The 80,824-nt window shown below is 48.3% G+C and carries 78 protein-coding genes and 1 tRNA gene; 43 read left to right on the top strand and 36 right to left on the bottom strand.

Translation table 11 applies throughout. From position 1 onward, the window contains the following. The first annotated feature begins 385 nt into the window (after positions 1-385). The 7 genes from BLX24_RS25120 (at position 386) to trpA (ending at position 7,116) form a co-directional block, all read left to right on the top strand. Positions 386-1,768 carry an anthranilate synthase component I family protein gene (locus BLX24_RS25120; RefSeq protein ID WP_310590802.1) on the top strand — a complete coding sequence of 461 codons (1,383 nt, stop codon included), beginning with the start codon at positions 386-388 and terminating at the stop codon, positions 1,766-1,768. A 33-nt stretch (positions 1,769-1,801) separates the two neighbouring features. Next, entirely contained in the window at positions 1,802-2,368 is a 567-nt protein-coding gene (locus BLX24_RS25115; protein ID WP_071505977.1) for an anthranilate synthase component II, read from the top strand. A gap of 20 nt (positions 2,369-2,388) precedes the next feature. Next, on the top strand, positions 2,389-3,378 hold the full coding sequence (gene trpD, locus BLX24_RS25110) for an anthranilate phosphoribosyltransferase (protein WP_071505976.1): 990 nt from the start codon (positions 2,389-2,391) through the stop codon (positions 3,376-3,378). Between the two features lie 32 nt (positions 3,379-3,410). After that, the gene (trpC, locus tag BLX24_RS25105) at positions 3,411-4,229 is read left to right on the top strand and encodes an indole-3-glycerol phosphate synthase TrpC (protein WP_071505975.1); all 819 of its coding nucleotides are present in this window, start codon (positions 3,411-3,413) and stop codon (positions 4,227-4,229) included. 18 nt (positions 4,230-4,247) lie between these two features. After that, positions 4,248-4,886 carry a phosphoribosylanthranilate isomerase gene (locus BLX24_RS25100; protein ID WP_071505974.1) on the top strand — a complete coding sequence of 213 codons (639 nt, stop codon included), beginning with the start codon at positions 4,248-4,250 and terminating at the stop codon, positions 4,884-4,886. A gap of 177 nt (positions 4,887-5,063) precedes the next feature. After that, positions 5,064-6,266 carry a tryptophan synthase subunit beta gene (gene trpB, locus BLX24_RS25095; RefSeq protein WP_071505973.1) on the top strand — a complete coding sequence of 401 codons (1,203 nt, stop codon included), beginning with the start codon at positions 5,064-5,066 and terminating at the stop codon, positions 6,264-6,266. A 61-nt stretch (positions 6,267-6,327) separates the two neighbouring features. After that, positions 6,328-7,116, top strand: coding sequence for a tryptophan synthase subunit alpha (gene trpA / locus BLX24_RS25090; RefSeq protein ID WP_071505985.1), 789 nt, complete (start codon positions 6,328-6,330; stop codon positions 7,114-7,116). A gap of 62 nt (positions 7,117-7,178) precedes the next feature. On the opposite strand, the gene BLX24_RS25085 is transcribed toward trpA, so the two are convergent. The 12 genes from BLX24_RS25085 to BLX24_RS25030 form a co-directional block, all read right to left on the bottom strand. Further along, positions 7,179-7,760: a YdeI/OmpD-associated family protein gene (locus BLX24_RS25085; protein ID WP_071505972.1), complete on the bottom strand. Its 582-nt coding sequence runs from the start codon at positions 7,758-7,760 to the stop codon at positions 7,179-7,181. Continuing rightward, complete coding sequence (locus tag BLX24_RS25080) at positions 7,761-8,177, bottom strand: DUF1761 domain-containing protein (RefSeq protein ID WP_071505971.1); 417 nt, start codon at positions 8,175-8,177, stop codon at positions 7,761-7,763. A 75-nt stretch (positions 8,178-8,252) separates the two neighbouring features. Next, positions 8,253-8,942, bottom strand: coding sequence for a helix-turn-helix transcriptional regulator (locus BLX24_RS25075; protein WP_071505970.1), 690 nt, complete (start codon positions 8,940-8,942; stop codon positions 8,253-8,255). Between the two features lie 247 nt (positions 8,943-9,189). Beyond that, on the bottom strand, positions 9,190-10,827 hold the full coding sequence (locus tag BLX24_RS25070; RefSeq protein ID WP_071505969.1) for a sodium/sugar symporter: 1,638 nt from the start codon (positions 10,825-10,827) through the stop codon (positions 9,190-9,192). Positions 10,828-10,967: 140 nt separating this feature from the next. Further along, entirely contained in the window at positions 10,968-12,143 is a 1,176-nt protein-coding gene (locus BLX24_RS25065) for an acetyl-CoA C-acyltransferase (RefSeq protein ID WP_071505968.1), read from the bottom strand. Positions 12,144-12,356: 213 nt separating this feature from the next. Then, positions 12,357-12,977: a dethiobiotin synthase gene (bioD, locus tag BLX24_RS25060; protein ID WP_071505967.1), complete on the bottom strand. Its 621-nt coding sequence runs from the start codon at positions 12,975-12,977 to the stop codon at positions 12,357-12,359. 3 nt (positions 12,978-12,980) lie between these two features. After that, positions 12,981-14,120: an aminotransferase class I/II-fold pyridoxal phosphate-dependent enzyme gene (locus BLX24_RS25055; RefSeq protein WP_071505966.1), complete on the bottom strand. Its 1,140-nt coding sequence runs from the start codon at positions 14,118-14,120 to the stop codon at positions 12,981-12,983. Positions 14,121-14,297: 177 nt separating this feature from the next. Further along, positions 14,298-15,323 carry a quinone oxidoreductase family protein gene (locus tag BLX24_RS25050; protein ID WP_071505965.1) on the bottom strand — a complete coding sequence of 342 codons (1,026 nt, stop codon included), beginning with the start codon at positions 15,321-15,323 and terminating at the stop codon, positions 14,298-14,300. Between the two features lie 20 nt (positions 15,324-15,343). Next, positions 15,344-16,144: an N-acetylmuramic acid 6-phosphate etherase gene (murQ, locus tag BLX24_RS25045; protein WP_071505964.1), complete on the bottom strand. Its 801-nt coding sequence runs from the start codon at positions 16,142-16,144 to the stop codon at positions 15,344-15,346. A gap of 50 nt (positions 16,145-16,194) precedes the next feature. Beyond that, positions 16,195-16,980, bottom strand: a complete 786-nt coding sequence (locus BLX24_RS33680; RefSeq protein WP_071505963.1) for a polysaccharide deacetylase family protein — start codon at positions 16,978-16,980, stop codon at positions 16,195-16,197. Continuing rightward, positions 16,977-18,749: a glycoside hydrolase family 9 protein gene (locus tag BLX24_RS25035; RefSeq protein ID WP_071505962.1), complete on the bottom strand. Its 1,773-nt coding sequence runs from the start codon at positions 18,747-18,749 to the stop codon at positions 16,977-16,979. The genes BLX24_RS33680 and BLX24_RS25035 overlap by 4 nt, the downstream gene beginning before the upstream one ends. A 22-nt stretch (positions 18,750-18,771) precedes the next feature. Beyond that, a complete protein-coding gene (locus BLX24_RS25030) occupies positions 18,772-19,902 on the bottom strand; it encodes an MORN repeat-containing protein (RefSeq protein WP_071505961.1) in 1,131 nt (376 codons plus the stop codon). A gap of 246 nt (positions 19,903-20,148) precedes the next feature. Between BLX24_RS25030 and BLX24_RS25025 the strand changes: the two genes are divergently transcribed. After that, positions 20,149-21,600: a S41 family peptidase gene (locus BLX24_RS25025; RefSeq protein ID WP_071505960.1), complete on the top strand. Its 1,452-nt coding sequence runs from the start codon at positions 20,149-20,151 to the stop codon at positions 21,598-21,600. Positions 21,601-21,653: 53 nt separating this feature from the next. Here the strand turns inward: BLX24_RS25025 and BLX24_RS25020 are convergent, their stop codons facing one another. The 5 genes from BLX24_RS25020 to BLX24_RS25000 form a co-directional block, all read right to left on the bottom strand. Further along, entirely contained in the window at positions 21,654-22,754 is a 1,101-nt protein-coding gene (locus BLX24_RS25020) for a Fic family protein (RefSeq protein ID WP_071505959.1), read from the bottom strand. Positions 22,755-23,131: 377 nt separating this feature from the next. Continuing rightward, positions 23,132-23,521: a peptidase associated/transthyretin-like domain-containing protein gene (locus tag BLX24_RS25015; protein ID WP_071505958.1), complete on the bottom strand. Its 390-nt coding sequence runs from the start codon at positions 23,519-23,521 to the stop codon at positions 23,132-23,134. Positions 23,522-23,658: 137 nt separating this feature from the next. Continuing rightward, a complete protein-coding gene (locus BLX24_RS25010; protein ID WP_143092800.1) occupies positions 23,659-24,615 on the bottom strand; it encodes a hypothetical protein in 957 nt (318 codons plus the stop codon). Positions 24,616-25,415: 800 nt separating this feature from the next. After that, on the bottom strand, positions 25,416-25,709 hold the full coding sequence (locus BLX24_RS25005; protein ID WP_071505956.1) for a response regulator transcription factor: 294 nt from the start codon (positions 25,707-25,709) through the stop codon (positions 25,416-25,418). 143 nt (positions 25,710-25,852) lie between these two features. After that, positions 25,853-26,242 carry a gamma-glutamylcyclotransferase family protein gene (locus BLX24_RS25000; RefSeq protein ID WP_071505955.1) on the bottom strand — a complete coding sequence of 130 codons (390 nt, stop codon included), beginning with the start codon at positions 26,240-26,242 and terminating at the stop codon, positions 25,853-25,855. Between the two features lie 189 nt (positions 26,243-26,431). Between BLX24_RS25000 and BLX24_RS24995 the strand changes: the two genes are divergently transcribed. Both BLX24_RS24995 and BLX24_RS24990 read left to right on the top strand, forming a co-directional pair. Then, on the top strand, positions 26,432-27,892 hold the full coding sequence (locus BLX24_RS24995; protein ID WP_071505954.1) for a nicotinate-nucleotide adenylyltransferase: 1,461 nt from the start codon (positions 26,432-26,434) through the stop codon (positions 27,890-27,892). 106 nt (positions 27,893-27,998) lie between these two features. After that, entirely contained in the window at positions 27,999-29,138 is a 1,140-nt protein-coding gene (locus BLX24_RS24990) for a cystathionine gamma-synthase (protein WP_071505953.1), read from the top strand. An 84-nt stretch (positions 29,139-29,222) separates the two neighbouring features. On the opposite strand, the gene BLX24_RS24985 is transcribed toward BLX24_RS24990, so the two are convergent. After that, complete coding sequence (locus BLX24_RS24985; RefSeq protein WP_071505952.1) at positions 29,223-30,200, bottom strand: YheT family hydrolase; 978 nt, start codon at positions 30,198-30,200, stop codon at positions 29,223-29,225. A gap of 61 nt (positions 30,201-30,261) precedes the next feature. On the opposite strand from BLX24_RS24985, the gene BLX24_RS24980 reads away from it, so the two are divergent. Further along, entirely contained in the window at positions 30,262-30,702 is a 441-nt protein-coding gene (locus tag BLX24_RS24980) for a hypothetical protein (protein ID WP_310590801.1), read from the top strand. A 1-nt stretch (position 30,703) separates the two neighbouring features. On the opposite strand, the gene BLX24_RS24975 is transcribed toward BLX24_RS24980, so the two are convergent. The 8 genes from BLX24_RS24975 to BLX24_RS24940 form a co-directional block, all read right to left on the bottom strand. Then, positions 30,704-31,471: a glycosyltransferase family 2 protein gene (locus BLX24_RS24975; protein ID WP_071505950.1), complete on the bottom strand. Its 768-nt coding sequence runs from the start codon at positions 31,469-31,471 to the stop codon at positions 30,704-30,706. A 10-nt stretch (positions 31,472-31,481) separates the two neighbouring features. Further along, entirely contained in the window at positions 31,482-32,465 is a 984-nt protein-coding gene (locus tag BLX24_RS24970; RefSeq protein ID WP_071505984.1) for a glycosyltransferase family 2 protein, read from the bottom strand. Positions 32,466-32,589: 124 nt separating this feature from the next. Continuing rightward, positions 32,590-33,411 carry a hypothetical protein gene (locus BLX24_RS24965; protein ID WP_071505949.1) on the bottom strand — a complete coding sequence of 274 codons (822 nt, stop codon included), beginning with the start codon at positions 33,409-33,411 and terminating at the stop codon, positions 32,590-32,592. A 116-nt stretch (positions 33,412-33,527) separates the two neighbouring features. Then, complete coding sequence (locus BLX24_RS24960) at positions 33,528-34,466, bottom strand: glycoside hydrolase family protein (RefSeq protein ID WP_071505948.1); 939 nt, start codon at positions 34,464-34,466, stop codon at positions 33,528-33,530. Positions 34,467-34,575: 109 nt separating this feature from the next. Further along, positions 34,576-36,255, bottom strand: coding sequence for a hypothetical protein (locus BLX24_RS24955; protein WP_071505983.1), 1,680 nt, complete (start codon positions 36,253-36,255; stop codon positions 34,576-34,578). Positions 36,256-36,345: 90 nt separating this feature from the next. Further along, positions 36,346-37,419 (bottom strand): NAD-dependent epimerase/dehydratase family protein, encoded by a 1,074-nt coding sequence (locus BLX24_RS24950; RefSeq protein ID WP_071505947.1) that lies wholly within the window; start codon positions 37,417-37,419, stop codon positions 36,346-36,348. A gap of 208 nt (positions 37,420-37,627) precedes the next feature. Then, on the bottom strand, positions 37,628-37,879 hold the full coding sequence (locus BLX24_RS24945) for a hypothetical protein (RefSeq protein WP_071505946.1): 252 nt from the start codon (positions 37,877-37,879) through the stop codon (positions 37,628-37,630). Between the two features lie 96 nt (positions 37,880-37,975). After that, on the bottom strand, positions 37,976-39,727 hold the full coding sequence (locus tag BLX24_RS24940; protein ID WP_071505945.1) for a M3 family oligoendopeptidase: 1,752 nt from the start codon (positions 39,725-39,727) through the stop codon (positions 37,976-37,978). A gap of 83 nt (positions 39,728-39,810) precedes the next feature. Here BLX24_RS24940 and BLX24_RS24935 point away from each other — a divergent pair, with 83 nt between their 5' ends. Next, entirely contained in the window at positions 39,811-40,671 is an 861-nt protein-coding gene (locus tag BLX24_RS24935) for a DUF58 domain-containing protein (protein WP_071505944.1), read from the top strand. 3 nt (positions 40,672-40,674) lie between these two features. Here the strand turns inward: BLX24_RS24935 and BLX24_RS24930 are convergent, their stop codons facing one another. Continuing rightward, positions 40,675-41,547 (bottom strand): AraC family transcriptional regulator, encoded by an 873-nt coding sequence (locus BLX24_RS24930; RefSeq protein ID WP_071505943.1) that lies wholly within the window; start codon positions 41,545-41,547, stop codon positions 40,675-40,677. A gap of 241 nt (positions 41,548-41,788) precedes the next feature. Between BLX24_RS24930 and BLX24_RS24925 the strand changes: the two genes are divergently transcribed. Further along, complete coding sequence (locus BLX24_RS24925) at positions 41,789-43,678, top strand: sodium:solute symporter family protein (RefSeq protein WP_071505942.1); 1,890 nt, start codon at positions 41,789-41,791, stop codon at positions 43,676-43,678. Between the two features lie 54 nt (positions 43,679-43,732). Here the strand turns inward: BLX24_RS24925 and BLX24_RS24920 are convergent, their stop codons facing one another. After that, a complete protein-coding gene (locus tag BLX24_RS24920) occupies positions 43,733-44,881 on the bottom strand; it encodes a TIGR03364 family FAD-dependent oxidoreductase (protein WP_071505941.1) in 1,149 nt (382 codons plus the stop codon). A 176-nt stretch (positions 44,882-45,057) separates the two neighbouring features. Here BLX24_RS24920 and BLX24_RS24915 point away from each other — a divergent pair, with 176 nt between their 5' ends. Continuing rightward, positions 45,058-45,780, top strand: a complete 723-nt coding sequence (locus BLX24_RS24915; protein ID WP_071505940.1) for an HAD family hydrolase — start codon at positions 45,058-45,060, stop codon at positions 45,778-45,780. 50 nt (positions 45,781-45,830) lie between these two features. Here the strand turns inward: BLX24_RS24915 and BLX24_RS24910 are convergent, their stop codons facing one another. Further along, positions 45,831-47,414 carry a hypothetical protein gene (locus BLX24_RS24910; protein WP_071505939.1) on the bottom strand — a complete coding sequence of 528 codons (1,584 nt, stop codon included), beginning with the start codon at positions 47,412-47,414 and terminating at the stop codon, positions 45,831-45,833. After that, positions 47,401-47,994, bottom strand: coding sequence for an RNA polymerase sigma factor (locus tag BLX24_RS24905; protein WP_071505938.1), 594 nt, complete (start codon positions 47,992-47,994; stop codon positions 47,401-47,403). Before BLX24_RS24905 ends, BLX24_RS24910 begins: the two co-directional genes overlap by 14 nt. A gap of 182 nt (positions 47,995-48,176) precedes the next feature. On the opposite strand from BLX24_RS24905, the gene BLX24_RS24900 reads away from it, so the two are divergent. The 7 genes from BLX24_RS24900 (at position 48,177) to BLX24_RS24870 (ending at position 54,255) form a co-directional block, all read left to right on the top strand. Continuing rightward, positions 48,177-48,959 (top strand): SGNH/GDSL hydrolase family protein, encoded by a 783-nt coding sequence (locus BLX24_RS24900; RefSeq protein WP_143092799.1) that lies wholly within the window; start codon positions 48,177-48,179, stop codon positions 48,957-48,959. 12 nt (positions 48,960-48,971) lie between these two features. Next, positions 48,972-49,382, top strand: coding sequence for a Rieske 2Fe-2S domain-containing protein (locus BLX24_RS24895; RefSeq protein ID WP_083422166.1), 411 nt, complete (start codon positions 48,972-48,974; stop codon positions 49,380-49,382). A gap of 41 nt (positions 49,383-49,423) precedes the next feature. Continuing rightward, entirely contained in the window at positions 49,424-50,233 is an 810-nt protein-coding gene (locus tag BLX24_RS24890) for a PepSY-like domain-containing protein (protein ID WP_071505935.1), read from the top strand. Between the two features lie 101 nt (positions 50,234-50,334). After that, a complete protein-coding gene (locus BLX24_RS24885; RefSeq protein WP_071505934.1) occupies positions 50,335-51,285 on the top strand; it encodes a hypothetical protein in 951 nt (316 codons plus the stop codon). Between the two features lie 250 nt (positions 51,286-51,535). Then, the gene (locus BLX24_RS24880; protein ID WP_083422165.1) at positions 51,536-52,600 is read left to right on the top strand and encodes a Kelch repeat-containing protein; all 1,065 of its coding nucleotides are present in this window, start codon (positions 51,536-51,538) and stop codon (positions 52,598-52,600) included. Then, positions 52,590-52,919, top strand: coding sequence for a DUF4907 domain-containing protein (locus BLX24_RS24875; RefSeq protein WP_083422164.1), 330 nt, complete (start codon positions 52,590-52,592; stop codon positions 52,917-52,919). The genes BLX24_RS24880 and BLX24_RS24875 overlap by 11 nt, the downstream gene beginning before the upstream one ends. Before the next feature lie 16 nt (positions 52,920-52,935). Then, a complete protein-coding gene (locus tag BLX24_RS24870; protein ID WP_083422163.1) occupies positions 52,936-54,255 on the top strand; it encodes a DUF4270 family protein in 1,320 nt (439 codons plus the stop codon). A 64-nt stretch (positions 54,256-54,319) separates the two neighbouring features. Here the strand turns inward: BLX24_RS24870 and BLX24_RS24865 are convergent, their stop codons facing one another. Further along, on the bottom strand, positions 54,320-55,222 hold the full coding sequence (locus BLX24_RS24865; protein WP_071505931.1) for a glycosyltransferase family 2 protein: 903 nt from the start codon (positions 55,220-55,222) through the stop codon (positions 54,320-54,322). 317 nt (positions 55,223-55,539) lie between these two features. On the opposite strand from BLX24_RS24865, the gene BLX24_RS24860 reads away from it, so the two are divergent. Further along, on the top strand, positions 55,540-57,021 hold the full coding sequence (locus tag BLX24_RS24860; protein ID WP_071505930.1) for a type III PLP-dependent enzyme domain-containing protein: 1,482 nt from the start codon (positions 55,540-55,542) through the stop codon (positions 57,019-57,021). Between the two features lie 4 nt (positions 57,022-57,025). Next, a complete protein-coding gene (locus tag BLX24_RS33940; protein ID WP_262483000.1) occupies positions 57,026-57,154 on the top strand; it encodes a hypothetical protein in 129 nt (42 codons plus the stop codon). 70 nt (positions 57,155-57,224) lie between these two features. On the opposite strand, the gene BLX24_RS24855 is transcribed toward BLX24_RS33940, so the two are convergent. Together BLX24_RS24855 and BLX24_RS24850 are read right to left on the bottom strand one after the other, a co-directional pair. Further along, on the bottom strand, positions 57,225-57,743 hold the full coding sequence (locus BLX24_RS24855) for a D-glycero-alpha-D-manno-heptose-1,7-bisphosphate 7-phosphatase (RefSeq protein ID WP_071505929.1): 519 nt from the start codon (positions 57,741-57,743) through the stop codon (positions 57,225-57,227). A gap of 158 nt (positions 57,744-57,901) precedes the next feature. Next, positions 57,902-60,514 (bottom strand): valine--tRNA ligase, encoded by a 2,613-nt coding sequence (locus BLX24_RS24850; protein WP_071505928.1) that lies wholly within the window; start codon positions 60,512-60,514, stop codon positions 57,902-57,904. A 236-nt stretch (positions 60,515-60,750) separates the two neighbouring features. On the opposite strand from BLX24_RS24850, the gene BLX24_RS24845 reads away from it, so the two are divergent. The 7 genes from BLX24_RS24845 (at position 60,751) to accC (ending at position 66,543) form a co-directional block, all read left to right on the top strand. Continuing rightward, positions 60,751-61,296, top strand: coding sequence for a YceD family protein (locus BLX24_RS24845; protein WP_071505981.1), 546 nt, complete (start codon positions 60,751-60,753; stop codon positions 61,294-61,296). A gap of 82 nt (positions 61,297-61,378) precedes the next feature. Next, positions 61,379-61,573 (top strand): 50S ribosomal protein L32, encoded by a 195-nt coding sequence (rpmF, locus tag BLX24_RS31805; protein ID WP_083422162.1) that lies wholly within the window; start codon positions 61,379-61,381, stop codon positions 61,571-61,573. 254 nt (positions 61,574-61,827) lie between these two features. After that, complete coding sequence (gene plsX / locus BLX24_RS24840; protein WP_071505927.1) at positions 61,828-62,772, top strand: phosphate acyltransferase PlsX; 945 nt, start codon at positions 61,828-61,830, stop codon at positions 62,770-62,772. A gap of 133 nt (positions 62,773-62,905) precedes the next feature. Next, positions 62,906-63,895 carry a beta-ketoacyl-ACP synthase III gene (locus BLX24_RS24835; protein WP_071505926.1) on the top strand — a complete coding sequence of 330 codons (990 nt, stop codon included), beginning with the start codon at positions 62,906-62,908 and terminating at the stop codon, positions 63,893-63,895. A gap of 81 nt (positions 63,896-63,976) precedes the next feature. Beyond that, on the top strand, positions 63,977-64,540 hold the full coding sequence (efp, locus tag BLX24_RS24830; protein WP_071505925.1) for an elongation factor P: 564 nt from the start codon (positions 63,977-63,979) through the stop codon (positions 64,538-64,540). Between the two features lie 78 nt (positions 64,541-64,618). After that, on the top strand, positions 64,619-65,101 hold the full coding sequence (gene accB / locus BLX24_RS24825; RefSeq protein ID WP_071505924.1) for an acetyl-CoA carboxylase biotin carboxyl carrier protein: 483 nt from the start codon (positions 64,619-64,621) through the stop codon (positions 65,099-65,101). A 98-nt stretch (positions 65,102-65,199) separates the two neighbouring features. Beyond that, complete coding sequence (accC, locus tag BLX24_RS24820; RefSeq protein ID WP_071505923.1) at positions 65,200-66,543, top strand: acetyl-CoA carboxylase biotin carboxylase subunit; 1,344 nt, start codon at positions 65,200-65,202, stop codon at positions 66,541-66,543. Positions 66,544-66,599: 56 nt separating this feature from the next. On the opposite strand, the gene BLX24_RS24815 is transcribed toward accC, so the two are convergent. Then, on the bottom strand, positions 66,600-66,836 hold the full coding sequence (locus BLX24_RS24815; protein ID WP_143092798.1) for a hypothetical protein: 237 nt from the start codon (positions 66,834-66,836) through the stop codon (positions 66,600-66,602). A gap of 107 nt (positions 66,837-66,943) precedes the next feature. Here BLX24_RS24815 and BLX24_RS24810 point away from each other — a divergent pair, with 107 nt between their 5' ends. Continuing rightward, positions 66,944-67,756: a 3'-5' exonuclease gene (locus BLX24_RS24810; RefSeq protein ID WP_071505921.1), complete on the top strand. Its 813-nt coding sequence runs from the start codon at positions 66,944-66,946 to the stop codon at positions 67,754-67,756. A gap of 51 nt (positions 67,757-67,807) precedes the next feature. On the opposite strand, the gene tgt is transcribed toward BLX24_RS24810, so the two are convergent. Next, positions 67,808-68,938, bottom strand: a complete 1,131-nt coding sequence (tgt, locus tag BLX24_RS24805; protein ID WP_071505920.1) for a tRNA guanosine(34) transglycosylase Tgt — start codon at positions 68,936-68,938, stop codon at positions 67,808-67,810. Between the two features lie 138 nt (positions 68,939-69,076). Here tgt and BLX24_RS24800 point away from each other — a divergent pair, with 138 nt between their 5' ends. From BLX24_RS24800 to BLX24_RS24745, 12 genes are all read left to right on the top strand, one after another. Next, complete coding sequence (locus tag BLX24_RS24800; protein ID WP_071505919.1) at positions 69,077-70,237, top strand: glycosyltransferase; 1,161 nt, start codon at positions 69,077-69,079, stop codon at positions 70,235-70,237. Positions 70,238-70,245: 8 nt separating this feature from the next. Further along, entirely contained in the window at positions 70,246-70,872 is a 627-nt protein-coding gene (gene rsmG / locus BLX24_RS24795; protein WP_071505918.1) for a 16S rRNA (guanine(527)-N(7))-methyltransferase RsmG, read from the top strand. A gap of 45 nt (positions 70,873-70,917) precedes the next feature. Continuing rightward, positions 70,918-71,220 carry a hypothetical protein gene (locus tag BLX24_RS24790; RefSeq protein ID WP_071505917.1) on the top strand — a complete coding sequence of 101 codons (303 nt, stop codon included), beginning with the start codon at positions 70,918-70,920 and terminating at the stop codon, positions 71,218-71,220. A 131-nt stretch (positions 71,221-71,351) separates the two neighbouring features. Continuing rightward, positions 71,352-71,425: transfer RNA gene (locus BLX24_RS24785), tRNA-Asn, on the top strand. A 522-nt stretch (positions 71,426-71,947) separates the two neighbouring features. After that, the gene (locus tag BLX24_RS24780; protein WP_071505916.1) at positions 71,948-73,135 is read left to right on the top strand and encodes an AAA family ATPase; all 1,188 of its coding nucleotides are present in this window, start codon (positions 71,948-71,950) and stop codon (positions 73,133-73,135) included. Between the two features lie 3 nt (positions 73,136-73,138). Beyond that, positions 73,139-75,622 (top strand): S8 family peptidase, encoded by a 2,484-nt coding sequence (locus BLX24_RS24775; protein WP_071505915.1) that lies wholly within the window; start codon positions 73,139-73,141, stop codon positions 75,620-75,622. A 15-nt stretch (positions 75,623-75,637) separates the two neighbouring features. Next, positions 75,638-75,883 (top strand): DUF2188 domain-containing protein, encoded by a 246-nt coding sequence (locus BLX24_RS24770; protein ID WP_071505914.1) that lies wholly within the window; start codon positions 75,638-75,640, stop codon positions 75,881-75,883. Between the two features lie 242 nt (positions 75,884-76,125). Next, a complete protein-coding gene (locus BLX24_RS24765) occupies positions 76,126-76,896 on the top strand; it encodes a multiubiquitin domain-containing protein (RefSeq protein ID WP_229201891.1) in 771 nt (256 codons plus the stop codon). Beyond that, positions 76,871-78,049: a ThiF family adenylyltransferase gene (locus BLX24_RS24760; protein ID WP_071505913.1), complete on the top strand. Its 1,179-nt coding sequence runs from the start codon at positions 76,871-76,873 to the stop codon at positions 78,047-78,049. The genes BLX24_RS24765 and BLX24_RS24760 overlap by 26 nt, the downstream gene beginning before the upstream one ends. Next, on the top strand, positions 78,036-78,452 hold the full coding sequence (locus BLX24_RS24755) for a ubiquitination-like system serine protease family protein (protein ID WP_071505912.1): 417 nt from the start codon (positions 78,036-78,038) through the stop codon (positions 78,450-78,452). The genes BLX24_RS24760 and BLX24_RS24755 overlap by 14 nt, the downstream gene beginning before the upstream one ends. A 54-nt stretch (positions 78,453-78,506) precedes the next feature. After that, positions 78,507-79,187: an HNH endonuclease gene (locus tag BLX24_RS24750; RefSeq protein ID WP_071505911.1), complete on the top strand. Its 681-nt coding sequence runs from the start codon at positions 78,507-78,509 to the stop codon at positions 79,185-79,187. A 230-nt stretch (positions 79,188-79,417) separates the two neighbouring features. Beyond that, a complete protein-coding gene (locus BLX24_RS24745) occupies positions 79,418-80,695 on the top strand; it encodes a tyrosine-type recombinase/integrase (RefSeq protein ID WP_218160719.1) in 1,278 nt (425 codons plus the stop codon). Here BLX24_RS24745 and BLX24_RS34100 read toward each other — a convergent pair. Then, the gene (locus BLX24_RS34100) at positions 80,692-80,805 is read right to left on the bottom strand and encodes a helix-turn-helix domain-containing protein (protein ID WP_083422161.1); all 114 of its coding nucleotides are present in this window, start codon (positions 80,803-80,805) and stop codon (positions 80,692-80,694) included. The genes BLX24_RS24745 and BLX24_RS34100 overlap by 4 nt on opposite strands. Positions 80,806-80,824: the final 19 nt, after the last annotated feature.

Raw genomic sequence — 80,824 nt, 5'->3', positions numbered from 1 at the left:
TCTTGTCGTTTATACATTACCCAAAAAAAAGAAACGGCAGTTGGGACAGAATTGTAAAAAAGTGGTAGCTAAAATTGTATTTTATATTTCTCTGCCTATATTTGCGCCACATAGTTATATGTCATCCAAAGATTGATATATAACATATAAACCTGGCACTCTGAGCTAAGGTTTCGATTTCAAAGTCATGAATCAGTCAAAAAATATTGTAAACATTTGGTGGTGGCGTTCTCCTAATCCCGGGTGAACAGAGCCGCTATGTGTATATACTAGCATTTATTCAAGGCCTACTGTTCACGCAGTAGGCCTTTTTTTATCCCTTTTCTTTCTAACAATGGAGCAAATAGTAACGTCAAAATTCCAGGTAATTAGTCAACATAAACGAATGCTGGCTGATATTATAACGCCGGTAAGTATTTATCTGCGTATTCGTGATCGTTATCTGAACAGCATTTTATTGGAAAGTGCGGATTATCACGGAAATGAAAACTCCTTCTCCTACATCTGTTTTGATCCGGTTGCACGATTTGAATATTCGCATGATCAGCTACAGATCAAAATGCCGGACGGAACAGAAGAAACGAAGCATATCCAGCGACGTGAACTGTTACCGGCACTAAATGAGTTTAAAGCTTCATTTGAGCACCAGAAATCGGGATTCAATTTTATAACCAATGGTATTTTCGGGTATTTTGGCTTTCCGAGCGTACAGAGTTTTGAAGATATTGAACTTTCGGCCTCAATTCCGGCAGAAAATGACATTCCCGCTGCCATTTTTCAGGTTTATCGCTATGTAGTTGCTATTAACCATTTTAAAGATGAGCTTCATTTGTTTGAGCATACTTATCTGAAAGGTGACGAGCAGCAACAAGAAAGTAACCTGGACTACATTAGTTCACTGATTACAAGCCGGAATTATGCTACTTACTCGTTTGACGTAAACGGCGATGAAACATCGAATTTCACGGATGACCAATTCAGAGCTGTTATCCAGAAAGGAAAAGACCACTGCCAGCGGGGCGATGTTTTCCAGATTGTTTTATCAAGACGTTTCTCCATTCCGTTTAAAGGCGACGAATTCAATGTTTATCGGGCATTGAGGTCACTTAACCCTTCTCCCTATCTGTTCTATTTCGACTACGGTAATTTCAAGTTCTTTGGTTCGTCGCCGGAATCACAGATTGTTGTTAAAGACCGGAAAGCAACCATTTATCCGATTGCCGGTACGTTTCGCCGGACAGGTGATGATAGTAAAGATGCCGAACTGGCACAAAAACTCTATGATGACCCAAAAGAATCGGCAGAACATGTTATGTTGGTTGATCTGGCCCGTAATGATCTTAGCCGTAATTGTGATGTTGTTAATGTCGAAACGTTCAAAGAGATTCAATACTACTCGCATGTCATTCACCTTGTATCAAAGGTAGTAGGTACGCTGACTGACGAAGCAGAACCGCTGACAATCGTGGGCGAGACATTTCCTGCGGGTACCTTGTCCGGAGCCCCGAAACACATGGCCATGAAACTCATTGACCGCTATGAAAATATCAGCCGTAGTTTTTATTCGGGTAGTATAGGCTACATGGGTTTTGATGGTGAATTCAACCACGCTATCATGATCCGCACATTTATGAGTAAAGACAATACGCTTTATTATCAGGCAGGTGCCGGTATTGTGGCAAAATCGGTCGTGGAGAGTGAGCTACAGGAGGTACATAATAAGCTGGCAGCGCTGCGGACCGCCATTGAACAAGCACGAACAATATAAACCAATGAATATCTCCGGTAATACGGCCAAATCATGAAGCTACTCGTTTTAGATAATTACGATTCGTTTACGTACAATCTGGTTTATATCCTCCGGGAGCTGGGCGTTAGACCTGATGTGATACGTAATGATAAAATTTCAGTAGATGCCGTCGATCAATATGATAAGGTGTTGCTGTCGCCAGGTCCGGGTATTCCCTCAGAAGCGGGTATTCTTCAGGAACTGGTATCAACCTATGGTCCCACAAAAAGCATTTTAGGAATTTGTTTAGGACATCAGGGTATTGGCGAAGTGTTTGGCGCTGAGCTACAGAATTTAGGCGATGTCTTGCATGGAGTTGCACACAAAGCTTTTATTACCGATTCGTCAGAACGGATTTTCACCGGTTTACCTACAGAACTTACTGTTGGCCGGTATCATTCGTGGACAGTAACGCCGGAATCAATGCCCGACACACTGAAAATAACGGCTGTTGATGAGCAAGGTCGGGTAATGGCCTTATCACATACAACCTATGATGTAAAAGGACTGCAATTCCATCCGGAATCTGTGCTGACTGAAGGAGGTATCACTATGTTAAAGAACTGGTTAACTGCTTAATATCCGGAAAGGACTGTCAAATGAAAGCGATATTAAATCATCTTTTTGAGTATAAGACGTTATCGAAAGAGCAGGCAAAGCAGGTGCTGATCAATATTAGCCAGGGGGTATATAATACGTCTCAGATTGCGTCTTTTCTTACTGTTTACATGATGCGCAGCATCCGTGTTGAAGAGTTGGAAGGTTTCCGTGATGCAATGCTTGAACTCTGTCTGGCCGTTGATTTATCGGCGTATGACCCAATGGATCTTTGTGGAACAGGTGGCGACGGAAAAGATACGTTTAACATTTCTACACTGTCATCTTTTGTCGTGGCGGGAGCTGGTCAGCGGGTAGCCAAGCATGGTAACCACGGCGTTTCGTCGCTGTGTGGATCCTCAACGGTTATGGAAAAACTTGGTTATACCTTCACCAATGACGAAGGTGAGCTACAGCGGAAAATGGAAACGGCAGGTATTTGCTTTCTGCATGCGCCGTTATTCCATCCGGCCATGAAAAACGTAGCGCCTATCCGACGGGAATTAGGCGTAAAGACATTCTTTAATGTACTAGGCCCGATTGTAAATCCGGCAAGTCCTAAAAAACAGTTAGTGGGTGTATTTAATCTTGAATTGGCGAGATTATATGCGTATCTTTATCAGCAAACCCATAAACAGTTTATGATATTACACTCATTAGATGGTTATGATGAGGTATCATTAACGGGGGTATTTAAAGCCATAACTAATCATACAGAGTTGTTGCTAAGTCCCGAACAACTGGGTTTACACACACATACACCAGAGGCGTTGGCAGGAGGAAAGACAGTAGAGGAGTCAGCCCGAATATTCATGAATGTGTTGAATGATGAGGCTGAGTTTGCTCAGAAGGAAGCTGTTATTGCTAATGCAGGCATGGCTTTGTTTGCCGCCGGGAAGGCACAGACGCAGGAGGAAGCCATCGCCATGGCGCGTGAATCATTAGAAAGTAAGCGGGCGTTGCAAAGTTTCAAGACGCTTATTGCGAAGTAAAATCTGATCCGTAGCTGAATAACCTGACTCGCATGACAATTCTAGATCGCATTGTTGAGAAAAAATTAACAGAAGTTGCCCAGCGGAAAGCAACTATTCCTGCACAATCTCTGGAAAAACTGCCTACCATACAGCGCACAGTCAACTCTGCCCGGGCCGCTATCCAGGCCGCAGGTTCTACCGGTATCATTGCCGAATTTAAGCGTAAATCACCTTCTAAAGGCGTGATTAACGACTCGGTTGACGTAATCGCAACGACACAAGGGTATGTAAAAGCCGGTGCCGCCTGCCTGTCCGTACTTACGGATGAGCCATTTTTCGGTGGTAAGCCCGATGACCTGATCAAGGCCAGAGCGGCAAACCCAACAACGCCGGTGCTGCGTAAGGATTTTATTGTTGATCCCTATCAGTTGCTGGAGGCCAAAGCATGGGGCGCTGACCTGGTGCTGTTGATCGCGGCATGCCTGACACCTGACCAGGTGAAAGTGTTAGGAATGGAAGCCAAACGCCTCGGGCTGGAAGTACTCCTTGAAGTACACGACGAAGAAGAGCTCGACCAATGCCTGGCTATTGAGGAGCTGCCTCAGATCGTTGACCTGATCGGTGTCAATAACCGAAGCCTGAAAACATTTGTTACCTCTGTGGAAACTTCGTTACGGCTGGCCGACCGTATTCCTTCAGCGTTTGTGAAGGTTGCCGAAAGCGGCTTGTCAAGTGCAACTACCATTCAGGTACTGCGCGATGCCGGATTTGAAGGCTTCCTGATTGGAGAAGCATTTATGAAAACGTCAGCACCGGCCGAAGCATTAGCTGCGCTCGTGGCTGATTCGTTGATGCAAACGTCATCTTAAAACAATACATCCTGCACGATGAAAGTAAAAGTATGCGGTATGCGCGATGCTGCTAACATGGAGCAAATAGCAGCATTAAATCCAGATTTTATGGGGTTTATTTTCTATGATAAATCACCCCGTTACGTTGGCGAAGATTTTGACGCAGAGCTCGTAAAAAGCCTGCCCCGCAAAATTCAGAAGGTTGGTGTATTTGTGAATGCCAGCATTGATTTTATCCTGCGTACCGTTAAAAAGTATGAGCTTGACTACGCTCAGCTGCACGGCAACGAAACGCCTGACTATTGCAAAAGTCTGCGTATGCGTGGGGTCAGTGTTATTAAGGCATTTGCTGTTGATGCGTCGTTTAATTTTTCTATGCTGAACAACTACAAACCACATTGTGATTTTTTCCTGTTTGATGCCAAAGGACAGAACCCCGGAGGTAATGGGTTTGCATTTGACTGGCGGGTGTTAAGCCGGTATGATAATGAAAAACCATTCTTCCTGAGCGGTGGTATTGGTGTTGATAATCTGGACGAAATCGACAATCTGCGTGGCATGAAACTGTACGGTGTTGATGTAAACAGCAAGATTGAAATTGAGCCTGGTCTGAAGAATCCGGATCAGTTAAAAGAAATCCTGACCCGGTTAAAACCGGTTGAAGAAGAAGTATAGTAAACGCTGCTCCCCCTGATGCGTTTATGGTTTGAATTCGGGTTTTAGCCCGAAGCAAGGCTTTTTGCGCGCATACGTAAGCCAAAATTCATCGAGTACAACAAATTATCACCGAAAAGCAGCCTGGTCTTGCCTCATAAAAAGACTGAGCTGCGAGTAATCAATTTTATCTTACTCATGCAAGTTGCTCTTGATCAGACACTCTCTCCCTTTGGAGTAAACGATAAAGGTTTTTATGGACGATTCGGCGGGGCGTTTATCCCCGAAATGCTTTATCCTAACGTGGAAGAGCTTCGCCGGAATTACCTTACCATTATTAACGACCCGGCTTTCCAGCAGGAATACCGGGATTTGCTGACAGATTATGTAGGCCGGCCAACGCCGTTGTTTCTGGCATCCCGCCTTTCTGAACAACTGAATGCAACTATTTATCTGAAACGTGAAGACCTGTGCCATACGGGTGCACATAAGGTAAATAACACTGTTGGCCAGATCCTGATTGCCAAACGACTTGGTAAAAAACGGATTGTTGCCGAAACCGGGGCCGGTCAGCACGGCGTGGCAACAGCGACCGTTTGCGCCCTGATGGGCCTGGAATGTGTGGTATACATGGGTGCTATCGACATTGAACGCCAGAAGCCCAACGTCGACCGGATGAAAATGCTGGGTGCAACGGTTGTAGCCGCTACATCGGGTAGCCAGACGCTGAAAGATGCCACCAACGAAGCCATGCGCCACTGGATCAACAATCCGGTTGATACGCATTATATCATTGGTTCGGTCGTGGGGCCACACCCGTATCCGGATATGGTTGCCCGTTTTCAGTCAGTTATCTCAGAAGAAGTGAAAAAGCAGCTGTTCGCCAAAACGGGCAGTGAAAACCCTGATTATGTCGTGGCTTGTGTGGGCGGAGGCAGCAATGCAGCCGGTGCTTTCTTCCACTATCTTGATGAGCCGTCGGTAAAACTGGTAGCGGCCGAAGCGGCTGGTATGGGTATTTCCTCGGGGCATTCGGCGGCAACCACGGCACTGGGCAAGCCCGGGGTGCTGCATGGTAGCCGGACTATTCTGATGCAAACCGAAGATGGTCAGGTTACAGAGCCTTATTCGATTTCGGCGGGCCTTGATTATCCGGGCATTGGTCCGTTACACGCTCATTTGTATGATTCGGGACGAGGAATTTTCAAGAGCATTACGGACGAAGACGCGGTCAAATCCGCTTTTGAGCTAACGCGTCTGGAGGGTATTATTCCGGCGCTGGAATCGGCCCATGCCCTGGCCGCGCTCAAAGAATTGCCACTGACAGATAAAGACGTCGTTGTGGTATGTTTATCCGGCCGTGGTGATAAAGATCTGGCCACCTATTCAAAATACCTGTAAGCAGGCCAATGCGTTTAGTTGATGACTTAAAAACGGGGGAATGGATAACCCGACGTTTCAAATGATACAAACAATAACCCAAAACCGTATAAATGACCTCTTTGCCCGAAAAAGTCAGGGGTTATTAAATGTCTACTTCACAGCAGGATTTCCGGAGATTGGTGCTACCGCATCTATTCTGCGGTCACTGGAAAAAGCGGGTGTCGATCTTGTTGAGATTGGTATGCCTTATTCGGACCCTGTGGCAGACGGCGAAACCATCCAGCAAAGTAATATGAAGGCGCTGGAAGATGGTATGTCGTTGCGTTTGTTATTCGAGCAGTTGGCCGGTTGCCGGGACGAGGTGACCGTACCGATCTTGCTGATGGGCTATATCAATCCGGTGCTGCAGTTCGGGGTCGAAGCTTTTTGCCGGAAGTGTAAGGAAGTCGGGGTTGATGGCGTTATTCTGCCCGATCTGCCGCTGGATCTTTATCTGGATGAATACGAACCCATTTTCCGCGAATACGGCTTGCTGAACATCTTTCTGATTACACCACAGACAACGGAAGCGCGTATCCGGCTGATTGACGAACAGACCGAAGGGTTTATTTACATGGTATCATCAGCCAGTATTACAGGCTCGCAAAGTGGCGTAAGCGACGAAATGCTGGCTTATTTTAACCGCATTCAGGCAATGAACCTGCGTAACCCGCGGTTGATTGGCTTTGGGATCAAAGACAGCGAGACCTATCAGATGGCCTGCCAATATGCCAATGGCGCAATTATCGGCAGTGCGTTTATCCGCCACCTGCAAAATGGTCCGGCAACGGAAGAGCGTATTCAGGAATTTGTGTCTGCGATCCGCTGAAATAGATAACAGACATGTAGATCAGGCCCTGACAGTTTCTGCTGATCAGGGCTCTTTTTATATTACCTGAACTGTTTCGGCTTCTGCTGCTGACCGGCGAGGGTTACGATTTCGGTAATACGTCGTTGGCGGGTTTCGGGTTGGCGGGCGAGTACCAGCCATTGCAGGATTGCTTTCCGGATCGATTTGCTCAGGCCGAGAAAATATGTCCGGGCTTGCTCATGATTGGCAAACGCACGGGTCAAATCGTCCGGAATGATCAGTTCCTCCACATCATCGAACAGCGACCAGGACCCGTTTTGTTTGGCAATCAGGATACTAGCATAGCCAGCGGGCATCATAAGCCCTTCGCTGATCAGCCGCTGAATTTTTTCCTTGTTAATTTTTGACCAGACACTTTTGGGCTTTCGTTTACTGAAAAACTGCATGTACTGATTTTCATCGATGGTTTTTGCCTTACTATCGATCCAGCCAAAACAAAGCGCTTCGTCAACAGACTCACTCCATGAAAGCCTTGATTTATCAACTTGCTTTTTGTTGAAAATAAGCCAGACAGATTGTTTGGTCTGGTGGTTTTCGGCCAGCCACTGCCGCCATTCCTGGCGGCTGGCAGGGCCAAAGGTATTGGTTTCTGTAGTTTGCATTTATTTCATAGCAACGAGTATTGTACTGACAATCAGAATGCCAATCAGGTGATATGTGCCACTTATAACACCATAATAGATCGGTTGCGGAATATTCGGGTTGATCGCAATGTTAACTGTATTGGCAACCAGATAGCCGAATCCAACAAGGAGGGCAAAGGAAAAAGCTTCGCTAAAGGATTGAAGATGCAGGGCGTTTATTAAAACGGCACTGGCAATTGTAATAACTAAAGAACAAAGGGCGGGTCCGACAATAAAGATTGGTTTATTATTTTGTAAGGTTTCGCCAGCCCGTCCAAGTGATATTTTATACTGTCTGGTGAAAAACAAAGTAAACCATAAGGCACCAAGAATAAAGTAAGCAAAGAAGGCAATCAGGATACTGATCCAGTTTAAGTTCGCGAATTGGCTGATCATAAAACAGATGTTTAAGTTGATGATACAAAGCTAAATCCGCCGGCTGACAGCCTTATGTCAGGGGTATGTCAGCGGTTAATGGTATTTATCAAAAAAATCCTGCAAGGTCATATTGTGTGGCGTAAATGACTGATTGAGAACGTCAAGGTGCTTAATTCTGTCCAATCTGAAATACCGGAACTGATTCCGCGAGCGACACCACGCTACTAATAACCAGTTGTCTGTACTCAGCAAGGCGAAGGGTTCAATAAGGCGTACAGACGATTGTTGTGCTTCATTGACGTATTCTATTTTCGTCAGCCGGAAATTAGTCAGGGCGAATTGCAGGGCAGATACGTTGTTACTGGTGCGTTCGCGGTGAATGTTTTGATCGAAGCGGGTACGGTCGGTAAGCAGGTTGGCTTTGTGTCTGACACTTTGTTTTAAAACAGCCTTGATTTTATCGATTGCTTCCAGATAATCACTGATAAACGAAGCATCTTTATTTTTGAGCACCAGCTGTTCGGCCAGAATCAAGGCATTTGCCTGACTTTCGGTGAACATAACCGGAGGAATACGGTAATCTTCCATGAGTGAATAGCCTTTTCCTTCTTCGGTCACAACCGGAACACCGGCCTGTTCCAGTGCCCGGATGTCGCGATAAATAGTCCGGATGCTAACCGAAAACTTCTGTGCCAGCTCAGTCGCTGTCAGGATTCGTTTTGTCTGTAACTGCGTTAAAATCGCGGTAAGTCTGGAAAGCCGTTTGGTATCATTGCCATTCATGGTTGAGCGTTAGAGTCAGGGATAAATACGATAAACCGGCAGCTTGTGACCTTGCAGGCTGATGCCATGATATCCCCAATATACAGAATACGTGCTTTTGCAACACCAATGCTTTTTCGAATACCACCTTCCTGCCTGCTTCAACGCTTAGGGTAACCGGGTTTGTCTTAGCCGTCAGTCGGGCTGACGGCTAAGTGTGCTGAAGCGGTTGAGGTGATCAAGCCCGGTCCGAAAAAAGCCCATTAAATTACCAGAAGACGGTGTACAAGACAGCAAGAATGCTCAGTATAGCCACAGAACCGGCAATAAACGACGGGGTAACACGGAACATTTTTTGATCAATATCGAAGCCTTTTGCCATTTTCCGGCCAATCGGGTCGAGGAATGAGACAATCACCATGATAGCAACGTCGATGGTGAACACCCACATGGTCCGGTGAAGGAAAGGAATTTCGTTTGTCTGCACGTCAAAAAGCTGCATGAATTCCGGCCAGAATTTCAGCAGTGTTGACAACGGAATGGTCACAATCGCAACGGTCAGAGCAGCTGACGTGGTGGCGCGTTTCCAGAAGAACCCAAGCAGAAAAATGGCAAAAACGCCTGGTGTCAGAAAGTTAGTGTATTCCTGAATATACTGATAGACCTGATCGAAAGACCGCAAGGTAGGGGCAATCAGAATGGCAATGATGAAGGCAACAATAACTGCCCAGCGGCCAACCCGCACCAGCTTTTCTTCTGACGCATTTTTGTCGAAGAATTTTTTGTAAATGTCGAGCGTGAAAATGGTCGAGATACTGTTGCATTTGCCTGCCAGCGAGGCAACGACAGCCGCTGTTAAGGCGGCAAAGGCAAGGCCTTTCATGCCGTTTGGGAGCAGGTTCATCAGCACCGGATAAGCGTTATCAGGCCGGACAGCACCGTTCGGACCGGTCATTTCCTGCTGGAAGGTACCGCTTTGATACAGCACAAAAGCAGCAATGCCCGGAATGACAACGATGAGCGGAATCATCAGTTTCAGGAATGCTGCAAACAGAATACCGGAGCGGGCTGTCTTTAAGTCGGCACCCAGCGCCCGCTGCACAATGTATTGATTACAACCCCAGTAAGATAAGTTGTTGACCCACATGCCACCCGTTACCAGGGCCATGCCCGGTAATACGGTGTAATACGGATGTCCTTCGGGAAAGAACATGTGAAAATGACTGTCGGCTTGCTTCCGCAGCGAGAAAAGACCATTGATTGCGCCTTCCCCGCCAATTTTGTCGGAAACCAGATTAAGCGCCAGATAGGTAACCACAAGACCACCAATGATCAGTACCACAACCTGTACTACGTCGGTATATCCGATAACCTTCATTCCGCCCAGGGTAATGAAAATGGCAAACGCCGCCAATCCGATAGTACAGGCCGTAAAAGAAATACCGGCCAGCGATTCGATGGCGATGGCACCCAGGTAAAGAATGGAGGTCAGGTTAACCAGCACATAGACAATAAGCCAGAAGATCGCCAAGATGGTACTAACGGTATCATTGTATCGCTGCGCCAGAAACTGGGGCATGGTATAGATGTGGTTGCGCAGGTAAATCGGGATGAAAAAGACGGCGACTATAATCAGCACAGCCGCCGCAATCCATTCGTAAGAAGAAATGGCCAAACCCATGGCAAAGCCCGAACCCGCCATGCCGATGAAATGCTCGGCTGAAATGTTGGATGCAATCAGGGATGCTCCGATGGCCCACCACGTTAACGAACCCTCGGCAAGAAAAAAGTCTTTGGTGTCGGTACTGGCAGTTTTTTTCCGGCGGTAAATCCAGTAGCCATAGCCCGAAACGATGATGAAATAAAGCAGGAATACTGCGTAATCGGCAATCGAAAGGTGGTTCATAAGTAAGGATGAGGTCAAGGTATCTCTATAAGGAGTAGAGACCAGAGTTCTAACCTAATCCTGAAAAATGGCCGGAATTAATATAAAAAATGCCGGATAGACACTTGGTCTATCCGGCGTTGATTCATGAAAGAAGCAGACTATAGGCGCTCAAAAATACCGGCAACTCCCTGGCCGCCGCCCACACAGGCAGAAACCATACCGTATTTCTGGTTTTCGCGGCCCATCTCATTCAGGAGCTGAACCGATAAACGCGCACCCGTAGAGCCAAGTGCGTGACCGAGGGCAATGGCACCGCCGTTCGGGTTTATTTTACTGCGATCCAGATCAAGTTCTTTCACAACCGCCAGCGACTGGGCCGCAAAAGCTTCGTTCAGTTCGATCTGGTCGATATCGTCTTTTGACAGACCTGCTTTTTGCAGCGCGATCGGAATAGCCGCTACAGGGCCAATACCCATGATACGGGGTTCAACACCGGCAGTAGCATAGGACATCATCCGGCCGATTGGCTTGAGATTCAGCTCGTTCACCAGCCGCTCCGACATGACGATCACAAAAGCGGCGCCGTCTGATGTCTGCGACGAATTACCGGCTGTTACCGAACCACCCGCAGCAAACACCGGCTTCAGGCGGCCAAGTGCGTCGACGTTCGTGTCGGCCCGTGGGCCTTCATCCTGACTAACGGTCCACTCGCGGGTTTTCTTTTTGCCGCTGGCTGCGTCGAAATAAGTTTCTTTAACAGAGATCGGTACGATTTCACCGCTGAATTTACCCGCAGCCTGAGCCGCCAGCGCTTTCTGGTGTGACTCAAAGGCAAACTGATCCTGCTCGTCGCGGGTGATCTTGAACTGTTCCGCAACCTGCTCAGCTGTCAGACCCATGCCGATATAATAGTCAGGGTGTTGTTTGGCTATTTCATAGTTCAGGGCCGTTTTCCAGCCCATTACCGGTACCAGCGACATTGATTCTGTACCACCGGCGATAATACAGTCAGCCAGCCCGGCGTGGATTTTGGCCGATGCAATGGCAATGGCTTCCAGACCAGAGCCGCAATAGCGGTTTATGGTCATGCCCGGAACACTCTTTGGCAAAGAAAGCAGCGCAATGTAACGGGCGATCTGCATACCTTGCTCGGCTTCCGGAACAGCGTTGCCTACAATCAGGTCTTCAACACGCGCCGGATCAAGTTGAGGGACCTGAGCCAGTAAGTGCTTAATAACTTCTGCCGCCATATCGTCGGGGCGGGTAAAGCGGAGACCACCACGCGGGGCTTTACCCACCGCCGTACGGTATCCGGCTACTACGTATGCATCCATATTTTCAACCGGGTTTATCCTTTTTTTGATTCGTGTAATCCGACACAATGGTCTTTAAGTCTATCGGCCGGGCGATTTGCATCGCTTCTGCTGATAAAACCAATTTTCTGTCGGGAAAATTACATAAAAAAAATAAAACAGTATGCATGCATACTAAAAAAAACGAATTGACTAACTCCCCAAGGGTTTTAAACCCTTGGGGAGTTTACAGCACTAGTTAACTTCCATGACGTTTACGAGTGCAGCAGCATGTCGCGCTATTACCTCTGGTGTAAGATTAGGTTCAAGAGGAATACGCGCCAGGCAAGGCAGCCCGGTATAGTTGAGGATAAAGGATTCAGAGGCAGGCGTCGTCTCACCGTTGAAAATCAGTCCGAGAACCGGAATATTTCGTTGCTTCAGTGCATCGACGGATAGCAGTGTATGGTTAATACTGCCCAGATAATTGCGCGATACCAGTACGACCGGCAGACCCGACTGCTGTACGAAGTCGATGTTAAGATCGGTGTCGTTGAGGGGAACCATCAACCCGCCTGCCAGCTCAATAACCAGATGATTATCCGTTTCGGGAATAATAAGTTTACTGAGTTCAATCGTGACGCCGTCTATGGCGGCGGCGGCATGAGGAGACAGGGGCTCCCGCAGGCGGTAGGCTTCCGGATGAAAAACCGATGTTGAGTTGCTGATATACCGGCGAACCGTATGGGTGTCTGAGTCTTCCAGTGCACCCGACTGTATGGGTTTCCAGTAATCTGCCTTGAGGGCTTCTGTGAGGATGGCTGATACCACGGTCTTACCGATTTCGGTACCAATGCCGGCTACGAAGAATTTCATACGTTAATTAAATTGACTTGCTTGTTGAAGAATATGAATAAGTGCCTGCAATTCGGCAGGTGTATTAAATGCGTGTAAACAGATACGAATCCGTTCCTGACCAGCCGGAACCGTGGGGCTCAGAATCGCACGGATGTCGAAACCGGCCTGCTGTGCTGTCAGGGCCGCCTGCCGGCAGGTCTCATTGCCAGGAATAATCAGACACTGAATCGGCGACTGGCTATCGGTCCAGTGTGTATCGGGCAAATATTCCTGAATAAGTGCCTGAAAGTTCCGGATATGGGCCTGGATTAGTTGCTGAGGCTCCCGGTGTTGTTGAACAAAGCGATGAGCAGCCTGCATCGCCAGCAGGCTATGAGGCGGCAGGGCTGTTGTATAGATAAACGACCGGGCAAAATTGATCAGATACTGGCTGAGTAAAGCAGGACCAACAACGGCTGCTCCGTGTACACCCAGCGCCTTGCCGAAGGTATGTACCCGTGCCAGCACCCGCTCCTGTAGGCCAAGCGCAACCACCAGTCCTTCGCCCTGTGGGCCGAAAACGCCGGTAGCATGCGCTTCGTCAACCAGTAAAAAAGCATGGTACTGGTCACACAACTTTACGATGTCGGTAAGGGGAGCCAGATCACCATCCATGGAGTAGACCGATTCAACGGCGACGAAGGCCTGTCCTGTACGCGGCTGCTGAAGTTGCTGCTCCAGATCGGTCAGGTCGTTGTGCCGGAACCGGAGCCGGGTGGCATAACTCAGCCGGGCACCGTCGATCATACTGGCATGAATCAGCTCGTCGGTAATCAGAGTATCTCCGCGTTGGGGGAGACTGGCGAGCAGACCAATATTGGCATCATAGCCCGAGTTAAAGACCAGAGCTGATTCGGTATGGTAGAACATAGCCAGTTCCTGCTCAACCTCATCCGCCAGTTGTGTATGGCCGGCCAGTAGCCGGGATCCGGTGGCTCCGGTCAGGGCGGCGGGGTGTGCATCGTCCAGGTGCCGGATGGCGTTTTTTAAAGCCGTGGACCGGGCAAGACCGAGGTAGTCATTCGAACAGAAATCGATGAGAGTGCCGGCTACTTTCAGTTGGCGGCTGAGGCCGGATTGTTGTCGTTTTTCCAGACGGTCAGATAAAAAGTCAGCTTGCAACGGGGACGTATGTTGTTTCCTGCAAAGATACGACTTGCTTTCTGAATGAGCAGGTCGTATATCAATAGCCACAAAACAGAAAAGTTATCCACAATTCAGGTGTGGATAACTTCTATAATTGTGAATAACATGTAGTTAAACCAGGAAAACAGACCGGTTAATCGAAAAAAACAAGGATCAGATCTGTAGGATAAGTTTCCCGAACTGTTTCCCTTCAGTCATACGCTGGTAGGCTTTTTCCGCATCAGCCAAAACAAATGTCTGGTCAATGACCGGCTTTATCTGGTACTTTTCCGCGAAGGCCAGCATGGCAGAAAACTCATCGGGTGTACCCATGGTAGAGCCGGTAATGTGTAGCTGTTTAAAGAAAATTTTCGCCGGAAGAAGGTCGGTAATCTTCCCGGTTGTACCGCCATAAACGGCGATGCGGCCGCCGGGAGCCGCACAATCAATCAGGCGGGAAAAGGAAGGGCCGCCTGCTCCGTCGATGATAACCGAAAAATACCCTTGCCGGCCGCCGCCAGTCTGGCTGAGCAGCGATTTATGCCAGTCCTCATCTTTATAGTTTACCCCGCCGGTAGCACCGAGGGCTATGGCTTTCGTCAGCTTTTCGGCTGACCCTGACGTAACCCAGACTTCGGCACCGGCCGCTACGGCAAACTGGAGGGCAAACAGCGCGACCCCACCACCAATGCCGGTGATTAATACTTTTTCGTTGGCCGGGTTGGGCGATTGCGCCAAACCCGCCTGAGTCATGAGTGCCCGCCATGCCGTTAACCCTGCCAGCGGGAGCGCTGCGGCTTCGGCAAACGACAGATGGCTTGGTTTGGGGTGCAGGTATTCGGCGCCGATCCGGACATATTCGGCGAAAGTCCCGTTATCAGGCATACCCAGAATCGTAAACCGGTTGCTGTAAAAAGCCGGATTATCGCCCCAGTTATGCCCGCAGTTCAGGAGCACCTCCTGCCCGGACCAGCTGTCGGCAACCCCTTCGCCGACGGCCGTTACGATGCCTGCTCCGTCTGATCCGGGGATGACCGGTAGCTTGATCGATGGATAAAGCCCTTGCTGAATAAACACGTCGCGGTGGTTGAGCGCTGCGGCTCTGATGGCCACCACCGCTTCGCCCGGACCCGGAACAGGCGTATCGATTTCTGTAAAGGAGAGGGGCTTATTGATGTCCTGTAAATAAATCGCTTTCATGAGATGCGTAGTGGTACTACTTACCCCTGATAATTCTCAATGGCACCGCGAACGTTGCCGTACTTTTCCAGCAATTCTTTCGCTACGGCTTCGGTTACGCCGAGCTCGCTCATGACCATGCGGGCAGCACGGTGCTGGAGTTTGATGTTGCTCAGCTGCATATCAACCATTTTATTGCCTTTCACACGGCCAAGCTGAATCATGACCGAGGTCGACAGCATATTGAGTGCCAGTTTCTGGGCAGTGCCCGATTTCATACGCGTGCTGCCCGTCACAAACTCAGGGCCTACCACAATTTCAACCGGAAATTCAGCGGCTTTGGCTACGGCCGAGTCGGGGTTACAGACAATACAGCCGGTCAGGCAACCGGCGGCACGGGCCTGCTCCAGCCCGCCGATTACGTACGGCGTCCGGCCCGACGCAGCGATACCGACAACAGTATCGAGCGGTTCGATCTGATATGCCTGCATGTCTTTCCAGGCTTGCTCCGGATCGTCTTCGGCAAATTCAACGGCTTTCCGGATGGCTGTATCCCCGCCGGCAATCAGGCCAATAACCATGTCGTGCGGGACGCCATAGGTTGGCGGGCACTCCGACGCATCGACCACACCCAGCCGACCGCTGGTACCGGCACCGATGTAAAAGAGCCGGCCGCCTTCCTTCATACGCTTGACTACCTCTGTTACGAGGGCTTCGAGTTGCGGAATGGCTTTTTCAACAGCGTAGGGAACTGTTTTATCTTCGTTATTGATATTGGTCAGCAGGTCATGAACCGACATCTGCTCCAGATGGTCGTAATGCGAGGAAGTTTCTGTGATCATAGTGGTTGCCCGGGAAGGCCTTCAAACGTTAAGGCAAAAGTACGGAAATTTCACGGGGTGCTGATTCCGTTTAAAAGCTCATCGACTCTGACAAGCTGATAGTTTTGTTGCTTGAGAAATGTCAGCAATTCGCCCAGCGACTGGTAAAGTTTATCGGTCCGGTCGGGGTGAGTGCCGATGTGTACCAGCAGGATAAAGCCGTTCAGTCCCGACTGCTTTTTTTGTTCATACGCATACACCGATTCCAGAATAGTGCGGGTACTGCGGTAGTTTTTGGCATCGGGGGTTGTATAATCTGCATGGCTGATGGTGCCGCCGGTGTAATTGATGAGCTGTAAGCATTCGCGTTTGGTCCAGACGGCAATGCTGTCGTTATACCATTCGTAGGGTGGCAGAAAATAGCGGGCCTGTTTTTTCCGGATACCGAACGACTTCATGGCAGCATAGTTTGCCCGTAAATCGGTCTGGAACCGGCTTTGGCTGACCAGTAAACTATCCCGTTTGCCCCAGTCACAATAGAGCAGGTGCTGGTCTGAGTGCGCCCCGAGGTAGTGCCCGTCTTTGCGTAAACCCGCAATGATCTGCCGGAAAGCCGGATTGCGGTAAAAGCGTCCGGTCAGAAAAAACGAAGCCGGAACACGCTGTTGCTTCAGGGTTTCCCGGATCAGTAGCCCGCCGTCGGCGTATTCGTCGCCGGTAAAGACCAGTGCCAGCTGCCGTTTGCTGGTATCCCCCCGTATAATGGCCCCCTTAAACCAGTGGCCGGTTGGCTGGGCTACAGCCATACCGAGGCTCAGCAGCCACAGAAGAAAGCCGGCTACCCGCTTGCGACTCATTTTCTATGTTGTTTAGCGGCCAGCAGGTAAATCAGTGAGGCCGTGCCATCCATGGTCGGTTCGTTGGTTGAATAATCACCGTAGTCGTCGTGGTAAATGACCAACTTGCTTTGAAACTCCGCGTATTCGTCGGGTTCGTACAGCGTAATACCGATCAGGTTCCGGTAGATGCTGCCATATACCGGACCGTCGACCAGCCCGCCGTCAATCGGGTATTTTTTCAGGTGTGTAAAGGCCGAGTGCGGATCGGTAGGCGTGTCAGCATTGCCAGGCAGGCCATACACGAAACTGCTGCCCCACGGATTGCAGCCGAATAGCCAGTCGAAACAGGCTTGTTCGAGCTCCTCATACCGGGCATCGCCCGATAGCTGCCGGTACCAGTAGCACTGGGTAGCAAAGGATGTCGTCAGGTTATTGCTGCACCACGTAAACGGCACGCCACGGTAAAAGCCGTTTTGCTGCGCCCGTTTCCAGACAATGTCAATACCCTGCCGCAGAAAGGCAATGACCTCTTTGCGCGATTTGCCGGTCAGGTTTTTTGCCAGTTCATAATGCCCCACGTTCACAAACGGATACCATTGGTAATGGCGGGCCGTATCGGCGATAATCCACGGCGTAACCGGTTCCTGACGGGCATAGCCGAGCGCCTGTGTCAGGTAGGCCGGATTCGGGTTGATGGTATGCAGGGCTACGGCAGCCAGCTCCATATCGTCGGTCCAGTTGTCTTCTTCGTAAAAATACGGTGCCCGTCCCGGAGCGGTCTGGCAGGCGCCCGGCTTTTTCAGGCCCAGCGCATAGGCCGTATTGGCACGGTGCTGTAGTTTTTGCGCATAGCCCGCATCCCGCGCCTGCAATAGCTGATAGCCCAATGAAAAAGCACTGCTCACCTTGCCGGCGGTTGAGGCGACCCCGGTTGCCCGGTTTTTGTACTTAAACAAACCTTGTGGCTGACCGGTGCAGAAGTAGACCGGCCGCTCGAAGCCTTTGCCATAAAAATTATCTTCTTTCGGAATCCGCATGCCGGCATGGTCGCGGTCGTCGCCGAGCTGGTTAAACAGCCAGTCGTCTTTCGGATGCATTTTCAGGAGCCAGTCGAGGCCCCAGCGGGCTTCGTCGAGCACATCGGGGGTCTGGTTCCGGCCGGCCAGTCCGTTGGCCTGATGCTGATCGCCGAACGCTTCCGGAAAGTCGCGGTACGCGGCCAGGAGGTGATAGGTGGCATTGGCCGAGGTGGTTACGTATTGCAGGTAGTCCGACGCATCATGCCAGCCGCCCGACGCGTCGATGTGGGTGCTGTCGGGCATAGGGCCATACATGGTGTACCCATCGTGGGTATGGCAGGAATCGTTGAGGTAAGGGTTGAAACCACTGCGCTGCTGCCGCATGTACCGCAGACAGAAATCGGCGGCACCGTCGTATACGCGGGCATCGACGCGGAAAACCGGCGATTCGGTTGTTTCGGTTTTGATGCGGTAGCTACCGGATTTGGTAAGTTTAGAGAAATCTAAGCGGTAAGTTTGGGTAAACGGCCCGTAAGCTCCGAATGCCTTACCGGCTTTGCCGGTCCAGACAACGGCACCCGTTTCGGCATCAACCACCGAAAATGTCCGGAGCGATGCATCCGGAGCTTTACTGCCCCAGACCGCTACTTTAACACCGTCGGGGCGATAGCCTAACAGATTGACCCGGACCCATGTTTGCTGATCGGCGGGAGACCGGAAGGAGAATGCAAGGAGTAAGAGACAGGAAAAAAGGAGGAAGTTTTTCATGAAAGCGAAGATAGAGAAAGAATTAATTCTCCTCTACCAGCTCGTCATTTTCGTAGTTTCCTGATTCCTGGGTTCCGTCGGTATTGTAGAGAATACCAAAGCCTTCGCGCTTTCCTTTGATGAAGGTACCGACAAACCGGTCGCCATCCGAGAAGTAATACGTGCCTTTACCGTGGGGCAGGTTATCCTGAAACTGACCCACGTATTTATCGCCGTTGCGGTAGAAATACAGGCCATTACCCGAGCGGACGTCATCCGAAAACGTACCCTTGTATTTCATTTTGCCGTCGGGATAAAACTGTACGCCTTCGCCATGTTTACTGCCGTTGGCAAAGTCACCCTGGTATTTTTCGAGCGTTGGATTCACAAAAATACCATACCCATCCTGGCAATCACCGCTGAGGCAGCCGATTTTTGTTTTTCCGACCGCCTTTGCCGGAGTTGTGGTTTCTTTAGCCGGTGCATCCGGATTGGTCATCGCCAGCGGATTGGCCGGGCGTTGCGCCGTGTTCCGGGCAATGCGGTTGCTGTCCTGTTGCGGATAAATTTCTTCGGCTTCGGTCCAGCCTTTCCGGATCGCATCAATCCGTGCCTGTTTGGCCGGATGGGTTGTCGTGGCTTCTTCGGCACCAAGCGTTTTGATGGCAATCAGCGCTTCGTCGAGCGAGGCCCCTAACTGATGTAGCACAAAGCCCGAAAACCGGTCGGCTTCAATTTCTTTCATGGGCTGACCGCCTTTGCCGTCGATGGTATGTCCCTGCAGGTGGTGACCGATTTCGTGGGCCATGATGCTGATTGCCGACCAGTCGGTTTCGGTCATGTCTTCGATGCGCTGCATAAACGCCCCGTCGTAAATGATAAACCGCTGCCCGCTGACGACAGTAGCGAAGCAGTTGCGGGTATTGGGGCATTCGATGATTTTGAAGTTCCGTACCAGACCGATGGGTTTTAGAATCCGGTCGACCACTTTTTCGGCGTGGCCGTTTGAGGCTGTATACATCATGTAGTTACACAGCGACTGAGTGCCTGCCTGCCCCGTGTAGTTGCAGACAAACGCGTGTTGGTGTATCGGGGATTGACGGTTACCTGTCTGCGCCAGCAACGTCACTTGGGTTATCAGCCAAAGCCCTACAGAAAACAGCACAAATCGCATAGATCGGTCTCCTGATAAATTCGTCTTTATGCATTAAAACGCTGAAATCCCCTTTTTCCTTATATAACACACCTGTTCTTTTGTAAAGAATAGCCTGACCAGACAATCAACTGATAATATGAGATAAAGCCATATTTTATGCAATAAAATTATTTTATTTTGGGTTAATTATTTTGTTTTAAAAAACGTTAATCTATTATAGCAGTAGGTAATAGAAAACGTCACTGCTAATCTTATCACTGAACTATGCTTCATTCAACTAACTGGCGTTCGATGGCCCTGGGGCTGTCGGTAGGTGCTTCTGTCTGGCTTACAGGGTGCCAGAAAACCGAAAATGTGCAACCGTCTGTCACCACCAGTACCACATCGGTGGCGGTCAACACGGAAAACCAGACGGTCAACAACTGGATTCTGACCAACATGCAGTACTACTACTACTGGAATGACAAAATCCCGACAACCGTTGACAAGAATCTGAACCCCTCCGATTATTTTTCCGGCCTCCTCTACAAGTACGATGCAACAGCCCGCCCAGACGGTGATCGTTTCTCGTGGATACAGCAAAGCGCCGATGAACTGACAGCAGCCCTCAGCGGCGAAAGCAAAACCGACGGGATGGAGTTTCAGCTCTACATCCGCCCGAATACGACAGATGATATTGTCGGTTCTGTGCTCTATGTATTGCCTAATTCGCCGGCGGCAAAAGCAGGTATCAAGCGGGGGGATATGTTTTTTAAGGTTGATGGTCAGAAAATGACCCGCAGCAACTACAGCAGTTTGCTGTCCTCGGCTACAGACACGAAGCAGTATGGTTTCCTGAAAGTAGAAAACGGTGCACTTGTCGAAACGTCGGATGTGAAGACCGTGACGGCCGTGGTGTTCCAGGAAGATCCGGTATACATGGATTCGGTCTACACGGTCGGTGCTAAGAAAATCGGCTATCTGGTCTACAATCAGTTTGTGCCTGGGCCAAACGGCAGTGCGGTGGCCACTTACGACCAGAAGCTGGATAATATTTTTATCAAGTTCAAACAGCAGGGCGTAAACGAACTGATTCTGGACTTCCGGTATAACCCCGGCGGCTATGTATCGTCGGCGACCAACCTGGCTAGTTCCATTGCCAAAAACGTGACAACCAGCAGTGTGTTTGCCCGTAAGGAGTGGAACAAAACGATTACGCCGGATCTGGAAAAGCAGTATGGCAAAAATTTCTTCTACGATTATTTCCAGACGAAGGCAGGTAATATCGGCAGCAACCTGCAACGCGTATTTGTGCTGACCACCGGCCGCTCGGCGTCTGCCAGTGAGCTGGTTATCAACGGTCTGAAACCGTATATGACCGTGACGACCATCGGCACAAAGTCATATGGCAAGAATGTAGGATCGGTGACGATTTCTGATTCGAAGAAGCAGATTAAGTGGGGGATGCAGCCCATTGTGTCGAAGTCATTCAACTCGCTGGGTCAGTCGGACTACAACACTGGTTTCACGCCTGCGGTTACGGTCAGCGAACCGCTGAATCCGCGTCCGTTCGGCGATGTGAGCGAAGCGCTGCTGAACGAAGCCCTGTTCCAGATTACGGGCTCACGGCTTGCCCGCCGCGCCATTGTGGCCGAGGTAAACGCCCCGACACCGATTGCTTCTACGATTGAGCGCAAAGCCGGTGGCAGTAATATGTTTATCGAGCTGCCGAAATAGCGGTTAGCCGGTCAAATATGATACGGGCAGGTCGGTTGGCCTGCCCGTATGCATTAGATGGGGGGTAATGAATAAGTGGTACTGCGGCCACCAGAACTATCTTTGACCAGAATGCCCTGGCCGACTAAATCCTGAATATCCCGCAGGGCTGTATCCTGCGACACTTTGGTGATTTTTGCCCACTTTGACGTTGTTAGCTTGCCGTCAAAGCCATCTAACAGCTTGTTGATCATGCTGCGCTGACGTTCAGTGATCAATTTTGAAGATAACCATTCCCAGTACCTGGCTTTAGTGAGTACCGCCGATAACAGGGATTCAGTATCTTCCAGGGCACGATCCAGGCAACTAAAAAACCAGACCAGCCAGTCTGTGATATCCAGTGTACCGCGCTGCGTTTTTTCAAGTATCTGATAATAAGCCTTGCGCTCTTTTCTGATCTGTGCCGACATGCTGTAAAAACGCTGTGGGCTGTTGTCTGCTCTGGCTAATTGCATATCAGCAATGGTACGTGCGATCCGGCCGTTTCCATCATCAAACGGGTGAATCGTAACAAACCACAGGTGGGCAATCGCTGCCTTTAGTACCGGATCGAGCGGCTGATGCGTATTAAACCAGTTTAGAAAATCGGCCATCTCAGTATCCAGTACATCAGCCCCCGGAGCCTGAAAATGGATGCGTTCATAACCTATCGGGCCGGATACGACCTGCATAGGGCCTGAATCACCGGTGCGCCAGTCGCCAACGGTAATTTTATGCATGCCGCTGCGACCTGTCGGAAACAAGGCTGCATGCCAATCGCCTAACCGATCTTTTGTCAATGGCTTCTCGAATTGCTGTGTAGCATCCAGCAGCATATCGACCAGTCCTTCAACCTCTCTGTCAACCGCTACAAGACCGAAGGTGTCAATCCCTAACCGGCGGGCTATTGATGACCGGACCTGACTTTGATCCAGCCGTTCGCCTTCAATTTCATTGGATTTAATGAGTTCCAGAGTCATGGCTTCCAGCATGGCCTCCGAACGGAGCGAAAAGCCGAGACTGGTCATGCGGCCGGTTAACTTCCCCTGCTTATGGCGCAGGGCAGCCAGCGGCGTTAAAATAACGTCTTGCTCCCACTGAAAATCCGGCCACCCGTATCGTTGATAGATGTACATGCTATTCACCGCATATTATGCGGTGAATATACGGTTTATTCGCCGCATACTCAAGAGCGAAGCTACTCGTCATCCGGAAACCGTTTTCCTATCCCGTTGATGATAAGCCCTTTGATAATCATTGGCGGAAAAATGACGCCCTCCAGGCGCTCAGTTGCATGATCAAAGTATTGCCAGATATAAAACCTGTTATACTCACCTTCATACTTGAATAGCTGAGCCATTGACGCTGCATATTCCTACCATAGTTGCTCGGTTTTGCAATGAAAATGAAATGCAGGAAAAATAAACAGGGGAATGATCACCGATATGCGTTTACGGCCTGATTCATGTCTCTAAGACAGCCCTTACTAAACCACGGCTAAATTTACCGACAATTACTTCAACGGTGCCGGGTCATCCTCAAGATAAAAAGTCACAAATAGTGAATCCTTATTTTTTACCGTTGTATTTATCTGCTGCCAAAGATAGGTAGGCCATCCTGCTTTAATGGTATAATTGCCGGGCTTTACCTGGTGACGAAAACGGCCCAGGGTATCACTATAGAATGTTGTTTTATTTATTTTTATGATCGCTACCTTTAATGGTTTTTGTGTTTTACAATCTAATATAATTCCTGATATAATAGTATTATTCTTATTGTTTTTGATTATATTTTTGGTTGCTATACAATTATTGTTTTTTGAAAATTGGAAAGGAATTTTGTTGGTATGTAAAAATATCAACACAATAAATATTCCAACATTATTAATGAAGAAATTTTTCATATTTTGTAAAATTTTTGAAAAAAAATGATAAAAATTTAATTAAAGATTATTTTATTCATGTTCTGAATTTAGTACTTTTTTTTCTTAATACTAAATTCAGAACATGAATAAAATATATTGTTATTGGGTAGGATCAATCAGTGACAATCACTTAATCTACCTATTTGATTTTGATAATTACCGTTTAAATCTTTACCTGTTAATTCAATTCGTACTCTGTTGCTAATACGAATTTTTACTGTTTCATCTAAGTTATTAAAAGCTTCTGTACCTTCCAGACCACCCCAAGCTAAGTCTTCATAAAATTGAAATGGATGAGTATAACCTCTTAAAATATCAAATTCTGCTAATGCACTCGCTATTGCAGAAACATAATTTCTAGCGAATTCTGCATGATGCACAGCATTTACATCCCTACCATAAATTTCATTTGCATAATCTTTCATCAACTGAGGGAATTGTCCTTGCGCAGTTAAAGGATCTACTCTAAAGTGATTTACCAGAAAGGCATGAATAGACTCATGAATAATTGTTCGAGCTATTGATAAATCTGTTGCTTGAGAAAATTTTTGAGAGTCAAAAGTAGTTGTTACGGTCTTTGTCGAAGGGTCAAAAATTTGACTTGTAAAGGCATTAGTATTTGGTGTTAACTGCCCATCTTTTAGTTTCCAGTTATATTTAGAGGCGTTATTATTAGAAAATCTTTGTATTATGGACCCGATAGAGCCATTTGCCAATCTTTCAATATCAGACATTAGACTTTGCATGCAAGGTTTTAAATCTTGGTTATTAATGTCAACACTACTATTATTGCCACCTCCACTACTTCCACCACCTGCATATTCAGGATTATCATAATCCTCATTAGGTGCACCGCCACCTCCGTTGCTTCCCCAGCAGTAAGTTTCTGTTTCGGTTATTCTACACGATTCAGGCCCTTCATTTACACTTACACACGTCCACCAGTTAATGGTATCGCATCCATTTATAGAAGCTATACGTCCGCCTTTAGTTTTAGCAATCTGAGCAATTGATTTACCATCTTTATATTTATATCCTGTTATTAAGTTACCATTCCAGTCTGTTATTATCATCAAGCCTTCAAAAGATATATTTATCTTTCTGCCTTTTGATCGCTCTAAGTACTTTTCATCGGGAATAATCCTAAATATTCTTTCAACATAATTACCATTTTTATCCTTATGAATGATTAAATTATCTAAGTCACTATTCGTTAAAGTAAACTTTGGGTCAGTTGCCTCATTTTTTTCAATAGAATAAGATGGAATAAATCTCTTTTGATAATCAATTGGTACTACAACTGCTTTTCCGAATTGAAAGTCAAAATATGATGCATCTTCCCATATTAGTTGTTTCCCTGAAGAACTTGTAGTTACCGCTTCTCTGAAACTACCATTATTGAATTTATTATTAAACCATTTTTTAGTATCTGAAATTGATATTGATTTTTCAGGAATTATTCCTGAATTATTGGATTGATTGCATTTAGAAAAAAATAAAATTACTAATGTTAGTAATGTACTTAGATATATATATATATATTCATGGAAAAATTTTGGATATCCTCCCTACTCTTTCTCAGGCTTTTCGGGTTTACGCCTTTGGCAAATGCTGCACAGTTCATCTGCCGTTTCTGTGTCATGACAGTAGCAAAGCTAAATAGAGACTATACATCTGTCAAGCTAAAATGCCCCTCAATTCGTGAGGGGTTTTGTTTACATAATCACAGAAAAAATGCTTATTGTAACCTTAGCCAATAACGTAGTATATAGTGCATAAATGTGGTATATATACTGCACTATTTCTAGCCAAAACCCCTCAACTAATGAGGGATTTTGGCATAGGAAATTAAAACGTTTAATAAGGTTAACTATTATCTGGGGGGTAACTTGCCTGTGGCTTCTTCGTACCAAAAGCGTAATTCTGTGCGATATTGTGTGGCAAATTGGGTAAGTTTACCAACACCGGTTAACTGCAACTTTTTACCAATGCGGGTCCGGTAATTTTCGGCACTTTTAGGCTGTAGGTGGAGTTTATCGGCGATTGCTTCATTGCTGTCGTCTTCGGCAATGAGCATCAATACATCCCACTCGCGCGGGCAGAGTTGCAACAGGCCACGCATAAAAAAGACCCGTTGTGTGGATTGGTGGCTTTCAAAGGCTTTCATGGCTACAAATCAGGAGTTGATTAATGGATATATACTGTAATTAATACTGACGTGTGGGTTAATATCGCTCAACTACCGGATGTAACAAAAAGTATGCAACTATTTTTATGTGTTTTTTCGTGCCCCGCAGCCTCCTATAGTTCTCACTTCAGATACGGCCGGAAGTCGCCGGTGGGGATGTGCACCAATTTCTCTACAGAAAAGTTATAGAGATAAACCCAGCAGCGTTTTTGTTGTCCAAGAATAGAAACCGTTACGGGCTTGCGGATAAACTCACCGGTGTCGCCGGCGGTGTCTTCGTATTCGTCGAGGAGGGGTAAAGTCAGGTCGGGTTGTAGTAGCTGAAACACCTCGCCGCAGACGTTGGTCGGGGCGGCGGGGTCGGAAACGGCTCCCGGATACCAGGATACCAGATAGAGCTGCCCCGGAAAAGACCCGCGCCCGATATACCGGCTGTGTTGCCGGAGGTGTTCCGAAAACGGATTAGCAGCCTGTTGCATGAGGGTGCCGTACACAAATAACAAATCGGTCATCGTCGGTTAGCGGGTTTCTGAAGGGAGATTTTTAGTTTTGTACGTAAGGTAAACAGCTGCCCCGAAAGCCGTACAGAAAAGAGGCTGTATTTTCTATGGTTTTTTTATGGCTTTTAGGGTAATGTAAAGCACCCGCGAACAGTAATTTGTTCTTTTTCATAAATTTAGCATCAACAACAACGGGAAGGTATGTACGAAAAAAATATCGGTACGAAACAGAAAGCGCTGCGTATCAACCTCGATAGAAAAATTTACGGGTCTTTTGCCGAAATCGGCGCGGGGCAGGAAACCGCCGCCGTATTTTTTAAGGCAGGAGGCGCGTCCGGCACAATCGCCAAAACCATTTCGGCTTATGACATGACCTTCAGCGACGCCATTTACGGCCCTGAAATCAGCGGCCGGTATGTGTGCGAATCGCGCCTGCTGAAAATGCTCAACCGCGAGTATAACCTGCTGAACGTCCGCCTGGCCGAAAAACGCGGTACCGACTCGCTCTTCTTTGCTTTCGCCAATACTGTTGTTGCCCTGAACTACCAGAAAACCAACGAGGCCCACGGCTGGATTGGCTTACGGTTCCAGCTGACCCCACAGGCTGCTTATAACGATGTTATCGTCCATGTCCGGATGCTCGATAACGAGAACGTGTTACAGCAACAGGCGCTTGGCATCATTGGCACCAACCTGATTTACGGCTGCTTTTACTACCATAAATCGCCGGAAACGCTGCTGCTGTCGCTGATGGACGACCTGACTCCGGAGCGGATCGAAATTGACATGATCCGGTTTGATGGCCCCGATTTCGCCGATGTCGATAACCGGTTGATGAGCCTGCACCTCGTGAAAAACGGCTTTACCGATGCTGCTTTGTTCGGGCCGGATGGGCGGGTGTTGCAGCCGTCGGAAGCACTCTATAAAAAACACATCCTGGTGATGCGCGGCCGGTTGCGTCCGGTGACGAACGTGCACATGGACATGATCGAAAACGGCCTGAAACAGTTTAAGGCCGAGGACGATGTGAACCCTGATAAGGTAGTGATGGTCTCAGAGCTGACGCTACACAACCTAAAAGCCAACGAGCAGGGCATCGATGAAAAGGACTTCCTCGACCGCGTCGATATTCTGTGTTCGCTGGGCCAAACGGTAATGATCTCCAACTACCACGAATATTTCCGCCTCGTAGCGTATCTGGCGCGCTTGACCCGCCTGAAAATCGGACTGATCATGGGTATTCCGAACCTGGAATATATTTTCGAAGAAAGTCATTATGAATTTCTGCCGGGCGGTATTCTGGAATCGTTTGCGACCTTGTTCAGCCGGAAGGTAAAGCTGTTTATCTACCCGACATTACGCGCCGATGGCAGCATTTACGCCTGCATGGATTTCGACCTGCCGCCGCACATCAAACCGCTTTTCTCGTACCTGACACAGAACGACAAGATCGAGGCCATCCGCGACTACAACGAAGAAAACCTCCATATTTCGACCGACCTTGTGCTGGAGCAGATTCAGAAAGGAGAAGACGGCTGGGAGGCGATGGTGCCCGACAGCGTGGTCCGTCAGATTAAGGAAAACTGCCTGTTTGGTTACCCCTGCGAGGTGCAGTATACGCCCATTGGCGAACAGGTTCGCCAGCAGGCCGAACAATTGTAAAGGCAAAATGATTGTAAATCGTATATTGTGGAGACAAGGCACGCCTTGTCTCTTTTTTTATCAACAACCCTGACCGTCTGATTTTAGCGGCATAACCAGAAAACCTATGAAATTCGGTACCAAAGCCATACATGCCGGGATCGAACCCGACCCAACTACCGGCGCCATCATGACGCCGATTTACCAGACATCGACCTACGTGCAGGAATCACCGGGCAAGCACAAAGGCTACGAATATGCCCGGACGCAGAACCCGACGCGCGATGTACTGCAAAATAACCTGGCCGCGCTCGAAAACGGGCAGTACGGCATTTGCTTCGCCTCGGGGCTCGGCGCCACCGACGCCATCCTGAAACTCTTCAAACCCGGCGACGAAATTATTGCCAGCAGTGATCTCTACGGGGGCACCTACCGGATTATGGTGCGGGTCTTTCAGGAATTTGGCTTGACCTTCAAATTTGTATCGCTCGATAATCCGGACAATCTGAAAGCGGCTCTGACCGACGCAACAAAAATGGTCTGGATCGAAACGCCGACCAACCCACTGCTGCGTATTGTCGACATCAGGGCCATTGCGGCCATAACGCAGGAAAAAGGCATTCAACTGGTGGTCGATAATACCTTTGCCTCGCCTTACCTGCAAAATCCGCTTGACCTGGGGGCTACCATCGTGATGCACTCTGTGACAAAATACCTAGGTGGTCACTCGGATACAGTGATGGGAGCAATTGTGACCAATGACGAAGCCATTGCGCAGCGGCTGAAATTTATCCAGAATGCCTGCGGGGCGGTGCCCGGTCCTCAGGACTGTTTTCTGGTGTTGCGGGGCATTAAGACCTTACACGTCCGGATGCAGCGTCACTGCGAAAATGCGATGCAGGTCGCCCGGTTTCTGCAAAGCCATCCGAAGGTAAGTCAGGTCTATTATCCGGGGCTGGAAAACCATCCGGGTCATGCGCTGGCTAAAGAGCAGATGCGGGGTTTCGGCGGCATGGTGTCTTTCACCCTGCACGGCGATTCGCTGCCCGAGGCGGTCAAGGTAATGGAGAGCTTTACGGTGTTTTCGCTCGGCGAATCGCTGGGCGGCGTTGAATCGCTGTGTACGCATCCGGCGTCGATGACCCATGCCAGCATTCCGAAAGAGGAGCGGGAAAAAAACGGCCTGAAAGATACGCTTATCCGACTGAGCGTCGGTATTGAGGATGTCGAGGATTTGATTCAGGATTTGAAACAGGCGATTGGGTAAGTTGCAAACTCCCCGAAGTTGTTAAACCGCAGCCGCGAACGGTCGCCGGGCTGCCCTGCTTCGGGGAGTTGAATCAAACAGGATTTATTCCCTCTCCAGAAACGCCAGTGCGCGTCGTTCGGCGTAGGTATGCGGGTCGCGGTAGGCGAGGAAACCCACGTGGCCGCCGGTTCGGGGTGTTTCGGCAAAAATCATCGGATGGGCCCGGGCGAGGTCGGTCGCCGCACATTCCGGCGATAAAATCGGGTCGTTCTGGGCATTCAGCACCAGCACGGGACGCGTAATGCCCGGCATAAAATTGATGGCCGAGGCTTGTTCGTAAAAATCGTCGGCATCGCGGTAGCCGTTGAGCGGAGCCGAAAAGAAATTGTCAAAATCACGCCACAGAACGACATCAGCTACTTTTTGCATATCCAGTTTTCCCGGAAACAAATCGGCTTTCTGCTGAATTTTAGTCAGCAGTTTTTTCATGAACCGGTTGCGGTACAGTTTGTTGGCCGGCTGGTCGAGGAGTTTGGCGCTGGCCATCAGATCACAGGGCGACGATATGGCCACGGCTCCCCGAATCACCTCCGGTGCCTCCCGGCCGTGAACGCCGAGGTATTTCAGGGTAATATTCCCTCCCATACTATACCCGACCATCACTACCTTTTCGTAGGCTTTCGTACGCAGTGCATGGCGGATCAGTTCGCCGATGTCCCCGATTTCGCCGTGATTATACAGCCGGAACGCCTTATTCATTTCGCCGCTACACGACCGGCAATTCCACGCCAGCACATCATAACCGTGCTGTGCAAACAGCTTTGCTGTGCCCTTGATGTAATGCCGGCCGCTATCGCCTTCCAAACCATGCGTTAAAATGACTAATTTACGGGGCGTGTTTGTTGTCGGGCGTTGCTCCAGCCAGTCGATGTCGATAAAATCGCCGTCGGAGAGCGTCAGGCGCTCCCGTTCATACGCCACGCCGGGTACCTTACGGAACATACTCGGAACAACCGTCTGTAGATGGCCGTTGTATAAATAGCGTGGCGGACCGGAGTAGGAGGAGGAAATAACAGGCATTCGTTAATTGTACGATTAAGAAATCACGATTTTTTGTCGTACCCGCAAATCGTCATTCATAGTGATTGCTAAATACATATCTGTAATTCTGGCCAGTACGATAAAGTTCATTGGCGGTCCGCTGGCAGGCCTGGCGTTTGGCCTGACGTGGCTTGAAACGGCTGCCTGTACCGTTTTCGGGATGATGCTGAGCGTGCTGGTCGTTACGTTTGCCGGTAAGGGCCTGCAAACGCTGCTTCAGCGAATCCGAAAAGAAAAGCCGAAACGTTTTTCGAAGCGTACGCGGCTGGCAGTACGGGTCTGGAAACGATTCGGCATTGTCGGGATCGCTGCCCTGACGCCTGTGATTTTAACACCCATCGGCGGTACCATACTGGCCGTTGCCTTTCGGGTACACCTGCGTCAGATCTTGTTTTATATGTTATTAAGCGGAGCTTTCTGGGCCGTATTGCAGACACTGGTTATCTACCAGCTTCCCCATATTAAGGCTTTCTTTGCCTGAACTACCGGCTGACAGTAGCGGCTGGTTTGGTCGCTTCCTTTTTCCGGAAGTCGCCGCGCGAGAAGTACTTCTCAATCAGGCAATACATCAGGATAAAGAAATACCGGCTACCCATCTCCTTGATTTTCAGTTTCGACTCGCCGTATTTCCGGTTGGTCCAGCTGTTGGGAACAACCGCGTATGTATACCCGCGTACCATCGCCTTCAGCGGTAGTTCGATGGTCAGGTTAAAGTGCGGAGACAGAAATGGTTTAACCCCTTCAATGGTAGCGCGTTTGTACAGTTTAAAGGCGTTGGTAGTATCGTTGTACTTAATACCCATCACCATCCGGACAATGGCGTTGGCAATCCGGTTAATGAATTTCTTCAGCGGCGGGTAGTCGATTACCTTGCCGCCTTTGCTCCAGCGTGACCCGAATACGGCGTCGACACCGGTTTCCATCATTTTGTTGTAGTATTTAACCAGGTCTTCCGGATCGTCTGACATGTCGGCCATGAAAACGGCTACACAATCGCCCGAGAAACGTTCCAGCCCATAGCGAACCGCATAACCAAAGCCGTTCGGTCCCGGATTCGTGAAATAAACCAGGGTCGGAATCTCTTCCGACAGCTTTTGCAGCACACCCAGCGTGTTGTCTTTGGAGTTATCATTCGTCACACAGATTTCGTGCGGAATGCCATGTTTCGCTAACGTCTGGTACAGTGTCTGCAACGTTGGCGTAATCGACTCTTCTTCGTTATAGGCTGGTATGACAACGCTTAGTTTCATGATTTTTGATCTATTTCTGAGTCCGGTAAGCTCGTTTGGTACGGTATGGCATTAATCGTATCGTACTGTAAATCTTCATTAAAGGCCGGGGGACAATATAATCCCTGATTATTTCCTTCGCCTTCTGCCATTCGGGCTGAGCCAGGTTCAGCCAGGTCAGTGCGCAGCCGAGCTGCTTAAAATAATGGCCCCTGTATTGTTTTGAGTCAAGCATCATCCGGTAATACCGGGCGATATTCTTCCGCATCACATGGTCATACTTATAGTTCAGCTCTTTATTGATAGCGCTGTACATGGCAATCCGGTTGCGCAGAAATTTTTCATCCTGATAGTTATCGGCGTAACTGGCTCCGCCCCGGTTTTTCCGGTATACTGACATCACATCCGGCTGATAACCGATCGGACCGAGTTTTGCCTTCAGAATAATCCGTGGAATATCGCCGCTCGACGATTCTTTAAACCACTGCGGATATTCGTCAATCAGTTTCCGGAACATCGAACTGGAGGTCGCCATAAACCAGATTTCGTCTTCACCGATCAGATCATCCAGCGTATAAAACGGTTTCATCACCGGTCCGTTGAGCAGGTGCGAAGGCGTACCGTCTTCATACGTGATCAGGGCGTTATGAAACGCCATGGAATAATCCGGATGAGCGTCCAGAAAGTCAGCTTGTTTCTGTAGTTTGAGCGGATCTGTCCAGTAATCATCACCGTCCATGAGGGCATAGTATTCGCCCCGTACCTTTTTCAGGGTTGCCAGGCAGTTGAGTCCGCCGTTCATCCCCAGGTTGCGGTCCTGTAATACGCCGATGACTTTTCCGGGATAGAGGCGCTCGTATTCCTGAATAATTTCCCGTGTTCCATCCGTCGAGCAATCATCACCAACCAGAATTTCAAACGGGAAATTGGTTTGCTGCGCCAAAGCGCTGTCGATAGCCTTCCGGATAAAGTTTTTCTGATTATATGTAATTATGGTTACGCTAACCTTGATCATAATCATTCCCCGGCAATCAGGCCTTTGGTAAAATAAAGTACAAAGGTAATTGAATTACAGGGTATTGTTTAGTGTATATGACGAAACGGATAGTCGCCCCATCCGTTTCGCTGATGTATTTGACTTAAACCGCTACGGTGTTTAGTTCGTTAGAGGCATTAATATGCTGCTTCCAGCCCTGTGGTTCATCGTGTTCGGCCGGCTGCCCCCACGGATCATAAAACGGCAGAATGGCAACCCAGCGGCCCGCCGGGTCGTTCCAGTTGAAGCGGTCGGCAAAGCTGGACGGGCTTACCCAATGCGGCAGGTCATACCGGAAAAGAATAATATCGCCTACATCCTGGAAGCCTTCCGTTTCGATAACGGTATCGTTGATGATATAACCGGTACCTCCCGAATGATAATCCCTGCCGTATTTGTTCAGTGCCAGGATAGTGCCGACTTTCTGCGGATTCAGCGGGTGCCAGTGCCGGCCGAAAAAACTACCTCCCAGCGGGTAATGCGTTACCTGCGGATGAAAATAAGGCTGGCCTTTCCGTATTCCGTATTCTTCCTTATTGCCTGTCAGATTATTCCAGAACGTACGAAGCGGATCGAAAACCGTTAATAATGTTTCTTTAAACGAACCTTCCAGGTCTTTGATCGCATCGAAGGTGTGGTCATGAAAAAGCTGCGGTGCCTGCTGAATCCTGGCAATGTGCAATCTGCGTTTATGCTGGTTATTGTCGAACGTGTCGGGTACTTCAGAAGCCGGCACCCGCTGGCTCCAGGACCATGTTGATTCAATAACGTTTTTCAGCAGATGTTCCGGAATGCCTGATTTTACAATAACTATCTTAGGCTCATTGACTAAGCGCATTATCTCTTCGTAGGGAATCTCAGGCACGATCTCTCCGTTTACGAAGGTGGCATTAACTGAAATTAAATACTTCGAAAGCTCTTTCATGACACTTCGGATTTAAAGCAAAGTAGGATGCTTCAGGTAAAAATGCAAATTTCAGACTTAAAACTTACCATAGCGGATCAGGCTGTCGGGAAGCAAAAAGCTTACGAAAGAAGCAGTTAAACAGACTGATCCATAACGGCATAGCCAAATCCGGAAGCGCCGAATCCGTTACCGTTATAAAACATAGTCCACTGTCCGTTATGGTTAAAAATATGGCAATAATCCATCATGAGCGAATCCCATCCGTCTTCAGAACGGGCAATGCCGGCCAGTTCGTCCTTACGCGTCCAGTTGATGCCGTCTGTCGATTCGGCATAACCGATCCGATAGCTGCGTTTTACATCTGTCCGGTAATTGGTGGCATTCCGGTACGAGAAGTACATTTTGTACAAGTCGCCGTCTTTGAAAACAGTTGGCCGGCCAATGGCATCGGTAAATTCATCATAACCCACACACACGTTGCCGGTGCGTGTCCAGTGAATACCATCAGTTGATTCGGCATATTTTACGTCATAGAACGGCTCCGGATGGCCGTTAATGACTTCAATTTTGGTGCAGGAGAGGTACCACATGCGCCAGTAGTCGTCGCGTTCGCGGATTACACAAGGCTGTGCAACCCAGACCTGATCGAAGATATACCGGTCCAGTAGCGGACCGTCGAACATCCGCTCAAACGTCAGGCCATTGTCACGGCTGACGGCCAGGCCAATACCCAGCCGATATGAAGCGGTTTCGCTGCGGTTCCAGCCGGTATAGTACAACCAGATTTCGTCGCCGACGCGTAAAAACCACGAAGGCATGGCACCTGATTCGTCAAACATCCCGACCGCACCTTTTGTTATACAAGGTTTATCGTGGACATACAGAATGTTATTAAAATCGTTAGCATCGAGCTCAACAAATGATGTTGCCGACTGAATATCCTTGTCGCGGGTTGAGAAATAAACGCGCAGGCGGTTTTCATCAAGCGGGAATCCGAATGGTACCTGAGCATGCGTCTGGCTGAACGCCATTGAGCCGTCCGGCTTATAGATAAGGCCTTTTTTTGTCCACATGTTGCGAAAAGCGTTCTTACCGGTAGGGTAAGAAATGAAGTTAATAAAACTATACGTCTGGTAAGGGACGTACAAAAATAAAGGTAAAAATAGTTGTCTGAATGGCCGTTTACTTAATCGAAGTGTCAGCTACCGGTTGAGGCCGGGCTTTTATCCGATCATTACGCACAAAAATGCGGGCGTCGTTGGCCATGCCCACAAATTGATAATGTTTTCTTACAAATTCCGCCAGCGGTTTAATAATCTCATATCCCTGTGTTTTTTTATCGGTCATCCATAGGTTCTGAGAGCCAACGGCATCAACAAAAACCGGCGGGAACGACCGCTTAAAATCACGGGCATATCGCTTTTGGTAAACCCCCAGCATCGGATGGGCGAATGTACTGCGGATGGTGTGGTTTTCGGCCACCCCCTGGGGCATCTGCGTCTGAACATAGTAATCGCAGCGCCAGCCCCAGACCACTAATTTTTCACCCGGCTGCGCATATTGACGTACCACCTTCGCCACATCTGATTGCGGGAGCCGCCAGCCGCCCTGCTGATCGGTCGGGTAGGGATTTAGTGCAATTCCGTGACGGTAATTCCAGATCATTTGACCGGCAAAACCAATCAGATAAATAGCCATAAAACCTAAACCCAACCGGTAGGGAGTTGTTTTTTCCGGCAGGTTGGCCCAGCTAAAACCAGCTAGTAAACACAGCGGGCCCATCAGAAAATAGAGGTAATGGACGTATTCGGAGCCTGTTTTAGTGATGGCATATAAGGTGGCAGCGAGCAGGGTCAGGATAAACGCATGACGCTGCCAGGTCTTAGCCGTTTCGCTCGTTTGTCTGCGGGCAGTTATGTAAACCGTAAGCGCTGTAAAGAACAACGCAAGCGTCAGATAGACAAGCCATTCGAATTCGGTGCCTTTCCGGAAAAAGCGGGGCAGGTTCAACAGGTTCTGAATCGGATCGCCGCCGCTGGCATAGTTGAAATTGCCCTGAATATAGAAGGTAACAAAGTCGGACAGCATGCCGGTACTCCACATAAATACCGTAAACAGCGCCGGAAACGCAAGGCCGCCAGCCACCAGCGCACCCACGCGTTTGACTTTACCGGCAACGGTGATATTTACCCGCAGAAGTATATCAACAGCGGCAAAAAGGCCGGTAACGGCCGCTAACGGAACCCCCTGTAGTTTACCGAACGGAACCATACCGAGCAGAAAACCCATGAGCCCTAAAGAAGCAAGCGACGGCAGGCTTTGGGCCGTTTGCCGGGCATACAGCAGGTACGCACCTCCAAGCAGGCAGATGGCAATCAGCTCACTGTTGTAATGGATAAAGTCGCCGTTCTGCGTAAGCCCGAGCAGGAAAATAAAGGGGAGTACAGCCAGTTGGGCTGCCTGTCGGCCAAACCATTGGCGAACGGCCATAAAAATAAGTCCGAAACTTAAGGCCACCAGCAGGAATGCGCAGAAATGAGCCGTTATGAAGTCAGCCGGCAAACCAAACCAGCCGGGAATAACCAGAAAATAACTATCCAGCGGCCCGCCCGTTGTTCCGTCGACCGAGCGGAAATAAACGGGATCCTGTGCCAATGTCATGCCCTGGGTAATCATCTGGCTTTCATCAGGGTTGATTTCGCCGTTAAAAACAATGCCGGGTAGCCGCAGCAGAAAGAGCAGGGCAAAGGCACAAGGCAGGAACCAGCGGCTGTTTGGCCGGGTAGCCAGCCAGAGCAGGGCCCAGCATAAGGCATAGACAGGAAAAGAATAGGCAACAGGATAGGTGTCGAAATGGGGCATATACGCTGGTAAAACCGGTTTTATATCTGTATAGCTAGCATAAAAAATGTCAGCCTGCACAGGCTGACATTTAGTGAGAACAACAGGCGGCTATTTCGTCACGGCCAGCCGGGCAACCATGCTGTCGTGAATCTGAGCCAGCGTCTGTGTTAAATCGTATGTCCAGTTCCAGTCCGGATAGTGGGCCTTGAACTTGCTCAGGTCAGAAATATACCAGATGTGATCACCGATCCGGTTTGTTTCTGAATAGCTGTAATTCATTTTATTGCCGCTGATCTGCTCGCATACCGTAATGGCTTCGAGCATCGAACAGTTGGCATGACGGCCACCGCCTGCGTTGTATACTTCGCCCGGACGCGGGTTCTGGTAGAAGTGCCAGAACATATTTACCAGATCCCAGCTATGGATGTTATCGCGTACCTGTTTGCCTTTATAACCGAAGATGGTATAGTGATTGCCGGTAATGGCACACTTCATCAGGTAGCTCAGGAAACCGTGCAGCTGTGCACCTGAGTGATTAGGGCCGGTCAGACAGCCACCGCGGAATACACCGGTGTTCATACCGAAATAACGGCCGTATTCCTGCACCAGAATATCTGCTGCTACCTTTGAGGCACCAAACAGCGAGTGCTTAGTGTGGTCGAGGCTCATGAATTCATCGATACCGTTTTCGAAGTATGGATGATTCTGATCGATTTCCCAGCGGGTTTCGGTTTCGATCAGCGGCAGGAAGTTCGGATTATCCCCGTATACCTTGTTGGTTGACGTAAAGATGAAAACCGCTTCCGGACAGTTCTGACGCGTCATTTCGAGCAGGTTCAGCGTGCCGTTAGCGTTCACTGAGAAATCAGTAAACGGTTCGCGGGCTGCCCAGTCGTGTGAAGGCTGAGCCGCTGTATGAACGATCAGTTTAATATCGGCGCCGAACTCTTTGAAGATCGGTTCCAGCTGCGATACTTCACGGATATCAGCCACACGGTGCTGGTAGTTCGGATAGGCATCCTGCAAGCGGTTGCGATTCCATTCGGTTGAGCCATCCTGACCGAAGAAATATTGGCGCATGTTGTTGTCGATTCCGACAACAACATCAAATTTATCTGAGAAAAAGGCAACAGATTCACTACCGATCAAACCAGCTGAACCTGTGATGAGTGCAACGTTCATAGTAAATTAGACAGTATCTTACGTAGATATATCGGAAAAATCCTACAACTGAATAATAATCAGCCGGTAAAGTAACGCAAAAAAGTTATACTCACCTACACCGCTCACTAAATTCAGCCGCGGGTAAATAAAAAAGCGATGCATGGATTATCCAGATGCATCGCTTCGGAGAATTTATATCTGAGCTAATCGGGCCAAGGCTTTTCGCTTAAGCACCCTGGTTAATTGTGCCGGCGCCGAATAATTTCTCGCGGATTTTCTGTGTACGCTCCTCCAGTTCCGGACGGGGGGTGTATTTGTATTTCGACTGAACAGCAGCAGAGTCTTTATGAACACCGTATACATATGGGTCGCCTTCGCGAACATCCGTCTGCTTAATCGTATTATTTTTCTGATAATCACAAGAGGCCAGCGACAGAACTGCGGCTACTAATACCCCTTTGCTCAAAAGACCTTTCATAGCTAATTGGTTACGAATTCGTTCGGCAAAGTTATAGCACGCCGGCTTATTTTGGAAACGAACCCTTTTTTTTTACTAATGATTATTGATTTATAATCAATTCGATGCCTTTAAGGTCTGAATTTCAGTCCATACAAAGGCCATTAACGTACTAATATGTTCTTTTGAGAAGTCGAACGGCACATTGGCAGCGGCATAAATGGCTTTCAGCGGAGCCCTATAACCAACCTGCAACGCATTGAGGTAGCCCTGTAACCCTGTTTTCGGGTCTTGCCGGTAGTTTCGCCATACGCCAATGGCACCTAACTGGGCAATCCCATACTCGATGTAATAGAACGGTACTTCGTATAGGTGCAATTGCCGCTGCCAGATATACTCTTTGTATTGTTCAAAACCTGACCAGTCGACAACGTCATCGGCAAACTGCTCATAAATCCGTATCCAGTTTGCCCGGCGTTCGGCTTCGGTGTGCGTCGGGTGTTCATACACCCAGTGCTGAAACTTGTCGATAGTCGCTACCCACGGCAGGGTCTCAATGATGGATTCGAGGTGCTGGAGCTTCGCGCGCTTCAGATCATCCGGATTATCGAAGAAAACATCCCAGTGATCCATCGTCAGGAGTTCCATCGACATAGAAGCCAGCTCAGCGGCTTCCATTGGCGGGTTACGGAATGCTTTGAGCGGCAGCTCGCGGGTCAGAAACGAATGTACGGCATGGCCTCCTTCATGCACCATCGTCACCAGATCGCGGAGGCTCGACGTTGCATTCATAAAAATAAACGGCACCCCGATTTCTTCCAGCGGATAGTTATAGCCACCCGGCGCCTTGCCCTTACGTGAATCCAGGTCAAGGTGCTGCATGGCTTTCATGATGCGCAGGTAGTCTCCCAACTGCTTATCCAGCCGGTCGAAGCAGGTAATGGTTTTGTCGAGCAATTCTTCCGCGGTGCTGAATGGCTTCAGTGCCGGTAAGCCGTCCAGGTCGGCTTTGGTGTCCCACGGCCGCAACGTTTCAATCGCCGGATCGCCCGATTGCAGTCTGGCTTTCCGCTCTTCTGCCAGTACATTAAGCATCGGTACAACGGCACCGGCAACAGACTCGTGGAAGTTGACGCAGTCTTCGGGTGTATAGTCGAAGCGACCCAGGGCTGCAAAGGAATAATCGCGGAACGACTGAAAATCAGCATTGGTTGCGACCTGATGCCGCAGCCGGATCAGTGTATTAAATAATTCGTCGAGAGCTTCATGGTCCTGATAGCGGCGTTCCCAGATTTTCTTCCACGCCTCTTCACGGACAGCCCGGTCGGCCGACTGTAACCGGTCACTGGCTTGCTGAAGGGTCATTTCGGTGTCGTTGATGATCACCGTCATCGCACCGGCAATCGCCCCGTATTTCCGCTCCTCCGTCTGGAGGTCAGTCTGTAACGGAATATTCTCTTCTCTGAAAATTCCGGTAGACAGTTTCAGCCCGCGAATGGCAATGTCGAAGCCCGCTTCGGTAAGTTGGTCCAGATAAGGGCTTGCCAGTGCCTTCTTATCCAGTTCATTGCCATAAGACGACAACTGCGGTTGTATCTCACTAATGAAGAAATTCAGGTCGTTGACCAGCGTTTCACTGGCCGTATCGCAGGTCATCCGGATATACCGCCAGGCAAAGTTCTCCGACAGATAAGACTCCAGCTCACTCCGGTCGAGAAACCACTGCCGGAGTTCGGCCGCGTTCCCTATCGGACGCTGCAGCAGGTCATCGAACAGCGGCTGCACATCGGCCCATGCGTTGAGGGTAAACGTTTCGCCGATAAACGGGCGGGCCGGACGAGCCGGCAGTATCAGGGTAGTTGCTTCCATGGATCTGATCGCATGCATCGGTTGGGATGCAGATACAAAAAATTAACGTGTAAATTTACAGTCTAAGTTTAACCAGTAGCGGTATGGATGAGTTTCTTTCCCGGTTGCGTCATTTTGAAATCCGGATACGGAAAGCCGTAAACTCACAGATGCGGGGCAGTTTCCGGTCAGTCTTTAAAGGCACTGGTCTGGAGTTCAGTGATTTACGTACCTATCAGTACGGCGACGATGTGCGTGCCATTGACTGGAACGTATCATCGAAAGGCGACGGAACCTACGTAAAAGTATTCCGGGAAGAGAAAGACCAGACCGTTTTTTTTGTGGTAGATGTGAGTGCCTCGCAGCAGGTGGGGCCACAACACCGTAGTAAACTGGATGCAACAAAAGAAGTTTGCGGTGTACTGGCGATGTCGGCGATCCGGGAAGCAAGCCACGTTGGACTATACTGTTTTTCGGACCAGAAGGAAAAGTACCTGAAGCCCTCGAACAGTATGAAAAACGGGTATCAACTGATCATGAGTCTCTATAAGCTGAAGCCGGAGTCATTGCGGACCAATCTGGCGGATGCGCTCTTATTTACGCTTAATATGCTGAAGCGCCGGAGCGTGGTTTTTCTGATTTCTGACTTCATCGACCAGAACTATGACCACCACCTGAAAGCCCTCGCCCGTAAACATGATCTGGTGGTTATTCATCTCTATGACCAGCGCGAAGTGAAATTACCCCGGCTTGGCATTATTCCGGTCTATGATACCGAAAGCAGCCGGACGGTTTGGGTAAATACCTCGTCCCGCCGCTTCCGCGACAGCATGCGTAATACATTTGAGCAGAACCGAACGCGGCTCGAACGCTTGTGTAAGCAATACGATGCCAATTATCTGGCTCTTGATGCCCAGGAAGATTTTGTGCCCAAACTGGTGGAGCTATTCCGCATCCGGAGATAAGGTCTACACAAACACGCGCGTACCTGAATAATTGCCCCGGAACTCACGCGGGGTGCAGCCGTTCTTTTTGCGGAAAATGCGGTTGAAATACGAAAGGTTGTTAAAGCCGCACTTATAAGCCACTTCGGCAATCGTGTGGGTGGTGTCGATCAGCATGCGGGAGGCATGGCCCAGCCGGATCTCGTTCAGACTGTCGACAAAGGTTTTGCCCGTGCGCTTGCGGATAAACCGGCTGAACGAAACCTCCGGCATGTTAACGACCTTAGCCACCGAGGCCAGTGAGATATCCTTATTGTAGTTTTTAAGCATATACTCAAACGCTTTTTCGATCCGGCGGCTGTTGTAGCTCGGTGTTTCGCTGGTAAAAGACGAATTCGCTAATGTGCGCATCTGTCGTGATGTAGACAGGTCGTGTAGAATAGAAAACAGTTCCAGTACCGATTCAAATCCGTTTTTACTGACCAGTGCTTCAATGCGTGGCTTAAGTTGCCGGGCTGTTTCGCGCGAAAAGAGAATGCCTTGCCCTGCCCGTTCGAGTAACGTCCGGATAAAACTCAGCTGATTTCGCTGCAACATCTGATGGTCAAACAAATCGCGGTGAAACTGGATCGTCACCTCATGAATATCGCGGCTGGCACACTGGTGATTAAACCAGCCGTGGGGTAAATTACTGCCAACCAACACCAGCTCAATGTCATCAATAACGTCGGTATGATCACCGATTATCCGTTTTGCGCCGGCCGCATTTTCAATAAAATTCAGCTCAAATTCTTCGTGATAATGCAGCGGGAAATCAAAGTCGGCCTTGTCGCGCTTGAACAGCATGAAACAGTCGTTCTGGGTCAGCGGGGTCATTTCCCGGTAAATTGTGTTCATGATAGCCAGGTTAAGGGTTGGTAAAATAGTACTATACGTACTTTTATTTCAAAGATACTAAGAATTAACTTTTATCAATAAATATCTGCATTAAGGGCATAGGGAATACTATTTAACGTAATTAATAACTAATGTCTAATTTGTATTTTACAATTGAATGCTAAAAAAGTACCATTTTTAGAGTAAACTTTCTGCTCACTTTTATTTACTTTTAAAAAACATTTCCTTTATCAATATACACATGAAACTGAAGGGATTGGATATAAGCATCCTTGTCGTTTATCTGATCTTAATGATTGTTTTGGGCATGGTCCTGAAGAAGCGGTCTGCCAGAAGCAAGGAAGCCTATATGCTCGGCGGAAAGTCACTGCCCTGGTATATGCTGGGGCTGTCAAACGCTTCGGATATGTTCGATGTGTCGGGCACCATGTGGATGGTGATGCTGGCATTCGTCTACGGGCTGAAAAGTATCTGGCTCCCGTGGCTATGGCCGGTGTTCAACCAGGTTTTCCTGATGATGTATCTGTCGGTCTGGCTACGCCGGTCAAATGTGGCGACGGGGGCGGAGTGGATCGAGACCCGGTTCGGAAGAGGGCAGGGCGTAACCGCATCGCATACCATTGTTGTGGTATTTGCGCTGCTGAGCTGCCTGGGATTTCTGGCTTACGGCGTTGTTGGCATTGGCAAGTTTGTGGAAACTTTTCTGCCTTATGAACAGGTAGCACCTTATCTGCCTGTCTGGTTTCCGGCGGCCTGTCTGCCTCATGTGTACGGCACTACGATTTCGGCCTTTGCGGTGTTTTACGCTATTCTGGGCGGAATGACCAGTATTGTCATTGGCGATTTGTTAAAATACCTGATTATGACGGTGTCGGCGGCTGTCATTGCCGTCATTGCCATGCAGCATTTACAGACACAACCTTTACGGGTACCGGCTGGCTGGCTGGACCCGTTCTTCAACTGGACACTCAGTGACCTCAACTGGTCGGGTATCCTCAATGAGGTTAACGCTAAAATTGCGGCAGATGGCTTTTCGCCATTCGGGGTATTTTTTATGATGATGACGTTTAAGGGCATACTGGCCAGCCTGGCGGGCCCTGCGCCGACTTATGACATGCAGAAGATTCTGTCGACAAAATCACCGCAGGAGGCGGCCAAAATGAGTGGTCTGGTATCGGTTGTTTTATTGCCGGTGCGCTATGCTATGATCATGGGGTTTACGGTACTGGCCTTACTGCACTACGAACAGCTCCATCTGACCTCTGCAAAAGGGATTGATTTTGAAAAACTGTTACCCTCCGCCATTCTTCAGTTTGTGCCGCCGGGTTTGATGGGTTTGTTACTGGCAGGCTTGATGGCCGCATTCATGGGTACGTTTGCCGGGACACTGAATGCCGCACAGGCCTATCTGGTCAATGATATATACCTGAAATACCTGCGTCCGAAGGCCGGCAATAAGCAGGTAATCCGGATAAACTATGCCGCCGGTTTGCTGGTTGCCTGCGCCGGTATTTCGCTGGGCGTATTTGTCCGCGATGTAAACAGCATTCTGCAATGGATTGTCTCGGCCTTATATGGGGGATATGTAGCTGCCAACGTGCTTAAATGGCATTGGTGGCGGTTCAATGCCAGCGGATTTTTCTGGGGTATGCTGGCCGGTATCATTCCGGCGCTGATTTTTCCTTATGTGTTTACCGGCGTACTGGAACTCTATTACTTCCCCTTGCTTTTCCTGTGTTCAATGACAGGGTGTGTTGCCGGTTCGCTACTGACACCGCCAACGGATCCGGATACGCTGAAGGCGTTTTACCGCACCGTTCGTCCGTGGGGTTTCTGGAAGCCGGTCCATGAACTGGTCATTGCAGAAACACCGGATTTTGAGCCGAATAAAAATGTGGGGATTGATGCGTTTAATGTAGTGGCAGGTATTGCCGCACAGTGTGCACTGACCATCTTACCGATATACCTTATTCTCGGTATGTATAAAGAGCTGAGCATTTCACTGTGTCTGCTGCTGCTCTGCGGTCTGATTCTGAAGAAAACATGGTGGGACCGGCTGCCGGCCGACACCCATCCGGAGAAGCACCGGCCAGATTATAAAGCGGCCGATATGTGTCTGCGGCCGGACTGATTTCTGGTTCAGGCCGGATAAACAGGAGTCCTGTTATCCGGCCTGAACCAGAAATCAGTCAAAAAGACGCTGTATGCTTTCTTCGGCGTATCCGCAGCTGCTGGTCATGCCTTTGCCGCCGATGGCAGTCCGGATATGAATCAAGGCCTCCGGTTCATGCTCAAATAAATTGCCCTTTGCTTCCTGCGCATAATAGCCCGCCCAGGTCTCGGCAATCGCCGACACATCGAACGTAACGATCCGGCTGGCTTCCCTGATCATCAGATCGTTGATGTATTGGACATTGTTAAAACCCAGTTCGCCCAGCCGGCCAACCGGTGCGTATTCGTGTGAATCACCGACAATGATGCTGCCGTCAACCGCTTTTTTAAAGAGAATATGGATGCCCCACTCACGGAGTTCCTGTAAGTGGTCCGGTGTTTTCAGTCCGGCAAATGAGGGGCATTCCGAAAACGACTCGTACCGGCGGATCGTCAGCCCCGTCAGGATATTTCCCTCAAGCGGAACCGATGGCATGGCAACCGTTCGCATCATCTGGAGCTTACTGACCACAATACCGCTGTCCCTGAACACCTCCGGAAACAGCAGGTTAAATTCGTGGCCGCCACACACAAGGGTCCGGCCCGCTGTCAGTCTTTTACCCCCGGCCAGGGTAACGGTGACCTGCTGCCCGTTGCTCTCACAACCGATAACGGCTGTGTTATACAGAAACGTGACGTGAGGAAATTGTTCCCGCATATACTGCTGTAGCCGGTGGATAAACAGATTCGGCTCAACGCTGACCTCCTGCGGAAAAAATAAGGCTTCGCGGGCATAACTTTCCCGGATAACCGGATACTTCTGAATGATTTGCCGCGCCGACAATAGTTCCCCGTTGTAATCTTTGGCCGAAAACTGCTGCTGTACCTCGTGGAGAAGCTGCTGTTCGGCGGCATCGGATGCAATGTAGACAGAGCCATTTTGGCGGACCGACAAATCTACTTTGGCCTGCAATGATTTGTAGACCTCAAGCCCGCGCCGGCCATAATCGAACCAGCGGCCGGTCATGCCCGACGGTACCACCTGCCCGAAATTCCGGACGGTAGCCTGTTGTGCGCGGTCATCTTTTTCCAGTACCAATACCTGTAGTCCTCTGGTAGCCGCATGATAAGCATGAAACGTTCCCAGAATACCGCCGCCAACTATAATCAGATCGTATGCCATGTTTAAAAGGTCAATTGACCCGCAAAAATATACCTTACCCCATAATCAGGCGCCGGTTTGGGGCTGCTTAGGGTAAATAATAACAGTAAAAAAATATACCTGAGCGTAAGCGTGCTTTATTTTGCAGGAAAGTGCAGCAACGGCTTATTTATATCAGTACTTAATTTCAGAAAACGATGGCCATCCGATTGGTTGTTTTTGATATGGCAGGCACTACGGTGCGCGACCAGAAAGAAGTTGAAACGTGTTTTGCTAAAGCCGCGCGCCAAACAGGCTTAGTCGTGTCTGATGAGCGGATTACGGCCGTGCAGGGGTGGTCGAAACGGTTTGTCTTCGAAACGCTTTGGGGAGAGCAGCTCGGCACCGATCATCCGGACCTGACGGCCCATGTCGACGAGTCGTATGATGCATTCCGGCAGATTCTGGAAGCGCATTATCAGACCGAAGCGATTTATCCGACGGTAGGGTGCCTCGATACCTTTGAGTGGCTCCGCCAACAGGGTATCGCCATTGCTCTGACAACGGGTTTTTACCGGAAAGTCACGGACCTTATTCTGCATAAACTGGGCTGGGATGCCGGTTTAGACGAACAGCGGATCGGTAACCCCGACACCCTGATTCAGATGTCGGTCGCCAGCGATGAGGTGGCCGCCGGCCGGCCGGCACCGGATATGATCCGGAAAGTCATGCAGACCCTGCACATTACGGATCCGGCCGAAGTAATTAATATCGGGGATACACCTTCTGATCTGGAGTCGGGGCGCCGGGCAGGCGTACGGCTAAGCCTTGGGCTGACCAACGGTACACATACGGCCGGTCAGCTGGCCGCCTGTCCGAATGACGGGTTGTTAGGATCACTGGCAGAATTACCCGGAGTTATCAGCGCACTACAGGTGTAAAAAAACAAAGCGGGGCACCTTTCGAGTGCCCCGCTCATCATTCAGTGCGGTTATAGATTATAGAAAATTCGTAAACGAACACCTCCCGATGTTCCGTTGAGCGAGTACGTATTGGTAATCAACGGAACCGACAGGTATGGGCTTGCCTGGATAGACGCATGCCGGAATGTTTTCTCCACACCTACCGAAACCAGCATGTTATGCATGTATTTCTTTGGGTACTGAATCAACAGGGTAGCATCAGTGATCTCTTTAGGAGCCCGCAGGTAATTAAAGGCAATTTTTTCACGGTTGTCGATATTGATGCTTGCTCCGAGCGTTGGCGTAACTGCCCAGTACTTAGGTAAGTTTAACCGGTAGCCAAACGTAACCGGTACCTGCCAGGTCATGGTTTTACGGGTAATGTTCAGAATCTGGAACTTCGGATCAATGCCACCGGCATAGTATTTCCGGAAATTCTGTTTGGTTTTGTTTTCGTAGTGCTCATCGGTCAGAAACGTACCCCCCGACAGATTCACGCCCATTAAACCAACGCCGGCGATCCAGTTTTTACCAAGGCGGATTTCGCCCGAGATACCCGCTCCCCATTGCTTAACACCGTACATACCGCCGGCCCCGATCCGCCAGTGCCAATCCGGAATCGGCTCTTTAATGACGGGGGCCGTACCGGCATAGGCTGGCATCAGCATCCGGCGCATCCGGCGGGTAATCCGGCTCATGCCTTCCTGATAATACAGCGAATCAACTGTCAGCAAGTGAGATTCCAGTTCATCGACATTGGCCAGTCCCCATGTTTGTTGGGCTGGCTGGCTGGTATGTATACTGCCTGGCGGCAACAGATTGTTGTACTCCGGACGGTTGTTATAATCGCCGCCGCTACCATTACCGTTTGAATAACTACCTGCGCCCTGGTTATACGGGTCGTAATTACCACGGGACGGGTTGGGCTGACGGGTGCGGTTGGTACCGTAGACCGGGGAGTCCGTTTCCCGCTGGTTGTTCCGGGTCCGGAACCGGTTATTAACCGGGTTTCCGGCATTTGCCAGACCGGAAGGGTTGGCGTGGTTGCCTGCGTTCACCGGACTTGATAAATCAGAAGTAGCGTTTGTTTCGTTAGCTGACGGGTTAAGTGAGTGAATGGAAGGTACGGCATTCTCTGTTTTATCGGTATATGGATTTTCGGCCGGTGAACGTCCGTCGGCGAATTGCTCAGGCTGCCGGCGTTTCCGGAACGACGGATCAACGGGGTCATCAGACATCCGGCCATCCCACGAGGGCATGGCAGAGCCGGTACCCGGCCGGTCAATGTAGCGGGTAATATAAACCGTATCGGTTTTCTGCAATACAGGAGCCGGTGCCTGTTTAAGCTCGGTCACCTTATTTTGCAACGTCTGTACTTCATTGTGCAGTTGCTGGTTAGCGCTGTACTGGAAGTAGATAATAGCCGAGAGCCCTGCGGCAGCCATCAAACCGGCACCGGGCAAGACCCATTGAGGAAGAGCTGGTTGAAAGACCCCTCCGCCATGCATCTGCATTGTTCGCTGCATCTGCACCCAGTCTTTATCCCGGAAGATCGGCTCATCGACGCTCTCCAGTTTACGGCGGATATGGTCGCTGAATTTATCGGGTTTCATGAGGGGTCGTTAGAAAAAAATGAGGATAGTTCATCTTTATTAGTTGCTGAAGTCGTTGCCGTGCCCGCAGAAAATGCGACCGGACGGTAGCCTCATTTGCGGGCAGCAAATCGGCTACTTCACGTAAACTATAACCATCAATCACATGTAAGTTGAATACGGTCCGCCATGCCGGCGGCAGTTCCTGTACTAATGCTAAGATCTCATCGGCAGTGATGTAGCTGACCACATCATCATCGAAGGGAACATCCGGTACGTTTTCCAGACCGATATGCGGATCGAACTTGTGAAACTTCCGGTAATAACTGATTGCTGTGTTGACCAGGATTGTGCGTAACCACGCTTTGAAAGGCTGGTTGGTATCGTACTGGTGGATATGCTGAAAAACTTTCAGAAAACCTTCGTTGAGTACCTCCTCAGCCTCTTCAACAGTAGACGAATAGCGCAGACAAATACTCTTGGCGTAGCCGAAGTACTGTTTAAAAAGTACCCGCTGTGCCTGAGCATTGTTCTCCCGGCAGGCGATAATGACACTTAACAGGTCATTCTCCTCAAATTTTGTGCGCTTACGGAACAGCAAGGACGATAAGATTTTAGTAGATCATTTACCAACAATAAAATATACGCTGAAACAGGAACGAACGTTGCAGAAAAAAGATAAAAAAAATTAAGAAAAAATAAGAAAAAAAAGAATACCGCTGCAACGCCTGTCAGACTAAGCGCGTAATGATGTTTGAAAGCCGCTCAAAATGGCCAACCAAGATGAATACGAAGCATTTAAAAATATTAGTGATCGGAGGGAGTGCCGCCCAGGGAGATAACCTGAGTGCCGGAAACAGCTTTGCCGAACAGTTTGCGCGTCGTATCGAACAATCCGGTCAACCGGTATTTATGGAATACCACACACCCATTGATCTGAATAAGGTTACGAATGTGCTTTATTACCTGAATATTCACCGCTATGATCTGATTCTGTTGCAGATGGGCCACTCCTTTCTGACAGAACCCGGTCACTTTAGCGAGTTACTGATCCGGAAAACCCATCAGCCGGCCAACACAATGACCTTGCTCCCGGAGGAATCTGCTTTTCTGACGCATGGGAACAGTTGGTTTAACAAGTTGAAAGGACAGGTAAAAAAAGGATTTCTGCATACGCTGAACTCAGTTAATCGTATCGGGCGGTTGCGTGATTTGGTCTATTATCTGAGCGATGCGTTGCATTACCTGCAGCCATATGGCTATAAAGTTGTGTTATTGACACCCGTGCCAGATCAGTCGCCGGTAAATGACTGGTTACGGAAACAAGGAAGAGCGCTGTTTGTGAGAATGGGTGAAGCATATGGCATTCCTGTATTTGATACGCAAACACATATCAAAAACGGTGAAGAATACTTTGAATCAGCTGATGATAGCCGTCTGAGCGGAGTAAGCCAGGAGTTATTAGGCAGTGAGTTATATGAATTTTATGAAAACCTGATGATAAAGCAGCGCCGGGAAGCCGTAGCCCGGTCAAGTTTCCGTCGTCGGCTCCCCCGTGACAACTAATTGAGAGAAAGAATGATGAGCCGGTATGAATTTCTTAAATCGCTTGGTTTAGGTGGTGCCGCTTTGATGGTATTGCTTACATCATGCCGACAGGAGGAGGTCGTAAAGCCGGAAGGACCAGTCGATTTTGAGCTTGATATGGAGTCTCCTGATAATGCAGTTTTACGAATGAAAGGCGGATATGTAGTAGCAAACGGCGTCGTTGTTGCCCGTACGTTTCATGGACTTCTGGTCGCCGCCACCCGTACGTGTAGTCATCAGAAAAACAATACCGTTGTGTTCCAGGACAATGAATTTTACTGCCCGGTTCACGGTGCGCGGTTCGATAACAAAGGGGTTGGCCTGAACGATTATGGCAAAAAAGGCCTGCGTGTGTATAAAATTATGCCTTTACCTGACAACAAAATACGTGTCTTCTCTTAAGTTTCAATTCAATTAATTTAACCGCTTAATTTTTAGTACAAATGAAAAAGCAATTTCTGCTTGGGCTGCTTGCTATTGGCTTCGCCCTAACCATGAACGCCTGTAATAATGATCAGTCATTGGTAAATCCGGATGATTCTGCAACGGCAACTGCTACAGGGGCGGCTCGCGCTGCTACTGATTCAGCAGGCTTTCACAGCAAGAAAAAACTGACTAAAATTGAAACGTCTGCCTTACCTGCGGCTATCACGGGCTACATTACTACAAATTATGCCGGAGCCACTGTCGACTATGCTGCTAAGGATGACGATGGCAACTATTTCGTAGGAATTACACAAAGCGGAACGCGTAAAGCCTTGCTTTTCAATGCAGATGGTACATTCAATCATGAAGTGAGTCTGAAAAAAGGCCCTGGCAAGGGGCCCGGCGGCAAGCGGGATAGCCTGTCACAAATAGCCATTACGAATTTACCTTCTGCCATCACCAGCTATATCAGCGCAAACTATGCCGGTGCCACAATCAATATGGCGGTAAAAGACGATAACCGTGGCTACCTGGTTATGATTACGGTCAATGATACCAAAAAGACCCTGCTGTTTAACACCGACGGTACATTTAATCAGGAGCTGGTAAAAGTATTGCGTGGTAAGCTGACCGAAGTTGCCGCGGCTGACTTACCCGCTGCCATCACGACGTATATTACTACTAATTATGCCGGAGCAACAGTTAAAAAAGCCGGCAAGCTGAGCGACGGACAATATGTGGTGAGCATCAAACCCGCCAGCGGGAATCCGGTTGATCTGCTCTTCGCTGCCGACGGTACATTCAAGCAGGTGCTGAAGCATCGTTAAGACATGACTCGTGTGCCGGAGCCTCTGGCTCCGGCACATTTTTCCATATTTTTCTGATCTTATCTTATTGAGTAAAACTTTACATCGTTCAGTGAAAGACCATGAAACGCCTGAGCATGCTTCTTTGGCTGTTAATGGAAGGACTAACGGGGTTTGCGCAAAGTGTAACGGAGTATTATCAACCTCCTGCTGAGCGTCTGGGCCTGATAAGTCCTTTACCGGAAGTCCCTGGCTGGGATCAGGATAAGCGTAAAACCGCCTATAAACGGGCCAACTTTGAGCGGTTAATAACCCGTTACGGAAACGCTTATATTACTGACCGCTGGTATGTGGGCTTTGATGGTTTCTTACGCACAGACAAAGGTTCGCTAAGCCAGACATTCAATGGCCTGGTGTCAACAAAAGCTGTCAGCCAGTTAGGCTGGAGTGCTATGTTCGGTTGGGTCGGGCGCGAAAAATGGGCTGCAGAAATTGGATACGCCCGATCCGCCGTTCATACATTGTTTATCATCAATCAGCAATCGCCGTTAAGGATTCAGGCTGACAATGACAGACAAGGTATTGTGTTCAGGGGCAGGCGGTTGATGCGCTTTAGTCAGTTGCCTCAGCTGGGTGGTGCTAAAGGTGGTTTATGGCTGGGCCTGGGTGTCTGGCTGTTACCAAATGCACCGAAAGATCCCTCTGTTGTACATTTAATAGGATACTCGTCCCGAACGCCCCGCAGCCGCCCTGACACGCTACGGCTGGTGTCGAATACGACAATCAGTCCGCATGTGACAGGTATGGTGGAAGCTTCGGCCGAATACATAGCCAACCTTGGCGGACGTACTGAGATGAGCGTTTTTGTCCGTAAAAACCGGGGGCTGGGCAGTTCACTGACAACCAACCTAACTTATCAGGTGAACAGCAACGAACAGCAGCAAGCCTGGCTGCGGGGAACCGGTACGGGGTGGTCCGTCGGCATTGTGCTCCGGTATAGCTATGGGCGGCAATATGACCTGCGGCGCATGCATAGAGTGGGTGATTTACAAGGTAACCGAAAGCAGAAATAAACAGAAAATATGCCTGAAGCCGTTGTTTGAGGCATATTCAACTGCTGAATATTTATATGTGGAGTAGTAAAGGGCATCTGGCATTTGCTGGTGCCCTTTTTTGTTGCAGGGCCGTTGCAGAAAAACTACAATTAACCTTTTTTAACAAATTTATAACCTTAGCGCTGCAACAGACTTTTTGGGGCGGACGTACAGATTTATACAAAGGCCTTTGTATGTGTACTCAATTTTAAACCTAACTAGTTGCCGTATGGATAATTTACAACGACACAATACGTTTCAGCAGCTCAAGCAAAAAGCCACCCTGTGGGCAAAGCCCGGCAGTACCTTTATTGATACCGTAAACAGCCTGACCCTTGTGATGGCCTGGGTGGTGGGCGGTGGATTAATAGCCGGCTGCGCCAGCAGCGACTCAACAAGCCCGCTGGGTGACTGGCGCCACCGGTCCGATTTTGAAGGGGTAGCCCGCAATGCACCGGCTGGCTTTGTGATCGGCAATATAGCGTATGTCGGTACAGGATCTAATGCTGATAATGAGCGGTTAAAAGACTTCTGGGCATACGATGCCAATAAGAATACATGGACGCAGCTGGCCAACTTTGGCGGCGTTGCCCGTTATGCCGCCACCGGTTTTTCGGTAGGGAATAAAGGATATATCGGTACCGGTCTGGACGTGAACAGCGACCGGCTGAAAGATTTCTGGGGGTATGATCCGACTACAAATACCTGGAAACAGGTGGCGGATTTTGGTGGTACGGCCCGGCGCAATGCCGTTTCGTTTACCGTGGGGAGCAAAGGGTATGTCGGAACAGGTTTCGATGGCAATTACCTGAAAGACTTCTGGTCGTATGATCCGGCCAGTGATCAGTGGACAAAAGTGGCCAGCTATGGCGGCGCGAAACGGATCGGAGCCATCAGCTTTGTGATCAACGGTCTGGCCTATGTCGGAACGGGTAACAACAACGGCACTGCCGAAAAAGACTGGTGGGCCTATGATGCGTCAAGCGACACCTGGATTGAAAAGGGCGATTTTGAAAGCGAAGAATTGGTTTCCCGGAGTTATGCCGTTGCCTTTGCCATTGGCTCAAACGGCTATGTAACCCTGGGTGATGGCACAACGACTGTCTGGAAATACGATCCGGTTAATGACAGCTGGAGCGAAAACGGTACGTTTGAAGGCGCTACCCGCGCCTATGCCTTTGGTTTTGCCATCAACGGAAAAGGCTATGTGACAATGGGCAGCAACGGGACCAGCCGTTTTGATGATTTGTGGGAATTTGATCCAACGATAGCGCAGGATACAAGTGAAAACTAAACGGCTCAACCTGACCAGACTGATATTGGTTGTTGCGGGCCTGGCCGGCATGGTTGCTTTCCAGTTCTATAAAAAACAATCGCCTTACCAGCTTCATGTCTTCAGTACGCAGAAAGGCTGGGGGTATACCATCATCAGCCATGGTGATTCACTGATTTACCAGCCGACGATGCCGGGGCTGGCTGGCCAGAAAGGATTTGCTCGGGCAGAGGATGCCCGGCAGGTTGGTCAGCTTGTTATTCATAAAATGGAAAACGGCCATTTCCCGCCGACACTAACACAAGCCGACCTTACTCAACTGGGCATTACGACCCGATAGAAAATCACCTAACTACATGATGCGATCCCTGTTTCGCTCCGGTCTGCTGCTTACAGTAGCCGGAGCCTCGCTACTTTCATGTCTTTCCGGAGACCCCGATGTCGGGCAGAGCGTGATTGACCCTTATCAGTTACAGACCCAGCTGGTTGATTCAATTACGGTAAAAACCTATACCGTAATTGAGCCGGATTCGTTTGTGACGGCGACAGACAGCAGCCTGCTCATCGGTCAATGGGCCGACACGCAGACGGGTAAGCTACAGGCAAAAGGCTACGCCTCGGTTGATTATGCGGCACATACACTATCTGACCAGTCCGGCGTTCGGTTTGATTCGCTGGTGCTGGAACTGCCGTATTCATTCTCATACGGCGATACAACGAAGGCTTTTACGCTGCAGGTCCATACGTTGCAGGAGCCGTTGACCGCGGGAGCTACGTATTACAACTATAACTCAGCGGTTTATCAGGCCACGCCGCTTGTCAGCAAAAGCTTCGTAGCCTTAGGCCGTGGTGAAACCCGGCAGATCCGGATGCGTTTGTCAGATGCATTAGGGCAGGCATTTTTCGCGAAACTGGTCAGTAAGGAGATCAACGATACCGAAACAATGTGGGCCTACTGGAAAGGCTTTGCCTTTACAAACGGAACCACCGATAATGTTATCTGGGGCATTAATACAGGATCCGAAAAAACCGGGTTAAGGCTGTATTATCACCTGAATGACATGGAAAAAACATCGTCGTCGGTCCGGTTTCCGATTGGTGGTACGCATTTTACGCAGCTGACGAATGATGCTACGGGATCGGCCGTACAATCGTTAAAATATAAGCCACAGGTACTGCCCAGTGCGGCGACGGGCCATCAGACGGCCATTGGTGTCGGGGTGGGTTTCCGGACACGGATTGAATTTCCGTACCTGAGTCAGTTCGCAAAGCCGGATGCGTATCTGGGCTTGAACCTGGCCCAGTTGCAGGTCAGTCCGGTACGTAAAGTGTTGTACGACAACACGCCGCCACCCGACCAGCTGGCGCTGTATGAGACAAACTCTCAAAATGAACTTGTCAGTACTGTGCCGGCACTGGCAACAGGTACCACAAGTGCCGTTGCCGGTTATGAATACCTGCCAAACGAGCTGGAACTGTCGGACATGTATGTGTTTGATATTACCAAATACATTGGCGATATCCTGAAAGGCGATGCGGTTAACCGCCCGCTGATTCTGACGGTGCCTGCCAGTACGGTTAGCCTGAAAACCGCCCTCAGACGGGTAATGATCGGCGATCAGGAGCTGTCAACCGACCGGATCCGGTTACGGATTGTATTGACCTCAGGGCTTTAACCCCGCTGTACGAAAAGTAACGCCCGCGAACAGTTTGCTCGCGGGCGCTTTTTTTGCAACAGACTCAGGCAAACCGGTGGCGCAGGCTTTCGGATTCGGGTGCACCCCGCAAAATAAACCAGGCGAGCCGGGCATTCCGGCTGTTTCTCAGATACCGGCGGGCAATTTTCAGCGTGTAAAACAATCGCATGGTCAGTTGCACTGGCCGGCTGGTATGTTTCCGGAAATAGCGGAACAGCGAAATGTAATACTCTTTTTCCGCCGTCGGACTCGACTCGGTACTGCCTCCGCCGATGTGTAGAAATTTTACATCCGGCACCAACATCACTTTCCAGTTGGCCTGTCGGAGTCTGAGGCATAGATCTTCTTCTTCGCAGTACAAAAAATAAGAAGGGTCGAACCCGCCTACCTCCAGAAAGGCTTTGGCTCTGGTAAATAAAGCACTACCTGTAATAACCGGAACCTGAACTGGTTCATTATATATTTTTTGACGTTTAGGATACGCTGCCGGATTAAACCAGCGGACAATAGCATGGCCTAAAAGTTTGGAGCCAACGGTCGGGAAATATGTGAAAGAGGGCTCCTGATCCCCACCAGGGCGGATCATTTGGCCGGTGCAAAGGCCAACATCCGGATGATCATTCATATAGCTGCTCAGGCGACTGCATAAATCGTCGAGCAGTAAACAGTCATTATTCAGAAAAAAATAATAATATGAATCTGGATCTACTGCGTTTAAACCGAATAGATGACCTCCCGAAAACCCTAAATTACGATCACTGCGGACAATCTTGAGCTCAGAAACCACCGTTAATGCACTAAGCTTTTGATAATCCTGAATCGACGAGCCGTTGTCAACAACAATGATTTCATAGTTGACAGATTTACTCTGCTCTCTGACTGACTCAACACAAGCCAACGTATGATGACTGGAATTATAGTTAATAATAATAAAGGAAACTTTCATGATAAACAGGACTACAACCTACTTTAGAAACGGTTAGTATCGTAATTACGAAAAAAAATATGATATTATTATAATTAATAACGGATTCCCAACAAGGGCATAAGGTTGGGATGAGGCTGTCAAAAAATAGAAAACCGAAGAACGCGTTTTATTTTTTAGCGCGGAAAGAATCAAAAAAAGGTATTTTTATGTTGTCTCTATATACAAAAATGGTATTGCTTTATAGCTAAATTTCTGCCATTTTCGCAAGCTTTTTTTAGGACTTACAAAACGCGACCGCACAAGCGGACTGCCTATTTTATGCGCCGGACAAAGGGATGAAGACCTACTACGACCTCATTGACCAGACGTTTGAGTTCCCGACATTAGAATTCAACGTTGAGAACGACTCACTGTTGTTCAACAATGTACCACTGATGGACATTGTTAAGGAATACGGTACGCCGCTTAAACTCACGTATTTGCCGAAAATTACGGAGCATATCGAACATGCCAAGCTGCTGTTCAAGAATGCCATGAAACGGCATAACTACAAAGGGACATATACGTACTGTTATTGCACGAAGTCATCCCATTTTCGGTTCGTGCTCGACGAGGCACTGAAGAATAACATCCATATCGAAACGTCGTCGGCCTATGATATTCCCATTATCCGGGAATTACACAGCATGGGCAAACTCAACCAGAACACGTATGTAATCTGCAACGGCTATAAACGCCCGCTATATACCCAGTATATCAGTGAGCTGATCAACGACGGTTTTACAAACTGCATTCCGGTTCTCGATAATCTGAAAGAAATTGAAGCGTATGAGTCGGCCGTAACGGCAGACACCGTAAACCTTGGCATACGGATTGCTACAGATGAGGAACCAAACTTTGCGTTCTATACATCACGGTTAGGGGTTAGATACAGCGATGTTAATGAATTATACCGCAGCAAAATTCAGCATAGCAAGAAATTTAAGCTGAAGATGCTGCACTTCTTCATTAACACCGGTATTAAAGACAGTGCATATTACTGGAGCGAGCTGAGCCGTTTTATGTATAAGTACTGCGAACTGCGTAAAATTTGCCCGGATCTCGATTCAATTGACATTGGTGGTGGTCTGCCGATTCAGACGTCGTTCCAGTTTAAGTACGACTATCAGGCCATGATCGATCAGATTGTGGAGAGTATTCAGTGGATCTGTAATAAAAACAATGTGCCTGTACCGCATATTTTTACCGAATTCGGTAGCTATACGGTAGGCGAAAGCGGGGCGGTAATTTACAGCATCATTGATCAGAAGCTTCAGAACGATAAGGAGTTATGGTACATGATCGACGGGTCGTTTATTACGCAGTTGCCGGATTCGTGGGGCCTTGGGCAGAAATACATCATGCTGGCAGTAAACAACTGGGACAATCCGTACCAGAAAGTCAATCTGGGCGGGCTTACCTGCGACTCCCATGACTTTTATAATACGGAAGCGCATAGTGCCGATTTGTATCTGCCGATTTTTGATCAGGAAGCAGAAGACCAGTATGTGGGCTTTTTCCACACGGGTGCTTATCAGGAATCGTTGGGCGGTTACGGCGGGATTCAGCATTGCCTGGTGCCGGCACCGCAGCACGTTATTGTCGACAAAGACGAAAACGGTAATTTCCGGACCCGGCTATTTGCGCCTGAGCAGAACAGTGAAGTAATGCTGAAGATCCTCGGTTATAATTCCGCAGAACCCGGACCAACGGAGCTTGATGCCACCGAAGCCGCTGATGAAAGAGAAGAACAGGAAGCGTTAATTGAAAAAGACTGACAATATGAAAAAGATGCTAATTCTGGGTAGTCTTCTTGCCGTTCTGACTATGAGCGCCTGCGCCCGTAAAGGGGCTTGTCCGGCTTATGGCACAACGCAGAAAGCCACACAAACAGCGCAACACAGAGCTTAACCGTACTGCCTCCGTCACTAGCTCAGCCGCCACCGGAAACAATCTGTTTCTGATGGCGGCTGATTTTTTATTACTGTTCGAGTACCAGTTTTGAGGCTTCCAGTAAATCAGTGGCGTGTTTATCGGCCACTGCCGGCTGGTTCGGAATCCGGTGATTGATATAAATCGTACGGACACCAACCCGCTTACCCGCCTGCATGTCGCGCAAGGCATCTCCGAAAATCCATGAATGAGCGACATCAATGTTGTATTTGGCGATAGCCTTTTCCAGCATGAGCGAGTCCGGCTTCCGTGTCAGCGAGCGGCTGGTATAATCCGGGTGATGCGGAGAATAGTAGATATCGTCAATCAGGTTCCCGCAGCAATCCTGTAGATAATTATGGCAACGCATGACATCATCGCGGGTATACAGCCCTTTAGCAATGCCCGCTTGGTTGGTAACAACAATCAATAAGTAACCGGCTTCTTTTAACAAACGCAGCCCTTCAGCCACGCCGGCAGGAATAACCATGTCCTCAACGCGGTACACGTAATCAGAACGATCTTCATTTAGAACCCCGTCTCTGTCCAGAAAAACGCACTTATTCATAGGTAACAAGTAATTCCCTTAGCTTCTAATTTCATAAACCCTCTTACAAGAGTACTATTAATTATTTAAAAATTGTAATAAAAGTAAGGGTGTGTGTAAAAAAATGATTTTGTAACAGAAAGAAAAAGCCCGGTTTGCAGACCGGGCTTTCAATATACTTACTTTAATGTAGCCAGGCTTTCCTGTAAGGCTTTAATTTTTGCCTCAGCATCAGCCAGCTTTTGCCGTTCTTTTTCAACAACATCGGGTTTAGCGTTGGCCACAAACCGCTCGTTCGACAGCTTTTTCAGCACTGAGTCGCGGAAACCAATCGAATACGTCAGTTCTTTTTCCAGATTGGCAGCCTCCTGCCCGGCGTCAATTTCACCCGCTATATCAACAAAGAACTCATCTCCCTTGATAACGAATGACGTACCGCTGGCTTTATCGGATACATATGAAACGCCGGAAACCATCGCCATTTTAGCAATCAGACTCTCAAAAGGCTTGAACCGGTCCGGGGTACCGGTTTTGATCGCCAGTGGCAACGGCGTTTTAGGGCTGATCTGCTTGCTGTTCCGGATATTCCGGATGTTGGTCACAACGTCGAAGAGGAGGTCAAAACCGGCCAGTAAGGCTTCTTCAACACCGCCCGCCTGCGGGAACGGAGCCAGACAGATTGTTTCGCCCGGCTGTCGCTCACGAATCTCCTGCCAGATTTCTTCGGTGATGAACGGCATAAACGGATGCGCCAGACAAATCAGCTGCTCGAAGAAATGAATGGTAGCCTCGTAGGTCGCCCGGTCAATTGGCTGCTCGAAACCCGGCTTGATCATTTCCAGATATTGTGAACAGAAATCATCCCAGATCAGCTTATAAATGGACTGTAGCGCATCGGAAATCCGGAATTTTTCGAAATGGTCGTTTACCTCCACCAGCGTCTGGCTGAGTTTCGAGCTAAACCATTGTACGGCTAACCCGTTTGCGTCGCCATCAATAACCGACCAGCCCTTTACCAGACGGAAGGCGTTCCAGAGCTTATTGTTAAAGTTCCGGCCCTGCTCACACAGCTTTTCGTCGAACAACAGGTCATTACCGGCTGCCGAACTGAATAGCATACCCGTCCGGACACCGTCCGCTCCGTACTGCTCAATCAGTACCAGCGGGTCCGGCGAGTTACCGAGCTGCTTCGACATTTTACGGCCCAGCTTATCGCGTACCATGCCCGTAAAATATACGCTGCTGAATGGCTTCTGTCCTTTGTATTCGTAACCGGCAATGATCATCCGGGCAACCCAGAAGAAAATAATATCGAAACCGGTAACGAGCGTGTTGGTCGGATAATAATACTTAATATCCGCATTGTCCGGATCTTTCAGCCCGTCGAATACCGACATTGGCCATAGCCAGGAGGAGAACCATGTATCGAGTACGTCTTCGTCCTGCGTCAGGTCGGCTTCGGTAAGCGCAAATAACTGCAGTTCGCGCTGGGCTTTGCGAAGGGCTTCCCGCTTATTTTTGGCTACGATGATGGTGCCATCCTGCATGTAAAACGCCGGAATCTGCTGTCCCCACCACAACTGGCGGCTGATACACCAGTCGTGCGGATTTTCCATCCAGGCCCGGTACATATTCTTGAACTTCGGCGGAACCAGCTGAATGGTATCATTCATGACATTATCGAAGGCTGGCTTCGAAATGTCTTTCATTTTCAGGAACCACTGCAACGAAAGTTTCGGCTCAATGACCGCATTGGTCCGTTCAGAGAAACCCACGTTCGATTTATATTCTTCGGTTTTTACCAGATCGCCTTTTTCTTCCAGCTCTTTCAGAATGGCTTTCCGGGCAGCAAAACGATCCATGCCGACGAAAATCTGTGCCTTTTCGTTCAGGGTACCGTTGTCGTTCAGAATGTCGATGACCGGCAGCTTGTGCTTAACGCCCAGTTCGTAGTCATTCTGATCGTGGGCAGGGGTTACTTTCAGGCAGCCCGTACCGAAATCCATCGTTACGTATTCGTCCGTAATGATCGGGATTGCCCGGTTGATGAGCGGAATCAGGGCTTTTTTGCCGTGCAGATGCTTATACCGCTCGTCGTTCGGATTAACGCAGATTGCTGCATCGGCCATAATGGTTTCCGGCCGGACGGTCGCAATCGTGATAAACTCACCTTCGCTGCCTTCGATCGCATACCGGATGTAAGAGAGCTTTTGCTGCACCTCTTTCATGATTACCTCTTCGTCGGAAACGGCCGTGAGCCCCTGCGGATCCCAGTTAACCATCCGTACACCACGGTAGATCCGGCCTTTTTCGTAAAGGTCGACAAACACATCGATAACGGAATCATAGAGAGCCGGTTCCATCGTAAAGCGTGTCCGGTCCCAGTCGCAGGAAGCCCCCAGTTTACGAAGCTGTTTCAGGATAATACCGCCGTATTTATGAGTCCATTCCCAGGCATGTTCCAGAAATTTTTCCCGCGTCAGGTCATGTTTATTGATACCCTGCTCTTTCAGCATGGCAACTACCTTCGCTTCGGTAGCGATACTGGCATGGTCGGTACCCGGCACCCAGCAGGCATTTTTACCTTCCATCCGGGCTTTCCGGATCAGGACATCCTGAATCGTATTGTTCAGCATGTGACCCATGTGGAGGACACCCGTTACGTTTGGCGGCGGAATGACGATGGTATACGGCTCCCGCTCATCGGGAGTTGATTTAAAAAACTGGTTATCCAGCCAATACTGGTACCATTTTTCTTCAATGTCTTTGGGATTATATGTTTTCGAAACCATGCAGCTTGAAATTTGTACCGATGTCCGGAAAATACAAGAGAAAACGCAGTAGCGGGCCTCACGCGGATTGCTCCCGGACAAAAACGATTTTACAAAAATAAAGCCATCAGGGAAATAAACCGGTGCTAATAAGAATTCTCTTGATTAATAAGGAGTTTAATCCGTAGTTTTTCGGAAATTCTTTCCATGGTCAAAAAGATTTCGTATCTTTGCGGCCTTATTAGCGGAAGACTGTGGTGAACGAGTTGCGTAAATACGACATTCATATTATCGGGCTGGAAGAAAAACGGTACGAGTATGACTTTGAATCGGGCGATGCCTTCTGGGAAGCGCTTGATCAGGAGCTAATTACGAAAGGTACTGTACATACACATCTGACGCTCGATAAATCATCGACAATGATCCGGCTGTATTTTCATATCCGCGGCACTGTCGAGCAAACCTGCGATCGCAGCCTTGATCTGTACGACGAGCCAATTGATGTCCGGCACCTGTTGCTGCTGAAGTTTTCGGATCATAACGAAGAACTGACCGACGAAATTGAGCTGATCGAACGGAATACGGCTACGGTTAATGTGGCCCGGTACATTTTCGAATTCATTGGTATTTCACTGCCGATGAAAAAGCTTCATCCGCGCTTTCGGGATGAAGACGAGCATGATGACGATCCGGAAAGTGACGTGAAATTAATCTATCGTTCGGATACGGACGAACCTGAAGATGACGACCAGTCGCCGGTTGACCCGCGTTGGGAAGCGCTTCGGAAACTTAATAATAATTAGACGGTATAGTTGTACTGTTTTTCAGAAAGCAGAAAACTATACGACTATACAACTATAAAACTTAGATAACTGAAACAAAGCAATGGCACATCCCAAACGACGTCATTCCAGCACTCGTCGCGATAAGCGGAGAACTCATTATAAGGCAACAGCCGTAACGCTGTCAACAGACGCATCAACAGGCGAAGTACATGAGCGCCACCATGCCCACGTATACGAGGGGAACCTGTATTACAAAGGCAAGATGATCATCGAGAACTACGCTCCTGCAGCTTAATTGCTCTGAGATTCATGTAAAAATAAGGCGAGTGATATTGGATGCTGGATACCAAATGTAAGATGACGAAGACTTTCTCCCCATCTCACATTTAGTATCCAGCATCTTTCTTGTATAGAGGATATGGCCGGGTTTTGCTTTTGTCAAACCAAAAGATGAGAGTAAAAGCTTTTTTATTGTTCCCGACCTACTAATTTTATGCGATTATTCGTAGCCTTTAACAAACGTGCCGGGCGGCACGACGCAAAAAGTCAATGAAAATTGCCATAGATGCAATGGGTGGCGATTTCGCTCCTGATGCTATTGTCGAAGGAGTGGCCATGGCCGCTAAGTCCGGGCTTCCGGAAGGGGTAACACTTGTACTGATCGGAAATCAGCCGGTAATTGAGGCATTGTTGGCAAAGTATGAAACGCCGGCAAATAGCCCGATCACGGTTTTCCATGCAGACGAGGTTATTGGAATGGGTGAGCACCCCACCAAAGCTCTTTCTCAGAAGCCCAATTCCAGTATCGGAATTGGGTTTAAGCTTTTAAAAGAAAAACAGGTACAGGCGTTCTGTAGTGCCGGTAATACCGGGGCGATGCACGTCGGTGCGCTGTTTAGCGTGAAGGCAATCGAAGGCGTTATGCGCCCGTGTATTGCCGGATTTGTACCCCAGCTGGCCGGTGGTTATGCCGTTATGCTCGACATTGGGGCAAATGCCGATTGTAAGCCGGAAGTACTGGCGCAGTTTGGTGAACTCGGGTCAATTTATGCTCAGTATACGTTCCAGCTCGACAGCCCGCGGGTTGCCCTGATGAATATCGGCGAAGAAGAGCAGAAAGGATCCCTTGTGGCGCAGGCAGCGCACCAGTTGCTGAAAGAAAACCGCCGGATCAACTTTATCGGTAATATCGAAGGGAAAGATATGTTTACCAACAAAGCCGATGTTATCGTGACGGACGGCTTTACCGGAAACGCACTCTTCAAGCTCGGTGAATCGTTTTATAACGTAGCCAGAACACGGGATATTCAGGATGATTTCATCGCCAAAACCAACTACGAATCCGTTGGAGGCAGCCCGATTGTGGGCGTCAATGGCAACGTGATCATCGCACACGGAATCTCGTCGGCGCTGGCTATCAAAAATATGATTAATCTGGCAATCCGGCAGGTAGAGTCGGATGCCTATACCAAAATAGCACAGGCGTTAAGTTAGTAATGAAGGTGTATCTGGTAAGTCGGAAAAATAAGGCACAACGGGCAGTACCGCTGCCGGTTGTCTGTGTTTTCACGTCTCCGGATAAGAAAAAACCTGACTTTCTTCTGTTTGATAGTACCCTCCCGAGCCTATGATGACGAGTAAAGCGGCCATTACCGGAGTACATGGTTACGTACCTGATTATGTATTAACCAACGCTGAATTAGAGCGTATGGTCGATACAAATGATGAATGGATTACCTCTCGCACAGGTATTAAAGAACGCCATATTTTAAAAGGCGAAGGCCTGGGCACCTCTCACATGGGCGTAAAAGCCGTTGAAGGGCTGCTGGCTAAAACCAATACCAGACCCGAAGAGATTGATCTGCTCATCTGCGCGACGACAACACCTGATTTTGTCTTCCCGGCTACCGCAAACCTGATTTGCGATATGACCGGTATCCGCAATATCGGCAGCTTCGATATTCAGGCTGCATGTTCGGGGTTTGTGTATGCCCTGACTATTGGCAGCCAGTTTATTGAAACCGGGAAATACAAAAAGATCATCGTTGTCGGCGCCGATAAAATGTCGTCAATTGTTGATTATACTGACCGGACCACCTGTGTTCTCTTTGGCGATGGCGCAGGGGCAGTTATGCTCGAGCCAACGACCGGCGAGTTCGGCATCCGCGACTCCATTATCCGGTCGGATGGGGTTGGTCAACATCATTTATTTCAGAAGGCAGGCGGGAGCCGCTATCCGCCTACGCACGAAACAGTCGAAAAACGGTGGCACTATGCCTATCAGGACGGGCCGTCTGTTTTCAAGTTTGCCGTGAAAAACATGGCAGATGTATCGGCCGAGATCATGGAAAAAAATGGCCTGAAGGGTGATGATGTCGCGTGGCTGGTACCTCACCAGGCCAACAAGCGTATCATCGATGCCACGGCTAACCGCATGAACATCGGTCCTGAAAAAGTAATGCTCAACATTCATAAATACGGTAACACAACCGCAGCCACCATTCCGCTCTGCCTCTTCGATTACGAATCGCAGCTGAAGAAAGGAGATAACCTTATTCTGGCGGCATTTGGCGGCGGGTTTACCTGGGGTGCCGTTTATGTAAAATGGGCCTATTAACTGATTACAGATACGCAGCAAACACTTCTGTTGTACCATCTGAAATCGTCAAACGAAAACCGAAAATCGTAAACAAGTTTTATGGCAACGACCGCAGACATCCGTAATGGATTGGTTCTCAATTACAACCACGATCTTTTCCAGATTACTGAATTCCAGCACGTAAAACCAGGTAAAGGTGCCGCTTTTGTGCGGACAAAACTTAAAAGCCTTACTACCGGACGTGTTATCGATAATACCTTCAACTCTGGCGCAACGATTTATCCGGTCCGGGTTGAACGCCGGAAGTTCCAGTATCTTTACAAGGATGAGGCTGGTTTTAACTTCATGGATCAGGAATCGTTCGATCAGATTAACATCGACGAAAAAATGGTGAGCGGTGCTGACCTGCTGAAAGAAGGCCAGGAAGTTGAAATTCTGGTCAATGCCGAAACGGAAGTTCCGCTTACCTGTGAATTGCCGCCTTTCGTTGAACTGGAAGTAACATACGCCGAACCAGGCATTAAAGGGGACACCGCTAACAGTCCTAAGAAGCGGGTTGAAGTCGAAAGCGGTGCTATGATCAGTGTACCGCTGTTTATCGAACAAGGTGATAAAATCCGGGTTGATACCCGTACATACGATTACGTTGAACGTGTAAAATAGGGGATAGTGGTTCTTGATTAACGGCAATTGTATAAATTGCTAACCTTGTAAACCTCAGCCCCCTAACCCCTGAAATTCATGGATACGAAAGACATTCAGAAACTAATTGACTTTATCTCTCAGTCTGGTCTTGACGAAGTAAATATCGAGACGAATGATCTGAAAATCAGTGTTAAGCGTTACAGTAGCGTTGTCGCTGCCCCTGCCGTTGTGGCGGCTCCTGCTCCGGTAGCGGCTGCCCCTGCTGCGGCTCCTGCCCCTGTAACAGCAGCCCCGGCGGCTCCTGCCGCTGCTCCGGCTCCTAAAGCAGACACGTCGAACTATCTGACCATCAAATCGCCGATGATCGGTACCTTCTACCGCTCCGGCAGTCCGGATAACCCTTCATTTGTGGAAGTCGGTGACGAAATCAAAACCGGAAAAGTGGTTTGTATCATCGAAGCCATGAAGCTGTTCAACGAAATCGAATCTGAAATCTCAGGTCGTATCGTAAAAGTGCTGGTCGAAAACGCTACGCCTGTAGAATACGATCAACCATTGTTTCTTGTTGAACCTATCTAATCTAATGAGTGAATGAGTGATTGAGCGAATAAGTGATTTATTGGCCATTACCGGCTTTTCACTCCTCGCTCAATCACTCATTCGCTAATTCACTCATTATGTTTAAGAAAATATTAATCGCCAACCGGGGCGAGATTGCACTGCGGATCATCCGGACGTGCCGTGAGATGGGCATTAAAACGGTAGCTGTGTATTCGACCGCTGACCGGGATAGCCTGCACGTTCGTTTTGCGGATGAGGCTGTTTGCATCGGTCCTCCGGTCAGTAAGCAGTCATACCTGAATATTCCGAGCATTATTTCGGCAGCCGAAGTGACCGGGGCAGACGCCATTCATCCGGGTTACGGGTTTCTGTCTGAAAATGCTGAATTTTCGCAGATCTGCGCCGATTATGGCATTAAGTTTATCGGCGCAACGGCCGAGCAGATCAATGCCATGGGCGATAAGGCAACGGCTAAGGCAACGATGAAAATAGCTGGTGTACCGGTTATTCCTGGTTCTGAAGGCTTGCTGGAGTCGGTTGAGGAAGGCAAGCGCCTGGCAGCCGGTATGGGTTATCCGGTAATTATCAAGGCAACTGCCGGTGGCGGTGGCCGTGGGATGCGGATTATCAAAACCGAAGCGGATTTCGATAAGGCATGGAATGATGCACGGGTAGAAGCCGGTGCCGCATTTGGTAACGATGGCCTCTATCTGGAAAAATTCGTTGAAGAGCCCCGCCATATTGAGATTCAGATCGTTGGTGATCAGTACGGTAAAGTGTGCCACCTGTCCGAACGCGACTGCTCGATTCAGCGCCGTCATCAGAAGCTGGTTGAAGAAACCCCGTCGCCGATTATTTCGCCGGAACTTCGGGAAGAAATGGGCCAGGCTGCCATTGCCGGTGCTCAGGCAATCGGTTATGAAGGTGCCGGTACCATCGAATTCCTGGTCGACAAGCACGGCAAGTTCTACTTCATGGAAATGAATACCCGGATTCAGGTAGAACACCCGATTACGGAAGAAGTGACTGATTTTGACCTGATTAAGGAACAAATTAAAGTAGCTGCCGGTGTGCCGATTTCAGGACGTAACTACACGCCGAAACTGTACGCAATGGAGTGCCGGATCAACGCCGAAGATCCGGCAAACGGTTTCCGTCCGTCGCCGGGCAAAATTACCAACCTGCACATGCCGGGTGGTCACGGTGTACGGGTAGACAGCCACGTGTATGCGGGCTATACCATTCCGCCGAATTATGACTCCATGATTGCCAAGCTGATCGTTTCGGGTCAGTCGCGCGAAGAGGTAATTACGCGGATGAAGCGGGCGCTGCAGGAGTTTGTCATTGAAGGGATCAAAACAACGATTCCGTTCCACATCAAACTCATGGACGACCCTGGCTTCCAGTCAGGCCAGTTCACGACGGCATTCCTGGAAACATTCGATTTCTCGAAGCTATAATGGCCCGTTACGGGTCAAAGAGAAGCCGGTACCTGCACAGGGTATCGGCTTTTTTGTTAATTCTGGCGCTGGGCAAGCTGACGGAGCAAAAACGTAGTATGCTCCCATAAGGGCAAATCGGCATCAAGCTGCTCGGCGGTCGTCCCAAGCAGAGCCATCATTTTCTCTAACCGGGCTTCAAGCATGATGAGGCGGTCGTTGGTGCGTGTCAGGTGGGCAGTGTATTCATCCTGCCAGCGCATAAATTCAGCGCAGCGGAGTTCCAGTCGTTCAATACGTTCTTTGTCGGTCATGGTCATTTGAGCCTTGGCTGACAAGATAGCGATTTATCTGAATTTGCCGAACACCCCCCGTTTTTTTCTACCTTTGCAGGTATCGTCCCTAAATTCGGACAGAAGATATGACGCATCAATTACATTTAAGAAAACCTCTGGCATTTTTCGACCTGGAGACCACCGGTATTAACATTGCTAAAGATCGGATCATCGAGTTGTGTTTTATTAAAGCAATGCCCAATGGAGAGGTCATTGTCAAAAGCCAGCGGGTTAACCCTGGAATGCCCATTCCGCTTGAATCCAGCCTGATTCACGGGATTTATGATGATGATGTAAAAGATGCCCAGCCATTTAAGTCAGTAGCCCGTACACTAGCCCAGTTTATCGACGGTTGCGACCTGGCCGGATTCAATATTAACCGGTTTGATGTGCCGATGCTGGTTGAAGAGTTTTTACGTGCCAACATCGATTTCGACATGAAAAACCGGCGTCTGGTAGATGCCCAGCGTATTTTCCACCTCATGGAGCCACGGAACCTGTCGGCGGCTTACCGTTTTTATTGCGGAAAAGAACTGCTGAACGCCCACAGCGCTGAGGCCGACACAATGGCTACGCTGGAAGTGCTGAATGCGCAGGTACAGAAATACGAAGGGCTGGCAACAAAGGACGAAGCCGGCCGTGAGGTGACATTTGCCAATGATGTTGATTTTCTACATAATCTGGCGGCCAATAATTTTGTTGATCTGGCAGGCCGGATGATCTATAACGATAAAGGGGTGGAGGTCTTTAACTTCGGTAAGCATAAAGGCGTCGCCGTGCTGGATGTGCTTAAGAAAGAACCATCCTTTTATGACTGGATACTGAAAGGTGATTTTCCGCTCGATACCAAGCGCCGCCTGACCGAGATCCGGTTGCGGATGTTTTCGAAGAAGGCGTAAGAGAAGCCTTGCTAACTCCCCAAGGGTTTTAAACCCCTGGGGAGTTGTATTTTATAACCGCTGCATGAGCTTCACAACCATTTCGTTCTTCCAGCTCACATAATCACCGGCAGCAATATGCTCACGGGCCTGCCGGACCAGCCACAAATAAAAGGTCAGATTGTGGATACTGGCAATTTGCGCCGCCAGCAGTTCTTCGGCCTTAATCAGGTGCCGCAAATAGGCTTTTGTGTAAAACTGACTGGCATAACCTTCCAGCCCCGGATCAACCGGACTGAAATCACGGCTCCACTTTTCGTTTTTGATATTGATCACACCTTCTGTCGTAAAGAGAATACCGTGGCGGGCATTCCGGGTCGGCATTACGCAGTCGAACATATCGACACCCAGCGCAATGGCTTCCAGAATATTCGCCGGTGTACCGACACCCATCAGGTAGCGCGGTTTGTCGGCCGGTAAAATCTCATTGACTAGTGCAATGCTCGCATACATCTCTTCGGCCGGTTCACCGACAGCAAGGCCACCGATGGCGTTGCCGGTCCGCTCTTTCGACGCAATCACTTCGGCCGACTGCTTTCGCAGATCAGGGTATGTACTGCCCTGCACAATCGGAAACAGGAATTGCCGGTAGCCGTAGTGGCCCTCGGTACTGTCGAAGCGGTCGATACAGCGATCGAGCCAGCGGTGGGTCATTTCCATCGACCGGCGGGCATACGAATAGTCGCAGGGATAAGGCGTACATTCATCGAAGGCCATGATGATGTCGGCACCGATGGTTCGCTGAATATCCATCACATTTTCGGGCGTAAACTGGTGTTTTGAGCCGTCGATGTGTGATTTAAACGTCACGCCCTCTTCCTGGATTTTACGGGTATTGGACAGTGAATACACCTGATAACCGCCGCTATCGGTCAGAATCGGGTGATTCCAGCCATTGAAGCGGTGCAGACCACCGGCCTTACTCAGTACGTCGAGACCTGGACGAAGGTAGAGGTGATAGGTGTTTCCCAGAATAATTTCGGCCTTAATGTCCTGTTCCAGTTCGCGTTGATGAACGGCTTTAACCGTACCTGCCGTACCGACAGGCATAAAAATAGGAGTTTGAATAGGGCCATGATCGGTTGTCAGAATGCCGGTGCGGGCTTTTGACTGCGGATCATGGGCAGATATCGAAAACGTCATACGTATCGCTGTTAATCGGGGCGCAAAGTTACGGATTTACAGGGTTTTCCGGTACGAAGACGTATATTTGCGACCACTTTGGCCAACAGGCCATAATCTGTTAACGTTGCTGCGTATTGACCAAATTTTACAAGATCGTTGATACTGACCATTCTGCTTAGTTGTTGGCTGTTAGCACTTTTTGCTCAGCTCGTTTACATTTTTTTTGTGTATGCCCGTACGGCATGGTACGAGGATGAATCGCCGGAGCAACCTAAAAACCGGCCGGCTGTGACGGTGGTGGTCGTTGCCCGGAATGAACAGGAAAACCTGAAAGAACTGTTACCGGTTCTGGATACGCAGGACTATCCCGACTACGAGGTACTGGTAATGGATGACCGTTCGTATGACGGCACACACGATTACCTGAAAGAAGAAGCCGAAACGTTTCAGCGTGTCCGGTTTATTCACATCGAACATACACCGGAGCATGTAACGCCGAAAAAATACGCGCTGACCATTGCGCTGAAAAAGGCACTGCATCCGGTTGTGTTGCTGACCGACGCGGATTGCCGCCCCGAAGGACCGGACTGGATTTCGGGGATGATCGGCCAATGGCGGTCATCGCAGCAAAGTATTGTGCTGGGTTTCTCGCCCTATTTCCGTCGTTCGGGCTTCCTGAACTTCCTGATCCGCAGCGAAACGCTTTTTACGGCTGTCCAGTACCTGTCACTGGCGCTAGCGGGGCGGCCGTACATGGGCGTTGGCCGGAATCTGATGTACCGTAAGCAATTGTTTTTCGATAACCGCGGTTTTTATACGCACCTGAGTGTTATGGGCGGCGACGATGATCTGTTGATGAACGAGGTGGCCAACGGCGATAATACCGTGGTTTCGCTGAATCCGGATACCTTTGTATGGTCGATTCCGAAAGAAACCTGGTCGGAGTGGCGGCGGCAAAAACGACGGCATCTGAACGTAGGGCGGTTCTACAAGCCAGGGCACAAGTGGCGGCTGGGCCTGCTGACAAGTTCGCATGTGTTTAGCTGGCTGCTGGGGCTACCGGTAGGGCTCTGGGCGCTCTGGTTCGGGCTTACCGGGCAGGTTGATGCCTTGATGAATCCGTTGCTGATTGGCGCTACCGGTGTATTTTTGCTGCGGTTGATAGCCTTTTGGGTAGTAGTAGGGCGTATCAGTTATCGGCTGGCCCATACCGTACACTGGGGTGTAATTAGTTTCATGGACGTGATGCTGGCCGTTTATTATTCCTTCATGGGGTTAATTGTGCTGTTTACAAAGCGTCGTAAAATTGTTTGGTAGAGAAAGAGATGGGTGTTGAATTAATAGAGAAATATTTTCCGAAACTGACGGCCCGGCAGCGCGAACAATTTGCGGCGCTGGATGAGTTATACCGGCACTGGAACGCGCAGATCAATGTAATTTCGCGGCAGGATATCGACAGCTTATACGAAAAGCATATCCTGCATTCGTTAGCGATTGGTAAAGTGGTGCAGTTTGTACCAGGCACCGAAATCCTGGATGTCGGCACCGGCGGAGGTTTTCCGGGTATTCCGCTGGCGATTTTGTTTCCGTTGTCCGATTTTCACCTGGTCGACAGTATCGGAAAGAAAATTAAAGTTGTTACAGAAGTCGCGCAGGCCCTGGGGCTAACCAACATACGGGCTGAGCAGCAGCGTGTTGAACAGCTGAACACCACCTATGATTTTGTGGTCAGCCGTGCCGTAACCCGCCTGAAACCGTTTATGGGGTGGGTACGGTATAAAATCCATAAGAAGGGCAACAACGAGATACCAAACGGGGTTTTATACCTGAAAGGCGGCGACTTAGCCGAAGAACTGGCCGAAGTCTCTGACAAATACAAGATGTTTGACTTGACGGAATACTTCGAAGAGCCTTTCTTTGACACCAAAAAGATCATTTATTTACCCAAATAGCTGGTATGTACGGAATCGCATTCCGAACTACAAATTAGAACGAACATGGCTGAGATATTCAAATCAAGCAGTTTTAAAGACCCGATCAACCGCGACGTGGTTGAGTTTAATGATAAGGGGGTAACATTCCGTGTCCGGAAGCTGATCGGCGGAACCGACAACTTTGTTTTTTACGGAGATATTTCGGGGGTAGAGATCGACAACGGCCTCTTTTTCTCGACGATCCGGGTCATTCCGCGTGCCCGGCCGGAGATTGTGATCAAGAATTTCACGAAAGGGGATGCCCGCCGGATCAAGGAGTTGATTTTAAACAACGTACCGTCGCATCGTCCGGACATGTATCGTTAAAAAAAAGTTGGGTGTAAGTCGTTGATAAGCAAGTTCTTTTAAGGAAACAGCTAATTTTTTGAAATTTTTTCAACGAAACACTTGCCTGATATAGGATCGACGCTTAATTTTGCACCCACATTAAGTAACACTCCCGAATAGCTCAGTCGGTTAGAGCATCTGACTGTTAATCAGAGGGTCGCTGGTTCGAGCCCAGCTTCGGGAGCCTGATAATGAGCCACTTACAGCTAAACGCAGTGAGTGGCTTTTTTATTTGCACAAGATTTGCACAAGAATTATTTGATTCAAATATTAAGAAATCCAATTATGGCGGATTGTATGCATTCCAGTGTCCCATCAAATTTATCTGTTTAAGTACAGATAGTGCATCCGCCTACGAAAGCTCATCCTTCTACTTGCTGTCGCTAAGTCTCGAATAGTGAATTTGAGAAGGGATCTTCATTCTGTTTCCATTTGATACTATTGACTTGGATATCATTATCGATGTTCTATTTGCATCTCTTTTGAGATGGAATAGTATTTCTGGCACTTCAAACCGGTGTTATATGTGAAGTTATGTTGCGGTGGTAACCAGGCAAGCACTTGCAAAAATTAGAATAATAAGCTCAAATAAGGAAACTAAAATCAATTTTTGGGAAAAATTATTCTAATAATGGAAATTTTTGTTTGATATTTGGAATGTCAATGCTATATTTACGAGTGAATATTCAACGATAAGATCTTAGACATGTTAAAATACTTCAGCATCATACAAGCTTTGTGTAGATCAGCCTTGGTGAATCCCAATGAAGCTGTTGTGCATCAGGTTAATAGATTAAAAGAGAGTCTGGAAAAGGATGGGTATGATAAAGAGGCGAAATCACTAGAGGGATTATTATCTTCTGCTAAAGCAGGAATCGATATGTCTCCCAGCAAAATTCAGAAGTCCTTTGTCGTCTCCAAAGGGGAAGAGCTTACGATAAGAACGCCTGTTCCGGTTGATAAGGAAACATCTACTCCTTTGGCAGAAATCTTTTTCCCGGCAGATCTCCCCAGTGAGATGCCTGTATTTGATGATAATATTCGGCTGGCAATCCAATCCATTGTGAGTGAATGGATGAAGTTTGATCTCCTTTTAGAAATTAATGCCACGCCAGCAAGCTCGTGTTTGATTTACGGTGTTCCGGGAACAGGGAAAACGCATTTGGCGAAATGGATCGGAAAGCAGATAGGTTTGCCTGTGGTGTTGGCCCGGCTTGAAGGGTTAATGTCGTCGTTTTTAGGAACAACATCACGAAATATCGGGAATTTGTTTGCATTTGCTAACCGGTACCAATGCGTGCTTTTGCTGGATGAATTTGATGCAATCGCTAAGTTGCGAAATGACCCTCAGGAGGTAGGTGAAGTAAAGCGGGTTGTCAATACGTTACTGCAAAGCTTAGATTCCCGCCATGAAAGGGGATTTACTATTGGTGTAACCAACCATGAAAGCCTGCTAGATCCTGCGATTTGGAGAAGATTTGATATTCAGGTTGAAATCCTGAAGCCTTCTCCGGAAACAATGATGCACCTGCTAAAAATATTCTTGGCTCCTTTAGAATTCAGTGAAATCGAAATCAAATTTCTGGCGTGGTGTATCGAAGACTCTTCAGGGGCAGACGCAGAGATGCTGTCCAAGTGGTTAAAGAGGGCTTTTGTTTTGGAAAAGGAAAGTAGCCTTGTTGCTGTTATGAAGCAGTTTGCCTTGCTCAATTCGGGAAGGGTAAATGCCGGCAAAAGGAATATCATGCTGCGAAGTGATGAAGATTTTATTGCGATGCTGCTAAATGACAAGACGTATTCCTTCAAGCAAAAAGACATTGCACCTTTATTTGGTATGACACAGTCATCGCTCAGTAAGCAATTAGCGAAGTTCAAGGAAACCGATAAAATTTAAGCCATGGCAAATAGTCCTGTTCAGATAGTTTTAAACGCTAATGACTTCATAGAAGCATTGGACAACCGAGGTGGCGGTTCTTCCAAGGACTTTTTTGCTGGAAGCGACTTGGAATTCGTTCAGCATCGTGACAATCTCCAGAAGCAGCTCGACGAAATCAAGAGTATGCAACTGGTAAGCAGGTTTGCGAAGATTTCCTATGCTAAAGTGACCTTAAAGCAGGCGGCTTTAGCTAAAAGTCATCGTCCAACCTCACAACTATTTAAACGAGACGTTGCTCCAGTAATTGGTGCAGGCGAGTTAGGCGAGTTATTCATTGAGCTTACACCGGAAAGCATAGACCAAGTAAACAAAAAGGTAGGCCAGGCCGAACCTGAGACGAGATACAAAGAGAAAAACGGGAAAACTGAACCGCACCCAAGCAGGTTGAGAAGCGAAGTCGGTGCAATTCAGGAAATTACCCCCTATACTGCCAGTGACAAGCGTAAGTTTTCTGTAAAAGAGGCAGTAGAGTGGCTTTCAAATCCTCAAACGAGTGGATCTTACATAGTTGAACTTTTTGAAGCTCCACTGGCCAGACAGGACTGGGATTTATTGGACAGTTATAAACTCGACCTATTTAAGAGCTTTTTTGAGGGATTGGAAAAGCTAGGTAACGGCTTATTCGCTTCAAGAGTCACTACTGGCCTAGGGGCCGCTGTTATTTTTGGCGTAAAACTAGAAAGAAGCCACTCGTTACCCGTAATCCAACTGTCACCCTACTCTTCTTCGGTAAATAAGACGGGAGAGAAGAAAGAAATTGATTTGGCTGTAGATAAACATGCCACCTTGTTAGATTTTTTGGATAATCATCCACTGGTAAAGAAAATCACCCTTCCGCCTATTGTCACACAAAGTGAAACCACAACTGTACCCAAGAAGGGAGATTCTTTTTCGATCCCCGACATGGTGGATAATGCATCCTATCCCAAAATATGTGTGGTTGATGGCGGAGTATCGGATATTTATGGGAATTGGATTGAGGATAAATGGGGGTTGATCAGTCCTTCAGATAAAGATGAAAATCACGGAACATTTATAGCAGGGCTTACTATTGTCGGGCAAACCCTTAACGGAAGCGCTATTTGCCGAGAAGTGGATGGCTGCAAGATTGTTGACTTGGACATATTACCACGTCCGGGGCGATACGCTTCTTATTTTTCAAAACCGCTGGAGTTTTTTAATGAGTTAAAGATCGCGGTTCAGGAGCTGAAAGCAAGAACAGGTGTCCGGATTTTTAATTTCAGCCTGAACATAGAGGAGCACGCTTCTACGACAGGATATAGCCTTCCTGCCCAGATTTTAGACGAAATTGCCGAAGAAAATGATGTGATATTTGTCATTTCAGCCGGTAATACTAAACCGATTGATATGCGGAAAGAGTGGCCTTCGGACCATTTTGAGGCATTAAAAATCCTAGCGTCCTCTAGGAATGATACCATAAAAAAACCAGCGGAAAGTTGCCGGAATGTTAGTGTATCCGCCCTTAACCCTCCTCGCGTCGATGGTATCGTCCCTTTAGCCTTGAGCAATTACAGTTGTAGAGGCCCAGGGCTTCGGGTCGGTCTTAAACCGGATTTGGCTCATATCGGCGGAGCGGGGACACGTCATGCCACCCTTGGGCACGGGTTACTGTCCTTGGATGCAACGGGACAAATAGTTGATGGCTGCGGCACTAGCTATGCGGCACCGAATGTGGCGAAGACTTTGGCAAGTCTTGATCATGCTATTGAAGGTACAGTTTCAAGGGAAACCCTAATTGGTTTGGGCATCCATCACGCTGTATTGCCGGACTCTTTGAATGATAGAAGTTTACAAAGTGTAACTAAGCATCTGGTAGGATTTGGCATCCCTAATGGATCTGAAGAGATTCTAAATGGCTCCTCTTCAGCTATCACACTGGTTTTTGCTAGTAGAGCCATAAGTGGTCATAAGATGAGTTTTAAATTTCCCTGGCCTTCGAGTCTGGTACGCGATGGTAAGTGCTTTGGCTATGCCCGTCTTACTATTGTCAGTACGCCAAGGTTCGATCACAGATATGGCTCTGAATTCGTCCGTATCAATATTGATGGAGCCTTGCGCCAGCTTCAAAAGAACGGAAAATATTTAGGACGCTTAAGTGCAGTTTATACACCGGACGATGGCGATGGTAGCTTATTTGAAAAGGACCAGATCGAACATTCATTTAAGTGGAGCCCAGTGAAGGTGTACGAAAAAACTTTCCCGAAAGGAGTCGGGCCTACAACAGACTGGAGTTTGGACGTTGAATATTTGGCCCGTGACGGAGTATCCATTCCCATTACAGGCGTTCCATTTACCGCTATATTGACCATTTCGGACCCTGATAGTGAAAGGCCTGTTTTCAATGATATGCGGCAAATGCTTCAATCTCTAGGAGTACAAGCAGTCGATATAAAAACAGCGGCACGGGTCGTATCAAGAGTTTAATTAAAAATAGATTCTATGGCTAATTATCATGTGACACAGAAAAAGGGGCAGGATAGCTGGAACGTCCAAAAGGAAGGCGGAAAGAAGGCCTCTGCCATTGTCAGCACACAGAAAGAAGCAGAGCAGCTTGCTAAGCAATTTTCGTCGAACAACGGCGGCGGCGAAGTTAGGATTCATCGGGCAAACGGTGGTCCAATAAGGGATAGCGATACAGTAAAGCCGGGCAATGATCCGAGGTCTATAAAAGACGAGAAGCACTAATGTAAATAACCCGTTAGTAAATAAAAAACCAGGCGAAAATCACCTGGCTTAATTCCGTAAAGGAAACAAAAGCCTTTGCACGGCTTTCGGTAGAACTGTTTGGCCCCAGAAAACTACCTCCTTTATCTGAAACAAGCAAGCTTTGGATGATTTTAAACTTTCTTACTCATTAGGGAGTAAGGAAGGCTTGGTGTCAAAACAATAAATTTTCGATTGCAAAGACGAAAACGACTTGGTTCGGAATGTTCCGGATCGTCGCTGAAAGGATATATGCGACAAAAATTTATTTTTTACATCAAATTAAAATCAAAATGAATTTAGGTACTCTAGAGGGTGCTTCACATGCTCCTCATCCGAAAACACCTCTGAAGTTCATCATTGAAGGAAAGGAATTTGAAACTTTCGATCAATATAAAACTGGAGCAGAATTAAAACAAATCGCTGGCATACCGCCGGAAACCGAGTTGTTCTTGTCTATCAGCAAGCCATATCAGGATGAACTGATTGAAAATGAGAAATCGGTAAATCTGGCTCGTCCAGAAACAGAATATTTCTTTGTGAAGAAAAAATTACATTTCTTCATCAATGGTCAGCCATTTACTTGGTACAAGCAGTACATCAGAGGCATTCAAATTCGAGAGCTGGGGAATATATCAGCAGATAATGATATCTTCTTAGACATAAAGGAGGGGTGGCAAGATGACCAGATACTTGATGATGAAGTGGTTGATTTGGCTCGTCCTGGTAAAGAGCGTTTTTTCTCTAAGCAAAGATCGGTAGAAGTTACATTAATCGTAAATGCTCGTGAAAAGACCTGGCAGGAAACAACGATATCCTTCGAGCAGGTGGTTGTTTTGGCTTTTGGAGTTTATGATAATAACCCTGATAAGGGTTATACCGTGACCTATTGCAGAGGCTTGGAGCCAAAGCCAGAAGGTACCTTGGTAAAAGGATCGACTGTTCGCGTCAAAAATAAAATGGTATTCGATGTCACAGCAACTGATAAATCATAGTCCAGACTTAAAGCGTCTCAGAGATGAAGGTTATCAGATCGAAGTACGTGGTGGACATTTATTGGTCCACCACGTGCCATTTGTCGATCAGAATAAGCAGATTCAATATGGGATATTGGTTAGCACGCTTAGGTTAATCGGCGACATTCGTACGGGGGCACCCGATACGCATGTTATTCATTTTGTTGGAGACAACCCCTGCGAAATTGATGGTTCGGTCATTTCTTCAATTCAGCATAGTAACGGTATTTCGATTCTGAACAACCAAATTACGGTGAATCGGTCATTCTCGAACAAGCCCGTTAACGGATATCCGGATTATTATGAAAAGATCAAGCGATACGCTGACATCATTACTGCACCTGCAAAATACCTCGATCCATCCGTAACCGAAAAGACCTTTCAGGTAATCGCGGACAGTACTAATGAAACGGTATTTCAATATATTGATACCAATGCTAGTCGGGCCAATATCGAAGTGATTAATGCGAAACTGGAAGGACAGCGGGTAGCCATCATTGGTTTAGGTGGAACCGGTGCGTATATTCTGGATCTGGTTGCGAAAACTCCTGTAAAGGAAATTCATCTGTTCGATGGAGACAGTTTTGACCAGCACAATGCCTTTCGTTCTCCGGGTGCAGCCTCTTTGGATGACTTAAATGAGAACCCTCAAAAAGCGACTTACTACCAAAGGTTATATTCGAACATACACAAGTTCATCCATATACACGATTATTATGTAAGACAAGAGAACTTACAAGATCTAGATGAAATGGATTACGTGTTTGTATGCGTTGATAAGAATGCTGCCAGAAAGATGATAACCGATTATCTGGTACGTATGGGTGTAGCTTTTTCTGATGTAGGCCTTGGTGTTAATGTTGTAGACGACAAGCTCACGGGTGCCGTTAGAGTTACTTCTGCCAACCGAGGCAAAAGCGATCATTTACCGCTTCGTATTTTCTCAGAAGATTCTGATGATAATGAATATGTGACCAATATTCAGATTGCTGAACTTAATGCGTTCAATGCTGTTTTAGCAGTTTTGAAATGGAAAAAGTTTAGTGGGTTTTATGTGGATTTAGAAAACGAACATCATTGCTCTTATTCCATTGGCGTATCCAAAATCTTTAACGAAGATGTTACAGTATAAATTCGTTGAGTTTATTCCTGATAATATTGCTGAAGGGGTTTTGTATATCTCTATTGAATACTGCACAGCCATACACAAATGCGTGTGTGGCTGTGGCAATGAAGTGGTTACACCCCTATCTCCTACGGATTGGAAACTAACCTTTGACGGCAAGTCCGTTTCCCTGCATCCGTCCATAGGCAACTGGAACTTTGAATGTAAATCTCACTATTGGATCACAAATAACCGTATAGATTTTGCAGGTCGCTGGAATGAAAAAGAAATTCGTCTAGGAAGAGAAGAAGATATGAAACGGAAGAAGGACTTCTTCGAACCTCCTAAAGAAGAAACAAATCCATCTACCACGCAAGAGAAGCCAATACGCACAGGTTTCTGGGAATGGTTCATGAGCCTGTTTCGATAGCAGGCAATTAATTCCTTTAGTTAAGTTATTTCTAGGACGATATTATAATATATCATGTCACTATATAGAAAGAACCAATGGAAAGAGTTCCGGGATGAAATCATAGAGCTAGATGGAAATAAGTGCACTAAATGCGGAAGACATAAAAATGAAGTCATTTTGCAAGTCCATCATAAAAAATACATTAAGGGCAGAAAACCTTGGGAATATCCAACAGAGGACTGCCAGACGCTCTGCAAAGGCTGTCATGCTGCTGAACATGGGCTTATAAAGCCGCAGTTTGGGTGGGAGTATATTGGTGATGAAGATTTAGAAGACTTGATCGGAACTTGCGAAAATTGCGGATCATCAGTCCGATATATATTTGTTATTTATCATGAAAAATGGGGGACTATTGAAGTCGGTACTTACTGTTGTGATAAACTAACAGATTCGACGTTTGCATCTAACCTAATTGAATCGCAAACCAGCTTTAAAGGTAGGAAGGAAAGATTTATAAGCTCTAAAAGATGGAAGATAAGAAATGGTTGTTTCACAATTAAGCAAAGCCATTTTGAAATTGAAATAAGAGAATACTGTACGTTTTTTTATCTAAAAATTCACGATTTGGAAAGTACAACTCCATACGAAAGCCTAAACGACGCGAAGTCGAAAGCTTTCGATGTGATTGAAAATGGTGAGCTTATAAAGTTTCTTCAAAGTAAGAAGATAGACTTTATAGGTAAAAAACGATGAGAAGTGGCTGGAATGGGAAATAGCCAATTAAAATAAGGGGCAGAATTGGGGGCCTTATAAATATTTTCCAAAAAAAATCCCTTTACGATCAATTAGTTATAAGACAGAACCGATCCCTGCTGCCCCTGCCATTTCCCAGTTCACGTCCAGTTGTTGACATCCATCCAGAGCCGCTGTATCCTAGAGCTATAAAGGGTTTTGCGTTCATGGGTGATTGTAAGTGCCCACCCATGAACGGGGCCAATCACAGCAAAGTGGGGGCATGGAATGGGGCATTTTTGGCAAGTGGGGGCAAGATGAAATTATCGGATCTGGTTTGTAAAACGGCTAAGCCTAAAGATAAACCCTATAAGTTATTTGATGGGGATGGCCTTTATCTGGAAGTGTTACCCTCCGGTAAAAAGTTATGGCGATTAAAATTCCGTCATTTGGGTAAGGAAAGTAGAATCTCTTTTGGGGCTTATCCGCTTGTCTCTCTTTCTGAAGCCCGCCAGGAACGTCATCAAGCTAAAAAGCTTCTTCTCCAGCATAAAAGCCCGACTACCATTCGCAAAAACGAAAAAGCCGCCTTGACTCGCCAAGCGGAAAACACCTTTAAGGCCGTCGCGATGGAGTGGATGGCACAAAACAAGCACCGTTGGAGTGCGGGCTACTACCGGAAAGTTGAACAGGGTCTGGAGTTAAATGTATACCCCTTTATCGGCCTTCACCCCATTGCTCAGATTACTCCGCTGGAATTACTAAACGATTGCCTGCGTAAAATCGAGAACAGGGACGCATTGGATATTGCGACGAGGACACGCCAGATCTGTGGCCAGATTTTTCGGTACGGGATTGCTACGGGCCGTTGCGAACGGGACTGTGCCGCTGATTTAAGGGGAGCCCTGAAAATCAATCAGGTCGAGCATTTCAGAACGCTGACGGAAAAAGATCTACCGGATTTTATTAAAGCCCTGGAGCGTAACGAAGCCCGGCTATTTGAGCGAACCCGCCGGGCGGTCTGGCTTTCGCTTTATACGTTTTGTCGTCCGAAAGAAATTCGGATGGCCCGATGGCAGGATATGGATCTAGCCGAAGGGCTTTGGATCATCCCGGCTGAACTAATGAAAAAGAAGCGGGATCACATTGTCCCTTTAAGTAAACAGGTAATAGCCCTTTTGCAGGAACAACGAAAGGAACTACAGTATCTTGAAACCGAATGGGTTTTTCCGGGACAGGTGAGCCACCGAAAACCCATGAGCGATGCGACCGTCAATAAAGCCATTAAACTTCTGGGGTTTGGCGAAAAGATGGTGGCTCACGGCTTTCGGGCATTGGCACGGACCACTATCCGCGAAAAACTAGGATATGAAAGCGAGATTATTGAAAAACAACTCGCCCACGAGCCCAGTAACTCTCTACGTGGGGCCTACGACCGGACTCAATTTCTGGACAAACGTAAGATTATGATGCAGGACTGGGCCGATTACCTGACCAACTTAGGCCGAAAACAACACAAATCTGATTAATACCTTTCAAGCCCGGCCAAGAATGCTTCTACGTCTTCTTTCAGGATCAGTGTTCGCCTGCCAATCTTACGGGCTTGCAGACGTCCCTGATTAATATACTCATAATCCAAGTTGCGAGATAGTTAATCT

The organism is Arsenicibacter rosenii (assembly GCF_001870735.1).
Classification (GTDB): Bacteria; Bacteroidota; Bacteroidia; order Cytophagales; family Spirosomataceae; genus Arsenicibacter; species Arsenicibacter rosenii.
Note: the sequence above shows the minus strand (reverse complement) of the source record. Positions and strands in the feature narration are given on the sequence as shown.

Excerpts from the sequence above, each read along its gene's own strand:
- BLX24_RS25000 (WP_071505955.1), bottom strand. The coding sequence starts at position 26,242 with ATGACCGATTTGTTATTTGTGTACGGCACCCTCATGCAACAGGCTGCT.
- BLX24_RS24885 (WP_071505934.1), top strand. The coding sequence starts at position 50,335 with ATGAAACGCCTGAGCATGCTTCTTTGGCTGTTAATGGAAGGACTAACG.
- BLX24_RS33680 (WP_071505963.1), bottom strand. The coding sequence starts at position 16,980 with ATGAGTCGCAAGCGGGTAGCCGGCTTTCTTCTGTGGCTGCTGAGCCTC.
- BLX24_RS24865 (WP_071505931.1), bottom strand. The coding sequence starts at position 55,222 with ATGAAAGTTTCCTTTATTATTATTAACTATAATTCCAGTCATCATACG.
- BLX24_RS24965 (WP_071505949.1), bottom strand. The coding sequence starts at position 33,411 with ATGAAAGAGCTTTCGAAGTATTTAATTTCAGTTAATGCCACCTTCGTA.
- trpB (WP_071505973.1), top strand. The coding sequence starts at position 5,064 with ATGCAAGTTGCTCTTGATCAGACACTCTCTCCCTTTGGAGTAAACGAT.
- BLX24_RS24940 (WP_071505945.1), bottom strand. The coding sequence starts at position 39,727 with ATGGAAGCAACTACCCTGATACTGCCGGCTCGTCCGGCCCGCCCGTTT.
- BLX24_RS24890 (WP_071505935.1), top strand. The coding sequence starts at position 49,424 with ATGAAAAAGCAATTTCTGCTTGGGCTGCTTGCTATTGGCTTCGCCCTA.
- BLX24_RS24950 (WP_071505947.1), bottom strand. The coding sequence starts at position 37,419 with ATGAACGTTGCACTCATCACAGGTTCAGCTGGTTTGATCGGTAGTGAA.
- BLX24_RS24975 (WP_071505950.1), bottom strand. The coding sequence starts at position 31,471 with ATGAAACTAAGCGTTGTCATACCAGCCTATAACGAAGAAGAGTCGATT.
- BLX24_RS24770 (WP_071505914.1), top strand. The coding sequence starts at position 75,638 with ATGGCTAATTATCATGTGACACAGAAAAAGGGGCAGGATAGCTGGAAC.
- BLX24_RS24935 (WP_071505944.1), top strand. The coding sequence starts at position 39,811 with ATGGATGAGTTTCTTTCCCGGTTGCGTCATTTTGAAATCCGGATACGG.
- BLX24_RS25115 (WP_071505977.1), top strand. The coding sequence starts at position 1,802 with ATGAAGCTACTCGTTTTAGATAATTACGATTCGTTTACGTACAATCTG.
- BLX24_RS24990 (WP_071505953.1), top strand. The coding sequence starts at position 27,999 with ATGAAATTCGGTACCAAAGCCATACATGCCGGGATCGAACCCGACCCA.
- BLX24_RS25100 (WP_071505974.1), top strand. The coding sequence starts at position 4,248 with ATGAAAGTAAAAGTATGCGGTATGCGCGATGCTGCTAACATGGAGCAA.
- BLX24_RS24765 (WP_229201891.1), top strand. The coding sequence starts at position 76,126 with ATGTTCCGGATCGTCGCTGAAAGGATATATGCGACAAAAATTTATTTT.
- BLX24_RS25015 (WP_071505958.1), bottom strand. The coding sequence starts at position 23,521 with ATGAAAAATTTCTTCATTAATAATGTTGGAATATTTATTGTGTTGATA.
- accB (WP_071505924.1), top strand. The coding sequence starts at position 64,619 with ATGGATACGAAAGACATTCAGAAACTAATTGACTTTATCTCTCAGTCT.
- BLX24_RS33940 (WP_262483000.1), top strand. The coding sequence starts at position 57,026 with ATGAAAAAGATGCTAATTCTGGGTAGTCTTCTTGCCGTTCTGACTATG.
- BLX24_RS24855 (WP_071505929.1), bottom strand. The coding sequence starts at position 57,743 with ATGAATAAGTGCGTTTTTCTGGACAGAGACGGGGTTCTAAATGAAGAT.
- BLX24_RS24750 (WP_071505911.1), top strand. The coding sequence starts at position 78,507 with ATGTCACTATATAGAAAGAACCAATGGAAAGAGTTCCGGGATGAAATC.
- BLX24_RS24910 (WP_071505939.1), bottom strand. The coding sequence starts at position 47,414 with ATGAAACCCGATAAATTCAGCGACCATATCCGCCGTAAACTGGAGAGC.
- BLX24_RS24920 (WP_071505941.1), bottom strand. The coding sequence starts at position 44,881 with ATGGCATACGATCTGATTATAGTTGGCGGCGGTATTCTGGGAACGTTT.
- BLX24_RS24835 (WP_071505926.1), top strand. The coding sequence starts at position 62,906 with ATGATGACGAGTAAAGCGGCCATTACCGGAGTACATGGTTACGTACCT.
- BLX24_RS24760 (WP_071505913.1), top strand. The coding sequence starts at position 76,871 with ATGTCACAGCAACTGATAAATCATAGTCCAGACTTAAAGCGTCTCAGA.
- BLX24_RS24930 (WP_071505943.1), bottom strand. The coding sequence starts at position 41,547 with ATGAACACAATTTACCGGGAAATGACCCCGCTGACCCAGAACGACTGT.
- murQ (WP_071505964.1), bottom strand. The coding sequence starts at position 16,144 with ATGATCACAGAAACTTCCTCGCATTACGACCATCTGGAGCAGATGTCG.
- tgt (WP_071505920.1), bottom strand. The coding sequence starts at position 68,938 with ATGACGTTTTCGATATCTGCCCATGATCCGCAGTCAAAAGCCCGCACC.
- BLX24_RS24810 (WP_071505921.1), top strand. The coding sequence starts at position 66,944 with ATGACGCATCAATTACATTTAAGAAAACCTCTGGCATTTTTCGACCTG.
- BLX24_RS25070 (WP_071505969.1), bottom strand. The coding sequence starts at position 10,827 with ATGAACCACCTTTCGATTGCCGATTACGCAGTATTCCTGCTTTATTTC.
- efp (WP_071505925.1), top strand. The coding sequence starts at position 63,977 with ATGGCAACGACCGCAGACATCCGTAATGGATTGGTTCTCAATTACAAC.
- BLX24_RS24995 (WP_071505954.1), top strand. The coding sequence starts at position 26,432 with ATGTACGAAAAAAATATCGGTACGAAACAGAAAGCGCTGCGTATCAAC.
- BLX24_RS25085 (WP_071505972.1), bottom strand. The coding sequence starts at position 7,760 with ATGCAAACTACAGAAACCAATACCTTTGGCCCTGCCAGCCGCCAGGAA.
- BLX24_RS24790 (WP_071505917.1), top strand. The coding sequence starts at position 70,918 with ATGGCTGAGATATTCAAATCAAGCAGTTTTAAAGACCCGATCAACCGC.
- BLX24_RS24900 (WP_143092799.1), top strand. The coding sequence starts at position 48,177 with ATGAATACGAAGCATTTAAAAATATTAGTGATCGGAGGGAGTGCCGCC.
- BLX24_RS25005 (WP_071505956.1), bottom strand. The coding sequence starts at position 25,709 with ATGAAAGCCTTTGAAAGCCACCAATCCACACAACGGGTCTTTTTTATG.
- BLX24_RS25065 (WP_071505968.1), bottom strand. The coding sequence starts at position 12,143 with ATGGATGCATACGTAGTAGCCGGATACCGTACGGCGGTGGGTAAAGCC.
- BLX24_RS24880 (WP_083422165.1), top strand. The coding sequence starts at position 51,536 with ATGGATAATTTACAACGACACAATACGTTTCAGCAGCTCAAGCAAAAA.
- BLX24_RS24960 (WP_071505948.1), bottom strand. The coding sequence starts at position 34,466 with ATGTGGACAAAAAAAGGCCTTATCTATAAGCCGGACGGCTCAATGGCG.
- BLX24_RS24925 (WP_071505942.1), top strand. The coding sequence starts at position 41,789 with ATGAAACTGAAGGGATTGGATATAAGCATCCTTGTCGTTTATCTGATC.
- BLX24_RS25035 (WP_071505962.1), bottom strand. The coding sequence starts at position 18,749 with ATGAAAAACTTCCTCCTTTTTTCCTGTCTCTTACTCCTTGCATTCTCC.
- bioD (WP_071505967.1), bottom strand. The coding sequence starts at position 12,977 with ATGAAATTCTTCGTAGCCGGCATTGGTACCGAAATCGGTAAGACCGTG.
- BLX24_RS24775 (WP_071505915.1), top strand. The coding sequence starts at position 73,139 with ATGGCAAATAGTCCTGTTCAGATAGTTTTAAACGCTAATGACTTCATA.
- BLX24_RS24955 (WP_071505983.1), bottom strand. The coding sequence starts at position 36,255 with ATGCCCCATTTCGACACCTATCCTGTTGCCTATTCTTTTCCTGTCTAT.
- BLX24_RS24945 (WP_071505946.1), bottom strand. The coding sequence starts at position 37,879 with ATGAAAGGTCTTTTGAGCAAAGGGGTATTAGTAGCCGCAGTTCTGTCG.
- BLX24_RS24815 (WP_143092798.1), bottom strand. The coding sequence starts at position 66,836 with ATGACCGACAAAGAACGTATTGAACGACTGGAACTCCGCTGCGCTGAA.
- BLX24_RS25010 (WP_143092800.1), bottom strand. The coding sequence starts at position 24,615 with ATGATAATAACAGACTGGAATGGTAACTTAATAACAGGATATAAATAT.
- BLX24_RS25075 (WP_071505970.1), bottom strand. The coding sequence starts at position 8,942 with ATGAATGGCAATGATACCAAACGGCTTTCCAGACTTACCGCGATTTTA.
- BLX24_RS24895 (WP_083422166.1), top strand. The coding sequence starts at position 48,972 with ATGATGAGCCGGTATGAATTTCTTAAATCGCTTGGTTTAGGTGGTGCC.
- plsX (WP_071505927.1), top strand. The coding sequence starts at position 61,828 with ATGAAAATTGCCATAGATGCAATGGGTGGCGATTTCGCTCCTGATGCT.
- BLX24_RS24985 (WP_071505952.1), bottom strand. The coding sequence starts at position 30,200 with ATGCCTGTTATTTCCTCCTCCTACTCCGGTCCGCCACGCTATTTATAC.
- BLX24_RS24970 (WP_071505984.1), bottom strand. The coding sequence starts at position 32,465 with ATGATCAAGGTTAGCGTAACCATAATTACATATAATCAGAAAAACTTT.
- BLX24_RS24915 (WP_071505940.1), top strand. The coding sequence starts at position 45,058 with ATGGCCATCCGATTGGTTGTTTTTGATATGGCAGGCACTACGGTGCGC.
- accC (WP_071505923.1), top strand. The coding sequence starts at position 65,200 with ATGTTTAAGAAAATATTAATCGCCAACCGGGGCGAGATTGCACTGCGG.
- rsmG (WP_071505918.1), top strand. The coding sequence starts at position 70,246 with ATGGGTGTTGAATTAATAGAGAAATATTTTCCGAAACTGACGGCCCGG.
- BLX24_RS25080 (WP_071505971.1), bottom strand. The coding sequence starts at position 8,177 with ATGATCAGCCAATTCGCGAACTTAAACTGGATCAGTATCCTGATTGCC.
- BLX24_RS24755 (WP_071505912.1), top strand. The coding sequence starts at position 78,036 with ATGTTACAGTATAAATTCGTTGAGTTTATTCCTGATAATATTGCTGAA.
- BLX24_RS24745 (WP_218160719.1), top strand. The coding sequence starts at position 79,418 with ATGAACGGGGCCAATCACAGCAAAGTGGGGGCATGGAATGGGGCATTT.
- BLX24_RS25030 (WP_071505961.1), bottom strand. The coding sequence starts at position 19,902 with ATGCGATTTGTGCTGTTTTCTGTAGGGCTTTGGCTGATAACCCAAGTG.
- BLX24_RS24860 (WP_071505930.1), top strand. The coding sequence starts at position 55,540 with ATGAAGACCTACTACGACCTCATTGACCAGACGTTTGAGTTCCCGACA.
- BLX24_RS25050 (WP_071505965.1), bottom strand. The coding sequence starts at position 15,323 with ATGAAAGCGATTTATTTACAGGACATCAATAAGCCCCTCTCCTTTACA.
- BLX24_RS25025 (WP_071505960.1), top strand. The coding sequence starts at position 20,149 with ATGCTTCATTCAACTAACTGGCGTTCGATGGCCCTGGGGCTGTCGGTA.
- BLX24_RS24850 (WP_071505928.1), bottom strand. The coding sequence starts at position 60,514 with ATGGTTTCGAAAACATATAATCCCAAAGACATTGAAGAAAAATGGTAC.
- BLX24_RS25120 (WP_310590802.1), top strand. The coding sequence starts at position 386 with ATGCTGGCTGATATTATAACGCCGGTAAGTATTTATCTGCGTATTCGT.
- trpD (WP_071505976.1), top strand. The coding sequence starts at position 2,389 with ATGAAAGCGATATTAAATCATCTTTTTGAGTATAAGACGTTATCGAAA.
- trpA (WP_071505985.1), top strand. The coding sequence starts at position 6,328 with ATGATACAAACAATAACCCAAAACCGTATAAATGACCTCTTTGCCCGA.
- BLX24_RS25020 (WP_071505959.1), bottom strand. The coding sequence starts at position 22,754 with ATGTACATCTATCAACGATACGGGTGGCCGGATTTTCAGTGGGAGCAA.
- BLX24_RS24870 (WP_083422163.1), top strand. The coding sequence starts at position 52,936 with ATGATGCGATCCCTGTTTCGCTCCGGTCTGCTGCTTACAGTAGCCGGA.
- BLX24_RS24780 (WP_071505916.1), top strand. The coding sequence starts at position 71,948 with ATGTTAAAATACTTCAGCATCATACAAGCTTTGTGTAGATCAGCCTTG.
- rpmF (WP_083422162.1), top strand. The coding sequence starts at position 61,379 with ATGGCACATCCCAAACGACGTCATTCCAGCACTCGTCGCGATAAGCGG.
- trpC (WP_071505975.1), top strand. The coding sequence starts at position 3,411 with ATGACAATTCTAGATCGCATTGTTGAGAAAAAATTAACAGAAGTTGCC.